The organism is Methyloprofundus sedimenti, from assembly GCF_002072955.1.
Classification (GTDB): domain Bacteria; phylum Pseudomonadota; class Gammaproteobacteria; order Methylococcales; family Methylomonadaceae; genus Methyloprofundus; species Methyloprofundus sedimenti.
Genome location: NZ_LPUF01000003.1, coordinates 172,242 through 287,584, shown reverse-complemented (window position 1 = coordinate 287,584; position 115,343 = coordinate 172,242). Strand labels below are relative to the sequence as shown.

Annotated in this window: 111 protein-coding genes, 1 tRNA gene and 1 riboswitch (2 of these 113 cut by a window edge); of the genes, 65 read left to right on the top strand and 47 right to left on the bottom strand. The window is 40.6% G+C overall.

From position 1 onward, the window contains the following. The 13 genes from hsdR to AU255_RS16160 form a co-directional block, all read right to left on the bottom strand. A protein-coding gene (gene hsdR / locus AU255_RS16220; RefSeq protein WP_080523955.1) for an EcoAI/FtnUII family type I restriction enzme subunit R crosses the window boundary here: on the bottom strand, positions 1–1,351 show its 5' portion. It extends 1,010 nt beyond the left edge of the window; 1,351 of the gene's 2,361 nt are visible here — the first part of the coding sequence; the start codon lies at positions 1,349–1,351; its stop codon lies beyond the left edge, outside the window. 54 nt (positions 1,352–1,405) lie between these two features. Beyond that, positions 1,406–2,284: an IS982 family transposase gene (locus AU255_RS16215; RefSeq protein ID WP_080521034.1), complete on the bottom strand. Its 879-nt coding sequence runs from the start codon at positions 2,282–2,284 to the stop codon at positions 1,406–1,408. Positions 2,285–2,566: 282 nt separating this feature from the next. After that, positions 2,567–3,472 (bottom strand): FAD:protein FMN transferase, encoded by a 906-nt coding sequence (locus AU255_RS16210; RefSeq protein ID WP_198942666.1) that lies wholly within the window; start codon positions 3,470–3,472, stop codon positions 2,567–2,569. A 272-nt stretch (positions 3,473–3,744) separates the two neighbouring features. Continuing rightward, the gene (locus tag AU255_RS16205) at positions 3,745–6,456 is read right to left on the bottom strand and encodes a DUF3570 domain-containing protein (RefSeq protein WP_158083154.1); all 2,712 of its coding nucleotides are present in this window, start codon (positions 6,454–6,456) and stop codon (positions 3,745–3,747) included. Continuing rightward, entirely contained in the window at positions 6,392–6,583 is a 192-nt protein-coding gene (locus AU255_RS16200) for a DUF4266 domain-containing protein (RefSeq protein ID WP_233144709.1), read from the bottom strand. Before AU255_RS16200 ends, AU255_RS16205 begins: the two co-directional genes overlap by 65 nt. 472 nt (positions 6,584–7,055) lie before the next feature. Further along, the gene (locus tag AU255_RS16195) at positions 7,056–7,574 is read right to left on the bottom strand and encodes a TlpA disulfide reductase family protein (protein WP_233144708.1); all 519 of its coding nucleotides are present in this window, start codon (positions 7,572–7,574) and stop codon (positions 7,056–7,058) included. A 51-nt stretch (positions 7,575–7,625) separates the two neighbouring features. Then, entirely contained in the window at positions 7,626–8,081 is a 456-nt protein-coding gene (locus tag AU255_RS16190; protein WP_080523953.1) for a hypothetical protein, read from the bottom strand. A gap of 168 nt (positions 8,082–8,249) precedes the next feature. Beyond that, the gene (locus AU255_RS16185) at positions 8,250–9,002 is read right to left on the bottom strand and encodes a hypothetical protein (RefSeq protein WP_080523952.1); all 753 of its coding nucleotides are present in this window, start codon (positions 9,000–9,002) and stop codon (positions 8,250–8,252) included. A 1,261-nt stretch (positions 9,003–10,263) separates the two neighbouring features. Continuing rightward, a complete protein-coding gene (locus tag AU255_RS16180) occupies positions 10,264–11,031 on the bottom strand; it encodes a hypothetical protein (protein WP_080523951.1) in 768 nt (255 codons plus the stop codon). Between the two features lie 934 nt (positions 11,032–11,965). Further along, positions 11,966–13,138, bottom strand: coding sequence for an ACR3 family arsenite efflux transporter (arsB, locus tag AU255_RS16175; protein ID WP_080523950.1), 1,173 nt, complete (start codon positions 13,136–13,138; stop codon positions 11,966–11,968). Positions 13,139–13,141: 3 nt separating this feature from the next. After that, the gene (locus AU255_RS16170; RefSeq protein WP_080523949.1) at positions 13,142–13,636 is read right to left on the bottom strand and encodes an arsenate reductase ArsC; all 495 of its coding nucleotides are present in this window, start codon (positions 13,634–13,636) and stop codon (positions 13,142–13,144) included. Between the two features lie 54 nt (positions 13,637–13,690). Further along, on the bottom strand, positions 13,691–14,143 hold the full coding sequence (locus tag AU255_RS16165; RefSeq protein WP_080523948.1) for an ArsI/CadI family heavy metal resistance metalloenzyme: 453 nt from the start codon (positions 14,141–14,143) through the stop codon (positions 13,691–13,693). A gap of 58 nt (positions 14,144–14,201) precedes the next feature. After that, positions 14,202–14,549, bottom strand: coding sequence for a metalloregulator ArsR/SmtB family transcription factor (locus AU255_RS16160; protein ID WP_080523947.1), 348 nt, complete (start codon positions 14,547–14,549; stop codon positions 14,202–14,204). A gap of 148 nt (positions 14,550–14,697) precedes the next feature. Here AU255_RS16160 and AU255_RS21230 point away from each other — a divergent pair, with 148 nt between their 5' ends. The 4 genes from AU255_RS21230 to AU255_RS16145 all read left to right on the top strand — a co-directional run bounded on the left by AU255_RS21230 (position 14,698) and on the right by AU255_RS16145 (position 17,749). After that, a complete protein-coding gene (locus AU255_RS21230) occupies positions 14,698–15,381 on the top strand; it encodes a TVP38/TMEM64 family protein (protein WP_332889030.1) in 684 nt (227 codons plus the stop codon). Further along, positions 15,374–16,846: a dihydrolipoyl dehydrogenase family protein gene (locus AU255_RS16155; protein ID WP_332889031.1), complete on the top strand. Its 1,473-nt coding sequence runs from the start codon at positions 15,374–15,376 to the stop codon at positions 16,844–16,846. Before AU255_RS21230 ends, AU255_RS16155 begins: the two co-directional genes overlap by 8 nt. A 78-nt stretch (positions 16,847–16,924) precedes the next feature. Further along, positions 16,925–17,494 carry a sigma-70 family RNA polymerase sigma factor gene (locus AU255_RS16150; protein WP_158083069.1) on the top strand — a complete coding sequence of 190 codons (570 nt, stop codon included), beginning with the start codon at positions 16,925–16,927 and terminating at the stop codon, positions 17,492–17,494. Positions 17,495–17,497: 3 nt separating this feature from the next. Continuing rightward, positions 17,498–17,749: an anti-sigma factor family protein gene (locus AU255_RS16145; RefSeq protein ID WP_080523946.1), complete on the top strand. Its 252-nt coding sequence runs from the start codon at positions 17,498–17,500 to the stop codon at positions 17,747–17,749. 80 nt (positions 17,750–17,829) lie between these two features. On the opposite strand, the gene AU255_RS16140 is transcribed toward AU255_RS16145, so the two are convergent. The 4 genes from AU255_RS16140 to AU255_RS16125 form a co-directional block, all read right to left on the bottom strand. After that, positions 17,830–18,018, bottom strand: a complete 189-nt coding sequence (locus AU255_RS16140; RefSeq protein WP_080523945.1) for a (2Fe-2S)-binding protein — start codon at positions 18,016–18,018, stop codon at positions 17,830–17,832. Between the two features lie 88 nt (positions 18,019–18,106). Beyond that, on the bottom strand, positions 18,107–18,346 hold the full coding sequence (locus AU255_RS16135) for a hypothetical protein (protein ID WP_080523944.1): 240 nt from the start codon (positions 18,344–18,346) through the stop codon (positions 18,107–18,109). A 117-nt stretch (positions 18,347–18,463) separates the two neighbouring features. Continuing rightward, positions 18,464–19,576, bottom strand: coding sequence for an HPP family protein (locus AU255_RS16130; protein WP_456299073.1), 1,113 nt, complete (start codon positions 19,574–19,576; stop codon positions 18,464–18,466). A 318-nt stretch (positions 19,577–19,894) separates the two neighbouring features. Beyond that, on the bottom strand, positions 19,895–20,977 hold the full coding sequence (locus AU255_RS16125; protein ID WP_233144706.1) for a cytochrome-c peroxidase: 1,083 nt from the start codon (positions 20,975–20,977) through the stop codon (positions 19,895–19,897). A 1,118-nt stretch (positions 20,978–22,095) separates the two neighbouring features. On the opposite strand from AU255_RS16125, the gene AU255_RS16120 reads away from it, so the two are divergent. The 11 genes from AU255_RS16120 to rpoS (AU255_RS16070) all read left to right on the top strand — a co-directional run bounded on the left by AU255_RS16120 (position 22,096) and on the right by rpoS (AU255_RS16070) (position 35,736). Then, positions 22,096–23,709, top strand: a complete 1,614-nt coding sequence (locus AU255_RS16120; RefSeq protein ID WP_080523943.1) for an MFS transporter — start codon at positions 22,096–22,098, stop codon at positions 23,707–23,709. A gap of 238 nt (positions 23,710–23,947) precedes the next feature. Next, on the top strand, positions 23,948–27,721 hold the full coding sequence (locus AU255_RS16115; RefSeq protein ID WP_080523942.1) for a nitrate reductase subunit alpha: 3,774 nt from the start codon (positions 23,948–23,950) through the stop codon (positions 27,719–27,721). Beyond that, the gene (narH, locus tag AU255_RS16110; protein WP_080523941.1) at positions 27,721–29,292 is read left to right on the top strand and encodes a nitrate reductase subunit beta; all 1,572 of its coding nucleotides are present in this window, start codon (positions 27,721–27,723) and stop codon (positions 29,290–29,292) included. Before AU255_RS16115 ends, narH begins: the two co-directional genes overlap by 1 nt. Continuing rightward, a complete protein-coding gene (gene narJ, locus AU255_RS16105) occupies positions 29,289–29,816 on the top strand; it encodes a nitrate reductase molybdenum cofactor assembly chaperone (protein ID WP_080523940.1) in 528 nt (175 codons plus the stop codon). Before narH ends, narJ begins: the two co-directional genes overlap by 4 nt. Before the next feature lie 8 nt (positions 29,817–29,824). Then, a complete protein-coding gene (narI, locus tag AU255_RS16100) occupies positions 29,825–30,520 on the top strand; it encodes a respiratory nitrate reductase subunit gamma (RefSeq protein WP_080523939.1) in 696 nt (231 codons plus the stop codon). Between the two features lie 102 nt (positions 30,521–30,622). Next, positions 30,623–31,144: a hemerythrin domain-containing protein gene (locus AU255_RS16095; protein ID WP_158083153.1), complete on the top strand. Its 522-nt coding sequence runs from the start codon at positions 30,623–30,625 to the stop codon at positions 31,142–31,144. 53 nt (positions 31,145–31,197) lie between these two features. Then, entirely contained in the window at positions 31,198–32,382 is a 1,185-nt protein-coding gene (nirK, locus tag AU255_RS16090) for a copper-containing nitrite reductase (RefSeq protein WP_080523937.1), read from the top strand. Between the two features lie 172 nt (positions 32,383–32,554). Further along, positions 32,555–32,866, top strand: coding sequence for a hypothetical protein (locus AU255_RS16085; RefSeq protein ID WP_198942664.1), 312 nt, complete (start codon positions 32,555–32,557; stop codon positions 32,864–32,866). A 582-nt stretch (positions 32,867–33,448) separates the two neighbouring features. Further along, on the top strand, positions 33,449–33,943 hold the full coding sequence (locus tag AU255_RS16080; protein ID WP_080523936.1) for a DnaJ domain-containing protein: 495 nt from the start codon (positions 33,449–33,451) through the stop codon (positions 33,941–33,943). A gap of 108 nt (positions 33,944–34,051) precedes the next feature. After that, complete coding sequence (locus AU255_RS16075) at positions 34,052–34,711, top strand: peptidoglycan DD-metalloendopeptidase family protein (RefSeq protein WP_233144705.1); 660 nt, start codon at positions 34,052–34,054, stop codon at positions 34,709–34,711. A gap of 38 nt (positions 34,712–34,749) precedes the next feature. Then, positions 34,750–35,736 (top strand): RNA polymerase sigma factor RpoS, encoded by a 987-nt coding sequence (gene rpoS, locus AU255_RS16070; RefSeq protein ID WP_233144704.1) that lies wholly within the window; start codon positions 34,750–34,752, stop codon positions 35,734–35,736. Positions 35,737–36,004: 268 nt separating this feature from the next. Here rpoS (AU255_RS16070) and AU255_RS16065 read toward each other — a convergent pair whose 3' ends face one another. Beyond that, positions 36,005–36,598 (bottom strand): Maf family protein, encoded by a 594-nt coding sequence (locus tag AU255_RS16065; RefSeq protein WP_080523934.1) that lies wholly within the window; start codon positions 36,596–36,598, stop codon positions 36,005–36,007. Here AU255_RS16065 and AU255_RS16060 point away from each other — a divergent pair. The 14 genes from AU255_RS16060 to AU255_RS15995 all read left to right on the top strand — a co-directional run bounded on the left by AU255_RS16060 (position 36,597) and on the right by AU255_RS15995 (position 47,937). After that, positions 36,597–37,169: a YceD family protein gene (locus AU255_RS16060; protein WP_080523933.1), complete on the top strand. Its 573-nt coding sequence runs from the start codon at positions 36,597–36,599 to the stop codon at positions 37,167–37,169. The two genes, AU255_RS16065 and AU255_RS16060, sit on opposite strands and share 2 nt — an antisense overlap. Beyond that, a complete protein-coding gene (gene rpmF, locus AU255_RS16055; RefSeq protein ID WP_080523932.1) occupies positions 37,169–37,348 on the top strand; it encodes a 50S ribosomal protein L32 in 180 nt (59 codons plus the stop codon). Before AU255_RS16060 ends, rpmF begins: the two co-directional genes overlap by 1 nt. 107 nt (positions 37,349–37,455) lie before the next feature. Continuing rightward, positions 37,456–38,484, top strand: coding sequence for a phosphate acyltransferase PlsX (gene plsX / locus AU255_RS16050; protein ID WP_080523931.1), 1,029 nt, complete (start codon positions 37,456–37,458; stop codon positions 38,482–38,484). Further along, positions 38,481–39,443, top strand: a complete 963-nt coding sequence (locus AU255_RS16045) for a beta-ketoacyl-ACP synthase III (protein ID WP_080523930.1) — start codon at positions 38,481–38,483, stop codon at positions 39,441–39,443. Before plsX ends, AU255_RS16045 begins: the two co-directional genes overlap by 4 nt. Positions 39,444–39,453: 10 nt before the next feature. Continuing rightward, entirely contained in the window at positions 39,454–40,407 is a 954-nt protein-coding gene (gene fabD, locus AU255_RS16040) for an ACP S-malonyltransferase (RefSeq protein WP_080523929.1), read from the top strand. Then, a complete protein-coding gene (fabG, locus tag AU255_RS16035; RefSeq protein ID WP_080523928.1) occupies positions 40,400–41,128 on the top strand; it encodes a 3-oxoacyl-ACP reductase FabG in 729 nt (242 codons plus the stop codon). Before fabD ends, fabG begins: the two co-directional genes overlap by 8 nt. 128 nt (positions 41,129–41,256) lie before the next feature. Further along, the gene (acpP, locus tag AU255_RS16030; RefSeq protein WP_080523927.1) at positions 41,257–41,487 is read left to right on the top strand and encodes an acyl carrier protein; all 231 of its coding nucleotides are present in this window, start codon (positions 41,257–41,259) and stop codon (positions 41,485–41,487) included. 88 nt (positions 41,488–41,575) lie between these two features. Further along, positions 41,576–42,820, top strand: coding sequence for a beta-ketoacyl-ACP synthase II (gene fabF / locus AU255_RS16025; protein ID WP_080524183.1), 1,245 nt, complete (start codon positions 41,576–41,578; stop codon positions 42,818–42,820). 15 nt (positions 42,821–42,835) lie between these two features. Continuing rightward, positions 42,836–43,672, top strand: a complete 837-nt coding sequence (pabC, locus tag AU255_RS16020) for an aminodeoxychorismate lyase (protein WP_080523926.1) — start codon at positions 42,836–42,838, stop codon at positions 43,670–43,672. After that, positions 43,659–44,669, top strand: a complete 1,011-nt coding sequence (gene mltG, locus AU255_RS16015) for an endolytic transglycosylase MltG (protein WP_080523925.1) — start codon at positions 43,659–43,661, stop codon at positions 44,667–44,669. Before pabC ends, mltG begins: the two co-directional genes overlap by 14 nt. Next, positions 44,669–45,292 (top strand): dTMP kinase, encoded by a 624-nt coding sequence (gene tmk / locus AU255_RS16010; protein ID WP_080523924.1) that lies wholly within the window; start codon positions 44,669–44,671, stop codon positions 45,290–45,292. The genes mltG and tmk overlap by 1 nt, the downstream gene beginning before the upstream one ends. Continuing rightward, positions 45,285–46,268: a DNA polymerase III subunit delta' gene (locus tag AU255_RS16005; RefSeq protein ID WP_080523923.1), complete on the top strand. Its 984-nt coding sequence runs from the start codon at positions 45,285–45,287 to the stop codon at positions 46,266–46,268. The genes tmk and AU255_RS16005 overlap by 8 nt, the downstream gene beginning before the upstream one ends. Position 46,269: 1 nt before the next feature. After that, positions 46,270–46,620 (top strand): PilZ domain-containing protein, encoded by a 351-nt coding sequence (locus AU255_RS16000; RefSeq protein WP_080523922.1) that lies wholly within the window; start codon positions 46,270–46,272, stop codon positions 46,618–46,620. A 345-nt stretch (positions 46,621–46,965) separates the two neighbouring features. Further along, the gene (locus AU255_RS15995) at positions 46,966–47,937 is read left to right on the top strand and encodes an IS1595 family transposase (RefSeq protein WP_080521899.1); all 972 of its coding nucleotides are present in this window, start codon (positions 46,966–46,968) and stop codon (positions 47,935–47,937) included. A gap of 15 nt (positions 47,938–47,952) precedes the next feature. Here the strand turns inward: AU255_RS15995 and AU255_RS15990 are convergent, their stop codons facing one another. The 5 genes from AU255_RS15990 to AU255_RS15970 form a co-directional block, all read right to left on the bottom strand. Then, positions 47,953–48,288, bottom strand: coding sequence for an Hsp20/alpha crystallin family protein (locus AU255_RS15990; RefSeq protein WP_233144703.1), 336 nt, complete (start codon positions 48,286–48,288; stop codon positions 47,953–47,955). A 218-nt stretch (positions 48,289–48,506) separates the two neighbouring features. After that, positions 48,507–49,496 (bottom strand): RNA polymerase sigma factor RpoS, encoded by a 990-nt coding sequence (rpoS, locus tag AU255_RS15985; protein WP_080523921.1) that lies wholly within the window; start codon positions 49,494–49,496, stop codon positions 48,507–48,509. Positions 49,497–49,675: 179 nt separating this feature from the next. Beyond that, a complete protein-coding gene (locus AU255_RS15980; protein ID WP_080523920.1) occupies positions 49,676–50,170 on the bottom strand; it encodes an Hsp20/alpha crystallin family protein in 495 nt (164 codons plus the stop codon). Between the two features lie 324 nt (positions 50,171–50,494). Beyond that, positions 50,495–51,208, bottom strand: coding sequence for a hypothetical protein (locus AU255_RS15975; RefSeq protein WP_080523919.1), 714 nt, complete (start codon positions 51,206–51,208; stop codon positions 50,495–50,497). A gap of 215 nt (positions 51,209–51,423) precedes the next feature. Beyond that, on the bottom strand, positions 51,424–51,633 hold the full coding sequence (locus AU255_RS15970) for a DUF2934 domain-containing protein (RefSeq protein ID WP_080523918.1): 210 nt from the start codon (positions 51,631–51,633) through the stop codon (positions 51,424–51,426). A gap of 180 nt (positions 51,634–51,813) precedes the next feature. Between AU255_RS15970 and AU255_RS15965 the strand changes: the two genes are divergently transcribed. From AU255_RS15965 to AU255_RS15940, 6 genes are read left to right on the top strand one after another with little or no spacing between them, the layout of a single operon-like run. Then, complete coding sequence (locus tag AU255_RS15965; RefSeq protein WP_080523917.1) at positions 51,814–52,251, top strand: chemotaxis protein CheB; 438 nt, start codon at positions 51,814–51,816, stop codon at positions 52,249–52,251. A gap of 12 nt (positions 52,252–52,263) precedes the next feature. Continuing rightward, positions 52,264–52,536 carry a coiled-coil domain-containing protein gene (locus AU255_RS15960; RefSeq protein ID WP_080523916.1) on the top strand — a complete coding sequence of 91 codons (273 nt, stop codon included), beginning with the start codon at positions 52,264–52,266 and terminating at the stop codon, positions 52,534–52,536. Positions 52,537–52,551: 15 nt separating this feature from the next. After that, complete coding sequence (locus tag AU255_RS15955) at positions 52,552–52,917, top strand: PAS domain-containing protein (protein ID WP_080523915.1); 366 nt, start codon at positions 52,552–52,554, stop codon at positions 52,915–52,917. Between the two features lie 3 nt (positions 52,918–52,920). After that, on the top strand, positions 52,921–53,337 hold the full coding sequence (locus tag AU255_RS21470; protein WP_080523914.1) for a PAS domain-containing protein: 417 nt from the start codon (positions 52,921–52,923) through the stop codon (positions 53,335–53,337). A 22-nt stretch (positions 53,338–53,359) separates the two neighbouring features. Continuing rightward, positions 53,360–55,168 (top strand): PAS domain-containing sensor histidine kinase, encoded by a 1,809-nt coding sequence (locus AU255_RS15945; protein WP_080523913.1) that lies wholly within the window; start codon positions 53,360–53,362, stop codon positions 55,166–55,168. Then, complete coding sequence (locus AU255_RS15940) at positions 55,158–55,781, top strand: response regulator transcription factor (RefSeq protein WP_080523912.1); 624 nt, start codon at positions 55,158–55,160, stop codon at positions 55,779–55,781. Before AU255_RS15945 ends, AU255_RS15940 begins: the two co-directional genes overlap by 11 nt. Positions 55,782–55,814: 33 nt before the next feature. On the opposite strand, the gene AU255_RS15935 is transcribed toward AU255_RS15940, so the two are convergent. From AU255_RS15935 to AU255_RS15910, 6 genes are all read right to left on the bottom strand, one after another. Beyond that, entirely contained in the window at positions 55,815–56,660 is an 846-nt protein-coding gene (locus AU255_RS15935; RefSeq protein WP_080523911.1) for a GNAT family N-acetyltransferase, read from the bottom strand. Further along, entirely contained in the window at positions 56,657–57,577 is a 921-nt protein-coding gene (locus AU255_RS15930) for a polysaccharide deacetylase family protein (RefSeq protein WP_080523910.1), read from the bottom strand. The genes AU255_RS15935 and AU255_RS15930 overlap by 4 nt, the downstream gene beginning before the upstream one ends. Positions 57,578–57,684: 107 nt before the next feature. Then, entirely contained in the window at positions 57,685–58,992 is a 1,308-nt protein-coding gene (locus AU255_RS15925; RefSeq protein WP_080523909.1) for a nucleoside recognition domain-containing protein, read from the bottom strand. 176 nt (positions 58,993–59,168) lie between these two features. Next, complete coding sequence (locus AU255_RS15920) at positions 59,169–60,134, bottom strand: cation diffusion facilitator family transporter (RefSeq protein ID WP_080523908.1); 966 nt, start codon at positions 60,132–60,134, stop codon at positions 59,169–59,171. A 130-nt stretch (positions 60,135–60,264) separates the two neighbouring features. Then, positions 60,265–60,588, bottom strand: a complete 324-nt coding sequence (locus AU255_RS15915) for a chaperone modulator CbpM (protein WP_198942663.1) — start codon at positions 60,586–60,588, stop codon at positions 60,265–60,267. 2 nt (positions 60,589–60,590) lie between these two features. Then, positions 60,591–61,547 carry a DnaJ C-terminal domain-containing protein gene (locus tag AU255_RS15910; RefSeq protein WP_080523907.1) on the bottom strand — a complete coding sequence of 319 codons (957 nt, stop codon included), beginning with the start codon at positions 61,545–61,547 and terminating at the stop codon, positions 60,591–60,593. Positions 61,548–62,317: 770 nt separating this feature from the next. Here AU255_RS15910 and AU255_RS15905 point away from each other — a divergent pair. From AU255_RS15905 to AU255_RS15885, 5 genes are all read left to right on the top strand, one after another. Then, a complete protein-coding gene (locus AU255_RS15905) occupies positions 62,318–63,703 on the top strand; it encodes an ethanolamine ammonia-lyase subunit EutB (protein WP_080523906.1) in 1,386 nt (461 codons plus the stop codon). 41 nt (positions 63,704–63,744) lie between these two features. Next, complete coding sequence (gene eutC / locus AU255_RS15900) at positions 63,745–64,551, top strand: ethanolamine ammonia-lyase subunit EutC (RefSeq protein WP_143735999.1); 807 nt, start codon at positions 63,745–63,747, stop codon at positions 64,549–64,551. Between the two features lie 72 nt (positions 64,552–64,623). Further along, complete coding sequence (locus AU255_RS15895) at positions 64,624–67,128, top strand: glycogen/starch/alpha-glucan phosphorylase (RefSeq protein ID WP_080523905.1); 2,505 nt, start codon at positions 64,624–64,626, stop codon at positions 67,126–67,128. Positions 67,129–67,609: 481 nt separating this feature from the next. After that, a riboswitch (cobalamin riboswitch) is annotated at positions 67,610–67,819 on the top strand. Between the two features lie 110 nt (positions 67,820–67,929). Then, on the top strand, positions 67,930–69,759 hold the full coding sequence (locus AU255_RS15890) for a TonB-dependent receptor domain-containing protein (RefSeq protein ID WP_080523904.1): 1,830 nt from the start codon (positions 67,930–67,932) through the stop codon (positions 69,757–69,759). A gap of 9 nt (positions 69,760–69,768) precedes the next feature. Beyond that, complete coding sequence (locus AU255_RS15885) at positions 69,769–70,338, top strand: hypothetical protein (protein WP_080523903.1); 570 nt, start codon at positions 69,769–69,771, stop codon at positions 70,336–70,338. Between the two features lie 174 nt (positions 70,339–70,512). Here the strand turns inward: AU255_RS15885 and AU255_RS15880 are convergent, their stop codons facing one another. After that, a complete protein-coding gene (locus AU255_RS15880) occupies positions 70,513–70,923 on the bottom strand; it encodes a hypothetical protein (RefSeq protein WP_080523902.1) in 411 nt (136 codons plus the stop codon). A gap of 74 nt (positions 70,924–70,997) precedes the next feature. Here AU255_RS15880 and AU255_RS15875 point away from each other — a divergent pair, with 74 nt between their 5' ends. Next, on the top strand, positions 70,998–71,798 hold the full coding sequence (locus AU255_RS15875) for an undecaprenyl-diphosphate phosphatase (RefSeq protein WP_080523901.1): 801 nt from the start codon (positions 70,998–71,000) through the stop codon (positions 71,796–71,798). Here the strand turns inward: AU255_RS15875 and AU255_RS15870 are convergent. Then, positions 71,751–72,320: a Smr/MutS family protein gene (locus AU255_RS15870; protein ID WP_080523900.1), complete on the bottom strand. Its 570-nt coding sequence runs from the start codon at positions 72,318–72,320 to the stop codon at positions 71,751–71,753. The genes AU255_RS15875 and AU255_RS15870 overlap by 48 nt on opposite strands. Positions 72,321–72,382: 62 nt before the next feature. On the opposite strand from AU255_RS15870, the gene surE reads away from it, so the two are divergent. Beyond that, on the top strand, positions 72,383–73,123 hold the full coding sequence (gene surE / locus AU255_RS15865; RefSeq protein ID WP_080523899.1) for a 5'/3'-nucleotidase SurE: 741 nt from the start codon (positions 72,383–72,385) through the stop codon (positions 73,121–73,123). Further along, complete coding sequence (locus tag AU255_RS15860) at positions 73,120–73,779, top strand: protein-L-isoaspartate(D-aspartate) O-methyltransferase (protein ID WP_080523898.1); 660 nt, start codon at positions 73,120–73,122, stop codon at positions 73,777–73,779. Before surE ends, AU255_RS15860 begins: the two co-directional genes overlap by 4 nt. 211 nt (positions 73,780–73,990) lie before the next feature. Here AU255_RS15860 and AU255_RS15855 read toward each other — a convergent pair whose 3' ends face one another. The 5 genes from AU255_RS15855 to ubiG all read right to left on the bottom strand — a co-directional run bounded on the left by AU255_RS15855 (position 73,991) and on the right by ubiG (position 77,603). Continuing rightward, on the bottom strand, positions 73,991–74,779 hold the full coding sequence (locus AU255_RS15855) for a pentapeptide repeat-containing protein (RefSeq protein WP_080523897.1): 789 nt from the start codon (positions 74,777–74,779) through the stop codon (positions 73,991–73,993). Positions 74,780–74,929: 150 nt separating this feature from the next. Next, positions 74,930–75,478 carry a putative Fe-S cluster assembly protein SufT gene (gene sufT / locus AU255_RS15850; RefSeq protein ID WP_080523896.1) on the bottom strand — a complete coding sequence of 183 codons (549 nt, stop codon included), beginning with the start codon at positions 75,476–75,478 and terminating at the stop codon, positions 74,930–74,932. Positions 75,479–75,489: 11 nt separating this feature from the next. After that, positions 75,490–76,218: an SDR family NAD(P)-dependent oxidoreductase gene (locus AU255_RS15845; protein ID WP_080523895.1), complete on the bottom strand. Its 729-nt coding sequence runs from the start codon at positions 76,216–76,218 to the stop codon at positions 75,490–75,492. Further along, on the bottom strand, positions 76,205–76,891 hold the full coding sequence (gene gph, locus AU255_RS15840; protein WP_080523894.1) for a phosphoglycolate phosphatase: 687 nt from the start codon (positions 76,889–76,891) through the stop codon (positions 76,205–76,207). Before gph ends, AU255_RS15845 begins: the two co-directional genes overlap by 14 nt. Before the next feature lie 4 nt (positions 76,892–76,895). Then, positions 76,896–77,603: a bifunctional 2-polyprenyl-6-hydroxyphenol methylase/3-demethylubiquinol 3-O-methyltransferase UbiG gene (ubiG, locus tag AU255_RS15835; RefSeq protein ID WP_080523893.1), complete on the bottom strand. Its 708-nt coding sequence runs from the start codon at positions 77,601–77,603 to the stop codon at positions 76,896–76,898. A gap of 152 nt (positions 77,604–77,755) precedes the next feature. Between ubiG and AU255_RS15830 the strand changes: the two genes are divergently transcribed. The 3 genes from AU255_RS15830 (at position 77,756) to fae (ending at position 80,130) form a co-directional block, all read left to right on the top strand. Beyond that, a complete protein-coding gene (locus tag AU255_RS15830; protein ID WP_080523892.1) occupies positions 77,756–78,667 on the top strand; it encodes an ATP-grasp domain-containing protein in 912 nt (303 codons plus the stop codon). After that, positions 78,661–79,515: a triphosphoribosyl-dephospho-CoA synthase gene (locus AU255_RS15825; RefSeq protein ID WP_080523891.1), complete on the top strand. Its 855-nt coding sequence runs from the start codon at positions 78,661–78,663 to the stop codon at positions 79,513–79,515. Before AU255_RS15830 ends, AU255_RS15825 begins: the two co-directional genes overlap by 7 nt. Before the next feature lie 99 nt (positions 79,516–79,614). Continuing rightward, positions 79,615–80,130 (top strand): formaldehyde-activating enzyme, encoded by a 516-nt coding sequence (gene fae / locus AU255_RS15820; RefSeq protein ID WP_080524180.1) that lies wholly within the window; start codon positions 79,615–79,617, stop codon positions 80,128–80,130. A 257-nt stretch (positions 80,131–80,387) separates the two neighbouring features. On the opposite strand, the gene AU255_RS15815 is transcribed toward fae, so the two are convergent. Beyond that, the gene (locus AU255_RS15815) at positions 80,388–81,029 is read right to left on the bottom strand and encodes a DUF3047 domain-containing protein (RefSeq protein ID WP_233144701.1); all 642 of its coding nucleotides are present in this window, start codon (positions 81,027–81,029) and stop codon (positions 80,388–80,390) included. A 287-nt stretch (positions 81,030–81,316) separates the two neighbouring features. Between AU255_RS15815 and AU255_RS15810 the strand changes: the two genes are divergently transcribed. The 3 genes from AU255_RS15810 (at position 81,317) to yaaA (ending at position 83,349) form a co-directional block, all read left to right on the top strand. Next, positions 81,317–82,003, top strand: coding sequence for a rhomboid family intramembrane serine protease (locus AU255_RS15810; protein ID WP_080523889.1), 687 nt, complete (start codon positions 81,317–81,319; stop codon positions 82,001–82,003). Positions 82,004–82,097: 94 nt separating this feature from the next. Continuing rightward, positions 82,098–82,421 (top strand): hypothetical protein, encoded by a 324-nt coding sequence (locus AU255_RS15805; protein WP_080523888.1) that lies wholly within the window; start codon positions 82,098–82,100, stop codon positions 82,419–82,421. A 157-nt stretch (positions 82,422–82,578) separates the two neighbouring features. Beyond that, positions 82,579–83,349, top strand: coding sequence for a peroxide stress protein YaaA (yaaA, locus tag AU255_RS15800; protein WP_080523887.1), 771 nt, complete (start codon positions 82,579–82,581; stop codon positions 83,347–83,349). Positions 83,350–83,508: 159 nt separating this feature from the next. Here yaaA and AU255_RS15795 read toward each other — a convergent pair whose 3' ends face one another. Next, on the bottom strand, positions 83,509–84,126 hold the full coding sequence (locus AU255_RS15795) for a hypothetical protein (protein ID WP_080523886.1): 618 nt from the start codon (positions 84,124–84,126) through the stop codon (positions 83,509–83,511). A gap of 416 nt (positions 84,127–84,542) precedes the next feature. Here AU255_RS15795 and recJ point away from each other — a divergent pair, with 416 nt between their 5' ends. Beyond that, positions 84,543–86,288 carry a single-stranded-DNA-specific exonuclease RecJ gene (gene recJ / locus AU255_RS15790; protein ID WP_080523885.1) on the top strand — a complete coding sequence of 582 codons (1,746 nt, stop codon included), beginning with the start codon at positions 84,543–84,545 and terminating at the stop codon, positions 86,286–86,288. 3 nt (positions 86,289–86,291) lie between these two features. On the opposite strand, the gene AU255_RS15785 is transcribed toward recJ, so the two are convergent. From AU255_RS15785 to soxY, 7 genes are all read right to left on the bottom strand, one after another. Next, positions 86,292–87,266, bottom strand: a complete 975-nt coding sequence (locus tag AU255_RS15785; RefSeq protein ID WP_080524179.1) for an alpha/beta hydrolase — start codon at positions 87,264–87,266, stop codon at positions 86,292–86,294. Between the two features lie 44 nt (positions 87,267–87,310). Further along, complete coding sequence (locus tag AU255_RS15780) at positions 87,311–89,497, bottom strand: cation:dicarboxylate symporter family transporter (RefSeq protein WP_080523884.1); 2,187 nt, start codon at positions 89,495–89,497, stop codon at positions 87,311–87,313. 210 nt (positions 89,498–89,707) lie between these two features. Further along, complete coding sequence (locus tag AU255_RS15775) at positions 89,708–91,264, bottom strand: SulP family inorganic anion transporter (RefSeq protein ID WP_080523883.1); 1,557 nt, start codon at positions 91,262–91,264, stop codon at positions 89,708–89,710. Between the two features lie 178 nt (positions 91,265–91,442). Next, positions 91,443–92,705 (bottom strand): molybdopterin molybdotransferase MoeA, encoded by a 1,263-nt coding sequence (gene moeA / locus AU255_RS15770; RefSeq protein WP_080523882.1) that lies wholly within the window; start codon positions 92,703–92,705, stop codon positions 91,443–91,445. Next, positions 92,702–93,553, bottom strand: coding sequence for a sulfur oxidation c-type cytochrome SoxA (gene soxA / locus AU255_RS15765; protein ID WP_198942661.1), 852 nt, complete (start codon positions 93,551–93,553; stop codon positions 92,702–92,704). Before soxA ends, moeA begins: the two co-directional genes overlap by 4 nt. Continuing rightward, the gene (soxZ, locus tag AU255_RS15760) at positions 93,550–93,861 is read right to left on the bottom strand and encodes a thiosulfate oxidation carrier complex protein SoxZ (RefSeq protein WP_080523881.1); all 312 of its coding nucleotides are present in this window, start codon (positions 93,859–93,861) and stop codon (positions 93,550–93,552) included. The genes soxA and soxZ overlap by 4 nt, the downstream gene beginning before the upstream one ends. A 1-nt stretch (position 93,862) precedes the next feature. After that, the gene (gene soxY / locus AU255_RS15755; RefSeq protein ID WP_080523880.1) at positions 93,863–94,321 is read right to left on the bottom strand and encodes a thiosulfate oxidation carrier protein SoxY; all 459 of its coding nucleotides are present in this window, start codon (positions 94,319–94,321) and stop codon (positions 93,863–93,865) included. 375 nt (positions 94,322–94,696) lie between these two features. On the opposite strand from soxY, the gene AU255_RS15750 reads away from it, so the two are divergent. The 11 genes from AU255_RS15750 (at position 94,697) to AU255_RS15700 (ending at position 110,381) form a co-directional block, all read left to right on the top strand. Continuing rightward, positions 94,697–99,487, top strand: a complete 4,791-nt coding sequence (locus AU255_RS15750; protein ID WP_080523879.1) for an NAD-glutamate dehydrogenase — start codon at positions 94,697–94,699, stop codon at positions 99,485–99,487. 28 nt (positions 99,488–99,515) lie between these two features. Continuing rightward, positions 99,516–101,381 (top strand): B12-binding domain-containing radical SAM protein, encoded by a 1,866-nt coding sequence (locus AU255_RS15745; RefSeq protein ID WP_198942660.1) that lies wholly within the window; start codon positions 99,516–99,518, stop codon positions 101,379–101,381. A 670-nt stretch (positions 101,382–102,051) separates the two neighbouring features. Further along, positions 102,052–103,479 carry a hypothetical protein gene (locus tag AU255_RS15740; RefSeq protein ID WP_080523877.1) on the top strand — a complete coding sequence of 476 codons (1,428 nt, stop codon included), beginning with the start codon at positions 102,052–102,054 and terminating at the stop codon, positions 103,477–103,479. A gap of 304 nt (positions 103,480–103,783) precedes the next feature. Then, entirely contained in the window at positions 103,784–104,332 is a 549-nt protein-coding gene (locus AU255_RS15735) for an FMN-binding protein (RefSeq protein ID WP_080523876.1), read from the top strand. Then, on the top strand, positions 104,332–104,817 hold the full coding sequence (locus AU255_RS15730; protein ID WP_198942659.1) for a hypothetical protein: 486 nt from the start codon (positions 104,332–104,334) through the stop codon (positions 104,815–104,817). The genes AU255_RS15735 and AU255_RS15730 overlap by 1 nt, the downstream gene beginning before the upstream one ends. A gap of 144 nt (positions 104,818–104,961) precedes the next feature. Continuing rightward, positions 104,962–105,654 (top strand): MliC family protein, encoded by a 693-nt coding sequence (locus tag AU255_RS15725; protein WP_080523874.1) that lies wholly within the window; start codon positions 104,962–104,964, stop codon positions 105,652–105,654. Between the two features lie 224 nt (positions 105,655–105,878). Then, positions 105,879–107,474, top strand: coding sequence for a peptide chain release factor 3 (locus tag AU255_RS15720; RefSeq protein WP_080523873.1), 1,596 nt, complete (start codon positions 105,879–105,881; stop codon positions 107,472–107,474). A 267-nt stretch (positions 107,475–107,741) separates the two neighbouring features. Then, on the top strand, positions 107,742–109,121 hold the full coding sequence (gene hemN, locus AU255_RS15715) for an oxygen-independent coproporphyrinogen III oxidase (RefSeq protein ID WP_080523872.1): 1,380 nt from the start codon (positions 107,742–107,744) through the stop codon (positions 109,119–109,121). A gap of 14 nt (positions 109,122–109,135) precedes the next feature. After that, complete coding sequence (locus tag AU255_RS15710; RefSeq protein WP_080523871.1) at positions 109,136–109,756, top strand: hypothetical protein; 621 nt, start codon at positions 109,136–109,138, stop codon at positions 109,754–109,756. Between the two features lie 97 nt (positions 109,757–109,853). After that, positions 109,854–110,150 (top strand): SemiSWEET transporter, encoded by a 297-nt coding sequence (locus AU255_RS15705; protein ID WP_080524177.1) that lies wholly within the window; start codon positions 109,854–109,856, stop codon positions 110,148–110,150. A gap of 141 nt (positions 110,151–110,291) precedes the next feature. Then, positions 110,292–110,381, top strand: a tRNA-Ser gene (locus AU255_RS15700). 276 nt (positions 110,382–110,657) lie between these two features. Here the strand turns inward: AU255_RS15700 and AU255_RS15695 are convergent. Beyond that, positions 110,658–111,347 carry a hypothetical protein gene (locus AU255_RS15695; RefSeq protein ID WP_080523870.1) on the bottom strand — a complete coding sequence of 230 codons (690 nt, stop codon included), beginning with the start codon at positions 111,345–111,347 and terminating at the stop codon, positions 110,658–110,660. A gap of 136 nt (positions 111,348–111,483) precedes the next feature. On the opposite strand from AU255_RS15695, the gene AU255_RS15690 reads away from it, so the two are divergent. After that, entirely contained in the window at positions 111,484–111,666 is a 183-nt protein-coding gene (locus AU255_RS15690; RefSeq protein ID WP_080523869.1) for a hypothetical protein, read from the top strand. A gap of 351 nt (positions 111,667–112,017) precedes the next feature. Then, positions 112,018–112,584: a YceI family protein gene (locus AU255_RS15680; RefSeq protein ID WP_080523867.1), complete on the top strand. Its 567-nt coding sequence runs from the start codon at positions 112,018–112,020 to the stop codon at positions 112,582–112,584. A 447-nt stretch (positions 112,585–113,031) separates the two neighbouring features. Here the strand turns inward: AU255_RS15680 and AU255_RS15670 are convergent, their stop codons facing one another. Beyond that, positions 113,032–114,261 (bottom strand): hypothetical protein, encoded by a 1,230-nt coding sequence (locus AU255_RS15670; RefSeq protein WP_080523865.1) that lies wholly within the window; start codon positions 114,259–114,261, stop codon positions 113,032–113,034. Between the two features lie 380 nt (positions 114,262–114,641). Here AU255_RS15670 and AU255_RS15665 point away from each other — a divergent pair, with 380 nt between their 5' ends. Then, on the top strand, positions 114,642–115,199 hold the full coding sequence (locus AU255_RS15665; RefSeq protein ID WP_080523864.1) for a flavodoxin: 558 nt from the start codon (positions 114,642–114,644) through the stop codon (positions 115,197–115,199). Then, positions 115,199–115,343 carry the start of a 4Fe4S-binding leucine-rich repeat protein gene (locus tag AU255_RS15660; RefSeq protein ID WP_080523863.1) on the top strand. It continues 626 nt past the right edge of the window, so the window shows 145 of its 771 coding nt (coding positions 1–145); it begins with the start codon at positions 115,199–115,201; the stop codon falls past the right edge of the window. The genes AU255_RS15665 and AU255_RS15660 overlap by 1 nt, the downstream gene beginning before the upstream one ends.

The window sequence follows — 115,343 nt, the reverse complement described above, 5'->3', positions numbered from 1 at the left end:
GGTTTTTAGCCACCTGTTCGGGGTTTTCATTCACCAGAGCCTGGCGCATGCGATTGGCGTGATCAATATCCTGGCAGAAAACGATGGTTTTCGCCATGGGGTCTGTGGCTTTAAGATGGTCACTGATAATTTTGGCCACCAGTTGGGTTCTTTCCTCAATAACCAGTGTTCGATCAAAATCTTGCTGGTTATAGATACGATCTGCTATCAGCGCACCATTTTTATCGTATTGGTCTTTGGTTGGTCGCCAGCCTTGCAGGTCTTTATCAAGGTCAATCCGTACCACTTTATAAGGCGCTAAAAAACCATCGTCTATACCTTGCTTTAGCGAATAAGTATAAACAGGATCGCCAAAGTAAGTAGAGTTTGAAACCTCTTCGGTTTCTTTGGGTGTAGCGGTTAAACCAACATGGGTGGCGGTATTAAAATAATCCAGAATTTCACGCCAGGCGGAATCATCTGCCGCACTACCACGATGGCATTCGTCTATAACAATCAGATCAAAAAATTCAGGCGAAAATTGTTTATAGGCTTTTTGTTCTTCTTCAGGCCCTGTAATGGCTTGATAGAGTGACAGGAATATCTCATAAGAGGTATCAATCTTGCGCCCGGTAATTTTGGTCATCGCTGTACCAAAAGGCTTAAAATCATTAGTTTTGGTTTGATCAACCAGAATATTACGATCCGCTAAAAACAGGATACGTTTTTTGATGTCTGCTTTCCATAGTCGCCAGATAATTTGAAACGCGGTGTAGGTTTTACCCGTTCCTGTTGCCATCACTAGCAATGCGCGATCTTCGCCTTTTACAACTGCTTCAACCATTTTATTAATCGCGTGGACCTGATAATAACGAGGAGATTTACCACTACCATCTTCATAGTAGTCCTGGGTAATCGTTTCCAGTTCTTGAGCCTGGTAGCCTTTCCATTGCTGGTATTTTTGCCATAGTTCGGTATGGCTGGGGAATTGTTCCAGGCTGAGTTCTTGTTCTACTTGAGAAGATAACCCGGTTTTATCATGAAAAATAAAGCCATCTCCATTGGAGCTGAAGATAAATGGCACTTCGAGTAAGTCAGCGTAAGACAGACCTTGCTGCATACCTGCTGCTATCGGCAGGGTATTCTTTTTGGCTTCGATAATAGCCAAGGGCATATTTGGTTTATGGTAAAGCACAAAGTCGGCACGCTTGCCTTTACTACGGAGCCCCATTTGTCCACGGACAATAACACGGCCAGCGGTCAGTTGGACTTCTTCACGTATTTGAGAGTGTATATCCCAGCCAGCCTTTTTTATAGCGGGGAGTATGTATTTGGTGCAAATGTCTCGTTCCGTAAGCTTTTTTTTGTCCATAGTTTGAATTAAGCTCGTTGAATATAACTTGTAACCTGAGTTCGGGATAAGACGTCATAACAAAGGTAATAAATCTTCTCTACGTAAGTTGAGTGCAGGCTTTTTTTCCTGGTAAGAATAAGCAACTAAACAAGCAACAATATTGATCATATAATTCGTAAGCGAACGATGTCTAGAGTGCTCAAGCTGAAAAATATTTTTAAGTTGATCATTGATAGTTTCAATAATGCTACGCTTTCTCAATAAAAGTGCATCAAAAGCAGCTATGACTCGTGGTTTCATATTTTTCTTGAGAGTTGTGATTAACTCAACATCATCGGTTGCTAAAAGTTCAGTGAGTTTTTTAGAAATATATCCTCTATCGCCAAAAAGCTTTCCAATCAGATTTTTAGCCAATTTTGGTACGGGTTTACGGTCATCAACATTCCCTTTCGTGATTGAAAAAGAAAGTATTTCCCCTCGATCATCCACAATAATGTGTAATTTAAACCCATAGAACCAGCCCGTAGAAGACTTGCCTCGTTGGGCCACATCTTTGAAAGTTTTATGGCGCGGAATACGAATATTTTTACAAACGCAAAGGGGTGTTGAATCAACAAATGCAATACCTTCACTTCGGCCACAACGTGTTTGCATAAAAGCCGTTAAAGGACCGATAATATCGGGCAATAATTCAATGAAACGGTTATAACTCGGCACCTTTGGGAAAGCTTTAGATAAGTTTTTGGGCAAGTAGCGTAAATAAAACCATTTAAATGTGTCATACCCTGACTGATGATAGTAAACAATCAAAGTAATTATTTCACTGGGGCTAATGCAACGCTTTTTCCGTCTTTTCTTTTCACCGTTTTCTATTTGGGTTTTCTCCCAGTGGGGTAAAAAGGTTTTACAAAAATCATCTACATCACAAAATAATCGGGTTAAACTTAGCATTGGGCAGTCTTAGAAAAAATAAATTCTTGGTTGTTTCTATTTTTTCAGATTTTCAAAAGACTGCCCACCTTTTCTTATCCCGAACTCAGGTTAACTTGTATAGCTTTATTTTTTTGATGGTGTAACTCTAACACCAGAGGTGAGGTAAGTATAATTGTTATTAAGCAATACCTGCATTACATCAGTTTTAATTTGTTCTGTGTGCTTTGCCGGTTTTAGTCACATGATCAAATGAGAATATATGCTATCTAGGTGGCCCGCCCCAACTACTGATTAACCAGTTTATTGCTGCTGATCCAGCAGTGAACCACCACTTTTCCCTTCAACATCTACCCATAAACAGGGTAATCCAAGTTGTGCCAGCCATTGAGTGCCTGCACTTTCTTTTAGCATGGCAATGGTCGCGGCACTGCCGGCTACTACACATAATTCACTGACCACGCTAACGGCGGCTAAATGACTAACTGGCCAGCCAGTCCGGGGGTTGAATACATGGCCGTAACGCTGGTTATTTACAATAATGCAACGCTCATAATCACCGCTACTGGCTAATGCTCCCTGACTTAAGTGTATTTTTTGTATGACTTGTTGTTGTTCTCGTGGGTGTTGAATACCTACTACCCAGGGCTGACCATTAGCGTGTGGGCCTAGCACTCGAATATCACCGCCCAGATTGATAATACCGTATTGCATACCTGATTCCTGTGCAATAACAGCAGCACGATCAACTGCATACTCTTTAACAATACCACCAAAATCAAGTTCTAATCCCGGCTCTGGAAATTCTAGATAGGGTGCCGACCAATTTAAATGCTGCCAGCCTATTCTATTACGGATAGCTGCTATCTGTTCTTCATCCGGCAGGGCTTGCTGTTGAAACTGCCAGATCTGGCGCAAAACGCCAGACGTAATATCAAATAATCCATCGCTTTGTTGATAACAGGTTGCCGCATAATTTAATAAACTGGCGGTTTCATCATCCACCTGAATTTGTCCGCCTTTTGCCGCTAGACGATTGATGTTAGATAGCAGGCTATCAGACCGGTAACGCGAATATTTCTGTTCCAGGCGATTAACATCTGCAATAACAGCAGTTGAAATATGTTTGGCTAGCCGCGTATTTTTTGCATATAACTGAATGCTACAGACTGTCCCCATCGCATTGAATTCATAATGATATAATTGCATTATCCTAGAAACCTCAGTTGAGCACGGATTTTGTGGAAAATCTGAGTGTGAAAGACAAGGCACAGCTCGCAGGCAATGGCCGTAGCCCTTGGCAAGAGCTGTAACGCAGTATTTCGTGCTCAGATTTATCCACACAGCCGTGAAGCGGAATATAGTCACCCAACAGGTGACCAGCATTTACGAGCATTATATTTTATATTCATTCACTTATAATGCTTTATAGCGGTCAACTGCGGTTTCTAGGATTATTCTAAAGCAGGTTTTTCATCTGTTTAGAAGCTGAAATTCCAGGTAACACTTAATGCGCCATCACGTGCCAGCTGATAACCATTAAAGTCATCGCCTGCCGGTTGCAGCCATTCGAAACTAACGCTATTTCCGACCAGATCACCTTTGACCACGCGTGCCGTTAAACCAAAGCCCACATCCCAGAAACTGCCGCCATAATTATCCGGATAATCCATGGGTCCAGCTCCTGCATTAAAACCGTTATAGTCGCCGTGTATTGAATCCTGCCAGGTATAAACGCCACGTAATGATGCAGAGAGCCACGGCGTGAAATTATAATTTCCCCATGTTGTCGCCTGGAAAATATTGCCCAGTCGATAACCGGTGCTGTTTTCCTGTTGCATGCGCACAGTTCCGCTGAGCTGTGCTCCCCAAGACCAGTCATCGTACATACCGTTATAGGTCAGGCTGGGTAAAAAGTCCCAGGTACCACTCCCCAGCTGCATACCAAAATGCACGATTCCACCATCTATTCGTGCAATTCTTCTAAACTCCAGGTCTACAGCGCCTGTCGGTGCGCTAAACATTAACCCCATATGCACCTCATGCCCCGGCCGTTCCCAAACATCGACTAAAGCTCCGAACAGGGTATCACCCACTCCTCCTGTTTCATGCCCCCCAACACCGGTATGTTCATGTACATCAATACTTGGGGGTGGACGTCCCTCCAGTTCGCGTATATGCATACTTTTGGAAACAAACTGTGGCATTAACATCAGGTTCAACCAGTCAGTGGGAGCATACATGATATTAATCATGCTCATGGTCATATTCATATCACTCGGCGTAAAGCGGCATGGTAGCGCATCGGTACAGCCATTTTGTACCACTTCCAGATCACTTGCAGAATTTTTGCCATGGCGCATTCCGCCATCTCTACTACCATACATAAATTGATAACCGATCATCCAGCTGTCCGCTTGTGGCATCATATGAGCAAAACGCAATCCTGCCGGGGTATTATGCATATGTTGCTGGTGATCATCACCACCGTGATGATGATGGGTATTTTGACTAATTGAATTAGCAGCTGCAGACAGATCGACTGTTAAGGCCGCACTGGCGACATAATAGTCAAAATCGGCGTAGGCGCCTTCTCCGCCACCGCCTAGTTTCAGACCTCCGGCATGCGAGTAATATTCAAAGCTGGCTTGTAAACCAATTCCGCGAGAAAATTGTTTGGTAATGCTCAAGCCTCCGCTTAGTGCGCCGAAACCAGATAGTCGGTGGTCACTGGAGAAATGATCAGGCAATTCTGAAGCATCAAAGGCGATGGTTTTATTACGCACATTCAGTTCACTTTCATCAACGATATTACCTTCAGCATCAAGCAAATTATAATTTTCATCACGTACATATTCCACACCGTTATCCGGATTGCTGGCATCGACCCAGATTTCACGCCCCTGATCATCAACTGCCTGCTGACTATAAGGTTGTTCTACCGTTAAGTAAGGCTGATAAAAATTGGCTTCATTCTGACTGTAATAGCGAATTCTAGGAGTAATCGTCCAGCCAAGGCCCAGGGGTTGTACCCAGTCAGCTTCGAAAATATGCGCATTTATACCCCAGTCATCATGAGAAAACTGATAGCTTAAATGCATGGCCGCATCAAGTGGCTCGATATACTGCACATATTTTCCGCCGATAGCCACTTGATTACGCTTATCAGGCCTTTGCTCCATCAAGGCTTGAACATTGCCACTCAGAACCTCTTGTCCACTTTCCAGTTGTTTGGGATCAACGAATATCGCCGTCACGACTTTATAGGGATTACCCAAATAGCCACTGCTGTTAATATAGCTAAGCGTTGCATCCAGTACAGCATTTTTGTTGAGTATCTGGCTAATGCCAACACTGGTAGCCCAGTCCTGACGGTTGCCATGAAAAATCTCGGAACCGCCGCGTAATTCAATTTGATCTATATAAGCTGTTTTTGTTATGTAGGGGGTTGCATCATGGTCAAGTATGGCCGATGTTTCGCTATAGGTATAATTAACCCCGGCATTCAGGCTGGTGAGTTTTTGATTCAAATCCCAGCGCCCAATAAGTCCACCAAACCCTGAGGTATAATCACGTTCTATAGAGACTCCGCCCGTCAGATCCAGCGCTGCTTCATCCCACTCATAGCCCAGCCTCATATCTACCTGATTGCGGGTTTCGGGAGAGGCTGTTGATAACACGTCAACTGTTTGAGTATTGGGTATTCCTGCTTGACTGAGTGGCAGTAAATCACGATTCAAGGCAATATTACCGGTGATTATCGGTGAGGCCCCAACTGTAATAACGCCACTTGGAGTATTGACTAATATGGGAGAATTCCCCCCTGTTACCAGCGGTGCTGTAGTAACAGGTGTAGCACCTGACCAGGTGTCTTGCACATAATTAAAGGCAAATTTGATTCTATCAGCCAGGCTGAGATTGGAATTTAAATGAATAGTATCTACTTCAATAGGTGCCAGGCCACTATTAATATTGATTAAGTCACGCTCGCCTTCCTGATAATGACTGTATTGGAAATCAACAGTGTTAACTTCCAGTGCCTTGACGGGTGAAGAGACGAGCCCTGGTAATACTAATGCAGCGGAGGTTAAAGCCTGTAGTGCATTATTTTTAGCAGGGGCAGGGCGTTTAATAGCAGCCACAGCCACCGCCGCCGCCAGCACTAATTGCTCCTGCTGCTTCACGGCTACCATACACATGGCCACGCAAACTGTTCTGCATAGGATGCGGGTCTATAGCCATTTGCGGTTTGGCCAGATTGCCTCTTTCCCATGGAGCCACTGAGCTGCAGGCAGCCGATGACAATAGTAAAATTGTCAATAACAGCAGTCTGGGAGGGTGAGTTATGAACATAAACCTGGAAACCTCAGTTGAGTATGGAATTTGTGGAAAACCTGAGCGCGAAAGGCAAGGTACAGTTCGCAGGCAATGGCCTTAGCCCTTGGCAACAGCTGTAACGAAGTATACTCACCGAACAGGTGATAAGTATTTTCAATCATTATATTTAATATTCAGTCACTTATAGTATTTTATAGCGGTCAACTGCGGTTTTCAGAATAAATAAACCTGGATAGTCATCTATCAATGGCATGCATTGCGGTATTTAGAGGCTTATAGTACTCCCAGCTTGAAATTCGGGATAATGCCACGCTCTATCCTGATATTCTATCGGTGTATTCAGCCCGTACTTTCGCGCTCAAAGACAAGTATTTTTTAGCGATAACTTGATTTTACAGGAACAAAACCGCAATGATGCAGTAGCAGGATCGCTTGCCATGAGCATTGTGAATGATTACTGCCCCTGATTTGCCATAACAGGTTCGGCTAATAATTGTTGTACCTGATCAAGCAATTGTTCACGATCCCCGGAGCGAAAACCTAAGTGCACATAACGGATTACACCGTTTCGATCAATTAGATAGGAAGAGGGCATTGCGCGCACATTCAAATCTGTTGCACATTGTTTTGTCTGGTCACTGGCGAGCAAAAATTCTGCAGGATAGCGCTGTAAAAAGTCTGTCGCATCTGCTACATGCTCATCCATGTTAACCCCGATAACAACAAGCCCTTCAGCCTGCAGATCACGATGCAGTTGATTCAAAAAGGGAAACGATTTGGCACAAGGCGGACACCAGGAAGCCCAGAAATCAAGATACACAACTTGACCTGCATATTGTTTAACATCCGTTTTTTGTTCAGATGTCAGTGAGCTCAACGTGCAAGGAGGGCTAATTTCACCTGTTTCTCCAGCGGAAGCAATAGCGTTAAAGCTTATAAATGCAAGACTAGTGAAACATAGTATTCGTTTCACTAACAATGCCAGCAAAAAATAACAGGATTTGAAATGAAGCATGCGTAGCATTTACTGAAATTGTTTAACGACAATATCGGTGCCGGTATGTATGTCATCTGCAGTTACACAATGCCAGATTAAATCAAACCGTCTTGGTCCAGCAGCCGTTTTATCCAGCATAACCCAGTAAACTCCCGGACCGGCAGCTAATTCAACAGCAGGGCTATAATCAGCATCGCCTGAAACTGGGTCAGTAATACTGGTTGCTTTGTTGCCTTTATAAATTTGCACGCTAAGTAATAGTCCATCAACAGGCTCAGATTGATCTTGAAGCTGTACAAATAATTTTGCTGGCTCTCCATTGCCATCATCAAAACAGGTTATTCCGGCTAATGCAGTTGCACTTCGATTAGTACCTCCCGCATCTAATGTTGCTCCACCGCTATGTGCATGAGCAGTGCCATATATTCCAATGCTTAATATGGCAGCGCTAAATGCCACTTTGTTTATTAATCGATTTGTCATGATTTATCCTCATTTTTTAACTCATAAAAAGCAATTGGCCATTATATTACAAATCAAATACTCTTTTATTAAACCGCCGCTTAATTTTCATATAAATTGAAGGTTAATTAATAAACTCCTGTATATAAAGCGCAGGAGTTTATTAACCGGAAAAAATAGTCTATTGATTTATAATGGCCAAATTTGTGTGCCGTTAATTTTTACAGGCATGTCGCGATTAAGCTGTGCCGCTGATGGTGTTACGATTACATCAACGCCCTCGCCACACTTTTCAGGCAGTGCACTGCTACGCTCTACTTTTAGGGTTGCTGGTGAATCATAACCACTAGAACCTTCGATTTCAAATTTTGAACCTACTGCAGGTGTCCATAAGTTAAGTGCATCTGTTGAGAACTCAGTGTCTTTAGTAAGTGTGCAGACATCTGCAATTGCAATTCTAAACGTTACGCTCTTGGCGCATGAAGTAGGTTCAATATTCACAGCACTGGTTCTAAAAGGAATCACTCCGGTTAAGTTATGCTTCAAACCTTCACCCGCGCCTGCCCAAAATCCAACAACATTTCCAAGTGAATCAGTAATTTCATCTTGCATTGGAAAAACATCATTATTTTGAATCAATTGTACCGGACTTCCCCAGTTAGACACATAATCAGCCACTGTTTTAGCTGATGCTTCACCACCAACGGTAAGCGTAGAATCTACGCCATCAGGGAAAACAACAACCGTGCCAATTACATTAAGGTGCTCGCCACCAGCCGTAGTACAAGTATGCCCAATAACTTCATTATTGTAGCTAGTACCTTGTTCGGCAATCACCGGGTTTTGCAAACGTGTATGTGCAAAGGTGCTTTGGCTGGCTGCCAGTGCAACACCTGTCAAAGAATAAAGCGCTATTTTCTTTATTGACATGTTAGTAATCATTTACATTTCCTATTTGAATTTTTATTCAAGCATTGCAGCACGTTCTATTCGCACTGGTTTTTAATGTAAAGCATTTGTTGTACCGTAAAAATATTAAGGTAATTTTATGCAATGATTAATCAAATGTTCGAAGGTTTAATTACTATTATAACAATTACTTGTATTTATTTTTTATCATGTGTGCAAACTGATTGTTGGCTAGTAAAATAAATAATCAGGATTTAAACTCTGTTGCAAGCCCACTGGATAGGGTCTATATTTTAAGCAAAATAGGTTATATAACATTGTTATATTTGTTGGAGATGCGTAGAAGAGGCGATTTATACTGGAAATAAGATATATGGCTTATAATAATAGGTCATATAACATAGATAAATTAAAAAGTGAGTAATATCAGTTAATTATAAATATCTTATATATTACAGAAGTGTGAAAAAGAAAGTCAGAGGGAGAAAATACGAGCATCTATAATACTATCCAGGCTAGGATTCAGAAGATGAGCTGATAATCGATATATCATTCTTGTCGCGTAAAATTAGTTTATAGAAGAATTTCTATCTGTTTACGGTTCGTAAAAAAAATCGATCAAGGAAGTAAAATTAACTAACATGAGAAAGTCCTGCCAGTCCATTGAGGACTGGCAGGGCAATATTATCTAAACTTTCGGATTCTATTAAGTATGCATTCCTAAAATCAGACGGCGTAGATAAGTTTATTCGCTGCTATCGTACGGATTTGCCGGTATCCTATCTATAGATGCAGATATTGAATATGACTGGGCAGTTAATAGAACTGTCAGATAAACCGTGGCTAACCATGTGAATATGCTGAATAATTGAGCAAGGCCAGATAATGTCTACTGCTGCGGGTCGTGCTACAGCAGTAGGACATTGTAGGTTCAATGCGGAATCAATCCTATTACTTGAAACCAGCCTTTTGTACGTTTGCAAAAAACCACAAGTGCGAGCATCAAAAGTACTTCAATCAGCACACCCACAACTGTTGCCAGCGCAACCGCTGACGACAGACCAAATAGCATCAAGCTATAGCAATCGCACCCTCAAAATGATTGGATTGTACCAATCAGCGTCCAGGGTGCGGCATTTTCATAAGAAAAATTCCATGCTTTTGCTGCGATATAGGTGATGCTAAAGATCAGCAGGGTTTGTATGGCAAAAAGAATGGCAATGCATAAATACGCTATTTTAAATTACCGCCCAATTTGAATATAAATTTAACGAAAATTAAAAATTCTATTGATTTATAGGCTTGGCCAAACTTGTATACCGCCAATTTTTACAGGCATGTCGCGATTAAGCTGTGCTGCAGATGGTGTTACGACCACGTCAACGCCCTCGCCACACTCTTCTGGCATGTCAGTGCTACGCTCTACTTTTAGGGTTGCTGGTGAATCATAACCACTAGAACCTTCGATTTCAAATTTTGAACCTACTGCAGGTGTCCATAAGTTAAGTGCATCTGTTGAGAACTCAGTATCTTTAGTAAGTTTGCAGATATCTGCAATTGCAATTCTAAACGTTACGCTCTTGGCGCATGAAGTTGGCTCAATAATCACCCCACTGGTTCTAAAAGGGATCACTCCGGTTAAGTTATGCTTCAAACCTTCACCGCCGCCGGCCCAAAATCCAATAACATTTCCAAGTGAATCAGTAATTTCATCTTGCATAGGAAAAACATCATTATTTTGAATTAATTGTACTGGGCTTCCCCAGTTAGACACATAATCAATAACTCCTTTTGCAGATGCTTCACCATCAACCGTAAGCGTAGAATCTACGCCGTCAGGGAAAACAACAACCGTGCCAATAGCATTAAGGTGCTCACCACCAGCTGTAGTACAAGTATGCCCAATAACTTCATTATTATAGTTGCTACCATGATTTGCACTATTTTCACCAATCACCGGTGTTTGCAAGCGTGTATGCGCAAAACTACTCTGACTGGCTGCGAGTGCAACACCTGTTAATGAATAAAGTGCTATTTTCTTTATTGACATGTTTGTAATCATATACATTTCCTGTTTTTATTTTTTATTTAAAGTATAGCAGCACGATCTATACGCACTGGCTTTTGAATTTAAGGCATTTTCTGTACCGTAAAATTATTAAGGTAATTTTATGCAATGATTAATCATCTATTCGAGGATTTAATTGCTGTTATAACAATTACTTGTATTTATTTTTTTTATGCGTGCAAAATGATTGTCGGCTATTAAAATAAATAATCAGGATTTAAACTATGTCGTAAGCCCATGGATAGGGGCCATATTTTAAGCAAAATAGGTTAAATAACGTAGTTATATTTGTTCGGTAAGCCTGAAAAAAGGTGTTTATACAAGAAATAAGACATATAACTTTTAATGATAAGTTATATAACATAGATTAATTAAAAAGTGAGTAATATCAGTTAATTATAAATATCTTATATATTACAGAAGTGTGAAAAAGAAAGTCAGAAGGAAAAAATACAAGTACCTATAATACTATCCAGATAAGGGTTCATAAGGTGAACTGATAAATGATGCATCGTTCTTATTGCGTAAAATTAGTTTATATAAGAATACCTACCTGTTTACGATTCAAAAAAAATATTCAACTAAGGAAGTAAAGTTAAATAACACCCTAATCCGCAGCTAACCCTTTGAATAGGGGAAATAGTTGCGCAAGGTCTGAGATAATGTCCACTACTGCGAGTCGTGCTGCAGCTGTTGACATTGCAGGTTCTATGTTCAGACAACCTGATCTCACGGAAAATAACTTGATACCCTGTAAGTCTAATGTAGGTTGGCGCTGAGGCACGAAGCCCAACAAATTCGGCGAAATATCCTGTTGGGCTTCGCAAGCTCAGCACCAACCTACGCATTTAAGTCTCACCCTATTATATTGAAAAGTCAGTAAACTTTTGATTTTATTAGACTGGATTCAGGTGTTCTGATGTTGAATCTATTCTATTACCAGAAACCAGCCTTTTGTGCGTTTGCAAAAACCCACAAGTGCCAGCATCAAAGGTACTTCAATAAGCACACCCACAACTGTTGCCAGCGCAGCCCCTGATGACAGGCCAAATAACATCACTGCTGTAGCAATAGCTACCTCAAAATGATTGGATGCGCCAATCAGCGCGGAAGGTGCGGCATTTTCATAAGAAAAATTCCATGCTTTTGCGGCGATATAGGTGATGCTAAAAATCAGCAGGGTTTGTATTGCTAAAGGAATGGCAATCCATAAAATGGTTAAAGGATTGTCAATAATGACCGATCCTTTAAAGGAAAAAAGTAAAACCAGCGTCAACAATAAGGCCATGATTGTGATCGGGGTCAGAATATGCAGAAATTTCTGTTCAAACCAATCCAGGCCTTTATGCGCAATAATCCATTTGCGTGAAAAGTAACCCGCGAACAAGGGTAAGGCGACATAAATACTAATGGATAATAACAGCGCCTCCCAAGGTACGGGTAGTTGCCCCACGCCCAACAGAAAGCCGCCAATAACACCATATAGCACCAGCATAACCAGTGAATTGATGGCGACCATTACTAAAGTATGTCCGGCATTACCTTTAGCCAGGTAACCCCAAACTAACACCATGGCTGTACAAGGTGCCACGCCCAGTAGAATACAACCGGCGAGATAGCTACGCCATAGCGGAACTTCCAGCATTTTGATGCCTTCATGTATCACCACAGTACCTGATCCGTAATGATCGCCTACAGGTAAATCTAAACCAAAGGGCATTTTTACCAAATCAACTGCATCCGTTCCAATAAACTGTTGGAACAATATGCCCAGAAACAGATAAGCAATGGCATACATGGTAAAGGGTTTAATGGTCCAGTTGACAATCAATGTCAGCGTCACCGGTTTGATGCTTTTTCCTGCTTTTACCACTTCAGCAAAATCGATTTTCACCATAATCGGATACATCATAAAAAACAGACACACAGCAATGGGTATTGAGACTACTGGCGCGCCATTGACATTGATACTCATACCATCCAGTGTTTTGGCAAATTCCGGGGCATAAGCCCCCAGCAGAATACCAGCACCGATACACAAACCCACCCAGAGTGTCAGATAGCGTTCAAAAAACCCCATATTATGTTGTTTTTCCCTCATGATTTAGTCCTCATCTTCGGTTATTGATAGTTTGCCGATTGCGTTAAGTTGGGTCGTCAGTTCTTCGGGACGCATGGTCTCCAGTGGTAACGCCAGCATTTTTTGTATGCGCAGCTGCAATATGCCAAAGGTTTTTTCAAAGGCGGTGATTTTTTCGTCTACGGTACCTTCGACATGCCCCGGATCCGATACACCCCAGTGGGCCCGGACAGCTTTGCTCAGATAGACAGGACAGGTTTCACCGGCAGCGTTATCGCACACGGTAATCACAATATCCATGATCTTATCTGTAAAATCTTCCCAGGACTGACTTGTATAGCCTGCGCAAGGTAAATGATGACGCTTCAATGTGGCCAGTGCGCCGGCATTTATTTTGCCTATCGGGTGACTGCCTGCCGAAAAGGCTTGAATACGCCCCTGGCCTAAATGATTGAATAAGGCTTCGGCCATGACGCTACGGCAAGAATTGCCGGTGCAAATAACAAATACGTTTAACATGTTTATTCCTTTTATAGGGTACCTTTGCTAACTAATGAGCTTTTGCGCATAAGGTTAGCTACAGCACGATGATTTGTTATTTTCCGCCGGGCGACAAGCAAAAGGATTTTCACCGTCAGATGCCGCTTTTTGATCGTTAAAGGTCGGAATGTCATTCAGTGAATGAAATGATTCCCAGGCAATACCCTGCGGGTCAGTAATCCAGTATTTATCCGAACGCGCATAACAGCACGCTGCACCTTCCTGAGCTTCAATGGGTGCCTGAGTAGCGTCAAGTTGTTGTTTGATCGCCTGTAATTCCTGTTCATTCTCTGCCTGAATACCCAGATGATCGAGTCCAAGTTGTGTGCTACGATTAGAAATCGCAAAGTTAACCCGCGGATCTTCCAGCATCCATTTAGCATAGTCGTCATGTTGTATCGTTGGCCGGCAGCCGAACATGGTGCTGTAAAATGTGATATTTTGTTCAAGGTTTTCTACCGCAAGGTGAATATGTAATCGTTTCATTAGATTTCCTGTAAAGATAAATTAATATGCGTATAAGCATATATTGATAGTAAAAAAATTAGCAGCAAGCAAGTGCATCGGGGCGGTTGTTCATTTTCTGCAAACGTTGTAGATCGTCTTTAAACAGTTCAGTTGATTCCACAGCCGCCAGGGCGTTTTTTAGCAGTGGAGAAGCCCAGTCAGGTAACTCAGGGTTTATCTGATAATAAACCCATTGACCCTCGCGGCTGTCCTGCAATAAACTGCATTGCCTTAGTGATGCCAGATGGCGAGAGATTTTTGGTTGCGATAAAGCCAATGCCGCTGTTAGTTCGCAGACACACAGTTTGCCTTCTTTTTGCAACAAGGTGACACAACGCAAGCGTGTATCATCGGATAAACATTTAAAAAATTGTGCAGGTGACATAAATAATCTCGTTTTGATATACGCATAAGCATATATTTAACGAGCTGCAATTGCAACTTTTTTAGCTGTGCCTGATTTATTGTCCCGTGCTTGTAAGTTTTCTAATAATTGCACGACTTATTGATAATTCTCACAATACGGAAACAAAATGACATCTTCACGCATTATTTTACTGATTTTTATCGCTGCCTTTATAGGGGCTTTTTTTTACTTTGACTTAGGAAGTTACTTAACTTTAGAAGCCTTGAAAGCGCAGCAATCAGCAATAGAAAACTATCGAGCCGCACATCCTTCATTAGCCATTGCTATTTATGCACTGATTTATATCGCTGTAACCGGTTTATCTCTCCCGGGAGCAACAATTTTAACCTTGGCGGGCGGTGCTGTTTTCGGTGTGTTATGGGGAACTTTAATTGTTTCTTTTGCTTCGACTATCGGTGCAACCCTGGCCTTTCTGGCGGCACGGTTTTTATTCCGTGATAGCGTTACAGAAAAATTCGGCGATTCCCTTAAAGACATTAATGAAGGGGTGGAGCGCGAAGGCGGGTTTTACCTGTTTTCTTTACGCTTAGTCCCGCTGTTTCCTTTCTTTATGATTAACCTGTTAATGGGCTTAACCAATATGAAAACCTGGACTTTTTATATGGTAAGTCAGATAGGTATGTTGGCTGGTACCGTGGTTTATGTCAATGCAGGGACTGAATTAGGTAAAGTTAAATCTCTGGCTGGTGTTTTATCACCTGCATTACTTGGCTCTTTCATATTATTAGGACTTTTTCCTCTGCTTGCCAAAAAAATTGTCACAGCAATCAGGAGCAAAGAAAATGGATAAGAAATGGCAAAAACCTAAAAAATTCGCTAACAATATTGTTGTCATTGGTGGTGGATCGGCGGGGCTGGTGACCTCTTATATCGCAGCGGCGGTTAAGGCGAAAGTGACTTTAATCGAAAAACATAAAATGGGCGGGGATTGTTTGAATACCGGTTGTGTGCCTTCTAAAGCCTTGCTCAAATCCAGCAAATTATTATCCCTGTTAAAGCGCTCAAAAGAATTTGGCATTAATGAAATTAAAGCGGATTTTAAGTTCAGCGACGTTATGGAGCGTGTACAAGGGGTTATACAAACGGTTGCTCCCCATGATTCGGTGGAACGCTATACTGAATTAGGCGTTGATGTCGTTATTGGTGAAGCAAACATTATTTCACCGTGGGAAGTTGAAGTTAAGACCGCAGAAGGTACGAAAACTATCACCACACGCTCTATCGTCATTGCCGCTGGTGCTCGTCCGCTTGTACCACCGATACCTGGGCTGGATAAAATAGATTATTTAACGTCGGATAACGTCTGGAACTTACGTGTACAGCCTAAACGTATGCTGGTATTAGGCGGTGGACCGATTGGTAGCGAGTTAGCACAGGCATTTGCCCGTTTAGGTGTTAATGTGACACAGGTTGAAATGGCACCGCGTTTGCTGATCCGCGAAGATATTGAAGTTTCGGAAGCCGTCGCGGCCAGGTTTATCAAAGAAGGTATTGACGTCAGACTGGGGCATACTGCTAAAGAGTTTATGATCGAAAAGGGCGAAAAAATTTTGCTGGCAGAACATAAAGGTGAGCAAGTACGTATTCCTTTTGATCAAGTATTATTAGCCATTGGGCGTGTTGCCAATACTACCGGCTATGGTCTGGAAGAATTAGGCGTGCAATTATCCGATCGACGTACCGTACAAATTAATGATTTTCAGGAAACCAATTTTCCAAATATTTACGCCTGTGGTGATGTTTCAGGGCCTTATCAGTTTACCCATACGGCAGCACATCAAGCCTGGTATGCCTCGGTCAATGCTTTATTCGGTGCATTTAAAAAGTTTAAAACTGATTATTCAGTGATTCCGTGGGCCACTTTTACTGATCCTGAAGTAGCGCGTGTCGGCCTCAATGAACAAGACGCAAAAGAGCAGGGCATTGCCTATGAAACCAGTGTCTATGGGATAGATGATTTAGACCGTGCAATTGCCGACGGTGAAGCGGATGGTTTTGTTAAGGTCTTGACCGTGCCTGGAAAAGACAAAATATTAGGGGTAACCATAGTCGGGGAACATTCAGGCGATTTAATTGCCGAATTCGTTCTAGCGATGAAATATAAACTGGGCCTGAATAAAGTTCTGGGTACGATTCATATCTACCCCACCATGGCAGAAGCCAATAAATATGTCGCGGGTGTGTGGAAAAAGAATCATCAGCCCGAGAAATTATTGCAGTGGGTTGCCAGATTCCATGCCTGGAAGCGAGGATAGCTATATCGAATAACAAGGGGATGATAGATGCGTATCATTTATAATTAATGCTACTCATCTATTTGAATGGATATTCTTATGACTCAGACAGACACATCACCTGAAAACTGGCTTAACGACTATGGTGATATTCTGTATCGTTACGCGTTAATACGGGTACGTTCAGAAGCGACGGCAGAAGATTTGGTACAAGAAACCCTGCTTGCAGGACTACAGGCCGTTGATCGGTTTTCAGGTCAATCCACAGTAAGAACCTGGTTAGTCGGGATTTTAAAGCACAAAATCATTGATCATTTTAGAAAAAACCGGCATGAAATCACAACCTTAAATGATGATGAAACAGCTGAGAATGTATTAGCCTATCAATTTGACCAACAGGGACACTGGAAAATTAATCTGATTGAATGGGGGACGCCCGAAAAAAGCATGCACGATGAACAGTTCTGGGTCGCGTTTAATGACTGCCTTTCGCGTTTACCACAACGTATGGCAGATCTGTTGTTATTGCGTACCGTTGATGGCCTGGAAACAGAAGAATGCTGCGCTTTATTAGGCTTTGAAACAGATAACCAGCTATGGGTGACTTTATCACGTACCCGCGTAAAACTAAGACTCTGTCTGGAAACAAACTGGTTTAGTAAGGAATAACTTATGTATAAATGTAAAGAAATAATAGAACTGACATCACAGAATATGGATACCACGCTACCCTGGGCGACACGAATGGAACTGAAATTGCATTATCTGATATGCAAAACCTGTCTTCGCTATGCACGGCAATTGGGTATGATACAAAAGGCGTTAGGCGATATGGACGGACATACTGTCTCTTGTCAGTTACCTGAAGCGGCAAGGCAACGTATAGCAAAGAAACTGCAGCAAGCTAAAGAAACATCTGAGTAATGAAACAATAATTTAGACTCCCCTTGTGTCATTACCTGATCAGGTATCAGTGTTGATGACAAAAACAGCATGAAGTTTTTCTATTTGTTTAATAATTCCAGTATTAAAACATCACAGGAACCACAACCTGTATTTGCTCCGGTGGCAGATGATATCTTATCTAAAGTATCAGCGCCTTTGTTAATAAGTTGCTCAATTTTTTCCTTGCTCGTTCCAGTACAGGTGCAAATAACGGTTTCTTGTTCTTTAGAACAGTGACTGGTATTCATTAAAAGTTGCTCCTTCTTTTTCAATTAGTTGTTAACAAGAGACAAATAATACCCGAAACCTTGACCGGGCGGAATATTCCAGACGCCTTTAATTTTCTTGAACCAGTGCATGCAGACGTTCCCATTCTTGTTCCAGAGTAATATCGGGTATACTCGTACCTGCCCGTTTATACCAATATTTAGCATTAGCTATATCACCTTCTACGCGATGCAAGTAGGCATGGACTAAACAAGCCATAGGATCGGTGCCAGGCTGTATTTGATGATGTGCTTTTTCCCAGTTTCCTTGTTTTGCGATGTTTAATATCGTTACGTAATTTAAATTCATTTTGTTGGTTATTATTCGTGGATGGTGATATTAGGTTGGTGTTCATATAAGGGATAAAGAATAAATTGATCTGAGCAATCTTGATTTCTGAATAGACGACCTATTACCCATTACCCATTACCCATTACCCATGGCATGAGCCAAGTCTTGATTATACAACGCAGCAACCAGATTCGCCTGATGAACCATACCTACCAGGCGTTGCTCTGCATTAATAATGGGGATTTGCCGGTGTCCTTGCATAGACATTAATGGAATCAGTTCTACGATATGGGCCATTTCCGGCAAAGTAACAACGGATTGAGTCATAATATGGCCTACAACCTCAGGTTTGTTTGTATGGATTCTGGCGGTGCGCCGAATAAAACGGCGGAATTGATCTTGCAGACTGTCATAGGCATTTAAATTTATATGTTTAAAAAAATCATGCCAGGTAATAATCCCGATCACACGATTAGCGCTATCTACGACCGGGATAACTTTGAGTTTTTTTGATTGAATTAATTTCCATGCGTCTTCGACTTCTGTGCCATATTCAACGGTGGTTATTTCGCGCTGCATAATATCAACACAGCAAATATCTCCACGTACACGTTTGAAGGTATTCATTTCGGCACTACTTAATAGATGTCTTAGCTCTGTAGCTGTTATATCTATAAAGCTGTCTGAATTTTTTAATGCCAGTTCAATATCCTGTTGAGTGATGCCTATTTTATATTCAGGGATAGTCGCATGATGACGTTGAATTTTTTCTTCTTCTTTTGAAGCTAATGCGCTGGGATAGTCAAGATTCATAATCCAGCGATTAAAAATGATCGTGAGTATCAACATAATGATCAGGTTAATGCCAACAGGTACCAGCATAAATGAGTAACCCAGTGAGGTAATACTATGACCCGCCATAACAGGGGCAAGTGCGGTTGCCGCTCCTGGTGGATGTAAGCAGCGCAATAACAACATGGCCAGGACAGAGCCGCCTACTGCAATGGCTGAGGAGGACGCTGTTTCTGCAATATTGAGAGCACAGCTCATACCAATAAATGCCGAACATAATTGCCCACCAATTAATGGCCAGGGTTGGGCTAAAGGGCTATTGGGGATAAAAAATAAAATAACTGCTGATGCGCCCATTGAAGCGACGATTATAGGTGAATCAGAAACACCGATGAATGCCTGGGTGATTATTGCAATAAAAAATATGGCGCAAAAACAGGCAAGCAAAGAAAGAATTTTTGCTTTTATATTAAGCTAAACCGGGTCAACAGTGAAGGATTTGAGTAGCGCTAATAAACTCATTATTTATGCTTTGCTTAAGTTAAGGTCTCCGTATTAATTAAGCCTACTTTATTTGATAAAGCAAGTGAAACGGTAAAAACCATAAATTATGAGGAACTTGTTACTGTATAGCAGAATAAGAGACAAGCCCGCTTAAAATATTATTTAAGCGGGCTTGGGAGAAGTGAGGTTAGTCAGCTATTGGTAAGCCACTGGGAACTCTATTGGGGACAGTTGAACGCATGTCCATACTGGCCGGATCAGTTAAAGCATTTAGAAAATCAAGAAAAAACGGACATCTTCAGGGCTTAACTGGACAGGGCTGATTTCTATGGCACCTGCCAATGCAGTTCGGCTATCTTGATCATTGTATACGATGCTGTCCAGAGGGCTTAGATCAATATTATAAGCTAAACGCGCCTGACTGAAATCGTAATTATTCAAACTGTCTACGGGGTTAAGGTGATGGTTAACCATGGCTTCCAATGTATCATAAGCACCGTTATGCCCCCATAGGCCTGTTAAAGCGACATTACGTAGAGTCGGGGTACGGAACCGGTAGCGATCTGCACTGTCACCTGTTACTTGTTCACGTCCAAAATCATCTAATCCATTAATTCCATCCCCTTTACCCGTCCCGATTTGTGGAATACCCAAGGCATGAAAGTCATAGTCCGTTTGTAAAAGACCGCTGTGACAGGAGGAGCAGTTGCCATAGCCGGTAAAAATTTTATAACCCATTCTTTGAGACTGTGAAAATTGAATTTCGCCTCTTAAATAACGATCATATGGACTGTTATCCGCACGGAAGGCAGTTGCTTCAAAAGCGCCAATAGCATTGGCTATATGTACAAATGTTGCGTCGGTATCTATATTATTCTCACTAATATCAGGGTAGGCCTGAATGATCAAATCACGATATTCAGGAATAGCTATGACTCGACTCGTTAATAAGCGCCAAACTTCAACAACATCGCCTGCTGCAGCCGCATCAGCAACGGAGTTTTCGCCTGCCTGCCCGGCCATTTCTGTTGCCGAAGTAGGTGGGAACATGGCCTGAACAGCAAGAGAATGATCAAGCCCAGAAAGTAAGTTATCACCGTCAGGAGAATCAAAACCAGAAGGATGAGCTGGGTTTGCTGTCACACGCCCATCATGAAACATGGTGATAAATTGTTTTGCTCCTAAATTGAATAGATGAGGTGCATTTCTTGGAACTCGGTCATGAATAGTATCATTTCCCGTACCAGTATCACGTGTTACTCCCAGGCCTCCGCCTCCTTCACCAACTGATAATGCCAAGCCATCGCCAGTACCTGCCAAGGGATGGTGACAGGTCGCACATGAGGTGTTCATATTGCCTGAAATGATTTTGTTATAAAACAAAAATTTTCCTAGCTGTACTTTAGCTGGGGCGGGGTTATGGAAATCCATATCAGTTAGGGCTGCATGGTTGGCTGCTTGTATAGCAGGGCTAATCTAAGTGCTGATTAATAATGTTTTTATAAGTCTTGTTGTCATTGAATACCTAATTAAAAAAATCCCCCGTTCGCCAGGGGATATAAAGTTTGACAATTACCGGAATCATCGTGAATCTATTGAATTTTGAAAATATGTCGCGGAGTATGTTTCATTGTAGAAAAGCAGGTATCATGCCAAAATAATTCGTATAGAGTATCGAGTCATTAAATCAATGACTTATATTTAATAGAGTCATTAGTTTAAAAGTTAGTGTTTATGACTATAGCTACTTAATGATGTGAAATAACTCAGTTAAAAAAACTAAATAACAAAGATTAATTATTTTTATGGTTAAATTCCATTTATGCGGCTAACCAATAAAAAAGAAGCCGTCAGTTTGAGTCCTTTACCCACTATAGGCTGTATAGACACAACCAAACCCACGGGTTGCTTGCACCAATTAGATGATTAAAAAAATATTGGCGTGTGTGAGTATGCTTGTATGATCTTATGCAGTTCTTTATTATGGGAGCATACTGGCTAGCACTTTAATATAAAACCTGCCAGATCAGCCTGGAGTAAAAGCATTCACACTAAGCCATATAAGCAAAAATACTTTTATGAAATTTAATCAGTATTTTTTGTATGGTTTAAGTGAATTGTAGATTCATCTTTGTGTTAAATGACTAAATTTAAGCTATAAACGAGCGGAAAATATTGCAATGAGGGCGCAAAATACATGAGATAGAAATTAATTATTTGCTTTCACAAAATAATAATTGAGAATAATTAAACCACATATTAAATCTTGTTTTATTGTGTGAATATAAAAAAACCTTGCAAATTAGGCTGGTGCATAATTATTGAATCGATACTACATTAATAACCTAGTGTGTTGCTTGGTTATTATCTTAATTATCAGTATGTTATGGTATTTTTAAAGGTAAGAAAACAAGGGCTTTCTCAGGTGATAAGATTTATAATTAAAACTATTATAAATGTGAGGGAATGAAGTGGCCGATTTAAAAAAATGGGATGTAGAAGATACTGATTTCTGGGAGTCTGAAGGTAAGATAATTGCCAATCGAAATTTATGGATTTCGATTCCCAGTTTATTATGTGGTTTTGCCGTGTGGTTATATTGGGGTATTATCACGGTACAAATGTTGAATCTGGGTTTTCCCTATGAAAAATCCCAGTTATTTACGCTGATGGCAATTGCAGGCTTAACAGGTGCAACACTAAGAATTCCAAGTAGTTTTTTTATTCGCTTATGCGGCGGGCGTAATACTATCTTTTTTACCACGGCTTTGCTAATGATACCCGCTTTAGGTACCGGATTGGCTCTGCAGGATAAAAGTACACCTTTTTGGATATTTCAGATTCTGGCTTTATTATCTGGATTTGGTGGTGGTAACTTTGCCTCCTCAATGTCTAATATCAGCTTTTTCTTTCCGAAAAAAGTACAAGGTTTGGCGTTAGGGTTAAATGCGGGTTTAGGTAACTTTGGTGTAACCACTATGCAGATGCTAATTCCACTTTCTATGACAGTGGGGATGTTTGGTGCCATGGGGGGAGATCCAATGACGCTGATTGCGACATCAGGTACTTTAATTGGAAAAATCCCTGTAGGTACTGAAACCTATATACAAAATGCGGGCTTTATCTGGTTGTTATTTTTGGTACCACTGGCGTTTTTGAGCTGGTTTGGTATGCATAATATCCGTACGGAAGAAGTATCTCCTAATGACCACCATCCTTTGGTAAGTTTTGGTATTATTTCTGGAATGCTGCTTATTGCTTTTATCAGCGCGATCTTCGGCTTATGGCTTATGTTGCCTGAGTCAGTGCATGGTTCAGGCTTTAAAGTGCCAAAAGAAGTTGCCTTATTTATTGTTATTGCTTTGACGGTGTCCTTGTTAAAAATTATTCCAGGGCAAATTGGGCAAAGTTTAGAGCGCCAATATAAAATTTTTGATAATAAACATACCTGGGTGATGAGTATCATCTATACCATGACTTTTGGCTCATTTATTGGTTTTGCGGCGGCATTTCCGCTGGCTATTAAAGTAATTTTTGGCTATCAGCATGTGTTGGTTGATGGTGTGATGACTCATGATTTAATAAATGTGAATGGCCCCAGTGCACTAATGTATGCCTGGATGGGACCTTTTATTGGGGCTTTGATTCGCCCGGTCGGCGGAATGATTGCCGATAAATTTGGTGGTTCCTGGGTCACTCATATTGTTTCATTCGTTATGGTTCTGTGTGCGGGTGGAGTCGCGTATTACATGAAAGCAGCTTACAATTCGGCGACTCCCGAAGAATATTTTGTACCTTTCTTTATTATCTTTCTTATTTTGTTTGCGGCAACGGGTATCGGCAATGGTTCAACTTTTCGTTCTATTGCGATGATTTTTCCTAAAGAGCAAGCGGGGCCTGTTTTAGGCTGGACTTCAGCAGTTGCTGCTTATGGTGCTTTTTATATTCCAAAAGTATTTGGTGAACAAATTAAAGCAACGACACCAGAAGTCGCTTTAATGGGGTTTGCGGCCTTTTATGTCTTATGCATCATGATCAACTGGTGGTTTTATCTACGTAAAGAAAGTGAGTTTTATAATCCCTAAAGAATGACGCCCATGTCCCACCATGCTTTGCGTGGGCATGTATTTTGGGCAAAAGCGGACTATTAATTTAAAACAGGACATTCGACAGGAATGTAATAACTGAATCTATTGCACTCCATCATGATATTTTGAATATGCCATATCCCTTTTAAATTGGTCATACAGAAACGCATACCCACTTTAGCAATACTCCTTAGTAAAACGCAGGAACAATAATTAATAACAGGAGAAAAACACGATGAGTCATTTTTTAGACCGTCTAAACTTTTTCAAAAAAGTTCAAAGTAAATTTTCGGGTGACCATGGTGTGGTCACCAATGAAGATCGCCAATGGGAAGACGGTTACCGTAATCGCTGGCGATTTGATAAAGTGGTTAGATCAACTCACGGGGTAAACTGTACGGGCAGTTGTTCGTGGAATATCCATGTTAAAAATGGCCTGGTTGCCTTTGAAATGCAGGCAACTGATTACCCGCGTACCCGTCCTGACTTGCCTAACCATGAGCCTCGAGGTTGTCCGCGTGGTGCAAGTTTTTCCTGGTATTTATACAGTCCATTACGTGTTAAACACCCTCTTATTAGAGAGCGATTAGTCTCTTTATACAGAGATGAACGCGCACTAGGTAAAGACCCGGTGGAAGCCTGGGGCGCCATTCAGGAAGATCCTGAAAAACGCAAAAAATATACGGCTGTGCGAGGCTTAGGTGGCTTTGTTCGCGTCGACTGGGAAGAGGTTGCTGAAATTATCGCCGCCTCTAATGTTTATACTATCAAAACGCATGGTCCTGACAGAATAGCTGGATTTTCGCCTATTCCAGCGATGTCAATGATCAGTTATGCCGCAGGGAGTCGCTATTTATCTTTAATTGGTGGTGCCTGTTTGTCATTCTATGACTGGTACTGTGATTTGCCCCCTGCATCACCACAAACCTGGGGTGAACAGACGGATGTACCTGAGTCCGCTGACTGGTATAACTCTACTTATATTGTGGTTGCAGGTTCTAATTTACCGATGACAAGAACACCTGATGCACATTTCTATTCTGAAGTACGTTATAAAGGCGCAAAAGTCGTTGCAATATCGCCTGATTATGCAGAATACGTTAAATTTGCTGATCTTTGGATGCCCGCCAAACAAGGCACGGATGCAGCCATATTCCTGGCAATGGGGCATGTTGCTTTAAAAGAATTTTTTATTGATAAGCAAGACGCTTATTTTGAAGAATACGCACGTACTTATACTGACATGCCGATGCTGGTTATATTGGATCAGTACGAAGATGCTTATGTGAATGGTCGTTTTGTTCGTGCCGCTGATTTTGACGGTTCATTAGGCGAAAGTAATAACCCTGATTGGAAAACAGTCGTTATTGATGAAAAAACGGGCGACATCATTGCACCTAATGGTTCCATTGGATTTCGCTGGGGTGAAGAAGGCAAATGGAATTTAGTTGCTAAAAAAGGCCGTAGAAATACTAAACCACGTCTGAGTCTGATCTTTGATAAAGATGAAGTGGCAGAGGTATTAATGCCTGATTTTCAAACAGGTGTTGATGTGCCTATGCGTCGCAAAGTACCCGCCAAGAAAGTCATATTAAATGGCAAAGAGTGTCTGGTGGCAACGGTATTTGACCTGCAATTGGCGCAATATGGTTTAGACCGTGGTTTAGGTGGAGAGGTTGCAACGGGGTATGATGATGCCAGCATTCCAAACACACCCGCCTGGGCTGAACAAATCACCGGTGTGAAACAAGCTGACATTATCCGTAGCGGTCGGGAATTCGCTGATAATGCCTCTAAAACCATGGGTAAATCCATGGTTATTCTGGGTGCCGGGCTTAATCACTGGTATCACAATGACATGCATTACCGTGCCATTATGAACCTGCTGCACATGTGTGGCTGTGTCGGACAAAGTGGTGGCGGCTGGTGTCATTATGTTGGACAAGAAAAACTACGTCCACAAGCGGGCTGGGCACCAGTTGCCTTTGCACTGGATTGGCAAAAACCACCACGTCATATGAATGGCACCACTTATTTCTATTTCCATACCGATCAATGGCGTTATGAAAAACTGCAAGCAGATGCCTTATTAGCATCCACTGCACAAGCAAATTATAAAGGTCATAATCTGGCTGATTACAATGTCGTTTCGCAACGTTTGGGTTGGCTGCCATCTGCTCCACATTTTAATAAAAATCCATTGGATATCGTTAAAGACGCTGAAGCGGCAGGTGCTACCGATGAAAAAGGTGTATCCGATTATTTGGTAAAACAACTTAAATCCGGTGATATTAAGTTTGCATCAGAAGATATAGACGCGCCAGAAAATCACCCGCGTAATTTATTTGTCTGGCGTGCTAACTTGATCGGCTGTAGCGCTAAAGGACATGAATATTTTCTTAAACATCTGTTAGGCGCACAAAATGGTGTGATGCAAGATATTTTACCTGAAGCTGAAGGGCAGGAGATAAAATGGCATAAAGAGGCACCGATCGCCAAACTGGATTTAATGGTCGATATTAACTTCCGCTTAAATTCAACCGGTGCATATTCAGATATTGTTTTACCGACGGCCACCTGGTATGAGAAAAACGATTTGAATACCACGGATATGCATCCGTTCATTCATCCTCTTACACAAGCGGTTGATCCGGGCTGGGAGTCCCGTTCGGATTGGCAGATTTTTAAAACCCTTGCTAAATCGTTTTCTGTTTTGGCAGAAAAACATTTAGGTAGTCAGAAAGACGTGGTTGCTTTACCTATTCTGCATGATACCCCTGCTGAACTTGCTCAGGCCATGGATGTTAAAGACTGGAAACGAGGAGAGTGTGAGCCTGTTCCGGGTAAAGCACTACCACTGTTAAAAGTCGTACAACGTGATTTTGCAGATACTTATAAGAAATTTACTGCATTAGGGCCATTATTGCCTAAGCAAGGTAATAATATTAAAGGGATCGACTGGAACACGGAAAAAGAATACGAGCATCTAAAAGCAGTCAATTACACCATTAAAGAAGAAGGTATTTCCAAAGGTATGCCTTCATTAGAAGATGATATCAGTGTTTGTGAAACTATTTTGGCTTTAGCGCCGGAAACTAATGGTGAGGTTGCTGTTAAATCCTGGAAAGCACTGAGTACTAAAACAGGTGTGGATCATACCCATCTGGCTTTATCTCGTGAAGACGATAAAATCACTTTCCGTGATATTAAGGCACAACCACGTAAAATCATTACAGCACCTACCTGGAGTGGTATTGAGTCGGAAACAGTCAGTTATAACGCCTGTTATACCAATATCCATGAGCATATTCCTTTCCGTACTTTGACAGGGCGCGCACAGTTTTATCAAGATCATCAGTGGATGCGTGATTTTGGTGAAGCATTCTGTACCTATAAGCCTGCTGTCGATATGCTAACGCTAGCTGAAATGCAGAAAAAAATTGGTGATAAACCGCATTTGAAGCTTAACTGGATTACACCACATAGCAAATGGGGCATACACAGTACTTATCAAGATAACTTGCGGATGTTGACTTTGTCTCGTGGTGGACCACATCTGTGGATTTCTGAAACCGATGCTGAAAAAGCAGGTATAGAAGATAATGACTGGGTAGAAGCACTCAATATTAATGGTGCAGCCATTGCCAGAGCAGTTGTCAGTCAGCGAATTCCTGATGGTATGGCAATGATGTATCAAGCTCAGGAAAAAAACGTTAACGTCCCTGGATCAAATACCACCGAGAAACGTGGCGGTATTATAAACAGTGTCACGCGTATCACCGTTAAACCGACTCACATGATCGGCGGCTATGCTCAGTTAAGTTATGGTTTTAACTATTACGGAACCATAGGTTCACAACGTGATGAATATGTCATCTTGCATAAAATCGAAGACCGGGATATTCAATGGCTGGAAGAGCCTTTGACAGCTGATAAAGAAAGTCATTTAAATCCTGAAGGTGTACACCAGGCAGACTATGTCTGCACAGACGAGTCGGAGACACAATAATGAAAGTAAGAGCAAATTTTTCACTGGTAATGAATCTCGATAAATGTATTGGTTGCCATACTTGTTCTGTGACTTGTAAAAATGTCTGGACCAACCGTAAAGGTGTTGAGTATGCCTGGTTTAATAATGTTGAATCTAAACCGGGTGTCGGTTATCCCAAAAACTGGGAAGATCAGGAGCAATGGAATGGCGGCTGGGAATTACACAATGGCAAGCTACAACTTAAATCAGGTAATCGGCTTAATATTTTAAAAAATATTTTCATGAATCCGAATATGCCGACGATTGATGATTATTATGAACCATTTACCTATGATTATGCCGTACTGCAAAACAGTGAATTGTTAGAAGCCACACCTACTGCAAGACCGCGTTCTTTAATTGATGGTCTACGCATGGAGAAAATTGAATGGGGGCCAAACTGGGAAGATGATTTAGGCGGTAAGTTTAAACAGCGTGGTGCAGACGTAAACTTTAGCGATATGGAAAAACAGATTTATGGGGAATTTGAACAAACTTTCCTTATGTACTTGCCCCGTATGTGTAACCATTGTGTTAATCCTGCGTGTGTCGCTGCCTGTCCTTCTGGTTCATTATATAAACGTGAAGAAGACGGGATTGTTCTGGTTGATCAGGATAAATGTCGCAGCTGGCGTATGTGTATCAGTGCTTGTCCCTACAAGAAAATGTTCTATAACTGGGAGTCAGGCAAAGCAGAAAAATGTACGGGCTGTTACCCTCGTGTAGAATCTGGCTTGCCAACTGTCTGTTCTGAGTCGTGTGTTGGACGTATTCGTTACAACGGGGTGATGCTTTACGATGCCGATCGTATAGAAGAGCTCGCTTCCGTAGAAAATGATCAGGATTTATATCAGGCGCAACTGGATATATTTCTTAACCCTAATGATCCGGAAGTGATTAAGCAAGCGAAACAAGATGGTATTCCTGAATCGTGGATGGAAGCAGCACGCAATTCACCGATCTATAAATTAATTGTAGACTGGAAAGTGGCTTTTCCGTTGCATCCAGAATTTCGTACTATGCCGATGGTCTGGTATGTGCCACCACTATCACCCGTGCAGTCACAAATTGATCAGGGTAACCTGTCAACCATGTCAGATGGTGCAATTCCAAGTATAGAAAACTTACGCCTGCCGATGAAATATCTGGCGAATATGTTTACTGCGGGTGACGAAAAACCTATTGTTGGTGCCTTAAAACGTATGATTGCCATGCGTAGCTTCTACCGCTCATTAAATGTTGAAGGTAAAACAGATTTAGCGGTGCTCGAAGAAGTTGGATTAAACGAAGATCAAGTCCGTGAAATGTATCGTTATATGGCGATTGCGAATTACGAAGATCGTTTTGTCATTCCAACCAGCCATGAAGAATTACGTCAGGAAGATTTTCATAGCTTTCAGGGGCAAAATGGTTTTAGCTTTGGTAATGATGGCTGCAGTGTTAGTGATAACGCTTCGTTATTTCCAGATAAACGTACAAAGACTGCGGATAATCTGGAGTTTGTGCGTTATCACCCGGCAGCGAAACGCTCTGATGGGGAAAAGGCATGACTAATATCTATAAAGTCCTGGCCGTATTATTGGAATATCCGCGTAAGGAGCTGGTAGAGAGCTGGGATGAAGTGCAGCAACTTGTTTCAGCACTGCCAAACCTGGAAGAGGAGGATAAAAGTAAATTAACTGACTTTATCAACTGGGCTGCAAAATTATCACTGACAGCACTGCAGGCGAAATACGTTGATAGCTTTGATATGACCGCAGAAAACTCATTGTATCTGACCTATCATTTATTCGATGAGCAAGATAGAGACAGAGGACCAGCGTTAATAGAACTGGCTGAACTCTATAAATCAACCGGCTTTGAAATCAGTGATGGTGAGTTGCCTGATTATTTACCGCTGATTCTGGAATATGTCTCGACTATGGATGATGCAAGCAGCGCCCATGCATTTTTACAGCAAACGGCGCAAGCCGCTGACATTATTGCCAGTAATCTTGAAAAGAATGCAAGCCCCTATGCTCCACTAGTAAGAATCGTGGAGCATCATGGCCTTTTAGCAGATATTGCAGCATAGGTATTGATATGAATTTAAGTAACTTGATTTTTGGATTTTATCCTTATATCGCATTGACTACTTTTTTAGTGGGCAGTGTGATTCGTTTTGATAGAGAACAATACACCTGGAAAGCTGATTCCAGCCAGATATTTGAAAAAGAGCAATTGCGTAAAGGCAGTATTCTTTTTCATATTGGTGTATTAGCTTTGTTTCTGGGGCATTTTGCAGGCTTGGTGACACCGCATAGCTGGTTTTTAGCGCTGGGTGTATCAGATATGATGCACCAGATTGTTGCCATTTCTGCAGGGGCAGCTTTTGGCTCTCTGTGTATGATGGGCGGGGTGATTTTATGGAAACGCCGCATGTATCATCCGCGAGTCCGGGCGAATAGCCGGTTTATGGATATTTTTATTCTCGACTGGATTTTGCTGACTTTAGCAGTCGGTTTATTAACCATTCCAGTATCCATTTATCATGCTTTCAATGGCGATGCGTCGGTAATGGTCGCTTTAGCTGAGTGGGTGCAAAGCATGTTGATGTTGAATGCGCAGCCTGAGTATCTATCCGGGGTAGGTTTTATTTATAAACTACATTTATTTCTAGGTATGTCGGTGTTTTTCTTGTTTCCTTTTAGCCGCCTGGTACATGTCTGGAGTATGCCTTTAGGTTATATGTTTAGACCGTATCAGATTGTCAGGACCAAATTTGTAAAGCAGCGTTAATTTGAGTCTCGTTCCTGCGCAGATATGGCGCATTTTTTGGGTTACGTTTTTATTGCTGCGCCAAAAAAATCTAACTCGACCTACAGCCTTAAAGGATTCTGGATGGAATTTAAATATGAAGAACCCTTAACTGGGTTCAGTGATGGCCTGGTGGTTTTAAAAAGTTACCATGAAGACTTTTTAGAACGAGGCAAGCAATTGCTACAACTCGCAGCAAATATTAAACAAAATGGCATGAATGAAGATTATGCAAACCAATGTATGGAAGCATATTGTCATTATTCTCATGCGACACATTTGCATCATCGAGATGAAGAGCAGAGTTTGTTCCCATTATTGCTGGGAAGTTCCGTGTTAGTCGATGGCATGATTGAGCGTTTGATAATGGATCATGAAGAGATAGAAGAATCCTGGAGTAAACTAGCTAAACAGCTGAGTAACCCCGGAACTATCACTAATTTTGATTATTTTTTACACCAAGCTACTGAATTTGAAAAGATACTTAGAGAGCATTTAATCCGTGAAGATGAAGATTTTTCACCACAAGTGAAAAAAATACTAACGTCAGAACAAATAAAGCAGGCCGGAGAAAAAATGGCTGAGTTGAGACATTTAACCGTCTGAATTCAAGTGTTTTAGTGCGCGATGCGTACCTTACAGATAGATCAGAGGTTTATATGCAAACAAATATAACAAAACAAAGTAATCAATTGAATTATTTCAATATAACTAACATGACGGGGTTTTTAACGGTTTTCTTCATGACTCTTTTGTTGATCCTACCCGTTCAGGCTAATGAAAGTAGTCAACATCTTTCCAGTAAACATGCGTCAAAAAAACAAATATTCAATTTTGGTCCTGGTGATCATTATCAGCATGAAATGAATATAAATATTTCTGAATATAAAAAAGTGGAGGATATTAGTAAAAATGCTTCTGCTTTACCGGAGCCTCTTGATCGAAAACATTCAGAAAACGTTGTTATTAAGCTTGAGGCTGTAGAAGTTATTTCTAAAGTTGCCCCCAATATCCTTTATCATTACTGGACTTTCAATAACACAGTTCCCGGTCCATTTTTGAGAGTAAGAGAGGGAGATACGGTTGAATTGAGCTTGCATAATGATAAATCCAGTAGTCACAGCCACGCGATAGATTTGCACGCTGTAACTGGCCCTGGTGGCGGTAAAGCAGTAACCGAAGTTGCCCCCGGCGAAACCAAAACGCTTACATTTAAAGCCAGCACAGCTGGCTTGTATGTTTATCATTGCGCGGCAGGAAACCCTGCGACTCATATAGCTAATGGCATGTATGGGATGATATTGGTTGAACCTAAACAAGGCCTTTCCAGGGTTGATCATGAGTTTTATATCATGCAAGGCGAGCTTTACACCAAAGGTAGTTTAGGGAAGACAGGCTTTCAAAAGTTTAACAGTCGTAAAATGATTGATGAACGCCCCGAGTATATTGTCTTTAATGGCCGTACGGGAGCTTTGGTCGGTGAAGGTCAATTAAATGCAAAAGTTGGTGACAAGATTCGCATGTTTATAGGTAATGCGGGAGTAGCCAAAATTTCTTCTTTCCATCTTATCGGTGAGATTTTTGATCGAGTGTATTCAGAAGCTGCATTAAGCAATCCATTAGAAAATATACAAACCACATTGGTTCCAGCTGGTGGAGCAAGTGTTGTCGAGTTTCAGGTAGATTATCCGGGTAATTATGTTTTAGTTGACCATGCATTAGCGCGAGTCGATAGAGGTGCCTGGGGAATTTTGGATGTTACTGGTCCTGAAAATGACTCTTTGTATAACGGAGAGACAGAAAATAACAAAGATCAGAAAGCAGACATGCATTCAGGGCATTAACTTACAGATGTATCAAATTGTTTCTACACTAAACATCGCTAGCATTAAGAAAATTTAGGCTGAGGTGAGCGGTTAGAGGGTTTGGGTAACTCTTCTATAGTCTCTATCGCTCATTCAGCTTTTAAAAACCAACTCTCGCAATTGTGATCTTGACTATTTTTTTAGGTTTTTTATGTCTTTGGGTAAAGCGGTTGTGTATAAACATATTCCTGTTTATTATCCTCACCATGTCGGATCAATGAATGCTCTAGTAGGGATGATTGGTGGTTTAGGTGGATTTGTTCTACCGATCTGCTTCGGTATTATGAATGATGCTATCGGTGTCTGGATTAGCTGTTTTATGCTGCTTTTTGTAATTGTTGGTGTTTCTGTCGTCTGGATGCATACTTTAATTGCCTTATTAGATAGAAAAATTCATCCTGAATTAAAAGGACCGAAGTCTTTACCTGAAATGTTGCATTTACCTGACGAAGAATATCCATAAAGAAAAAATAACTCCAGCTTTTTTTCCTGCAGAGAACAAAGTGGTTTTTCTGTCGTGAAAACTCAGTGTTTCCTGTAATAATACTGGATTGACTGTAACAGCTTTTTTATTTCAAGTTTGACCAGCATTCATATATTGGTTGTTAGCTTAATCGCTTTCGGAGTAATATGCATCTTTAATTCAGTTGCTCTTTCTATCTAATTGTTGCCTATGTCAAAGAGGATGATGCGTTTCATGATGTCGGCTTTTATTGTATGACTAATACACCAGGCCGCCTGCCGGGTATAATAATTATATGGCTGAGAGCGTATCAATCATCAGCTTTGATTGCCTGTCTTGTAGTCTCAGCTGTTTTTATAATTATCACCAGTATTATTCCAATTGCGCTTCACAGACACAAGCCATGGTGCTAATAAGTAATAAAGATTTAGTATACATTTAAACTTTACACAGTCTCCCAGTTTGAGTTTTATGCCGTGGAAACAATTTGTTTATTTTATGCTAGATTATGAATCTTCTGTAGTATCCTTTAACATTGATTCTATTGGTCTGTAAGACAATAAGAAATATAAAGGAAAAATTTTGATCAGAGTATATATATTAATCTTTATTATTGCTGCTGTTTTTTGGTTTAAAGTTTTTTTGCAAAAATCATCAGATGAACGCAAGCCCTACATTAAAAAAAGTGTTCTGTATGCAATAGCGCTGAGTTTTTTGCTTTTGGCCATCATCGGGCGTTTAAGCTGGATTGTTGCTGCATTAAGTGTGCTGATGGCTTTTGTGTTACGGTTTTTGCCCCTGGCTTTGCGTTATGCACCGCAGTTACAGCGTTTGTGGTCTATGTTTCGAGGACGCGGAAACTTTACCGCAGGAAATTCAGGGAATGCCCATCATGCAGGCGTTATGACTGCTGAAGAGGCTTATAAAATTTTGGGGGTAAGTATATCCGCAACTCGTCAGGAAATTATTGAAGCTCATCGTAAGCTAATGCTGAAAAATCATCCTGATCGCGGAGGTTCTAGTTACCTTGCTGCTCAAATAAATCGGGCTAAAGAAATATTACTAAAAAATAAATAGTCATGCTCTATCGTAGTTTTCAGTTATACAAAAGTTAATTTTTTCTTGTTAGATTTAAATTAACTTATGCGCCGTTCATATAAAGTTATTATTTTTTTCATAATAATCATGTGTATAGCGGGGTGTGCCAGCTCGCAACCTAAAGTACCTGTTCAGCCGCATAAGCGTGACTTGACCAAAGGCTCGTATTACACAGTAAAAAAAGGCGACACCTTATATTCGATTGGTTATAGGTCAGGGCATGGATATAAGCGTCTGGCAGCATGGAATAAAATTCCTCCGCCATATAAAGTTTATCAGGGACAGAAGCTAAAATTATTTCGCGAAATCAAGTATAAAAAAACGCAAAATAAGAAGAAATTAAATAAAAAAACATCAACTATTTCAATAAATAAGGAAAAGGTGTTAAAGTTGTACTGGCAGTGGCCGGTAGAAGGGAAGTTGTTGAGAAATTTTTATAGAACGGGTAATAAAGGTCTTGATATTGCTGGCTATGTTGGTAAAAAAATTAGAGCTGCCGAATCCGGGATTGTTGTCTATAGCGGAAGCGGTTTGGTTGGGTATGGTAAATTATTAATCATTAAGCATAATTATTTGTATTTAAGTGCTTATGCACATAACCGTCGCTTACTGGTGAAAGAAGGTCATAAAGTATCAAAAGGGCAAGTAATAGCAGAGATGGGAGTTGGAGTAGATGCCAAACCCGCTTTACATTTTGAAATCAGGAAAAATGGAAAATCTGTTAACCCCATATTGTATTTGCCTTAAAGGGTAGTGAGACCGAAAAGAAAGAGTAGGAGTTAAGCATGTTAAAAGAATTAATGAGTACTGAAGACATTAGTACGTCTGAAAGTTTAGATATGTATATTGCGGATGCTATTATTGATGCTGATAATGATTGTAGAGTGGATGATGAGGCGCTTGTAGATCCAATACCAGAGATACAAGAGAAAAAAGACCATAACTTCGATGCAACTAAATTTTATCTTCATGAATTGAGTCGTTCGACTTTGCTAACGGCTGAGCAAGAAAAATTCTACGGGACAAAAGTTCTGCAGGGCGATCAGCGAGCACGTCAGATTATGATTGAAAGTAACTTACGTCTAGTGGTAAAAATATCGCGCAGATATCTAAACCGGGGCTTACCTTTACTGGATTTGATTGAAGAAGGAAATCTGGGATTAATTCGCGCAGTTGAAAAATTTGATCCTGAACTCGGTTTTCGTTTCTCTACTTATGCTACCTGGTGGATACGACAAGCTATTGAACGTGCGGTGATGAACCAAGCACGTACCATTAGGTTGCCTATTCATATACTTAAGGAAATGAGTGTATTTTTAAAGGCTCGGCGCCATTTATTACAGAAATTGGAGACAGAGCCAAGTGCCGAAGATATTGCGGCCTACTTGGACAAGCCGGTTAAGCTCGTGCAGAAAATGCTTAAATTAAATGAACGCGTCACTTCAATCGATGCGCCTAGTCCTTTTGATTCAGAAAGAATGCTGGTTGATTCTATTGCAGATAATGAGGCCGTTACTCTACTGGATCAGGTTCATGATGAAGGCATCAAAGAAAATGTTAATGTCTGGTTGTCGAAGTTATCCAAAAAACAAGCTGAAGTCATTTGCCGTCGTTATGGCTTGTGTGGTTATGAGCATACTACGCTTGAGCTCGTTGCCTGCGAATTAGGCGTCACGCGTGAACGGGTGCGTCAAATACAACTGGATGCTTTAAAAAAACTAAAAGAGATTATTGAAGTGGATGGTTATTCGCTGGAATCGATTTTGCAGTAAATTATTGAATCATGGCAATGATTTTTTGTCGGCAGCGATAGTGTATGTGCATTTATGTTGAAACAATAGACCTGGGCTTATAATGTTATGGTTGCGGCAAGTTGCTCAGATTCATATAACAGGTTAGGTATAAAGTAAAGTTGCAGGAAAAATCATGTATTCGACTTTATGCAGGCGTTTTTAGCATCTTTTCTAATATTAAACCCTAGAAGAGCTAGCATATGGATAGTGTGGTTAGTTGGATACTATTGCCTCCATTGCGATGGTTTTATTTATTTTTTAATACGTCGATATTAAATGCATCAAGTAAACCAATAAGCTTAATCAATGGCAAGCCGATCAGCGCATTTGGGTCATCTCCTTCAATCCGTTCAAACAAGGCAATGCCAAGGCCTTCTGATTTAAAGCTACCTGCACAGCCATAAGGTTTTTCAAGGTCTACGTAATTTTTTATCTGTTGATCGTTAAGTTTTTTAAAATACACAGTACAGCTATCAAGATCGTATTTAATTTCATTAGTTGCGCTATTAAGTATGCAAACACTGGTGTAAAAAATTACTTTAGAACCAGAGGAGAGTTGTAATTGTTTGATAGCATTCTGCCGGTTTCCTGGTTTTTGAAGTTGTACTTGATCTAGTATGGCAACTTGATCCGAAGCAATAATCAGGTGCCCTGGGTAATCGGGAACAAGAGCATGCGCTTTTTCTTTTGCCAGGCGTAAAGCCAGTTGTTTTGGGTTTTCATTTTTTTTTGATGATTCATCGATTCCCGGGTCGGCGCAGATAAAATTCAGGCGTAATTTTTCTAGTAAGGTTTTTCGATATTTAGAGCTAGATGCCAGAACTAGGTTGTTGGTTTGCATGAGAATTAAATTGACAGAAAGTATCTATACCGGCTATTATTACACGTTTATGTCAGATCAATTACCCGAATTTATAGATCCCGTTGTCTTTGCTGAACGGCAGAGTCACGTACATGGTCGTTTAGGCTTGCAGCGATTAGGTCGTCTTGTCGATATTCTTTTTGATAAAAAAGGCGAGCTGAAAGTAGATTTGCAGTTTTATAAAGAAGGTAAAGTTCCTGTTATAGAAGGGCGTATAGAAGGTCATATAACGCTAATATGTCAAAGCTGTATGGAAGCACTGGACTGGTTGGTAGACAAGCCGGTAAAAATAGGTATGGTGCAAACAATTGAGCAGGCTGATCGCCTGGTTGATGGGTTAGAACCACTTATGATTGCAGACGAAAAGATCTCGTTGCCGGAGTTTATCGAGGATGAAGTACTTATTTCTTTGCCAGACTATCCTAGGCATACGCATAAATGTTTACAATATGAGCCCGCTGTAAAGCTTGCTGAGCCCAAGAAAATTAAACAAGAATCTGATAACCCTTTTTCTGTTTTAGCTAAACTAAAAATTACTGGAGACCAATAATGGCCGTACAAAAAAGCAAAGTAACTCGTTCAAGACGCGGTCAGCGTCGTTCGCATGACTCATTGACTGCGAAAACATTATCACAAGACCCTACGACAGGTGAAACGCATTTGCGTCACCATGTTACGCCTGATGGTTATTTCAAAGGCCGTCAAATCGTTGCAACTGAAGAAGATTAAGTTATCATAATTAGTGCATTTATTTGTGCAACAGTTAGTTTCATCAGTATAGAAAGCCGGGCTTAATGCCCGGCTTTTTTTATAACAGTGACTGGAGTTTTCTTTAGGTGAGTTTAATAATTTCGATAGATGCAATGGGTGGTGATCATGGACCCGAATCAACCATTCCTGCCTCTCTGGATCGCTTGCGCGAGAATCCGAATTTGCAACTTATATTGGTTGGAAATGAGCAAATTCTTGTTCCCTTGCTTGAGCAGGCTTTGATAGATTTTAAAGGGCGCTTATCTATTCAACATGCATCGCAGTGTGTTGCTATGGATGAATCCCCGTCTAAGGCGCTAAGAAATAAGAAGGATTCATCAATGCGTGTGGCGATTAATCTGGTGCGTGATGGTCAGGCGGATGCCTGTGTCAGTGCTGGAAATACCGGTGCCCTGATGGCGACTGCAAAATTTGTTTTAAAAATGATTCCGGGAATAGATAGGCCGGCTATTATATCCTCTATGCCTTCAATTTTTGGGCATACGCATGTGCTTGATTTGGGCGCGAATGTAGACAGTTCAGCAGAAAGCCTGTTTCAATTTGCAGTCATGGGAGCTGAAGTTGTTAAAGCATTGGAAAATATCAGTGACCCTAAAGTGGGTTTGCTAAATATTGGTGAAGAAGAAACTAAAGGAAATGAACAAGTAAAAGCAGCAGCGAAATTGTTAGAAAGCTCTGACCTTAACTATATTGGATATGTAGAAGGTAATTCACTTAACGCGGGGGATGAAAAAGTTGATCTAATTGTTTGTGATGGCTTTGTCGGAAATATCGCTTTAAAATCAATTGAAGGCGCAGCGAAAATGATTACTTCTGTTTTAAAAGAATCATTTGGCAAAAATCTATTGACCAAGGTTGCAGCATTGATTTCTTACCCGGTATTAAACACCATAAAAAATCGTATTGATCCAAGATTACATAATGGCGCTAGCTTTTTGGGACTGAAAGGCTTGGTGATAAAAAGTCATGGTGGTGCAGATGCATTGGCTTTTAAGACCGCAATTCATTTGGCTGAAGTTGAAGTAGAAAAAAATGTGATCCAAAAAATTAGCGAGCAAGTTGAGCACGCTTTAAGCAGGAGAGAAAGCGCATGACAGTTTATGCAAAAGTAATTGGTACCGGGGGTTATTTACCCGCTGAAATAAAAACGAATGAGGATATTTCGCGCACAGTGGATACCTCAGATAGCTGGATTTTTGAACGTACCGGAATCAAAAGCCGACGCATAGCTGCTAAAGATGAGACCGCTTCGAGTATGGCGGAAATTGCCGCCAGACAAGCGATTAAAATGGCGGATATCAACCCTAAGGACATCAATTTAATTATTGTTGCTACCGGAACACCAGATAATATTTACCCCAGTACAGGGTGTATGTTGCAGCATCGTCTGGGAATTAAAGAATGTGTTGCATTTGATATACAGGCGGCTTGCTCGGGCTCAATTTTTGGCCTGGATATGGCTAATCAATATATCAAGTCAGGTGCGGCTAAAACAGTTTTAGTCGTTGGAACGGAAATTTGTTCACGTATTGTTGACTGGACTGACCGGGGGACGTGTATTCTATTTGGCGATGGGGCAGGCGCTGTTTTGCTCCAGGCTTCTGATGAAGCGGGGCTTTTATCAACGCATATTCATTCGGATGGACGGTTTGAGGATTTATTAAACTGTCCGAACCCGCAGGCTTTAGGCAAAGCTGATACGGCTAGCTATATTATGATGAAAGGCAACGAGGTGTTTAAAGTCGCGGTGAATACCCTGGGACGTATTGTAGACGAAACGCTGGCCGCTAATAATATGCAGAAAGAAGAAATTGACTGGCTGGTACCTCATCAAGCTAACAGCCGCATTATTGCGGCTACGGCAAAAAAATTAAAAATGTCCATGGATCAAGTGGTATTGACATTAGAAGAGCAAGGAAATACTTCTTCAGCATCAGTTTTACTGGCTTTTAATGAAGCGGTTAGAGATGGTCGTATTCAGCGCGGACATGTGGTTTTATTAGAAGCATTTGGGGCGGGCTTTACCTGGGGTTCTGCGCTAATCAAATATTAGTAGGTTTTATATGAGTACACAAAATAAACAACTTGCCTTTGTTTTTCCAGGGCAGGGTTCGCAATCGGTTGGCATGATGACCGAAATGGCTGAAACTTATCCGGATATTAAAGACACATTCGCACAGGCGTCAGAAGTATTAGGTCTGGATTTATGGGCTATGGTGACGGATGGACCTGCCGAAGAATTGAATCAAACACAACATACCCAGCCAGCTATGCTGGCGGCTGGTGTGGCTATATGGAAAGTCTGGAGTGCTCAGTCTGATATACGTCCTGCATATATGGCTGGACACAGTCTTGGTGAATATACAGCACTGGTTTGTTCTGGGGCCTTAAACTTTGCTGATGCAATTGCATTAGTTGCGGCTAGAGGTCGTTTTATGCAGGAAGCGGTTCCCGCAGGTGTGGGAGCGATGGCTGCAGTCCTGGGTCTGACTGATGAGCAAGTTATTCAGGTTTGTGCTGAAGCAGCACAAGGCGAAGTCTGTTCGGCAGTTAATTTTAATTCACCTGGTCAAGTGGTGATTGCGGGGAACACTGCGGCGATTGGTAGAGCGATGCTGGCGGCAAAAGAAGCAGGTGCCAAACGCGCGCTTAAATTACCCGTTAGTGTGCCATCACATTGTGCATTGATGCAGCCTGCAGCGGATAAATTATATACAAAAATGCAGGATATTCTGTTCGTTGAGCCTGATGTCAATTTATTGCATAATGCTGATGTCAGTGAGCATAAAGATGCTGAAGGAATTCGTCAGGCATTGAAGCAACAATTATTTATGCCCGTGCGCTGGGTGGATACAGTTAATTCCATGGCAGAGCAGGGTGTGACAACTTTTGTAGAGATGGGGCCTGGTAAAGTATTGATGGGCTTAAATAAACGTATTGTAAAAGCTCTTGATCATTTTACCGTCTATAATCCAGATACATTAAATTCATTATTGGAGCGATATTCAAATGACTAAAAAAGTCGCATTAGTAACGGGTGCAAGCCGTGGAATTGGCCGCGCAATTGCAGAAAAATTAGTGGCAGATGGCTTTTTTGTCATCGGTACTGCAACATCGGATAGCGGAGCAGAGGCCATTTCTGCTTATCTGGCTGAGAGTGGCAAAGGTATGAAACTAAATGTCTCTGACCCGGATTCAATTGCTGAAGTTATCAAAAGCATTGCAGACGAGTATGGTGCCCCGGCAGTGTTAGTTAATAATGCAGGCATTACTCGAGATAACTTATTGATGCGTATGAAAGATGAGGAATGGGGCGATATTATCAATACTAATTTGACCTCCGTTTTTAGAATGAGTAAGGCTGTACTAAGAGGAATGATGAAAGCAAAATCTGGGCGCATTATTAATATTTCCTCAGTGGTTGGTGCCACAGGAAATGCAGGCCAGGCAAATTATGCCGCAGCCAAAGCGGGTATGGTTGGATTTGCCAAGTCAATGGCGAAAGAAGTGGGTTCTCGGGGTATTACCATTAATACAGTGGCGCCAGGGTTTATCGATACTGATATGACTCGCGAACTGTCAGATGAACTTAAGCAGGCCTTACTCGCAGGAATTCCTTTGGCCCGCCTTGGAGATGCAAAGGAAATAGCGCATGCTGTTGCATTTTTAGCTTCAGAGGGTGCCGCCTATATTACCGGTGAAACCTTACATGTAAATGGCGGTATGTTTATGGCGTAAAATTATGCCATTTAGCTAGTTTTCAAGTATAATTATGCGGCTTATAGAAAATACATATAAGTCGAATCAGATTAATAATAATAGTGATGTTGTATCTTTAAATCCAGCATCCATTAAGGAATAAAAATATGAGTAGCATTGAAGAACGTGTAAAAAAGATTGTCGCTGAGCAACTAGGTGTTAAAGAGGATATTGCTAATGATGCATCATTCGTAGATGATCTAGGCGCTGATTCACTTGATACGGTAGAATTAGTTATGGCTTTAGAAGAAGAATTCGAATGTGAAATTCCTGATGATGATGCTGAAAAGATTACAACGGTACAACAAGCTATAGATTACGTAAACGCTAACGGCTAATATCTTGGCTTGTTAAGGTTTAATGGGTAATTTAAAATTACCCATTAATATCTCCCTCTTATTTTTTCTCTATTTCAGGTATCCTTCTTTGAGTACACGTCGCGTTGTTATTACAGGGCTAGGCGCAATTACGCCTCTTGCTAACACTGTTTCCGAAACATGGGATGGTATTATTAACGGAAAAAGCGGAATTAGTCCGATAGACTCCTTTGACATATCACCTTTTGCTACGACCTTTGGTGGTGTAATCAGAAATTTTGATATTAACGAATATATCCCTGGTAAAGATGCAAAACGCATGGATGGCTTTATTCATTACGGAATTGCTGCTGGCTGCCAGGCCATTGAAGACTCGGGGATAGAAGTAACAGAAGAAAACGCAGAAAGAATCGGTGTCGCAATCGGTTCGGGTATCGGCGGAATAACAGGTATTGAAGAATGCTATGCGACCTATGATAAAAGTGGTCCGCGTCGTATTTCACCTTTCTTTGTACCGGGAAATATCATCAATATGATTTCCGGTAACTTATCCATTAAATATGGTTTGAAAGGTCCAAATTTTGCGATTGTTACAGCCTGTAGTACAGGTACTCATAATATTGGTGATGCAGCACGGTTAATAAAATATGGTGATGCAGATGTGATGATTGCCGGTGGTGCAGAACGTTGTACAACTTCTCCGACAGCGATGGGTGGTTTTGCTTCTGCTAAAGCACTCTCTCGTCGTAACGATGATCCACAGGCGGCAAGTCGTCCATGGGACAGAGACCGGGATGGATTTGTTTTAAGTGATGGTTCAGGAGTTGTTGTTCTGGAAGAACTGGAACATGCTAAAGCACGTGGCGCTAAAATTTATGCCGAAGTGGTTGGTTATGGTATGAGTGGTGATGCCTATCATATGACCACACCTTCAGCAGGTGGCGAAGGTGCAGCGCGTTGTATGAGAAATGCCTTGCGTGATGCAGGTTTAAATAACACCGATGTTGATTATATTAATGCTCATGGTACTTCTACACCCGCGGGTGATGTGGGTGAAACACAGGCAATGAAAGCTGCTCTAGGTGATCATGCCTATAAAGTGGCAGTCAGTTCAACAAAATCAATGATCGGCCATTTATTAGGTGCCGCTGGTGGTATTGAAGCGGTATTAAGTGCTTTAAGTATTACAAATCAAATTGCCCCGCCAACGATTAATCTTGAAAATCCAGATCCTGAATGTGATCTGGATTACGTACCGAATACAGCACGTGAAATGAAAATTGATGTAGCCATGTCTAATTCATTTGGTTTTGGTGGTACTAACGGTACATTAGTCTTTAAACGTTACGAATAGTTAAACAGTTTGCTGATGATCTTAATCAATGGCAAACTCAAAAATACACTTGAAATAACAGATCGTGGCTTGCATTATGGCGATGGTCTGTTCGAAACCATCGAAGTTATTCAAGGGCAGCCTGTTTTTTTAGCACAACATCTTGCGCGATTGAAAACTGGCTGCCAGAGACTGAAAATCCCCTATCCAGATGAAACTCTTCTGCTGGATGAAATTACACGTGTCAGTAAAACCAGTAAGCAGCAAGGCGTTATTAAATTAATGTTGACACGGGGTTCAGGAGGGCGTGGTTATCGCCAGCCAGAGGTGCTAAACCCAAGCCGAATTATCGCTTTATACCCTTTTCCAGATTATCCGGAAAGCTTTAAAACTCAAGGCATACAGACATGTTTTTGTAGTACCCGTTTAGGACTTAATCCATTACTTGCAGGGATAAAACATAATAACCGGCTGGAACAAGTATTAGCTCGTTCAGAATGGCAGGATGAATTCCAGGAAGGACTGATGCTTAATCTAAATGAGCATGTTATAGAAGGGACGATGAGCAATTTATTTGTCATTAAGGAGCAAATAGTCTATACGCCGGAAATTACCGTATCAGGAATAAAAGGGGTTATGCGCCAGCTTATTTTAAATATAGCCAGACAGAACCAGCTACCCGTGTGTGAAATTTTGTTTACAAGAGATTTTGTACTGCAGGCTGATGAATTATTTGTTAGTAATTCAATCATCGGAATCTGGCCGATTAAATCATTGGCAAATAAATCCTATCCAGTTGGTTTATGGACGCAAAAATTAATGCTTTACCTGGCTGAATATAAAGCGAGAGATATACCTAATGATATTACGTAGTCTCGCAATCTTATTGCTATGTTTAAGTGTTGCTTTAGCATGGGCATGGCAGGATTATCAGATCTTTATTGCTCAGCCCATCGTATCGCAAGAGCCTGTAATCATAGATATAGAGAAGGGCAGCTCATTTCGTAGTATCATTCAGCTGCTTGATAGCCAGATAGGTTTTCAGCGGCCTGAAATTGATAAACTCTGGTTTAAGGTGCTGGCGCGTCAGCAAGGCTTAATTAATCAGCTAAAAGCAGGTGAATATCTACTAGATGTGGGCATGACACCTTATGAATTTCTGATTTTACTCAGTAGCGGAAAAACACTGCAGCATAGCATTACTATTCCAGAGGGCTGGACTTTTAAACAAATACGCCAGGCTCTGGTAGCAGATAAAAACCTTATGCTGACATTAACCGGGATAAGTGATGCTGACATCCTGAAAAAAATAGGCAGTGATTATACGCAGCCCGAAGGGTTATTTTTTCCCGACACCTATATTTTTACAAAACACACGACGGATTTAGTTATTTTGCAGCAAGCCTATCAAAAAATGCAGCAGGTATTAAGCGAACAATGGTCAAATAAAAGTGCAGGCCTGCCTCTAAAAAATGTTTATGAAGCTTTGATACTGGCATCTATAGTGGAAAAAGAAACCGCAGTGCCTTCTGAGCGTCCCGCTATTGCAGGCGTTTTTATCCGCAGGCTAAACAAAGGGATGCGTTTGCAGACTGATCCCACCGTGATTTATGGCATGGGAGAAAGTTATCAAGGTAATATTAGCAAAAAAGACCTGCAGACTTTTACTCCTTATAATACCTACAGAATCAAAGGTCTGCCGCCAACACCGATAGCCATGCCAGGTATGGAGGCAATTAATGCTGTATTGCATCCCGCTGAAGGCAAAAGCCTTTATTTTGTGGCTAATGGAGATGGAAGTCATGTGTTTTCAGCAACATTATTAGAACATAACAGGGCAGTGAATACATTTCAGAGAAAGCAACACTAATGGCGGGACGATTTATTACCCTGGAAGGCGGTGAGGGGGTTGGCAAAACAAGCAATATGATCTATATCCAATCCTTGCTTAAGGATAAGAATATTTCTGTCTTGCAGACTCGAGAGCCTGGCGGCACAAAGTTAGCCGAAAATATTAGACAACTATTACTGGATAAAGGTCAGGAATCAATTGCTGAACAAACAGAATTACTGATGATGTTTGCCGCACGCGCACAGCATATCAGGCATGTAATCAAACCCGCTTTAGAACAGGGCGTCTGGGTGGTATGCGATCGTTTTACAGATGCCACTTATGCGTATCAAGGGGGAGGCAGAAATATGGCTTTATCAGTTATTCAATGGTTAGAAAACTTTGTCCAGGGTGATTTACGTCCTGATTTAACCCTATTGCTGGATGCACCTGTTCAGCTGGGGATGCAGAGAGCAACGCACCGCGGCAAATTGGATCGCTTTGAATCAGAAAAAATGGTTTTTTTTGAAAAAGTGAGGCAGACCTATTTAACTATTGCCGAGCAGCAACCGGAACGGGTAAAAATAATTGATGCCACGCAAAGCCTAGAAAATGTGCAAAGTCAAATTAGTAATATCTTAAGTCCGTTTATTCATGACTGATATCACTTATTCCTGGCACCAGTCTTATTGGCAGCATTTAGCTGCCTATGTTGAACAGCAGCGCATTCCTCAGGCACTGTTGATTAATGGCGTTAGTGGCTTGGGAAAGCACCGGTTGGCTTTGCAGTTTGCGCAATATTTAATCTGTTCAGATAAACAGGAAAAGATTTTTTGCGGGCGTTGTGCAAGCTGTAAATTGTTTATTGCAAAAACTCATCCTGATTTTACGTTATTGCAGCCTGAAGAACCCGGTAAAGCGATTGGTGTGGATTTAATCAGGCAGTTGATGGGGGAGATGGTACTTAAGCCTCAGTATAGTAGTTATCGTGTAGTCATTATTACCCCCGCAGAACTCATGAATATCAACTCTGCTAATGCTTTTCTTAAATGTCTGGAAGAGCCGCCGGAACGCACAGTCTTTCTTTTACTAACCGAGCACAGACAGGCCTTGCCAGCAACTATTCTAAGCCGCTGTCAAAAATTGTTATTACAGGCTCCTGATTTTGACAGTGCTGCAGTTTGGCTGCAAGAGCAAGGTATCAACGAACAGCAAAAGCTGTTGTTGCGTTTAGCACAAGGTGCACCAATTAAGGCTCTGGCGTATGCGCAGGGTAATATGCTTGAGCAACGTAACAGCTGTTTTGAAGAATGGCAAAAAATCTTGTTAGCTAAGGCCTGCCCGGTCCAGTTAGCAGAAAAATGGCAAAAACTCCCCGCCACTCAGTTATTGCAATGGCTTGTAAGCTGGACAGAAGATGTAATCAAATGCCATTTTCAAGTAGACAAAAGTCTGTTACTTAATGATGATGTAGAAAAACACTTGCGTACTTTGGCAAAGCGACTAGACTTAAATAAATTATTTGATTTTTATAGCTTACTATTAAAAGATACTGATAGAATAAATAAGCAACTTAATAAGCAGCTTTTATTTGAAGAGCTGCTTATTACCTGGTCTCAAGTAACAGTAAATAACTAAGATGGCTGAATCATCCGCACGGCAAGGGATCTTATCCCTGGCTATTAAAGAAAAACATGCACTTTATACCGCATATATGTCGTTTGTTGAAAATGGAGGCTTATTTATTCCAACAAATCGTGCTTATAAAATGGGGCAGGAAGTCTTTATGTTGCTTAATTTAATGGAGGAGACAGAGCGTTTACCAATAGCAGGCAAGGTAATCTGGCTGACTCCGGCAGGAGCACAAGGTTATCGAACAGCCGGAATTGGAGTGCAGTTTAGTGATCAGGACGGAGGGATGGCGCGAAATAAAATTGAAACTTATCTCGCTGGTTCATTGGACTCTGAACGGTCTACACATACTATGTAAACATGCTATTCTTTTCTATTCTGTATAAAAGCGTGAATAGAAACCTGTAAAGAATTTTTGGTTCTCGAAATTGAGTACAGTATTCCGTAAGCTTTTGAGTCGGCTTTAAATACTTCAGGAATTATCTATAATCTAATAATTGGATTTTTGAAAAAAAGCCCTCACGGTAACTGACGCAGATACGTTGTGATGGCCAGGAGGGCAATTTTTTAAGCTAATAATCCATCAATTAGCCTTGTATGTTTTTTTCAGGCTTATTTATTGGCTATGTCACCGTAAAGTATGGAATTTCATATAACAAGAGCGTATAAGTAAATAAAGCCCATGTAAATTAAGGAGATAGTTATGAAAGCCCCAGAGTTTTTAGAGTTCATTTCCGAAATAAATCAACTTGACCACCATCAACGCACTGTTCTAACGAAAGCACTGGATCAACTAGAGGACGAACCTAAGGTTTTTGATTTAATTGAAACAATATTTGATAGCAAAGGTAAATGCCCTCATTGCTCCCATACCGAAAGCCACAGGCATGGAATAAAAGATGGCCTTCAGCGCTACCGCTGTAAAGCCTGCAAAAAGACATTTAATGCTTTGACAGGAACGCCTCTTGCTCATCTACGCCTCAAGTCAAAGTGGCTTGATTACTTAGGAGCTATCGCAGAATCATTGACTGTCCGGCAGGCAGCTAAAGAAATTAATGTGCATCGAAATACAACCTTTCGATGGCGGCACCGTTTTTTAAGCTGGATTCAGCAGGATCGTCCCAGTGCTCTTCATGGCATTACAGAAGCTGATGAAACCTACTTACTTGAGTCACATAAAGGAGAACGCCATCTCAATCGTCAACCAAGGAAACGAGGGGGCTGTGCGACTAAGCGAGGGATTTCTGATGAGCAAATTTGCATTTTAATTGCTCGTGATCGCTCAAAACAAACCGTAGATTTTGTGACAGGTAATGGCCCAATAAGCAAAATTGTTCTTGATACGCATTTAAAGCCAATACTAGACCAGGATGCCCTCCTTGTGAGTGATGGCAATCCAACTTATGGTGCATTTTGTAAAGCTGAAAAAGTATCTCATGAAATCGTTAACATGAGTCAAGGGCAGCGGGTGACTAAAGGGGCCTATCATATACAAAATGTCAATGCATACCACCACCGTTTTAAATCATGGCTAGACCGCTTTCATGGTGTAGCCACCAAGTATTTACCTAATTATTTGGCTTGGTGCAGAATTATGGATCGGAACCACAATCTAACCCCTGAGCAATTGTTACATTCTGCTCTTGGTGATTTTCAATACTTAACGGTGACATAGCCTATTTATTTGACCTCAATATTCTTGCACTTGCTCTTTTCGCTTTTTGGGTATGGGTACCGTTAATATTCCGTCGTTGAAGCTTGCTGAAACATTTTCATTATCAACACCGTCCGGTAATGCCACGGCGCGCTGAAATTCTCCACGGCTTATTTCCCGACGAAAATATTTACCTTCATCCTTTTTTTCCTCTTTTTCAGTTTTGTGACTCGCTTTAATCGTCAGCAACTGAATATCAATCGAAATTTCCAGGTCTTCTTTCTTAACCCCGGGCAATGCAGCTTGAACCTCTATTTCCTTGTCGTGATCAATAACGTCTACTTTTGGCACGCTTTTTTCAAAGCCTTCCATAGATGCATTCCAGTTCAATAAACGGGGATAGCTACGGGTTAGAAAAGTATCAAAAAATCATCAAATTCATCAAATTCATCAAATGAAAATAATCCCCCTGTAGATGAATGCGGGGTTACATCGGTACTTTTTTCGATACTTCTTTTTTTTTACTCATATTATACTCCAAGATTTTTTAGTAAATTCAATTAACAATTTAGATATATAAACCCAATAATTTACTGCAAAATAGATTCCAGCGAGTAACCATTCACTTTAATAATTTTTTTTAGTTTTTTTAAAGCATCCAGTTGTATTTGACGCACCCGCTCACGTGTGACACCTAATTCACAGGCAACGACGTCAAGCGTAGCATGTTCATAGCCACACAAGCCATAACGACGACAAATGACTTCAGCTTGCTTTTTTGGTAACTTTGATAACCAGATATTAATATTATCTTTAATTTCCTCATTATGAATCTGATCCAGTAAAGTAACGGCCTCATCATCTGCAATAGAATCAACCAGCATTCTTTCTGAATCAAAAGAACTAGGCGCATCGATTGAAGTGACGCGTTCATTTAATTTAAGCATTTTCTGCACGAGCTTAACCGGCTTGTCCAAGTAGGCCGCAATATCTTCAGCACTTGGCTCTGTCTCCAATTTCTGTAATAAATGGCGCCGAGCCTTTAAAAATACATTCATTTTCTTAAGCACATTAATGGGCAGCCTAATGGTACGTGCCTGGTTCATCACCGCACGCTCAATAGCTTGTCGTATCCACCAGATAGCATATGTAGAGAAACGAAAACCGAGTTCAGGATCAAATTTTTCAACTGCGTGAATTAACCCCAGATTTCCTTCTTCAATCAAATCCAGCAAAGGTAAGCCTCGGTTTAGGTATCTGCGCGATATTTTCACCACTAGACGTAAGTTACTTTCAATCATAATCTTACGTGCTTGCTGATCGCCCTGCAGAACTTTTGTCCCGTAGAATTTTTCTTGCTCAGCCGTTAACAAAGTCGAACGACTCAATTCATGAAGATAAAATTTAGTTGCATCGAAGTCATGATCTTTTTTCTCTTGTATCTCTGGTATAGGATCTACAAGTGCCTCACCATCCACTCTACAATCATTATCAGCCTCAATAATAGCATCCGCAATATAGATATCTAAACTTTGAGATATATTAATGTTTGTAGTATTCATTAATTCTTCAGTCTTCATTAATTTCTGCTTTTGCTTATTATTTAGCAATGCCACCGTTAAGTGTTGAAAAGATCACCAAACCTATTAATTATCTAGTTTGCCCCGGTTTGAGAGAGATCTCATTGCGTTACTAAGTTATAGAGTTATAGAAAAAAAGGCGATAAAATAATTTCACATTTAACGGTGACATAACCTATTTATTTGACCTCAATATTTTTGCACTTGCTCTTTTCGCATTTGGGTATGGTTACTGTTAATATCCCGTCGTTGAAGCTTGCTGAAACATTTTCATTATCAACGCTATCCGGTAATGCCACGGTGCGCTGAAATTCTCCACGGCTTATTTCACGACGAAAATACTTACCTTCATCCTTTTTTTCCTCAGTTTCAGTTTTGTGACTCGCTTTAATCGTCAGCAGCTGATTATGAATCGAAATATCCAGGTCTTCCTTCTTAACTCCAGGCAAAGCAGCTTGAACTTCTATTTCTTTATCATGATCAATAATGTCTACTTTGGGAAAGCTTTTTTCAAAGGCTTCCATCGGTGCATTCCAATCCAGTACACGTGGCCATCTACGGGTTAGAAAGGTGTCAAAAAAATCATCAAATTCATTAAATGAAAATAATCCACCTATAGATGAATGCGGGGTTACATCGGTACTTTTTTTCGATATTTCTTTTTTATCACTCATAACATTCTCCAGTCTTAGGTAAACCCAATCCTCATAGTCGTACACTATGAAATATGAGTTGGATAGGTTGTGTGTTTAATAACTGAGTTTTAGGTCAGGGTTAACTCCTGTTCATCATCAAGCCAGTCAGAAATGCTGTACTGCTTTGCTAAATTTTGTTTTTTAATTTTAAAATGAAAGTCTTTAGGTGGTTTTTTTCGTAAAATTCATCAGAATAGTGATGATAAAATTTTCTTTGTACGGATGAATCAATTTTTCTTTTAGCGGTCATAGCTACACTCCAAAAAAGTTGCAATGTTGTTCTAACGTAAGAGGTTAGCCTATTTATCTTACTAGGAATTTATTCAAGGATGATTCATTCAGCTTGGACTGGCTTAATAACGCATTGATTTCGTTATAGTCAATGGTTTTAATATCCTCATCGAGAATATGTCGTGCCAGCAGCCTTATTTTTTTCCAGTTAGAATAATTATTTACAAAATCAAATGCTTGATCAAGCAGCTCGGCTAATAAGTTATCTTGCTCATTTTTGCTGCTGGAAAAGCATTCTAAATATTCATTAATTAAAGTCAGATCCGAAGAGCCCCCATAATTATGTAAGGCACTTACAGTGATCAGGTTTTTATTGAAAACCTCTCCATCACTGATAGCGACATGTTTTGCTTCTGCCAGTGGGCCGATCAGTAAATTAACGATATCTGCGATAAATACAGTTAAAAACGAGACAGTATTGTTGCTTTTGTTTTGGTCTATGTTGTCTATAAAACACTCCAAGGATTCAGGTACGTGTTTAATCAAGCGGCCACCTTCAATCTCGGCACTGTAATTATGACCTTTCAGTAAAATCGCGTTTGTATCAGCTGTCGAGTTTTGAGTGGAATCATGAATATTAATGCGAAAAAATATCGGCGGGAGCTGTTTAAGTTCATTATTAACCAGAATAGCAGCAGCATGCCCTGCTTCATGATAAGCAATACGTCTTTTTTGTGCCTCAATATGTGCATGACTTGTTAAGGTAAGTGATTTATTCCGTTTCATAATATTTGCACCTTATGGATTGCCGGTAAATTCTATTTATATAGATAGTAATTAAGGAACCTGCACAAAACACTTCGGTATAATTGACCTCAGGGTTTCACTCAGCTTTGAAAAAAAACTTCAAGTGCGGTAAGGCGTGGCTTTAGCCGGCCTTTAACATTACTTTTGAATATTGGCGGACTAAAGCCACGTCCTACAGATCTGAATATTGGCTATTAAGTTAGAAACCGATAAAAGTTTTGCTTATTAACTTCCTGCTCTGCGGCATACCAGTCTTCTATTTCATTACCACCGACAAAATCTCGTTGTTCAGCTTTGTAATAGGCGCATTTAGCAATCATGTCATAATAATCTTCGTCAGATATATATTCAGGAGCTATGTTATGTTCCGCTTTTAGGTTGTTTTCTTTTTTGTTAGAAGGCATTTTTATATCCTCAAATCTTAAGGCGAATTCAGTGTAAATGAAAAATATTTACAATACTATCCGTATAACTACCTATATTGGATTCATGGCTTGAATAGTCGAACAGGGACAAGTTAACTTACCTAACAGTAAAACTAAGTAGTTTGATCAATAAGCTGGCTAGATAACACAGACAGCTAAATTTTATCCGGCACAGGCACCGATGGGACTTTAAGTCTTACATCCATTAAGGGCGAATCGGGCATGAGTATGATGCAGGAGCCTAAACTGGCTAAATTTTATGGTATGCCGAGTAGTGCTATCACCATGGGGGATGTGGATTTCATATTGTCGCCAGAAAAAATGGGCAATCAGTTATTACACTATACGCAAAGCCCTTTTTTGTTAGCGATGGATCCTGTCGTCATCGAGGACGCGGTTAGCCTTGAGCCTGCATCCGGTGGACAGCCGAATTGGAATGTCATTGAAATGGCCAGGGAAGGTTTGCGTATGCCTTTAGTCGCTGGCTTGCGTAAAGCGGTAAAGCAGGATAATACCGAAATTATCAGCGAGAAAGTCAGAGTAAGGACTAACGGCGACTTTGAGCTAATTGATGTCAAGCTGATAAAAATTGACTAACCGGAAGCCTTAATGGGGCTTTTTTTACTCAGTTTTCACCCAAGCTTAAGCCCAAACAGAGACACAGACATAAAACCTAAGCAGCATGTACATGTCCATAACAGCGATGGAAGAGAAGAGTTAGAACAAGAGCTGCTATTTACCAAAGAATCGCTACGCGCAACCATTGAAGAGTTAGAGACTTTTAATGAGGAACTTTGCTCAACTAACGAAGAGTTGCAGTCAACCAATGAAAAATTGCAAAGTTCTAACGAAGAGCTGGAAACCTCAAAAAAGGAAATGTAATCACTGAATGAAGAATTGATTACCGTTAATGATGAGTTGCATAATAAAGTGGAAGAATATGCGCAATCCAGTGATGACATGCAAAACCTGCTCAATAGCACCGATATTGCCAGTATATTTCTGGATAATGATTTAAGAATCAAACGTTTTACCAAACAGGCACAAAATATTATCAGTTTAATTGATACTGATATCGGCCGGCCGCTTCCCGATCAGGCATCAAATTTATCATATCCACATTTAATTGACGATGCCAAAAATGTATTGGAAACCCTGGTTTTTAAAGACAAGGAAGTGCAGGCAGTCAACGGTGACTGGTATTTATTGCGTATTTTGCCCTATCGTACAGCAGAAAATTTGATTGATGGTTTAGCTATCTGATTTATTAATATCAATAAACTGAAATTTGCCGAGCAGTCCGCGGCCGATGCGGGCCTTACTCGAGCTATTGTAGAAACGGTACGTCATCCTTTATTAGTACTGGATGAGAATTTACATATTTTACTGGCTAATCCGGCGTTTTTTAAGCTGTTTAAACTGAATAAACAAGAAACTGAAAGTCAATCCTTACTCAGTATATGTGATGGCGCAAGGAATACAGCTGAAATTCAACAGCAACTAAAAACAATTTTACAGGATAAGAGTAAGTTTGAAGAATTGCATATTAGCCTTGAATTTCCTGGTATTGGCTTGAAGCCGCTGATATTAAATAGCCGTATTTTAAAACCAGCTATTGTAAAATCGGTGCATATTCTGTTGGCGATTGAGGATGTAACCCATATAAGTCGCTGCAATGACTAAAATTCTAAGGGATATTTAACCTATGAGTATTAAGAATACTAATGATAATGTACATCAGCAGCTGCGCCAAAAAAAGGAAATACACCTGGGGAAAACGCGCACTGATATCGCTAAATTGACTCCGGAAGAGATACAAAAACTGGCGCACGAGTTCCAGGTTTATCAAGTGGCACTGGAAATGCAGAATGAGGAACTGCGTGAGACTCAAATACAACTGCGCGCCTCTCGAGACCGCTACCAAACACTGTTTGAATATGCGCCTATAGGTTTTCTTACACTGGACAGGGACAGCAATATTAGCAACGCCAACCAGAAGGCTTGTGTACTGTTAGAGTATTCCAAAACCGATTTACTAGGCGCAAAATTCGCTAAATATTTAAATAGTGAAGATCAGGGCCGCTTTTATTTATTTTTCCAGCAGTTGCTAAAGTCGGTAGCTAACAAGTCTTTTGAGATTAGTGTCATGCAAGCAAATGGGTACTCCATTCCTGTGCTGTGCCAGGGTTATTACCATGAGATGAGTGATACAGCAGAAAAAATATGTTTCATCACGCTACTAGACATTAGCGAGCAAAAACACATAGAAAAGCAAATCAATGAGCTTAATAAAAAGTTAAATCAAAAAGTCAGTGATCAACATACTGAGCTTCAAATGAAGAATCAAAAATTGCTAGCAAATATTGCTCAAATGAAGGACTCTAAAAACAAACTGATAGAGGGCAAAGCCAGGCTAAAATCTGTGTTTAATGCGGCGGTGGAGAGTATAATCACGATTAATGAACGAGGCATTATAATATCCATCAATAATGCTGTGACAAACATTTTTGGCTATCAAGCTAGTGAGCTTATTGGTCATAATGTGGGCAAACTGATGCCCTCACCCTATAAAGAACAGCATAATAATTATATACAAAATTATTTAGTCAGTCGTCAAGCCAAGATTATTGGTTCGATCCGGCAACTTGAAGCGCGGCGCAAGGATGGCTCGATATTTCCCATAGATCTGTCTATTTCTGAATATCAAATAGCTCAGAAAACTTATTTTACTGGCATTATCAGAGATGTCAGTGAGAGGAAGCGCAAAGACTTGCTGGATAAACAGCATTTAAATGAACTTGCTCATGTCACTCGAATGGGACTAATGGGGGAAATGGCTTCGGGTATTGCTCATGAAGTGAACCAGCCATTGACTGCAATAGCGACTTATAGCCAGGTCTGTTTGCGCATGTTAAAAAGCGATAAGCTTGACCTGATAAAGCTGCAAGAGACGCTACAGAAAACTGAAACACAAGCACTTAGAGCCGGACAGGTTCTTGCCCGTATGCGAGAGTTTATTTCTACAAATACTGTCCATCGATCAACTATTGACATCAATCATTTGATTCACGATGCCATGAGTTTATTAGCAGATGACTTTCGACACTCTTCCATACAAAGCACACTTGATCTTGCTGACTCCCTGCCTTGTTTATCAGTTGACGAAGTACAAATAGAGCAGGTTATATTGAACCTGATAAAAAACAGTATTGATGCATTAGCTCTACTACCAAGAAAGACAAAACGTCGGATCAGTATACAAACGTATTTATTAGTAAGCAGTGAAATTGAGGTTAGAATAAAGGATAACGGTGCAGGTATGGACAATGAAGAGCAGGCACTTCTGTTTACGCCTTTTTTTACCACTAAAACATCAGGCATGGGTATGGGGCTATCAATCAGTCAATCTTTGATAAGGGCGCACGGCGGCATGTTGCGATTCAGAAGTAGTAAAGGCAAAGGTTCCACTTTTTATTTTACGTTGCCTATTTTAGAGGATAAAAATGGACATTGATAAACAGGACATTAACATTTTTATCGTGGATGATGAGTTTGTTATTCGTGACTCATTAACTCTGTTACTGGAGTCAGCGGGATTTAGTAAAGTTAAAACCTATGATTCAGCAGTGACATTTTTAGAAAAATTTGATCCTGATCAGCCGTCATGCCTGATTCTTGATGTGCGAATGCCTTATATGGACGGGCTCGAACTCCAGCATGTGCTTGCGGAAAGATGCGCTGCAATGCCTATTATCTTTATCAGCGGTCATGCGGATATTCCGGTTTCTTCGCAAGCGTTTAGAGCTGGCGCTGTGGATTTTTTAGAAAAGCCGTTTGATAATGAGCTTTTATTGGAACGCATAAATGAAGTAATTGATAAATTGCTGCTTAACTGGTCTGAAAAACAAGAAAAAAAACAGATACTCAAACATTATGCAAATTTATCGGAGCGTGAACAGGAGGTTTTTATGCTCATTGTGCATAATCATTCAACTAAAGACGTCGCTAAAAAACTGGATATTAGTCATCGGACGGTTGATGCGCATCGCGCGCATATTATGGATAAAATGCAGGCAGACAGTCTTAATACACTGATCATGATGGCGGTGAAAGGCAGTTTAATTTAAGCGCATTTATCAGCAGTGGGTGGAATAAATAGATTATCCCAACTCGAAAGTCGTGATGCCAAATATTTTCTCATCAGCAAGCCTGGGCTGGCTTTTCAAATACATGCGGCCTGTACTGAACACTTCCTGCATTTTAAGTTGCTCAACCAGACGTTTAGCCGCGGGATTAATTTCCGTGATATCCAGAAATATGGCCTCACCAACAATATCTTGTTGCAAGTCAGTCAATAAGTGCCTGGCAATAACAAAACTATCGGCAAATAAGGGCCCGATTTTATGGCCTTCTATGCATTTACGGCGTACTGCGTAACCCATTAACTTACCTTGTTTGACATAAGCTATTGCGCGTGAATCCGGCTGGTTAATCCATGCCTGTAAAAATGCATCACGTGGCGCGGGAAAACATTGACGATCATAGGCCGCTAGATGAGCAAAATTAATGTCTGATAATGCAACTATGGCATTTTGATCTAGTTTGCTCTGGCGTGCTAAACCTTGATAACGCATATTATGATAAGCCAGTCGATAACCAATACGTTCATAAATACTAATATTTTCCACAACGCCATCTATTCCCGCATTACGCGTATCAACATAGCGTAAACGTTGCTGCGTTAATTGCAAACCATAGCCCTGACCACGAAAATCAGGATGGACGATATATAGGCCGCAAAAAGCAAAGTCCTGGTCATAGCACACAGCGCTGCCAACAGCGATTATCTGGTCATCCAGCTCACCGACAAAAAATCCATCTGGATCTGCCTGGTAAAATGTTTCTGCATCGTGCAGGCCAGGATTCCATCCTTCCTCTGATGCCCAGTCTATTGCGATATGTAATTCATCAGCCTGCATACGCCGTATATGATAGGTGTGTTTCATGTATTAATCTCTTTTGTTCGATAAGGATGTTGCTGATACCAGTGCTGGGCAATTTGTTGCCGGGTGCATATCCATATATCCGGAAAGTCTGCCAGATAATCTAAAAACTTGTGGAGCACTTCTGCCCGACCTGGATGTCCACTGATTCTAGCATGAAGAGCAACAGACATCATTTTTGGTGATTTTTCACCTTCACGATGTAAGCAACGTACTGAGTTAATTAAATAATTCAGGAAATCTTCACCGGACATCCAGCCGGGTGTTAAATAGTACTTTGCATCATTGACATCAAAGCTATAGGGAATAATTAAATACGGCTGATCATTGACTATTTGCCAGTAGGGCAGGTCGTCGTTATAACTTTCCGAATCATAACGTAAGCCGGCTGCCTGCAATAATTGCCTGGTTTGCAGGCTTTTACGTCCAGTATACCATCCCCAAGGTAGATCCCCTGTGTAATGTTTAATTATAGCCAGAGTTCTTTTGATATGCTCACGTTCCAGCTCAGGATTAAATTGACGATAATCAATCCAGCGATAACCATGTCCGGCAATTTCATGTCCCTGTTGAGCTAGATGCAGGGCAAGCTGGGGATTTTTTTCTAAAGCCATGCCACATGCCCAGGTGGTGATTTTAATTTGCCGTTGTTCAAATAGATCAAGTAAGCGCCACACGCCACAACGCGAACCATATTCAAAAATAGATTCGCTAAATAAATCACGTTGCCCGGGTATAGACTCCCGCATAGCCAGTTCAGTTAGATAATTTTCCGAACCCGCATCACCCTCTAATGCGTTGCGTTCCGCGCCTTCCTCGATATTAATTACGAAATTAATTGCTAAGCGCGCAGCATTCGGCCACTGCGGGTGAGGCGGGTTATTAGCATATCCAATCAAATCACGGTTTATATCTGGCATGGTTAGTTCAGTGATTTAAAAGCAGGTGAGCTGCAAACACCGATACGGAAATTCTTGCTGTCATGGAGCTTTGCACCCTATACCGTAAGATGAAGCTAACGTGGGAGCTAGGCATATAAATAATAGCAAGCAGCTGTGGCTGCAATGATACCCACCAGATCAGCCGTTAAACCTGCGGCTAATGCATGACGAACTTGCCGTACCTGTACTGCACCAAAATAAACTGCGAGAACATAAAAGGTAGTTTCAGTCGAACCTTGTAAAGTACTGACTAGATAACCTACATAACTATCGGGTCCAATAGCAGGGTCTTGTAGAGTTGCCGCGACCACTCCATAAGCGCCGGAACCTGATAAAGGGCGCAATAATGCCATTGGCAAGGCTTCTGCAGGAAAACCAACAAGAATTGTTACACTACCCACGGCACTGATCATCACATGCATAGCACCGCTTTCCCGAAACATGGCAATGGCGACTAAAATGGCGATTAAATAGGGGATGATTTTAATTGCAACATTAAAACCATCTTTTGCTCCTTCGACAAAGACTTCGTAAACCCGGACGCCCTGATAAGCCCCAAAGCTCAGTAAAGACACAACAAAAACAGGAATAATCCAGGGCCCGATACTGCGCCCGTATACGATGGCCAACGGCACAAATGCAACAATACAGAGTAATGATAAGTATGATATCCAGGCTGGATAAGCAGCTGAATTCGCGTCCGGTAATTCATCTGTTACTTCATAATCTATATGGCCTGGCCCAACGCTGGAGTCAATATCTGAAGAGGCTTTTTGAGCATCGATAACAAAGAAGCGTTGATAAAATTTTGCTGCTAATATCGCTGCTGTGGTAGAGCACAAAGTAGCAAATAACGTAGTGGGAATAATACCGGCGGGGTCAGCAGAGCCTGCTGAGGCGCGTAATGCGATAATACCGGTAGGCAGTAAAGTGACGCTTGAGGTATTTATTGCCAAAAATAAAACCATGGCATTGCTGGCTGTCCCTTTGACCGGGTTTAGTTTATCTAATTCCTGCATGGCACGGATACCAAACGGTGTTGCAGCATTACCCAGTCCTAATGCATTGGCAGACATATTCATAATCATGGCCCCCATAGCGGGGTGATCTTCGGGCACATCCGGGAATAAGCGTACCATTAATGGGCGTAATAAGCGGGCAATAATGTGCAGTAAACCACCGGCTTCGGCAACTTTCATTAAACCGAGAAAAAAAGCCATTACTCCAACCAGGCCTATTGCTAATTCTACTGAACTTTTACTGGCTTCAATTAACGCAGTCGTCAAAGCCTGCATCGGCGCGATATCATCAGCCCCTGAAGGAACCCAGGTTAATTGGTGGTAAGCGCTGGTGAAAAAAGCAAGCAGGATAATTCCCAGAAAAATAATATTCATAGCTTAAATATTCCAAAATTCGTGCGGGCAATCAAGACGACATTGCTGTAAATAATCACTTAAAGAGTAAATCGGTATTTAAACATTTCAAATTGAAATATAGTGTTCGCATAATCGTCATAGAATCAAGGATAGCAAGGTGAAATGAAGGCTGACTAGCAGAAAAATTATACAAATTAATGCTTATGCGTATCAGGGGCATCGGGGTGTAGCGTGCAGATATGATCAGTTGTTCCTTGTTCCATTTGCAATGTACTGTGCTGTATAGAAAAACGCGTTTGCAACACATATATAATATTGTCCATAAACTTATCGCCCGGATAACCTTCCGGGATGACCAGATGAGCGCTTAAAGCACCTTCGCTGGTACTCATACCCCAGATATGTAAATCGTGTACATCAACGACTCCAGGGCATTGACGCAGGTATTTTTCCACTTCAGGTACGTTTATATCTGCCGGTACTGCGCCTAATGCCAAACGTAAAGAATCACGTAACAGGCCCCAGGTGCTAATGGTGATGACAAACACAATGAGTAAACTCACAACAGGGTCTAGCCAGTACCATCCGGTATAAACCATAGCCAGGCCAGCAACCACCACACCCAATGAGACTGCTGTATCTGCCATCATATGGAGATAAGCACCACGTATATTCAGGTCGGCTTTGCTGCCTTTTACAAATAGCCAGGCTGATAATCCATTGACGATAATTCCGACAGCAGCCACTAAAGTAACTGTGAATCCTGCGACCTCGGGTGGTTGGTGAAAACGGAGTATAGCTTCCCATGAAATGGCACCACAGGCCAGCAGCAGAATCATGGCATTTGCCAGCGCAGCTAAAATAGATGTGCCGCGCAGGCCGTAGGTATAGCGCTGACTGGGTGCTTTGCGAGAAAGGATTGCAGCACCCCATGCGAGCACTAGGCCTAAAACATCTGACAGGTTATGTCCTGCATCAGCCATAAGTGCAGTTGAATTGGCAATAAAGCCATAGCTGAACTCGACGGCAACAAAAACTATATTGAGAGTGATTGCTACGACAAAGGCCCGGCTATGATTATTCGGATCACCGTGATGATGTGCGTGTCCACTGTGATCATGGGTATGAGAATGTTGTTTGTGCTGTGTCTTCTTTGCCATGGTTTGGATTTCCTAAGGGATGTGTTAATTGCTCGCTCAATCGGCCAATATTTATATTAAGAAAATTGACGAAAAATATAGTTCATAACTATACTTAGCAGCTCAGGTCGAGTAAATCGTATACCAAGTTTCAATTGCGTTGCAGCGAGTGGACCTGTTGACGCAAGCTTTTTATTTCATCGAGTAATTCAAGTGCCAGTGCCGTGCCCGCTAAATTAATTCCCAAATCCTGTTGCAGCCTGACGGCCGTCTTTATGCGTATAATACAGTCTCCGGAAAATTGCCAGTAGGTGACATTCATATGAGGTTCTAGCGGCTCGATAATGCCATACTCTATCATGCTGATAATCTGCTCTTCAGATACGGAGCAACATTGGCACAATGTAGCAAAAGATACGCTAAAATCATTTTCGACAATCACGCCAGATAACAAGCTTATGATTTCATTTTTCATGCTTATACTCCCAGTTTTGCTCGCGGATTAAAATTGCCGGCTTCTCGTTGCAAGGCCTGGTATAAAGATTTCTCCTGCTCACTGAGTTTATCAGGAAGCACAATTTCCAGAGTGATATAAAAATCACCGGCTACTTTGGCGGGTATGCCACGTCCTTTCAGGCGCATACGTTTACCACTAGAGCTAGCAGGGGGGATTTTAAGATCGACCTTACCAGCTGGGGTCGGTATTTGTATATTAGCGCCTAACATTGCTTCCCATGGTGTAATGGGTAATTCTAAAGAGACATCCTGTCCTTTGACTTTGTAGATGGAATGGGGATTGAATTCAATTTCTAAATACAAATCACCTGCTTTACCACCTGATATGTCTGGACTACCTTGTCCTTGCAGACGGATATTCTGGCCTTCCTTAATGCCTTTAGGAATTTTAATGTTCAGGGTCCGGTTCTTGACTTCAGGGCGACCATCTGCACCTAATACAGTTGTCCGTAATGTTAGACTACGAGATGCGCCATGGTAGGCATCCTCAAGATCAATAAAAACTTTTGCATGACTATCCGCACCACGCGTATGCTGCGCTTGATGACTTCCCTGAAATCCGCCTGCACGCTGGCCAAAAAGGCTGCTAAAAAATTCACTGAAATCCGCTGCATTTACATGGTCACCGGTAGTGGTGCCACCATGAAACTCGAATCCCGCATCCCAGTCGGGTGGTGGTTGAAAACCGGACTGCCCAGCTTTCCAGTTGGCTCCCAACTGATCATAAGCTGCCCGTTTTTCAGGATCTTTCAAAACTTCGTAAGCTTCGCCTACTTCTTTAAAATGCTCTTCAGCATCTTTTTCTTTACTAACATCAGGATGATATTTACGCGCTAATTTACGATAGGCACGTTTTATTTCGGCCTGCGGGGCTTTTTTGTCTATGCCCATTATTTTGTAATAGTCTTTGTATTGCACAATTAATTTCTCGGTATATTAGCTTATCTTAGGCCAGGATTAGTTGGAATCAGCAGTTTACGGTTATGTTAAACGAACACTGATTATATACCCGGCATTATTGTATTTTCTCTTTATATTCAGCTTTCAAAAAACGTGCTAGGAAAATCTCAAAAGCTGTGTTTTTTAAATCTCCATGGATTTGTCTGGAATTATTCTGGGTCATTTGATCTTCCACTTTGGTATCCATGAAATTAGTCAGGTCAATTAAGATTTTTTAAGCGCATTATAGTGGATTTAAGTCACGATATTTAGTATCACATTTCGCGTCGCTTAATTTCTACATATCAGTTCTTGTTACTTATTATTCCATGGAAGAAGTAGATGTAAGACAATCAAAACGTATTTTTTCATAATTAGGTAAAAAATGTTAATTATAATTTCAGATCAATTCCAGGTAAAAATACTTTATTGTTTATGCTGAAAGGAGAAAACATGGATATTTTGGCTGTGCATTTAATACGGCATATCTTGATAAATCTCGTTCCCTCATTCCGAGAGGAAATACATACGGGAGTACTTAGCGTTGCAGCGTTGGAATGAGTTAAATTTAAATAGAATAGCAAGGATGATAGAATTCTCTCTGCTGACATTGCCCGTTCGATAAGTTGTACCAATATGAGCATAAAGAGTATGAAGTAGTTGCACAATTTTTATTTTTCATCACTTGATACTTAGGTGTAAAGTGTTGTGCTGACTTAATATACTTTATTCATAATAGCTAAAGACCTATGGTTTACAAAACGCAAATTGCAGGCACAGTCTATGCATTTAATAACCTTCGTGAACTATTAGCGAAAGCAACGCCAGCACGTTCAGGCGATTATCTGGCGGGTGTTGCAGCAGAGTCCAATCTGGAACGGGTGGCTGCGCAATGGGTGCTCGCCGATGTACCGCTTAAACAGTTTTTGCTTGAACCGTTAATTCCTTGTGAAATAGATGAAGTCAGTCGATTAATTTTTCAGCAACATGATGCACAGGCCTTTGCTTGGGTTAGCCATTTGACAGTCGGAAGTTTTAGAGACTGGTTATTGTCAGAAGCAGCATCAACTGAAATTCTACAGCAAATTGCTTTTGGTGTAACTCCTGAAATGGTGGCTGCGGTTTGCAAACTCATGCGCATACAGGATTTGATTCTGGTTGCAAAAAAATGTCGAGTAGTAACGCAATTTAGAAATACCATCGGCTTGCAAAACAGGCTTTCCACACGTTTACAGCCTAATCATCCGACTGATGATCCAGCAGGTATAGCCGCTGTTATTCTGGATGGTTTACTTTATGGTAGTGGTGATGCTGTTATAGGTATTAATCCGGCTTCGGATAATCTTCAGTCGACCCGGGTTTTGATTCAAATGTTGAATGATGTGATAGAACGTTATCAAATTCCTACCCAGTCCTGTGTGTTGTCGCATGTCACAACCACATTGCAGGCTATTGAAGCGGGCTCGCCTGTGGACCTGGTGTTTCAATCAATCGCGGGTACCGAGCAAGCGAATGCCAATTTCGGAATAAACCTGGCATTACTGGAAGAGGCACATGAAGCGGCACTAAGCCTCAACCGTGGCACAGTCGGCAATAACTGTATGTATTTTGAAACAGGGCAGGGCAGCGCACTTTCTGCCAATGCGCATCACGGTCTGGATCAGCTGACTTGTGAAACCCGAGCGTATGCGGTTGCCCGGCAATTTAAACCCTTACTGGTCAATACCGTTGTCGGCTTTATAGGTCCAGAGTACTTATATGATGGCAAGCAAATTATCCGTGCGGGACTGGAAGATCATTTTTGCGGAAAATTGCTCGGCTTACCCATGGGTTGTGATATTTGTTATACCAACCACGCTGAAGCTGATCAGGATGATATGGATATGTTACTGACTCAGTTTGCAATAGCGGGAGGTACTTTTATAATGGGTGTTCCTGGTGCTGATGATATTATGCTTAACTACCAATCCACTTCATTTCACGATGCACTTTATTTACGCCAGCTATTAAATTTAGCGCCTGCTCCCGAATTTTCTCAATGGTTACAAAAGCACCAGATCTTTGCTGAAAATAATAACTTGTTGCGTCGTGGGGAAGTGCCCGCCTTGTTTTCTGCAGCATTGAAGAAATTGTAAATGTGATCTTTACCTTCAATAACACATTCAGAGTTATGCTTATGTCTAGTAAATTTTCAGGTGCTTCTAACAATGAACCACTACAGGTTTTAAAGCAATTTACGAATGCGCGAATTGCACTGGGACAGGCGGGGACAAGTCTGCCTATAAAAGCCAATCTGGATTTTCAATTAGCTCATGCACTGGCTAGAGATGCAGTTAGCATCCCACTGGATTTTGATACCTTGGCTGAACAGTTATCAGTTTGTCATGCTACGATCCAGTTGCAATCACAAGTGGCAAGTCATCCTGAGTATCTGCAACGCCCAGATCTTGGGCGTTTGTTAAATGCAGAGTCGATACAAAGATTGCAAATCCTGCAGGTAAAAGTCGACCAACCGGACATAATCATTATTGTCGCAGATGGCCTTTCCTCAAAAGCTATAGCAAATCATGCGCCTGCTTTATTGCACAAACTGATTGCTGAATTACACAAAGCAGACTATACAATAGCACCGGTTTGTCTGGTCAAATATGCACGAGTGGCTATCGGTGATCCGATTGGTGAAATATGTAATGCCAGAATGAGTGTGCTTTTAATTGGCGAGCGGCCCGGGCTTAGTTCCCCGGACAGTATGGGAATTTATTTCACCTATCAACCCAGGTCCGGCAAAATAGATGCACAACGTAATTGTATTTCCAATATACATAGTCAGGGGTTGAACTATCAAGTTGCAGTAGACAAGCTGATGTATCTGATTAATGAAGCTAGTCGTTTAAAGTTTTCTGGGGTACAGCTTAAGGATAATACTGAAAGCGATAAGGTATTAAGACATCATGCTCGACATAGCAATTTTTTATTGGAGTAAATAATTGACTTAATCTCGTCATCATAAAAAAGTATAGTGATAGGGTTTGAGCCAATAATCAGCATGACTACTATGAAAAATAAGAAACATACCTTAATTAAACCACACGAAACAATTTTTAAATTACCCAGTAAAGGGCTCAAAAAAAAAGATCTTATTGAAAATTTCAAAGAATACTATGTCAATTTGCTGGGGCGTGATGAGCAAAGTCGAAACACGCATTATGCTTATGAAGCACTTGGCTTAACTATTCGTGATCGTTTAATGGAACGCTGGAAACAAACCCACCGAACCTATAAGCAGGCAAGATGTAGACGAACTTTTTACCTGTCGATGGAATATCTGATGGGTAGATCCTTGAGTAATGCCATGCTGAATCTCGGCGTTAATGATACGGCAAATCAGGCCATGTATGATCTGGGCATAGAATTAGAAGAATTGATTGAGAGCGAAGTCGATGCTGGTCTAGGTAATGGTGGATTAGGTCGGTTGGCGGCCTGCTTTATGGACAGTTGTGCTACCTTGCAATTGCCCGTTATTGGCTATGGTTTGCGTTATGAGTATGGTATGTTCACGCAGCTAATAGTCAATGGCGAACAGGAAGAAAAGCCGGATCACTGGTTAAGGTTGCGTAATGTATGGGAGATTAAACGGCTGGAATATGCTCATGTCATCAAGTTTGGAGGGCGAACTGAGGTCTATACTGATGAGCATGGACTGAAACGCTATTTCTGGGTAGAAACTAATGATGTATTAGCTGTCGCCTATGATACGCCTGTGCCTGGTTTTCAAAATAATACGGTTAATACCTTACGCCTATGGAAGGCTGAAGCGACCGAAGAATTTAATTTGAATGAGTTTAATAGTGGCGATTATGCTGAAGCGGTCGCTGATAAAGTTGGTGCTGAAAATATTACCATGGTGTTGTACCCCAATGATGCTAATGAAAACGGTAAAGAACTTAGGTTAAGGCAGCAGTACTTTCTAGCCTCGGCAAGTCTTCAAGATGTTATTTCGCATTGGGTAGGTCTTTATGGTGAAGATTTTACGCTGTTTGCTGAAAGAAACTGTTTTCAATTAAACGACACGCATCCTAGTATTGCGGTAGCTGAATTAATGCGTTTGCTTATGGATAAACATGGTTTAGCCTGGGCTCAGGCCTGGGAAATTACTGGCGCGACTATGGCATATACAAATCATACTTTACTGCCAGAGGCATTGGAAAGATGGCCAGTACATTTGATGCAGAAATTATTACCGAGATTGATGGATATTATTTATGAGATCAATGCGCGGTTTCTGTCTGAAGTAGCCGCCAAATGGCCTGGAGATATTACAGTATTGCGGCGCATGTCGATTATTGATGAGTCTGGAGACAAGCAAGTGCGTATGGCTTATCTTGCTATCGTTGGCAGTTTTTCCGTAAATGGTGTTGCAGCATTGCATTCACAACTACTGCAGCAAGGATTGTTTGCTGATTTTTATAGTTTATGGCCGGCTAAATTTAATAATAAAACCAATGGTGTTACACCGCGGCGGTGGTTAGCTGGCTGCAACCCTGAATTGGCCGAATTGATTACAGAAAAAATAGGCTCAGGCTGGGTGACAGATTTGTCGTTACTCAAGCAATTAGTGCCTTATGCTGATGATGCTGCATTCAGAAAACACTGGCGCGAAATAAAACAAGTTGCAAAACATCGACTTGCAGATTATAAAAAGCGAGAACATGATATTGACATTAACGTCGATGCCTTGTTTGATGTTCAGGTTAAACGTATTCATGAATACAAACGGCAGCTGCTAAATGTGTTGCATGTCATTTATTTATATCAGCGATTAAAAAAAGACAACTCTAAAAATTTCGTATCACGTTGTGTGCTGATAGGGGGTAAAGCTGCTCCTGGCTATGAAAGGGCTAAAAAAATTATTAAATTGATCAATAATGTTGCGACAATGATTAATAAAGACCCAGATACTCAGGGTAAGTTAAAGCTGATGTTTTTAGCTGATTACAATGTTTCTGCCATGGAAAAAATCTGTCCTGGAGCAGACCTGTCTGAACAGATTTCAACCGCCGGGAAAGAAGCATCGGGCACCGGTAATATGAAACTGATGATGAATGGCGCAGTAACCATTGGTACTTTTGACGGCGCCAATATCGAAATCCTTGAGGAAGTAGGTGAAGAAAATTTCTTCTTATTCGGTCTGACTGAAAAGCAAGTTGCTGCCAGGCGAGAGCATTATGAACCTGAGCATATTATTCAACAGGATGAGGACCTTAAAGAGGTAATGAATTTATTGGAAAGCGGGCATTTTAATCAATTAGAACCGGGTATTTTCAATGACTTAATACAATCGCTTAAGGACCCGTTAGACCCATGGATGACGATTGCAGATTTCCGTAGCTATGTTGATACTCAAGCAAGAGTTGATGATGCTTACCGTGATCAGGAGCACTGGACGCGTATGAGTATTATGAATGTTGCCCATTGTGGCAAGTTTTCATCAGAACGGACCATTAATGAATACAATCAGGATATCTGGAAATTACAAAAATTGCCGGTTAAATTTGGCTAGCACAAGCGACACAACGACAAAAATCCTGTATTCCGGTCTGTTTTGAGCTGGAACACAGGTACTTAAACTTTAGTTCGCGATTACGCTTGTAGCTAGACTTCGGAAATAACGAAGTCTAGCTACAAGCCTATTTACTAAAAACTTTCAGAAATTAAATTTTCATTCAATATATAAAGCCTGAATTTATATATTTATTGCATAGGGTGATGATATAGGCTCTTCAGTTGGTGGCAATAATAAATTTAAATCTTGGCATGCAATAAAAAGAGCAATCTATATATGTGCTGATGCAGAAGATACATTAATAACTATTGATATTTGTTTTCAGTACGCGCTATATAATTATGCACAACTTTAAGCTTAGGCTTTGTTGATCCCCCCTGGTAAGGTTACTGCAATGCCACTTGTAAAGCCTGTATTAATTTTCATATCAGAATAGCTCAGTTTGATTTAAATTGCTTTTATAAGTTTTTCAAGTACAATTTCCTATCCATTTTCTGGTCCTGAAGGATTTTCGTTCCTGACGGTTAAAAGGGAAGTTTGGTGCGGATCTAGTCCAATGCCAACGCTGCCCCCGCAACGGTAAATAAGTTTAAAATCATCGAGAACCACTGTGCTTTGCATGGGAAGGTAATGATTTTAGCAGTCCATACTTATAAGCCCGGAGACCTGCCTGAAAATTTTATTTGGTGCAGCGGAGGGCTGTTGACGGAATGAATTAGCCCTTCTTAGCTGTTTTTTCATTTTTATTTCCTCTCCTGTGTTTTTACACTTTTTTGCGCGGGCGGCGCAGAGGGAATTATGCATAAATTTTTGATTGCCAGTCCTTTCCTATTCAGTACTCTTCCTGCATCAGTGCATGCAGATAACACCTTAGCTCTTTCTCCCTTAACAGTGACGGCTACGCGTAGCCAGCAAGATTCAAGGCTTGTTTCTAGCACTCTCATTACTCGCTATGATATTGAACGTAAACAGCTTAATAGTATTGAGCAGGCTTTGCGCGGCATTGCCGGTGTTAATATTGTCAATAGTGGTGGTTTAGGCAAAAATACCTCGGTCTTTTTACGCGGCACCGAATCTGATCAGGTTTTAGTGTTGATTGATGGCGTACGTGCAGGGTCTGCCACATCAGGCGGTGCCGCCTGGCAGCATTTGCCGATCAGCGAGATTGAATCTATTGAAGTTATAAGGGGGCCCAAATCTAGCTTATACGGTGCCGATGCCATCGGGGGAATTATTCATATTCATACTCGCAATGCAATTGCATCCACCTCTGCCGCTAATCCAACACTCTCTGCTGGTGTGGGAACTTATGGCCATTATAAAGTTGCAGCGGGTGTGTCTGGCGCGGTTGATCAGGCCTGGTACAATACGCATTTAAGTTACCAGCAATCCGAGGGATTTAATTCCTGCGCTGGAGCGTTGGCTTATGGTTGCTTTACTAATGAACCGGATAGGGATGGTTACCAAAATTATGCAGGATCGCTACGTCTTGGCTATCATTTCACCGATTGGTTGAGTGTAGAAGGCCATGCATTGTATAGTGGCGGACATACTGAATTTGATGGTAGTTTTGTCAATGCAGGTGACTTTGCACAACTTATTTTTGGAGGCAAGGCGACTATACAGGCAATGGATTTTTGGCGAATTGATTTAAGCGGCGGTGAAAGCCGCGATGACTCTACAAATTATTTGAACGAAACGAAACAAACTGTCTTTGATACTCAGCGGGTTTCATTCTCGGCACTGAATAATTTTAATTTGACAGCTGAACATTTGCTTTCTTTAGGTTATGATTTCCAGGATGACAGTATTGATAGCAACGAGAGTTTTGCAGAAACATCGCGTAATAACCATGCCGTTTTTATCCAATATCAAGGGGCGTTTGCTAAAAATCAGTTTATACTGGCTTATCGTAGCGATTTTAATCAGCAGTTTGGACAGAATAGTACCTGGAATGCTTCATGGGGCTATGCTTTTGATAATGACATCATGGTCTCAGCTTCTTATGGAACAGCTTTTAAAGCGCCAACTTTTAACGAACTTTATTTCCCCGGCTTTGGCAATAGCGAGCTAAATCCTGAAAAATCGGAAAGTTATGAAGTTGGCATTAGCGGCGAGCATAATAGCTGGAATTGGTCACTTAATGGGTATTTGACCTATATTAGTGACATGATTGCCTATGATAGCTCACTATTTGCACCTAATAATTTAAGTGCAGCGCGTATTATGGGTTTAGAGCTAATGATTGGAGGGCAGGTTTATGGCTTTGATTTGCAGGCAAATTATAGTGCTATGGACCCGAAAAGTATGGACGCTGCTACTTTTGGCAATATTTTACCCAGACGTGCGCAACAGGTGTTTCGCTTTGATATAGATCGACAATTAGGCGCTGCTGGTATAGGAAGCACTATTAATGTCGAAGGACGTCGCTTTGATGATTTACAAAATATGCGCTATGTTGATGGCTTTGTTACCTGGGACTTAAGAGCAGAATATCAATTCTTTGAGAGTGTTACTTTACAGGGCTCAGTGAATAATATTTTGAATGCCCAATATCAAACTGCCGCAGGGTATAACTCCCCAGGCGTTACCGTTTTCTTTAATTTACGTTATGCACCCACAATTTAAGAGGTTTATATGAACTGGATACAACAAAATACTAAATATTTAATTACTTGTGCACTTGCAATGTTGATGGCACTAACACGGAGTGATCATTTTGGTAGTGCGATTACTTTACCTGATGCTTCCCTGGCAGTGTTTTATTTGGCAGGAATTTTTACCGGTGGTATGGCAAGCTTTGCAGTGCTATTGACTGAAGCCGCATTTTTGGATTATGTCGCGATTACATACGGACAGGTTAGTGATTATTGTATCTCTCCAGCCTATGTTTTTTTAATTCCGACTTATGCGGTCATGTTATTTGCAGGGCGCTGGAGTGCAAAGTACGCAATTTTAAATAGTCGTGATCTGAGCCATCAGTTTGCCTATTTATTACTGGCAACTTCGATTGCATTTTTTATTTCTAATGGGGGTTTTTACCTGTTTTCAGGTAAGTTCCCAGAGTTATCAGTTGTAGAATATGCGCAACGGGTGGCAAAATATTATCCCGCTTATATAAGCTCTACTTTACTCTATAGTTTAGCGATTATATTTTTTACCAAGCTTGTTGCTGTACTTTACAAAGAAAAATATAAAATGGCATAAATAGCGTTAGTAGCCCCATTAAAAAGAAAGCGACTGAATAATAAAGGGGAGGGACTCTCCAGCCAGGTCTTGTCCCTTTATTATTCATCATAAATCTATTATCCACCTGAATTAAAGTAATAAGCGCATTAACTTATATAGTTTTCATGTTTATGGATAGCAATTTTTTGAGCGTTATTTTACAAAGCAACTCTTTTCTGCATACTCTTCAGCTTCTTTTAAGCGCGTACGTAAATCTTTAGATTGCTTTGGATCGCGGAAAACAGCGCCATTTTCACCAGGCGTACTACGTAGCATAGTGAAAGTTGACGCGGCTTCATATTCTTCAAAGCTTAATTTCTCAGCAATTTTATCAATTTTGCAGCCACAGGCATATTGTGAAACATAATCCAGATTACCGCCATGCTTGGCAATACAGTTAAATACATATTCAACGCGGTCACGGGTCGGGTAATTGTTCATTACAACAATTTCAGTTTCAATAGTCTCAACTTCAACGCCTTTTTTGTCACATAGTGTCGAGCATCCTGATGTAAGAACTGCGCTAAAAGCTAAGGTGCTAAAAGTGATAATTTTTTTTTGCATAATGTTAAAACCGAAGGTTAATCAAGGTAAAATATCAATGTATTTTACCACTATTTTTTATAATTGGATTATTAATGGATATTTTGCAAGCAATTGCTCTAGCTGTATTACAGGGACTGACGGAGTTCTTACCGATATCAAGCTCTGCTCATTTGATTTTATTACCGGTAATTGTCGGCTGGGATGACCAAGGCCTAGCGTTTGATGTAGCAGTACATGTGGGCACATTAACAGCGGTCGTCGTTTATTATCGTCAAGATTTGCTAAAACTCATATCCGCATGGTTCGGTTCTTTGCTGGGCAAAGGATTTAATGATGAGGCTAAATTGGCATGGTATGTGGGCTTAGGAACAATACCAGTAGGATTAGTCGGCATTAGTTTGTCAGATGCCATGCAGGAAGCATTGCGTTCACCATTGGTCATTGCAGCGGCAACAATCGTATTTGCTTTATTGCTATGGTGGGCAGAAAAGCGAGCCAAAGAGCAACGCGATACTATTACCTTATTAGATGCTGTCGTCGTCGGCCTGTTTCAGGCGATTGCCTTAATACCAGGTACATCGCGTTCAGGTATTACCATTACCGCTGGCCTATTATTAGGACTAAAGCGCGAGTATGCGGCTAAATTTTCCTTTTTATTATCGATTCCAGTGATTGCCTTGGCGGGATCTTTAAAGGCACTGGAATTGTACCAGTCTGGTTTTGATATTTTGTGGGGATTTATGTTTATCGGTGCGGCTGTTTCGGCGGTCGTCGCTTATTTAAGTATTGCCTGGTTCTTGAAACTACTTAATAAAATCAGTATGATGCCGTTTGTCTGGTATCGCTTAGTATTGGGCATCGTCTTGATCGGAGTATTTGCCGGACAAGCTTAGTAAAACAATGACAGCTCCTGCTCCACCATCTTTTTGTGCGGCGGAACAAAAAGCTTGAACTTCCTGATGCTGTCTTAGCCAGAGGTTAAGATCATTTTTTAAAACGGGGAGGTTGTTTTCCGAACGGTAGCCTTTGCCGTGAATAATGCGTACACAGCGGCAACCATCTTGTTCGCAAAAATGTAAAAATTTGATTAATGCTCGTTTTGCTTCAGCACTGGTTAAGTTATGTAAATCGAGCTCAGCATCCAGCCCAAAATGACCACGACGCATTTTTTTCAGAACATTTTTTTGCAGGCCAGGTGCGCTATAACTAAAGGTGTCTTCAGCTTGCAAGATATTGATCGGTTCGGTTTGTGACAGCGTTAATTTATCCGCAATATGCGGTGTTTTTTTCTTAGGATAAGCTTTGGGTTTTTGAGTAGGCACTATGCTGCGCTTATCCGATTTAATGGGTGTAACTTTGCCTATGCTCTCAAGAAATAAACTACTTTCTTGTTTTTTTTCTGGTTTATCGTTCACGTTAGCTGTATTTTAATTGATTAAGCACTCATATTAACAATTTTATAGAATTTAATAAAAAAATGCATATTCTGCTAAGTAATGATGATGGATATTTAGCGCAAGGACTTATTGCGCTGGCTGAAGGACTGCAATCATTTGCAGAAATTTCAGTGGTTGCACCCGATAGAAACCGCAGTGCAGCAAGTAACTCGCTAACTTTGGAAATGCCTTTGCGAGCCCAGCAAATGGCAAATGGTTTTATCAAGGTTGATGGTACACCCACAGATTGTGTGCATCTGGCTATCACCGGACTGTTAGATAAAGAGCCGGATATGGTTTTTGCAGGTATAAATCATGGTGCTAATCTGGGCGACGATGTACTCTATTCGGGGACTGTCGCTGCTGCAACTGAAGGGCGCTTTTTGGGCTTGCCGGCAGTTGCTATTTCTATGGTCAGTAGTGACCCTCAAAACCTTGATACAGCCGTTAAAGTAGCTGGTGAGATTTTACAACGCTTATTAGATAAACCGTTAGCAAAAGATATTCTATTAAATGTTAATGTACCGGATTTGCCCTGGGCTGAGATTAAAGGTTTTCAATCAACTCGTCTGGGGCAAAGACATAAAGCAGAACCGGTTATTCAGGCTAAGGATCCCAGAGGAAGAATAATATATTGGGTTGGACCGCCTGGGGCAGAACAGGATGCAGGACCGGGAACGGATTTCTATGCGGTGAGTCAGGGGTATGTTTCAGTGACGCCCTTGCAGTTGGATTTAACCCGCTATGATGCGCTCGATTTGTTAAAGGAATGGTTACAATGAATTCAATACAAGGAATAGGCATGACATCAAGGCGCACACGTGAACGCATGATTGATCGCCTGATTGATCAGGGAATTACCAGCCACAAAATTCTGGATGCAATGCGCAATGTGCCTAGGCATCTATTTATGGATGATGCTTTAGCCAGTCGGGCGTATGAAGATACCTCTTTGCCTATTGGTCACGGGCAAACGATTTCTCAGCCTTATATCGTCGCTAAAATGACCGAATTATTAGTCGATCAGCGGCACTTAAAGAATGTACTGGAAATAGGGACGGGCTGTGGTTATCACACAGCAGTATTAGCGCAACTGGTAGAGCATGTGAATACTGTTGAACGTATTTATCCCTTGCATAAACAGGCAAAAGACAGGCTATGGGGACTGGAAATACGAAATGTCAGCTATTTGCATAATGATGGTGGCTGTGGCTGGCCAGAAAAAGCACTGTTTGATGGCATCTTGGTTGCCGCTGCACCATCTGAAATTCCGGAGAAATTATTAGAGCAGTTGGCAGTCGGTGGCATTCTGCTGATTCCTATTGGTAAAGAGCGCGGTATGCAGGAGCTACAAAGAGTGATACGTACTGAATCAGGTTATGATATAGAGCGTCTGGAACCAGTGAGTTTTGTACCGTTTATGTCAGGTAAGGGATGAGCGTTTTGCTACCCATGCAAAAACTACAAACCAGATTCGTTATGTTTACACAACAAGAAGCTATCTGAAAATCATTCTTTAACAAGCTTAAGAAATATTTCAAAATCTTTTGACCTATATTAAAGTTACTTCTGTCTAATTTAACGGTGCAGGACTCATAAATAATTGTTTGCGGCAGTGATTATACTTGGCTGTATTGCAAGAGTTATCCTTAATCAAACATGTCTGCGCTTTTAGTTGTATTGTTTATTAATCCGCGCGTACTATCTAAGCCCTGTATTTTTGCAAAAGTAGCACCTGTTAATAGAGCATTTGTGAAGTTGGATTCGTCTAATTTTGCAGCGGTAAAGTCAACATGCCTGACGTTGGCATTGGTGAAGTTAGCTGCACCTAATTCCGCTGAAATTAATATAGCATTTTTTAAATTTGCACCCGTTAAGTTGGCAAAGCGTAAAGTTGCACGGCCTAAATCGGCATTTTGTAAATTGGCATTTGTCAGGTTGACTTTATTTAAACTAACGCGCATTAAGCCCATAGGTTGATTTTTCATATCAGCCCCCCAGCGTATATTCGATAAATTCGCGTTAGTCATATCGGAGTTATCCAGATTAGCAATAACTCGGCTATCACTGAAATTGACATTGCTTAAGTCAGAACGCATCATGCTGACACCAAAGATACTGACTCCGGACAGATCTGCACCGGATAGGTTGACCCCAGTCATCACTGTTAAATCTAAAACGAGACCAGAAAAGTTGCTTTGACTTAAATTTGCACCACGTAAATCTGCTCCCCATAAATCGGCATTGCGGAAGTCGAGTTTCGATAAATCTACACCTTTTAAATTTTTGCGTCTTAGGTCCGCGGGTTTTGCCTTGTTTGCTTTTTTAAGTAGTTGTATTACTTCGCTACGCGATAAATCAGCGGCAGAAGCTGTATTGGCAATAAGACTGGATAAGATGAGTGTCAGTGCGCATGCGATATTTTTTTTGTTTTGCATGAGAGGTTCTCCTGTATATACAAATAGCTATCGAAATTTATGAGCAGCTTATTATGCTTAGGAGGCGGATTTAGCCTGCCTTCAATATTAGCGGGCTAAAGCCATGCCCTACAATTATCTTGTGGTATTCCTGGATTATTGTTGCAAGGTCTAAAAAAGCCCTAATTGCACTTGTGCTACTTCAGACATCATTTCACGTGACCAGGGTGGATCCAGTACCACTTCAACCTGTACTGATTCTACACCAGGCAAGGCACGGATAGCTTTTTCTACATCACTTTGAATAACGGGGCCCATGCCGCAACCTGGTGCGGTCAGTGTCATCATGATATGAACACTATTAAGCGCTTTGCCTACACTTTCAACTTTGCAATTATAGACTAACCCTAGGTCCACAATATTAACAGGAATTTCAGGGTCATAGACGGTCTTCATGACTTCCCAGCAATTTTTTTCCACGGCACTTGGGTCCGTTTCAGATGCTAATGTATGTAATTCGTGAGGTTCTTTGCCTAAGGCATCGGCATCGACACTTGAAATTCTGACCATATGACCATGATCGGTAACAACAGTGTAATTGTTGCCTAGATCCTGATGGATAGTCACTTGTTTACCTTTACTAAGCGTACCATGATTCCCGTCCGGGATAAGCACAACGTTTACGTCGCGTGTCAGGGTAATTGTTTCTCTTTCAGACATGATTGTTTCAACTATAATTTAAAAGTTCGTGCGTCTACAATTTGCCCTGTTGTGCCTATACTTTGAGGACTGAACAAATAGAGATAAGCAGGGATTATTTCTACCATTTCGGGTAGTTTGTTTTTAACTTCGGCAGGAAAAGCTTTGTTTCTGAGTGGCGAATTAACTGGACCAGGAATTAAAATATTGACTCTTATTTTTCCTGCATCGCTAAGTTCTTCGGCAAGAATTTTAGCATAGCTTTCAACGGCAATTTTAGATACACCGTAGGCTCCTGCATAGGCTCTGGCTTCGCGGACAAAGGAATCGCTAGTGACAACTATGGATGCATGTTCTGCTTTTTGCAACAAAGGAAGTAAGACCTGAGTTAATAAAAAAACTGCATTCAAATTAACATTTAGTGTATGACCCCATGCCATCGTGCCATGTATAGACATTGGCGTAAATGCATCGAGCTCAGTTGCTGAATGTAATAGACCGTCTAAATGCCCATATTTTTCTTCTATGGTATTGGCAAGCTCATGGTATTGCACTTCCGTTGCACCCGCTAAATCAAATGGATAGATTGCCGGAGTGGGGGCATTGGTAGCAATAATGGCATCATAAATTTTTTCTAATTTAGGGATACTTTTATCCAGTAGAATAATCTGGGCGCCTCGTTTTGCGAGTGCTAGCGCTGCTGTGCCGCCTAAGCCGCCACCCGCGCCAGTGATAAGAATAGAGTGCTTAGTTAAGGACATGGCTTTGATTTGTTATCCAGTCTAAAATTTCATTCGGGTGATGTATTAATGCATCGGCTCCCCAGTCCTGAGGCTTGTCATCGGGTTTTAAGTACCCCCAGGTTGCTGCAAGAGTTTTCATATTAGCGGCTTTTCCTGCTGCTATATCATGTTGTGCATCCCCAATATAAAGACACTGTTCAGGAAGCACCTGGATCTGGCGACAAGCCGTTAGCATCGGTTCAGGGTGAGGTTTGCTATAGGCTGTTGTATCGCCACATATAATACAGGCAGAGCGTTTAGTTAGGTCCAAAGCACGCATTAATGGATGGGTCATGCGCTCACGTTTATTGGTAATTACTCCCCAGGGAATCCCTTTGGCTTCCAGAGTGACTAATAGTTCAGGCATACCGGTATATAGATGGGTAAAATCGGCGATATGTTGTTCATAATAATTAAGTAGCCAATCTAAAATATCGGCTTTTATTGCATTAGATACATCTTGTTCCAGAGCAGTTTCTATCATGACTGCCGCACCGTAAGAGATATAAGGCGTTATGGCATGCACGGGTACTTCCGGGAAGTTATAATGTGCCAGCGCCTTATTCAGCGCAGTGGTTAAATCAGGGGCGGTATTGAGTAGCGTGCCATCTAAATCAAATAACACGCAGGATAAGCCAAACTCTTTGTTCATGGTTTTATTCAGGACGTTTGAAAGCCGCTATATAATTGATGTCTATATCATCATTTAAACTGAAATTTTTAGTCAATGGATTATATTGAATGCCTATCATGCCTTGCAATTCAAGTCCGGCATTGCGTGCCGATTGACTCAGTTCAGAAGGTTTGATAAACGTTTTATAATCATGCGTACCCGCAGGGAGCATTTTTAAAATATGTTCAGCTGCGACTATGGCCAGTAGATATGCTTTTGGCTTGCGGTTTAATGTTGAGAAAAAAACATAGCCTCCGGGTTTAACCATTTTTGCACAGGCGGCTATTACTGAACCTGGCTCTGGCACATGTTCCAACATTTCCATGCAAACTACATGATCAAAACAGGCGCTTTCTGCATCTGCCAAAGCTTCTGCGCTAATTTTCTTATAACTCGCTTTAACGCCGGACTCCAGGCCATGTAAATCAGCAATATCAATTAGTTCCTCACTTAAGTCGATACCCAGCATATCCGCACCTTTTTTAGCGAGTCCTTCCGTCAGGATTCCACCACCACAGCCAACATCTACGATACGCTGGTTTTGCAGGCTGATAAACTTCTGGATGTAGTGAATGCGCAGGGGGTTAATGTCATGCAGAGTTTTGAACTCGCCATTTCTATCCCACCAGCGCTCCGCTTGAGAGCCAAATTTGTTAATTTCGTGTTCGTGTACGTTTTCTGTCGCAGTCATGATGTTAGGCTTGTTTTGGTTTTGACTATAGTATACTAGAATACTAGGTTATTAGAATATGCTATTAATAAAATTTGCTAACTCAAGTCATTCGTTTTTTTATTAACGGTATAATGTTTTTATTCTTTATATTTTACAGGTTTTAAATATTTGTGGGACGAATAGCAATATTTACTGATGATCCAGGCTGGCATGGGCAGCAATTACGCCAGGCTTTTGCTGCGCGTGGTTACAGTGCAGAATATGTATCCTTAACTGAATGTCGAATACAGTTGCAAGAAGGGCTTTTACCTCTTTATATTCCGGGTTTTACAGGATCATTGCCCGATGCTGTTTTTGTCCGTGGTGTACCTGGCGGCTCTTTAGAAGAAGTTGTATTGTATCTGGATATACTGCATGCTCTGAAAATAATGGGTATCCCTGTTTATAATGATGGTCATGCCATAGAGCGTAGTGTTGACAAGGGTATGACCAGTTTTTTATTGCAACAACACGCTGTACCAACTCCGCAAACCTGGGTTTTGAGGGATAGGCAACAGGCTTTAGCGATTGCTGAAGAGCAATTGAGGGCAGGGCATCAGTTAATCAGTAAGCCGGTTTTTGGCTCACAAGGCGAAGGCATTCGGCGCATAGAAAAAATGACGGATTTATTCTGGTTAACACATAGCCGTGGCGTGTATTATTTGCAGCGCTTTGTAAAATGTGCCGGTGAGGGTTATTCTGATTGGCGTGTGTTTGTCGTTCGCGGAAAAGTAATTGCAAGTATGCGCAGGCGTGGTATCCATTGGTTAAATAATGTTGCGCGAGGTGCAAGTTGTGAAGCGATGCAAGCTGATTATGAGATGACCGATATAGCAATTAAAGCTAGCAAGGCATTACAAATGAGTTATGCAGGTGTGGATATTATTCGCACTCAAGACGGCAATTATAAAGTCATCGAAGTGAATAGCATTCCGGCATGGAAAGGTCTGGAAAGTGTCTGTGATATTCAGGTGGCTAAAATTCTAGTCGAAGATTTATTAAGCTATTGTGCGACATCAGAAAAAATGGATGCTGTATGTTGACTCAGCGACAGTTGATTAAGGCTTATGAATATGCCTGTGAAATAGAACTTCGCGCTTTTAAACCGGGTAATGTCAGCATTTATGCTGATGGACATGATATGACGGTTGATGATTTTAGATTGAGTGCAAAGCAAAGTTCAGAGCCAATAGGCAATAGAAATTATAATCTGGGTGAACGAATTTATTATGCGGTTAAAGCTACCCGGGAAGCGGTAGGTTGTAATACTAATTTAGGTATTATCTTATTATGTGCTCCCTTATTACTTGCCGCTGAAAGTGCTAAGTCCGCAAAAGAATTAAGGCATAAGCTGGCGGGAGTGTTAGCCAATACTAGTATTGAAGATGCTGATTGGGTTTTTCGTGCAATTGCATTAGCTGCGCCCGGAGGTTTGGGTAAGTCAGAGCAACAGGATGTTGCTCAAAAGCCTGGTGTCACTTTGACGGAGGCAATGCAAATAGCCAGTGATAGAGATAGAATTGCCTTGCAGTTTATAACAAATTATAAAGATGTTTTCGATTTTTTAGTTTTAAGGTATAATTGGGCATTCAATCGATGGGGTGAGGCAGAGTGGTCGGCTGTTGCAGTTTATGCAACTATGCTAGCTAAGTATCCTGATAGTCATATCGAACGAAAATACGGCGGTCTTTACACCAAGATGGTGATGGATAAGATGGCTTTGGTTGACGGTAAATTATCTAATATTGATAGACCTGAACAGTTAAAGAATTATCTACGAAAAGTAGATGACGACTTCAAGTTTGCAGGAATTAATCCAGGTACAGCAGCTGATTTCACAGTAGTAACAGTTTTAGCTGTACAGCTAGAACTGTTATTATCAAATGGATAGGTTTATTGTTTTCCATAACAAATTTTAGGTATTTAAGGATATTGACAAGTGTCAATTCTAGATATAGTTTTTTCTTTTTTTTCTGAGGGTAATAGTAGCATGGCTAAAATTAACAACTTACGCGTTGGTGAATCTTTAAACGGTGACGGAAACGAAGTTGCGCACATTGACTTAATGATGGGACCTCGCGGTTCAGCTGCAGAGTCTGCTTTCGCAAACTGCTTAACAAACAACAAAGACGGTTTCTCTAGCTTATTAGCTGTTGTTGCTCCTAACCTTATGGTTAAGCCTGCAACTGTTATGTTCAACAAAGTAACAATCAAAGGTTCTAAGCAAGCAGTTCAAATGTTTGGCCCAGCACAACGTGGTGTTGCAATGGCTGTTGCTGATTGTGTTGAAGATGGAACTATCCCAGCTGATGAAGCTGATGATTTATTTATCTCTGTTGGTGTTTTCATTCACTGGTTAGCAGAAGATGATGCAGCTATCGAGAAAAACAACTATGATGCTGTTAAAGCTTCTATCAAAAATGCTGTAGCTGGAACTCCAACTGCTGCTGAAGTTGTTGCTCAAAAAGCGACTGCAAAACATCCATTTGCAGCAAACAACGTTTAATCATAACGATTTTACAGACTGTTTGAAAAAGCCTCGGTTTACCGGGGCTTTTTTTTGCCTGCTGTTTAGGAAACTTAATTGCTGCTTTAGATTTCTGTGCAAAGAAAAAATAGGTAATAAGGAAATAAACTGCATAGTATCGCCAGGTACGCTAGATATAATGAGTGCTGTCTCCAAGGCGCCTTACTCTCGACCAACAATCCCTACTTTATAAATTCCCCATCCTTGACCGTGTGAGGACAATTTATCTCATTCGCTTATTCCTTACTGAAATAAATATCAGCATAGTAGCTAAGTGCATTTCCTCCTGAATTATCAGTATCAGTCATAATAGCAAGCCCGTCTATAAATCGGATATCTTTGCCAAAGTGTTTTTTTAAGTCTGCTAATACATCGCGTTTCTCTGTATACCAATGTTTTGTTTGATCGGTATTTGAGCGTATCGCTATCATCATGACACTGTCACCTGTAAAAGGATTCGCCCAGGCTTCATTTACAGGGCTGTGATTAGCCCATACATAAGTGATTGCCTTGTTTTGCCAAAATCCCCACTTACCTTTAATGATGAGGTAAACCCGTGCGGTAAAATCATCACCCTGTTTGCTTTGTTCGTCGCTAATAGAAAGTTTCTGGTCTATGCGCCAGGACCAGTTTAAATAAGGTGTTTTCTGCAAATCTATGTGCATTTCTTTATACAGGCTTGAGGCGCTTGAAATGCTTTTTGCCTCCAGAACTGTCTTTTTGTCCAGTTTAACGATCTGATACTGAGTATGGTTTTTAAATGATTTTTGCTGCCAATCGTTTAATGACTGTGTTGAAAAATCACTGATAAAAACAGGTTCAGCATGGACATTAAAGGAGCAGAGATAAAACATTATTATCAAATTTCGTAGTGACATGGTGATGGTTATTTATCGCTTTTAGCGCATTATGTTTAAAAAGTTTGTTATATACTTTCGCAGTTAAGACGGTGGGCTTTCTGGCTGCTTAGCTGAAAAAGTTACCAAGCCGGCTATCCAATTGTTTCAGTACCTTACATGATATAAAAATTAGCGTTCTACAAATTTCGTATCCGTGGCCGCGCGAAGCATAGCTTTAAAGCTTATGTGGTCAGTGATTTGATTATCATGTTAAAGTGCTTAAACCTAAGCATTTAATCAACTCTTAATACTCCATTTGCTGATATATGATACCTATTAGAGACACTACTGTATGTTATACCACGCCTTATGTTACATGGGCTTTAATGTTTATTTGTATCAGTCTTTTTGTGTTGCTGGAATTTTCTCCCGACCAGATTCATCATTATATTATCTATATTTATGGCATGGTTCCTCTACGGTATACCAATCCCGAGTGGGCCATCGCAATGGGTTACCCTGTAGATCATTATTTATCTTTTATAACTAATCTATTTTTGCATGGCGGGTGGTTACACTTGATTATGAATATGTGGTTTCTGTGGCTTTTTGCAGGCAAAATAGAGGACAGGATGGGGCATGTCAGGTTTATTATTTTTTATCTCATATGCGGTTTTATTGCCAGTACAATACAGTGGCTTTATACGCCAGACTTAGTGATGCCCGTTGTTGGGGCTTCAGGGGCAATAGCGGGTGTTTTAGGCGCTTATTTTTTTCTGTACCCTTATTCGAGAATTGTAATCTGGATTCCAATCTTATTGTTACCTATTTTTATTGAGATTCCTGCAATTGCTTTTATTGGTCTCTGGGTTATTTTTCAAATGGCTAAAGCTACCACGGCTGTCATGTTTTATGAAGGTGCTTCAGATGTTGCATTATGGGCACATTTAGGTGGATTTATTGCCGGATTTTTATTATTTCGCTATTTTCTTAGAAAAGATTATCCCGGATAAATGCCTTTAAGGTATAATCCTTCGATAATTTTAAATTCTTTGCAAGCAGATTTTATCGTCTGTTTTGAGTTATTCTTAGGAAGTTGATGCCCAAATGAAAAAAGTTAATATTGCCTTAGTAAGGCTTATCCAGTTTGTTGTTTTTGTTGTTTTTACCTTTGTCGTCATTGTTTATTTTGCTGCGATGGTTTTTATTCCATTAGATGCATTAGTCATGATTAGCAAACTATTAGGTGTAGTCGGTATCAATACCTTTATAGGCGCATTGATTGGATTACCTATTGTCGGTTACTTAGGGAAAATGGTTTACCAGACACCTGGATTGGTTGGCATGGTAATGGAAACAGGTATGGATCTGATTAAAACGGGTAAAGATAAAGTTGAAGCATTCAACAAAATTGCAGAATCTGTTAAATAAATAATCAAAGGACTTCAGCTTTGCTGTTTTCTTGTATTTAAAAAAGGTTCATATCTTAATTAATAGATATGAACCTTTTTTTATGCCTGTTAATTATGCAATATCTAAGATATTCAGTAAATTTATCGAATAGTACTAGTCTAGAAAGGAATAATTTATGTTAATGCTTATATCCCCAGCTAAATCTTTGGATATGCAGGCAGAATTCCCCGTATTGAAGCCTACTCAAGCCAGGTTATTAAAAGATAGCCAGCAATTGATTGATCAATTACAAACATTGAGTCCTGAAGAAATAAAAAACCTGATGGGAATTAGCGAAAAATTATCTGATCTTAATTATCAGCGCTTTCAGGATTGGGTTCAATCTGGCTCTAGTGCCGAGTGTCCCGCTTTATTTGCCTTTCAGGGAGACGTATACCAGGGCTTAGACGCAGAGTCTCTGGCAATTGATGAAATCGAGTTTGCCCAGCAACATTTACGCATATTATCAGGGCTTTATGGTCTATTGCGTCCCTTAGATTTAATGCAGGCTTATCGTCTGGAAATGGGGACTAAACTGTTTAATGAGCGTGGTGCAAACTTATATGCTTTCTGGGGTGATAAAATATCTACATTAATCAATGCGGATATGCCAGGGGAAGAAGCCAGGGTACTGGTAAATCTAGCATCGAATGAATATTTCAAAGCGGTAAAATCGCAGTTAATAGAGGGGCCGATTATTACTCCCGTTTTTAAAGATTTTAAAAACGGGAAATATAAAATTATTAGTTTTTATGCCAAAAAAGCGCGGGGAATGATGGTCAATTATGCCATCAAGCATAAAATTACTCGGGCGGAGGAACTGAAAAATTTTGACAGTGCAGGGTATCAGTACGCAAATGATTTATCTGATGCAAAGCAATGGGTGTTTATTCGCGAAGCAGTGTAGGTTGGATAAGCGTAGCGTAATCCGACAAGATAAGGCCCGATGATTAAATATCGGTGAGAAATGACGGAATGCGCTGCGCTTTTCCATCCTACGTCGCTCTCTCTCTTTAATTCACGGTGACCGGATTGTCTTTAGCTTAACTCCTAGTATCATAACTAACTACAAATGAAAATGAAAATTTCCTGCGCCACAGGATTTTTCCAGAGTTGCAATGATCTTATTCGCGTCGGCTGTTGATTCATTTGGGCCTTTAACATATGACGGCATTTTATCTTTACCATAGCGAAAGCGTGACCAGCAGATTCCCAGTTTTTGTTCACCAAAGATGGCTTTCAAGCTGTGATAATCTTTATGACTACTAAAGCCGAGTTGTCTCGCATATTCGACAGCGCCAGTAATCAATTTAAAAGCACACGCTGGTTTCAACTTCGCAAATGGATAATCGCCATGTGATTCACGGATACCAGGTTTAAATACTTTTTCGTATTCAGGCAGGGGCATGGTTTTAAACAGGACTTTTTTAACGCCTAAGCAATAAACATCAACGATAAAAGAGGCTACTGCTACTTCACCTTTAGAAGATATTCGAGTAATAAGTATATTGCCTATACCAGATTCAAATAAATTATTGGGCATTAGACATTCATAAAATGGATTTTCCAGGTGGGGCGTTATTTTTTCCAGTAATAATTGAGCAGAATTTGATTTAGTTTGTGTACTGCGTTTTTGCTTTTTTTGGTTTGCTTTTTTTTGTCTTTGCTGTTCTGTTAAGGCCATAATGTAATCGTTGCATTAGTTAATCGGTATTTGGTTCATTATAATATGTTTAGGCACTATTTATGAAAAGCTGGCGATTTATTCGATAAAATCTGCAATGATAGCCAGGTGAAGTATACACATAGGTACGCGAAGCGTATGGTAATTAATTTGATCGAGAAAATATGGAAGAATATGCCATGTTATAGGTTCTTTTGAATTTCAAGCGGATAAACCACGCATTCACCTAAAAAATCCAGATTTCCGTCAGTAAATAAGCTTTCCACCTTTGTTCGCTCCAGAGATATGGTAGACCTCGCGGCAGATAATAAAACACAGTTGGATCCTGCGTATGTCCAATCTATAAATCGCAATTATAGACGTTCTGGTACCCTTAATAAGAGGGTAATGCATCAAACCTATTATAAAATACTAATATGCACTATCACGGTATACATAAAAAAATTGTCGAACGTCCACGAATGGGAAGAGATGCTGGGGTAACTGAGACCAATCCAGTACTTAAACGTATTTATTTAGCACGTGGTATCAAGTCTGACAATGACTTACAACGAGGCTTGGTACAACTACCTTCTCCCTGGCTATTAACAGGCATGGAAGAGATGGTACTTTACTTGATTAAGTCTATTGAACAGCAAAAAAAAATAGTCATTGTGGCTGATTTCGATGCTGATGGCGCAACCAGTTGTACAGTTGCAATGCAAGGTTTACAGTTACTGGGTGCAAAAAATATCGATTTTATTGTGCCTAATCGTTTTGAATATGGTTATGGTTTAACACCTGAAATTGTAGAATTAGTCATAGAAAAGCAGGCTGATGTGATAGTCACAGTGGATAACGGTATCTCCAGTCTGGATGGCGTAGATATAGCAAGACAGGCAGGCATTCAGGTGTTAATTACCGACCATCACCTGCCCGGAGAGAAGTTACCTGATGCAGATGCTATTGTGAACCCTAATCTGCCTGATGATGAGTTTCCTAGCCGTGCTCTGGCAGGTGTGGGCGTGATGTTTTACGTTCTGATGGCCATGCGCAGTCGTATGCGTGAGCAGGACTGGTTTATAACACGTAATATAAGCGAACCTAATTTAGCGCAATTGCTGGATCTGGTTGCTTTGGGCACAGTGGCTGATGTTGTTGCCTTAGATCAGGTTAATCGTATTTTAGTGCATCAGGGTTTATTACGTATGCGATCGGGTAAAGGTCATGTGGGCATTAAGGCATTGGTGGAAATAGCGGGGCGAAATTTGCAGAGTATAGGCTCATCTGATTTGGGTTTTTCGATAGGCCCACGACTGAATGCGGCGGGTCGAATGGATGATATGAGCGTCGGTATTCAATGCTTATTAGCTGATGATGTCGCTGTTGCAAAAAAACTAGCAATGCAAATGGATGAATTGAATAGCGACAGGCGCGAAGTCGAAGGACAGATGAAGCACGATGCAATGAGCTTATTAAAGGAAATGAAAGCGTTTGATGAACAACATTTAACCGCAGGTGTGTGTATTTATAATGCAGACTGGCATCAAGGAGTGATTGGTATCCTGGCGTCACGCATAAAAGATAGGTTAAATCGCCCTGTCATCGCTTTTGCAGATGCTGATAATGGACAAATAAAAGGCTCTGCGCGTTCCATTCTGGGTGTGCATATTCGAGATGTACTCAGTGATATTGCAGTTGCGCACCCCAAAGTATTAAAGAAGTTTGGCGGTCATGCAATGGCGGCGGGTTTAAGTATACAGTTACATGATTATCCAGTCTTTATGTTAGCTTTTGATAAAGCCGTGGCGCGTCGTCTTGTTGATGTTGATTTAGACCAAAAGGTATACAGCGATGGTGAACTCAGTGACGCGGAGATGACGATTGGTTTTTGTGAATTGTTAAGAAATGCAGGTCCTTGGGGGCAGGAGTTTCCGGAACCTTTATTTCATGGTGTGTTTGATGTAATGCAATCAAGGATTGTAGGGCAACAGCATCTTAAATTAGTCTTGCGCCAGCCTGCCAATGAGTTATTAATTGATGCGATTGCCTTTTTTGTTGAACGTGCTGAATACTGGTTAGGTATACGTCAGGTTAAGATTGCTTATAAATTAGATATTAATGAATATAATGGCCAGCGCAGTATTCAGTTTATTATTGATTATATTGAAAAGCTGGCATAATTTTTAGTATTCTTCATTATCAAGAAGCTGTTGTGCTCTGATATCAGCACCTGAAGGCAGTGGGCTTGAGAGTGAATCAATCCATACGTCTATGTCCTGCCACACTATAGCAGCCTGAAGGTCACGTAACAGCATGTGGTAGCCATTTTGATAAATAGCTAAGGTATAGTGATTGGGCTTTGCTTGTTTTAAATTATTCAGGAAAAGATAGGTGGCTTGTTTGGGAATAACCTGATCTTTTTCACCATAAAGCAAAAAAGTTTTTGCTGAGAGACATTCGGCACTGTTAAATGCTTGATCCATTAAATTAACCAGACCATAAATAGTTTCAATACGTGTTTCTTTAATAACCAAGGGGTCCTGGGCTAATGCCCTTAATACTTCAATATTATCAGAGGGCATTATTTCCACGCTCTCACCTGTTAAGGTCATCCAGGGGACAGTATGAGACATCGTTGCCAAGACTACATTTTGATACCAGGGCATAGTCTGTCTTGCCCATACAGCAGGTGCCGTTAAAATAATGCCATCCACCTTGAATTGATAGGCTTGTGCCATTGTTGAGATGACGACAGCTCCGCCCATACTTTCGCCTAAAAGATAAATGGGAATATCAGGGTGTCTGATTTTTATCAGCTGTATAAAGCTATTTAAATCAGCTATGTAAGTATCAATACCCGCCCATAAACCGCGATGGGAACTTTGACCAAAGCCGCGTTGATCATATGCATAAGATATTATTTGATGTTGACTAAAATAGCTTCCAGCTTGCTCAAAGAATTCGCTGTAGTCATTGAAACCATGCAGGGCAATAATAACCGCTTTTATTTTCTGTGTTTGAAGCTGCCAAGTTTTAAATGGCAATAAGCTCCCGTCGCTGGTGACAAAAACATTATCTAATAGCTGCGCTGTGGTAACTGAAGCGCCTGCTGGATAAACTCTGGGCATACATCCCAGTATATTTGTCAACAGCAGCATTAAAGAAAGAAACTTGAGCCATTTATATTGCATACTTTGAATCACTATTTACCTAAAACATTATTTAAAATGCTCCAGCGGGGCTCTCTTGCTTTAGTTGTTTCCCCTTGAATCCAGTGCGCAAACAAAGTATCAATCGTACCATCGGTCTGTTTGATTTTAATCCAGGTACTGAGAAAATGTTCCAGTATCAGATCTTCGTCACTGACGGCAATCACTAAAGGAGCGCCTTGGCGATTGGCAAAAGGATTGACTACCACATAATCAGGATAGAGTAGCGTCCAGGCTGAGCCACCTTCTGCGGTTGTGAGAATAATCTGATCGTGAAATTCTTTAGTGTTAAAAAATTCTGCTTCGGAATCTAATTCAGTCACTTTGAGGTTGGGAAATAGTTGGTGAGCTCGGGTCGCAAAATTACTTTCTTTGCGTACAAAAGCCTGTGCATTTTTGAGTTTAAGAATTGACTCTCTATCGCTGAATTTATTACGCTTATGATCAGGAACAACTAAGGCTAAATGCACATCAAGGTAGCTAGTGCTATATAACATGCGTGATGCTGCGAGTAAGCTGAGATTGGGAGTAATGCCAGAAACGGCTATGTCGAAATGATCATCGTCTAATTGTTGTAATAAATATTCATTTTCATAAGGAATGAATTGAATACCGACTTGTAGGTCCTCAGCAAGGTGTAACATCAATTCTATATCAAAGCCAACCATTTGCCCGTATACATTGTAAAAAGAGAAAGGTAAACTGTCTTCATTGATGCCAATGCGAATAATGCCTGTTTTACGTATTCTATCTATTAAATGTTGGCCCGGTTTAAGTGTTATTGGGTTAGGTTGTGATAGGCTGGAGACAGTATAGGGAACTCGGTCGTTTAATAACCGCATGTGCAATATTTGCGGACTCTGATTTTCATTGAAAGTTGGCTGCTCAAGAACTATGCGAATTCCCAGTCCAACGCAAAAAAACAGTAATAAACTGATCAGTCCATTGCGGATTAGTACTGACCATTTTATTTTGAATAAGCCCGTCATCAGCGCTGTAGTCAGGATGGTAAAAGTCATTAAATGCATCGCACCGGCAACATCAGCAGTACGACCGCAAATGACTCCAACAGTCATAAATAGATTAAAAACATCCTCTGGTATATGGTAAAGATTGAGCAAAAACGGTAATGCGGTAATTAACTTGCCGAAGCTTAAAAATAGCCCAATAGTCAGCATTACTGGATAATCAAGAAACTCCAGTGGTTTGTCATAAAACCAGGCGGCAAAAACAATAAACACCAGACTGAGTATCTTACCCATATCAGGAAACGGATAGGCGAGCGGCAGCACTAAGTCGGGTATGCGTGCTTGTTCATGCTCGGTTGTCACATGAGAGTGAAATAAACGGCTAATCATCTTAATAAGTAAAGGAATAACCACAAACACGCTTCCTACGATAAAGACTGTCAACAAAACATTTCTCGATTCGCGGGCAATTTGCCGATAGCTGAATGGTGTGCAACTGGCAATTAGCAAGGGCATAACGACAAGAGTCACTAATAATACTGAGCCAATAAGCATAAATACATAAGCTTGAATACGCTCGAATTCACCTAGACTGAGTGTGCCGGCAGCACTGGCTGCAATGCCAAAGACACCGATAGGGGTTAGGATAACGACAAAACTATTGACCCGTAATAGTATTTTCGCAACATGGCTGAAATTATCTAAAATGGATTTATGATCTTTATAGCCAATGCAGGCGGCACCAAAAAGCATGCTGAATAAGACTACTGCTGGTACTGCATTCTCGGCTAATGATTGAAAAGGGTTAGCCGGAATAAAGAGCTGTAAAAAATCAATTTTTGGAACATTTGCCACTAATAATGAGCTGAAAAAAGAACCTTGTTCAATATTGGGCAAGGTGAGAGACATGGCCCAGACGCTGAGTCCACCAATTAACCATAGTGCTAATAGCACTAATAATCCTTGACGGGTAAGTAAACGAGCTTCGAGGTAACTGAGCCGACCTATATTAGCAATTAAAGAGAAGACAATATAAGGGAGTACGGTCATTTGTAGCAGACCGATATAAATATCGCCGAGAATCTGTAATTTTGCAGCATAGTCACCCACAAACAAGCCAAAAGCGATCCCGAATAATAAGCTGGCAACCATGCTTAAGGTAAAGCTAAGGTTGTTATTATAGTGTTCAATTTTTAGAAGTTTGTCAATCATAGTGACGCGCGTGCTTTATGTTAAGTGATTGATAATTTTAGCTATTTGTAATCTTGCAATGAGGTAGAAGCACTATTTTATTTTGCATAAACTTCCTCTCTTAAATATTAGCAGCGCAGGCAGCATGCCGGCGATGTTTAGACGGTGCGTCTGTGCTGCTGTTTGCCACCTAAGTAATTTGATACTCGTCCTTTAGATTTTTTACTCAACTTAAGATCGAGCTGCTAGCTGTTTTTTTGAAAAACCATAGACTTCCACTGTAATATTGTCATCTGCAGAAGCTTTAATAAAGTCTTCTAGCGTTTCCTGAATATCATGATCAATAAATTGGGCTTTAGATGCGTCAATGATCAAGGCACTATTTTCTTCAACTTTATTTAATAGCTTTCTTAGTAAAGCTTTATTTAAAAATGATACATCTTTATGCAAGGTTAAAGTGTAGTGCTGTTCTTCATGGTGAAGTGTGATGGATTGGTGATAATTTGATTTCAGAACAAAAATCATACCAATCACAATACCAACGACAACGCCCTGCAATAAATCTGTGCTTAAAATAGCGATGACAGTTATGACAAAGGGTAAAAACTGATTCCAGCCCTGATTGAACACGGCTATGAACAGCTGCGGTTTGGCTAATTTATACCCTGTTTGTAATAAAATGGCGGCCAGGCAGGCCAGAGGAATCATGTTGAGAATTCGGGTAATAAACAGGATGCTCAAAAGTAGAAAAACCCCATGTACAAAACTGGCAATTCGTGTTCTACCGCCTGCATTAATATTTGCAGAACTGCGCACAATAACAGCGGTAATTGGTAAACCACCAATTAATCCACTGAGCATATTACCAATACCTTGAGCTTTCAATTCTCGATTAGTCGGAGCAATACGTTTTAACGGATCTAGTTTATCAACGGCTTCCAGACTGAGTAAGGTCTCCAGGCTACCAATAATCGCTAAAGTGATCGCAATAGTATAAACATCAGGCTGACTGAGAAAACTGAAATCAGGTAAGGTAAACAAACCGATAAAGTCAGACAGGCTTTCTGTTATGGGCAGAGAGACCAAATGCTTATCAAAAACTGCAAAACCAGGAAACCATTTTAAGGTTGCAGCATTAAAGCCGATACCCCATAGCACTGCGACTAATTGCGCGGGAATATATTGAAACAGCCGAAAACGCTTCAAAAACCGGGTATCCCAGATAAATAGAATCAATAATGCTCCCAGGGTAATGACAGTCGCACCGAGAGAAATTGATGCAAGCGCATCAAATATATCCTGAAAACTTTCTGTAGCGGTTTCATCCATATAACTTTCAGCGCCTTCAAATTGTTTATCATAGCCCACTGCATGGGGTAATTGTTTGATAATCAGTATCAAACCAATGGCTGCTAACATTCCTTTAATAACTGCGGAAGGAAAAAAAGCGCCGATCACACCCGCACGAAGATATCCTAATATTAACTGTATAACACCGGCTACAACAACGCTGATTAAAAAACCTGCATAACTGCCAAGTTGTTCGATAGCATTGAATACAATGACCGTTAAACCAGCAGCAGGGCCAGAAACGCTTAATTGCGAACCACTCAACCAGGAAACAATAAGACCGCCAATTAATCCGGCAATCAAGCCAGAGAAAAGTGGAGCTCCAGATGCCAGGGCAATACCCAGACATAAGGGCAAGGAAACTAAAAAAACCACTAAACCAGCCGATATATCCTTTTTTACATAAACTTTATAGTAATTGAGGTGTTTATGAATCACATTTTTTCCTTTGATTTCTTGAAATTTGTATATTGCCGGGTGATAAATCCTTAAGATTTAATTTTACATGCATTTAATCTATTAGGGGTAAGTCTGAACAAAGCTTCAACAACATCATAAGGATTGGGCGTTAAATCAGCCTGTTTTGTTAATCGTATGGGGGCAAAACTAAACGGGTCTAAAACAAACCCGAAAACAATTGCACATCAACCCAGTCACCTTGTTCAACTTTGTCTTGATCATGTTGTAAAATAATAAAAGCATTCGCCATACTGATTGAACTCAAAATACCAGATCCTTGCTTGCCGGTCGTTTTGACCCGAAATTCTCCTGTATCAGTCTGGCTGACTATGCCACGCTGAATTTCAGTCCGACCGGGTTTCTTACGTATAGATTGCAGACTGCGCGCTTTTATAAGTGGAGCTATCGGTTTATCGGTGATGCCGAGCATCTTTTCCAGTGCAGGAAGAACAAATTGATAGAGAGTAATCAACACTGCGACGGGGTTGCCAGGTAAACCGAAGAAAACACTTTGTTTAATCTTGCCAAAGGCGATAGGGCGACCGGGTTTAATGGCTACTTTCCAAAAAGTTATATCTCCACTGGCTTTGAGTGCCGCTTTAGTAAAATCGGCTTCTCCTACAGACACTCCTCCAGTGGAAATAATAATATCAGCGTAATCAGCGGCCTCATTAAAACGTTGTAATAATTCAGTTTCGTTATCCTGGATAATGCCTAGATTAATTATTTCTATATCAGGGCGATCCAGCGCAGCAAGCAGACAGTAGCGATTGCTATCATAAAGTCCACCATCAGGAACAACTGAAGCGATACTGTAAATTTCATTACCGGTTGAAGCAATGGCAATGCGCAATTTACGTTTAACCTTAATTTCAGTGATACCTAAAGAGGCAAGTAAACCAATATCGGCAGGGCATAACAATTTACCCTGGTGTAATACAGTCGTGCCCAGCTGTATATCCTCTCCTGCCTGGCGTACGTTTTGTCCCTTGCTATGTCGGTCATCAATCAGAATAGCAGTGTCTGAAATCTGGCAATGCTCCTGCATAATAACAGTATCCAGACCAATAGGAATGGGCGCACCGGTCATAATACGCAGGCAATATCCAGTGGGGCAGTTTTCGCTGTACAGTTGCCCCGCCAGAATTGTGGCCTGAATTTTGAGGCTTGCTTGAGTGCCTTTACCCGGTAAATCACAACTATGCATTGCGTAGCCATCTACCGCTGAATTCGTATGTCCAGGAACCTGAACCGGGCTAATAATAGCTTCAGCCAAACAACGTCCTTTTGCCTGTTCAATAGGTATTTGCAGGCTATCTTGTAAAACAGGCATAGCTGCCAATATAGTATTTTTTGCCTGATCTACAGGTAGCAAGCCGGATTCATTAATATCTGCGCAGTTCGTTTTTGTATTAATCATTTACGTGTAGAGGGTCCATTGAGTGGCAATCCAAAGTCCATAAAACTTAAGTAATATTCTAATTGCCTTAAAGCGGTGCTTTGTGCCGGGTCTACCGGTGCACGGATCAGCTTGTTACATACCATAAAGCGGCGATGCAGAGTACCCATTTCTCCAGTATTTAAGCGATAAGCAGGCCAGTGAGTGGTATGCCCCAGTGCAGGACTGAGTATTTCAGAACGTATATATTTACCCGCATTGTCTAAATGACAACTCGCACAAGAAAAATTAAGCTGACCACGGCGCTGATAAAAATAAGCCTTACCTTGTTGATAGGCAGCGAGAGCTGCAGGGGAATCGTCCGGAATCCGGGTGTTGATTCGTTGGCCTCGAGAGGTAAAGGCCATATAGGCTAAAAGATAGTTTATCTCGCCTTTGCCATAGGTCAGGGGAGAGAGTTGGTTGTTTTTCCGGCACTCGTTAAGCGCACTGGCCAGGGTAACGATTTGTTGTTTTTGCTTGTCCCAATAGGGATAATTCTGTGCAATAGAAATCCCTTTATTGGCGAAGCAATCAGCATAGCCTGAACCATTTGCAAAAGGTCGCTTGAATAATGCTTCGCCTTTTTCCAAAGCAAGTTCGTAAGGAGGGAACTCTTCGATAGCCAGCCAGGATGCTTTGGCATCAGGGTCTATGGCATAAACACCTTGCGCATAATCATCGAGTGTAAGTTGCGGAAAAAGTTGTTGATAAAAGGCACGAATTTGTTGCCGGTCTTCAGTCGGGCTCGCCGGGGTTGAGGCGCTAAAAAAAATTAAACAAAAAACCATGGCAGCAATGGCTGCATTCAATCGGCAAGAAATCATCATTGAATAATATGTTTGGCAGTATCGCTATAGCCGAGATTATCCGTCCAGCTAATGCTGACTATATCGCCTGCCTGAGCAGATTTGATATGAAAAGAGAAAAAAGGGTTTTTTGCGATACCTACGCCCATTTGGCATTGACTCATGATTTGCTCATTAAGAGAAAAATTCATGGTTTGAATAAAGTGCGCAGGAATCAGTTCGCCTGTATCATCATCCTTTCTTTTTCCTGTTTCCATTGGATGAGCAATCAGGGTGCGCACCAGGGTATAGTCAGCCAGACGTTTACTACGTATTTTTATCGATGACATATTAACCTCCGCAACCACCCAATGTAACTTTCACTTTTTGTCGAGTCTGGTAATATTGCTTATCAGCTCTTAGGACAACTATCACATCACAGGTTTCCTGCATTTTAAAACGAGCGCCAATAAATGTTTCTAACGCTGGATTCAAGCTAAATTTTGCAATAAGGGGTACTGGATTTTTTTCAGAAAAGATATAAATAGTATCGGCATTATCAATAGTACTGGTGATCGTAATAGGAACAACAGAGCCATTTTCTGCTATACGCGGCAGTTTCAAGTTAATCTTATTCGTTTCAAGTAATGTCTGTTCTGGAAATAACTGGCTAAGCGTGCTATCAAGAGTCTGCCGACGAAAGTCATTTGCCATCCAGTTTGCTAAACCTGTTTTAGAAAATGCTAGTGTTAAAGTATAGCCGGTCAGTGTTAACATCTTTGCTATTAAGTTGCGGCGAGTCATGGTCATAAATCATCCTGAAAAATCAGCGAATAGAAGTAATGAATCGCTATTATATCGGGTATAAGACAAGAATAAATATCTAGCAGTAATATTAAGCGCTTTTTTAGTATTTGTAGTGACTACGGACTAAGATACGGGTATAGATAAAATAACCCTCAATAAACAGTTACTCACGGTTTATAGTACAAGCTATTAATTTCGTGCTTAGTAGGTATATGCATAATACACTATTCATTTTAGGAAGCCAGACAGCATGCCTATACAGTACAGATGGGTCGTCTGTACTACCAAAAAATGGTTACCCAGGTTATTTGCTGCACATCCCTTATCTGCTTTTCAAGGGAAGTACATAATTGTTAGCGTTAGTTTCAGGAGTTGAACATGGAATATAAAAATATTACAAATATGCTGGATATATTATCTCAATATATTCGTAATGAAATTAAAGATGAAAGTGTTGAACAGTTAATTTTGTTTGCTCAGCACTATTTTAGCTTTTGTGCTTTCGAGGAAATCGCTAATACCTCAGTAGAAGATTTGTACGGTGCGGTATTATCGCATTGGAATATGTTTCTGAATTTGCCTGCGGACAAGGAAAAAATTCATATTTATAACCCTAGCGTCGAAGAGCATGGCTGGCAAAGCTCGCATACGGTTATTGAAGTGGTACTAGCTGATCGCGCTTTTATACTGCAATCCGTTACCATGGAAATCAATCGCTATGGTTTTGTTAATCAGCTGGTTTTACATCCTGTTTACTGGGTACGTAGAGATGTAGTTGGAAAATTGCTGGAGATTAGTAAAACAGAAAAACCAGGGACTACTCAGGAAAGTGTTTTACATATCGAGATTAATCGGCAAAGCGATATTGAACTAATCAGGCAACTCAAAAAAAGCCTGCAACAGGTCTTGTCTGATGTTTGTGCTGCAACAGATGATTGGCCTGCCTGTTTAGCTCGAATGGAGGCAGTAATTTCAGCATTAACCGAACAACACAAGCCTGATTTACAGGAGCCAATTGAATTTTTGCAATGGCTAAAAAATGATCATTTTGTATTTTTAGGCCATCGGGAATACCTTATTATTGAGCAAGCTGACAAATATGGATTTAGAGTCGTTGATAACACTGGATTAGGGATTCTTCGAGATAGTGTCGCTAAAATTCCCGATGCAAATTTTCTGCCCATTAGTGATGATGCCTATCAGCTTTTGAACAATGATAAACCGCTGATGATTACCAAAGCGACCAGTAAGGCAACGGTACATCGTCCTGTGTTCATGGATTATATCGGGATTAAGCAATATGATGCTGCCGGACAGGTTGTCGGTGAAATTCGTTTTTTAGGCTTATTTGCTTCATCTGCTTATTCTTGTGAACTCAATAGTATTCCACTGGTGCGCAGTAAAATTAAAACCATATTGCAACAATCTGATTTTGTTAACAGCAGCCATACTGAAAGATCACTGTTGTTTGTGATCAATTCATTGCCTAGAGATGAATTATTTCAAGCTAAACTAAAAGATTTATCTGCATGTGTGACTGGCGTTTTGCAATTACAAGAGCGACAACGGATACGTGTTTTTGTGCGCCATGAAGTTTATAGCCATTTTGTTTCTATCTTAGTGTTTGTTCCTAGAGAGCGCTATAACACTGGGTCTCGTATAAAAATACAGGAAATTCTAATAGATGTTTTTCAAGGCAGTGATTTAGATTTTAGCGTGAAACTTTCAGAGTCAATATTGGCGAGGATCCATTTCATTATTCATAGCAAAGTAACGTGTTGCATAGATTATGATGTTAAAGAAATAGAACAGCGTATTATTGCAGTATTATCGGATTGGCAAGACGAGCTGCAAGCTGAACTTAATTTCCAGTATGGGGAAGCAGAAGCTAATACTTATTTACAGGCGTATAAAAACAGCTTTTCAGCTGCTTATAGAGAGGCGGTTTCTGCACGTACAGCATTATTGGATTTAAAACGATTTGAGCAACTTGAAAAGAATAATTTGTCTGCATTGGGCTTCTTATACAGCCCATTAACGGCTACCGGACAAAAGCAACTGTATTTTAAATTATACTGTTTTGGCAAAGTAGCATCACTATCCCGTAGCTTGCCGATGCTGGAAAATATGGGAGTAACAGTCTGTAGTGAAAACCCCTATCAAATTAAAAAGTTTAGTCAGGATAAGTCTTTCTGGATTCATGACTTTGGCCTGGCTTATGACCAGGTGGCACAACTTGATATTGAGGCGTTAAAACCTCGATTTCAAGAGGCTTTTGAGCAATGCTGGATGGGGCGAGTTGAAAATGATGGCTTTAATGCTTTAGTCATCAATGCAGGATTGAGCTGGCAAGATATCAATATTTTAAGAACACTGTATTTTTACTTGCGCCAAATTGGAATTGCTTTTAGTCAAAGCTATGTAGTGAAAACATTAGTTCGGAATGCAAATGTTGTCACTTTACTGGTTAAATTGTTCTACCAGCGTTTTAATACTGAAACTGTATTGCCAGAGGAAGCTACGGTTCAAATTGAAGAAATTCTATACCTGATTGAACAAGTAAAATCTTTAGACGAAGATCGAATTCTGCGGCGCTATCTGAATTTAATATTAGCCGCTGAACGCACTAACTATTTTATACAACCAGTTGATGAACAAAACATTCCATATTTGTCCATTAAATTTAATTCAGCAAAGGTTGATGAAATACCATCGCCGGTGCCTTATTATGAAATTTTTGTATATTCTCCGCGCATGGAAGGCATACATCTACGCGGCGGGCCAGTCGCCAGGGGAGGCTTACGCTGGTCTGACAGACGTGAAGATTTTAGAACAGAAGTGTTAGGACTGATGAAAGCTCAGATGACTAAAAACTCAGTCATTGTGCCTACAGGTGCTAAAGGGGGTTTTGTTGTTAAAACTGTAGCTTCTAAAGAGGAGATGGCTGCAGAGGGTATTGCCTGTTACCGTCTTTTGATCAAAGGGTTATTGGATATTACTGATAACTATGCAGTCAATGAAGTCATTAAACCTGAACGAGTGAATTGCTATGATGGTGATGACCCTTACCTGGTCGTTGCTGCCGATAAAGGTACAGCCAGTTTTTCTGATTATGCCAATGCACTATCACAAAATTATCATTACTGGCTCGGTGATGCTTTTGCGTCAGGCGGGTCTGCTGGATATGACCATAAGGAAATGGGTATAACCGCTCGCGGAGCCTGGGTGTCAGTGCAACATCATTTTGAAAGTTTAGGTATTGATATTCAGAAAAATGCCTTTACTGTGACCGGAATAGGAGACATGTCAGGTGACGTTTTTGGTAATGGACTTTTATTGTCTAATAAAATTAAACTGATCGCAGCATTTAATCATGAGACTATTTTTCTTGACCCCAACCCGAATACAGAAAGCAGTTTTAACGAGAGACAGCGTTTGTTTAAATTAACTCATTCGAGCTGGACAGATTATGATCCTGGCTTAATTTCTAAGGGCGGGGGCGTTTATTCGCGACATGATAAAGTCGTGGTTTTAAGTAATGAAATAAAGGAATCTCTGGCCATAAATGATTCACAGTTATCACCGAATGAATTAATCAAGGCGATTTTATCAGCCCCCGTGGATTTACTCTGGAACGGTGGAATTGGTACTTACATTAAAGCAACTGCCGAGTTAAATAGTGAGGTGGGCGATCGAACTAATGACGCATTACGAATTAATGCCGGGCAATTACGTTGCAAAGTTGTTGGAGAAGGAGGCAATCTTGGTTTTACCCAGCGCGGACGTATTGAATATGCGCTTGATAATGGCTGTATCAATACTGATTCAATCGATAACTCAGCCGGAGTAGATTGTTCTGACCACGAGGTCAATATAAAGATTTTGCTAAACAGTGTCTTGCTGCAGGGAGATATCACTGCAAAGCAAAGGGATAAACTACTTGAGAGCATGACTGATCAAGTGGCTGATCTGGTGTTAAATAATAACCATCAACAAAATCATGCGATAGGCATGATTCAAAATGAATCTATTATTGAGTTACAAGGTTTAAAACAGCTCATTAATACACTGGAAATTAAAGCACACTTAGATTGCGCACAAGAAAAGCTACCCAATGATAAGGCGTTGCAAGCACGTAAAATTTCCGGAAAGGGTATGACACGCCCGGAAATATCGGTATTGCTGGCGTATACCAAACAACTTTTTAAAACAGAATTATTGTCCGAGTCTAAGTATATAAATCTGGATTTATCCACGCATATATTATCCGATTATTTTCCTACCCAATTGCAAACAGCTTATGCTGATCAAATACAAGAGCATCGATTAGGCAAGGAAATTGTTGCTAACCAGTTAATTAATAGTCTTGTAAATAGATTGGGTATCGTTTTTCCACATCGATTTATGCAGGAATTAAATTGTACTGTTGCTGAACTGGTCAATACTTATAATCTGGTTTGCCGTGTATTTGAAATAGATGCAATCTGGAAAATGCAAAACGATTTAGATGGTGCTATAAGCGGAGATGTGCTGGAAGATATAAAGTCGCGTATCAGGAAATGGGTTGAGCGGGCGATGTACTGGTTTGTACGTAATGAACCACAGGCAGAGGTAGCAGAACACTATGTGGCTAGCATTGAAGAATTAGCTGAAGGTTTGACAGGCTTAGTGACTGAGGGCGAGCAAAAAAAAATGGATCAGTCAGTAGATCAGTTGATCAAAGCAGGCGTCAGTGCACCACTTGCCCTGAAAATTGCTCAAAGTGATGCCTTGTTTGCTTGTTTAAATGCAATTAAAGTACATAAAAAAAGCAAGTATTCACTAGCTGAAGTAACAAAAGGACTATTTTATCAGGCCAATGCATTAAATTTAGATTGGTTATACCGGCAAATTTTATTATTACCTAAGGAAACAAACTGGGAAGCTTTATCCCGCAGAGCAATGATTGATGAATACAATCAAATCAGTTGTGTACTCTTACATAGCGTACTTGAGGAAGAAGAACACACAATTACCAGTAAATTAGAAGCCTGGCAGAGTAAAAATGCCACAGCATTTGAGCGCTATATGGCTCTGGTGCATTCAGCTGAAGCAGATGACAGTGTGCATCTAGAAAAGATCGTGGTGATTTTAGGCACTAGCTGGAACTTGACGGTCTATGCCAGCTAAGATGAAAGTCCTGTTAATAACCCCACCAATGACCCAACTTAATACACCGTATCCAGCAACGGCGTATTTAACCGGTTTTTTAAAACTACATGGTTATGATGCGGTACAACGCGATTTGGCGATAGACCTGATATTAAATATCTTGTCGCGGTCTGGACTGGAATCTTTATTCAACCAGATTGAAACAAATTACGCAGATATTGATGATGAAGATTTGCCCGATAGTATTTATCATTTTTTAGCGAATTATGCCGATTATTATCAATGTATCGATGCTGTTATTCGTTTTTTGCAGGGTAAAGATCCAAGCTTAGCTTTACGTATCGCCTCACGCCGATTTTTACCGGAAGGCCCGCAATTTGAATCGCTGTATCAAATGGAAGAGCTGAACAGTGAAGTGTTAGCTCAGGCTTTTGGTTCACTGGGTATTCAGGATAAGGCAAAATATCTGGCTACTTTATTTATTAATGATATTGCAGCTGTGATTAAAGATGGGGTCGATCCACATTTTGAAGTCTCACGCTATGCAGAACGACTCGCCGCTTCCAATCCTCGGTTTGATGATTTATATGCCGCATTACATCCCTCTGAGCCTAGCTATACCGAGACAATTATTGCGCAATTTATGCAGCAATACATCGCTGCAGAAAACCCTGACGTACTAGGCATTAGCGTACCGTTTCCAGGAAATATGCTGGGTGCATTACAGGCAGCAAGATACTGCAAGGAATATGCTCCGCATATTAAAATTACCCTGGGTGGGGGGTTTGTAAACACCGAATTACGTACCTTAAAAGACTCCCGTTTGTTTGAATATATAGATTACGTTTGTCTTGATGACGGCGAACGGCCTTTATTAACATTATTAGAAAATATACAGGCACAAAGCAGTGAACTGTATAGAACCTACACTATAGAAGCAGGGCGGGTTGTTTTTAAAACCAGTAAAAACTTACATGATATTGCCCAAAAAGACGTAGGAACGCCGGATTATAGTGGTTTGCCAATCGATAAATACCTGTCCTTATGTGAAATGCTTAACCCTATGCATCGCATCTGGAGCGATGGCCGCTGGAATAAAATTACCCTAGCACATGGCTGTTATTGGGCCAAATGCAGCTTTTGTGATATTAGTCTGGATTATATAGGTCATTATGATGATGCCGGGGCTGATATTACCATCCAGCGCATCAAAACAATGATTGCCGCAACAGGCCAGACCGGGTTTCATCTTGTCGATGAAGCAGCACCTCCTAAAGCGCTGTTTGCCCTGGCGACAAAATTAATAGAACAAAATATCGTGATCACCTGGTGGGGCAATATACGCTTTGAAAAAACCTTTACAGCAGAAAAATGCCAGTTATTAGCTGATTCCGGTTGTATTGCCATCAGCGGTGGATTGGAAGTCGCTTCTGATAGGCTGTTAGACTTAATGCAAAAAGGCGTTAGTGTTGCTCAGGTTGCCAGAATTACCAAAGCCTTTGCGGATGCAGGTGTTTTAGTACATGCCTATCTGATGTATGGATTTCCCAGTCAGACAGAACAGGAAACAGTCGATGCTTTAGAATACGTCAGGCAATTAATGCGGCATGGCTGTATCCAGTCCGCCTATTGGCACCGTTTTGCGGCGACTATCCACAGTCCAGTTGGATTAAATCCAGGTGCTTATGGCATAGAACTGATCGCGAACGAAAATGTTTTATTTGCTGAAAATGATATTGATTATATCGATTCAGTTGAGACTGATCATGAAATGCTTGGCCTGGGTTTAAAGAAAGCTTTGTACAATTATATGCACAATACGGGCTTTGAATACCCTGTTTCCTTCTGGTTTGAACAGCCAGTATCGGAAACGGGGATAGCGGGAAATTATATTGACAGATGTTTGTATTGACAGCCTAGGGATTTGTCGCAAAGTTTAGTAAAACCAGGGACAATTTCCTATTTTTAACGGTTAAAATGACACTATGCCGTTTCCTTCCATGTGCGTTATGGCATCTTTTATCGAGACTGACATGATTAGGTAAAAGAACATGCTCTTAGACCCTTTATGATGGGATTTACGCTCATACTCTAAAGACGATTTATAGCCCAATTTAGAGAATGTTCGCCAATATTAAGATTTGCTGCATCTGTATAGTTCTGACATTCGTAATTCAAATAATGATGTTTTTTTAGACTACGGAAACATAGTTGTATAAGGCTATTATTTCAGTTTATGCCTTTCGGCTTATGTTTAAGCTTCATATTCATCATACTCAAATGATAATGGTATATTCCTGGCTTGCCTGCTGGCTAGCCAGACCTGGATCAAATAGCAGTTCAGGTTTTGATTTCCTGCTTATTTTCGTTACTCCTATTTACCTATCAAGACACTTAGATCTGTTTGTTAAGTGTTCTGCTATATTAAATCACTACAAAAAATGCTGGAGCGCCTTGTAAGCAGGGGGAATACACTTTAGTATTAATCGGATATATAAATAACAAAGCCAATGAGAATCGTTTGCATTAAAATTAGACTGTAGGTATACTTAGCCTAATTTTAAAATTTATCGAATCAGGCAATGAATATTATTAAACAATCAATAGGTTTAGGAGTAGCATTATTGTTGCTCAGTAGTCATGTAAATGCAGCAGAAAGGCCGCAAACCATGGAGGAAATGTGGAAAATTATTGAAGCCCAGCAAGAACAGCTTGATGCTATGAAAAAGATGCTGGAAGAGACAAAAGCTGCGCCTCCTCCCGTAGCACAAGAAAGGGATCAGACGCATCCGCAAACGGATACCGAGATTGCTGAGTCTCAGCAGAAAACGGATGAAGAAGTTGCAGAATTAAAACACAAAACAAATGTTTTGACTGAGGCTGTTGAATCAATGCGCACTGCATTGGTTTTGCCTGATAAAAAGGAATTAAAAAGTACTTATGGTTTAGGGCCCGCTGCATCGAAGGTTTACCAGGTTGACCAGGGTTTATCAATAGGCGGGTATGGCGAGATGAACTATCAGGCCATTGTTGCAGATAAAGGCTCTAAAAATGACAATGCGGATCTTGAACGTTTAGTACTTTATTTAGGATATAAATTTACTGATTCGATAATTTTCAATAGTGAAATAGAATTCGAGCACTCTACAACTGCAAAGAATGGTTCGGTGTCAGCTGAAATGATGACACTGGATTTTTTGCTTGATCCTATGGTCAACGTTCGTACAGGTTTAATGCTTGTGCCGATGGGATTTATTAACTTGATTCATGAACCACCCTTTTATTTTGGTAACAACCGTCCTGAAGTAGAGCGTGTTATTATTCCAACTACCTGGCGTAGTCTTGGTGCAGGGCTTTTTGGACAAATTGTACCTGACCTGAATTATACTATGTATGCTGTTGATAGTTTAGATGCCGAGGGTTTCACCTCTGCGGGAATACGTGGTGGACGGCAGCAGGGCTCAAAAGCGCTTGCAGAAGACTGGGCTTTTATAGGACGCCTGGACTATACGCCTTCAGCACTTCCTGGCTTAACATTCGGTGCTTCAAGCTTTTTAGGCAACACAGGGCAGGATCAAATAGACGCTAATGTTTTCACCCAGCTTTATGAAGCGCATATGGAATGGAAATATTATGGTTTTGAGACCCGGGTTCTGGGATCCTGGGGGCATATAGGAGATGCGGCAACTTTAAGTGCACTGAAAAAAGAAACCATTGGTAGTTCAAATTACGGGGTCTATGCTGAAGTGGCTTATAATATCTTACCGCTTATTTTTACTAATACTTCGCAATATTTAGCGCCTTTTTTCCGCTATGAGAAATTTGATACTATTGCAACAGCGCCAACTGGCTATAAGGATGATTTAAAGTATGACCAGGATATTTTTCAGGTCGGGTTTAACTATAAACCTATACCTGAGGTAGTTATTAAATTAGATTATCGTAATAGAAATGCAAAAGCGGGTACTGTGCCTGATGAAGTAAATGTAGGATTTGGTTTTATTTTTTAAGCAAATAAATCTGCTTTCCGTATAAATAGTAGGGGAGTAGGCTTTAGCCTACATGGCGCTCAACTTGTGTAGGCCGAAGTCTACTTCCCCGCTTATTTAGCACTTAGAATTTGGTTGTTTTTGGGAATAAATAGAGCTTACAAGTACACGTGATATTCCGGTTTCCAGCTCTGTGTAGTAACCTTCATAGGTGAACGCTCCTGGAGGATCAAATAGTTTATAGAGTGAGGAACTGAATTTTTAGCTAAAATAGTAAGGATATTTATTTCGAGCAAATATTTGTGCTCGCTTCCTAAGAGTTAATATGAATTTTTTTAAAAGTTATCGCCTGTTTTTTTCTCTCATTCTGTCATTATTAGTGGCAACGCCTGCTTATGCCAAAGTTTATTACAGTAAACAAGAGGCCATGGAACTAGCTTTTGGTATGGAGACGCAGGTTGAAAATTTGTCGTTATTTCTCAAAGACGATGAAGTGCAGAGAATTCAACAATTAGCGCGAGTTAAACTAGATTCATCATTGTTTACCTTTTATGTTGGAAAAAATGCAGGCAAAATACTAGGTTATGCCGCGATAGAATCTCATAAAGTGCGCACCAAACCAGAAACTTTGCTGATTGTTTTAAACCCTCAAGGGGAGTTAATTCAAGTGCAGACCTTGGCTTTCCATGAACCACCTGAATACCAGCCAACAGCGCGGTGGTATGCGCAATTATTTAATTTACCACTTGATGAGCTAAGTTTTAGAGCCAAAGTACAGGGCATTTCCGGTGCTACATTAAGTAGTCGTGCTGCTATAGATAGTGTACGCAAGGTATTGGCCGTGTATCAAGTGACTATAGCAGAGAAACAATAATGCGCTTTTTTGTCACTGGTGAGCAAAATCGCCAACTATTATTAAATTCACTGATTTTAATGTTTTTAGGCTACATCCTGTTGCTCTGGATCAGTAATGGTATGATGTATTTTCATAAAATGGATCTTACCCCAGGATCAGTGATTAGCTATTATCTCGGCTCTGAACAAGATTTTACCCAGCCCAAAAGTTACCAGAGTATGCTGGAAGTTTCGCATTTTCATGTGTTTGCCATGGGTATGCTGGTATTGACGCTGACGCATTTGATGATTATGACCAATTTATCAGTACTCGTTAAAGTATGGGTGAGTGCTTTGGTTTATAGTTCTGCAATAGCTGATGAGGTCGCTGGCTGGCTAGTTAGGTTTGTACACCCTGATTTTGCGTATTTTAAAATAGCCAGTTTTCTGGTGCTGGAAATCTCCCTGGCCACGTTAATTATCTTAGTGTCTATTTCTTTGCTTTATGCGCGTCGTAAAATGTAAACTCATTGCAGTATTTTTGTTAACGCCCTTAACTTGTCTTTAGCAAAATGGCTAGTAAACCAACATAGTTATTCATGCGAAGATCGGGTGATTTAATCGCTTCAGATCAGCCCCGGAAATGCCATAATTTTTATAGGAATTAATGTGAAGTCTAGTAAATTGAATTTTGCTGTTTTATGGCTTTTATCTGTTTTTTTAACGGCATGTGCACAATTTAATGAGTCGGTTGAATATATGCATTTAGGGCTTGTTGAACCTGTTGCAGCGAAAACCTATGTTTACGAATGTTCCGATGGCTATAGCTTTACGGCTAACATAGGAAACAATCAAGCCAGGTTATTTTTTTCCGGACAGAAACAGAGCATAACATTAGCGCATGCGTTTTCAATGTTCGGTGCAAAATTCAATGTCAAACAAACGACTTTGTGGATAGAAAAAGACGTAGCCAGGCTTGAAATTGATTCAGTCATTCATGAAGACTGCCACAACAATCAGGCCAAAGCAATTTGGGCGCATGCAAAATTGAATGGTGTTGATTTCAGAGCGCTTGGTAATCAACCAAGCTGGATATTAGAAATAGTTAAAGGCGAGAATATTATCTTTGCCGATTTTTTTGGCAAAACAATAAACAAGTATCTGTTTACCGGAGCGGAACCGGTAATCGATCAGGTAGCACGTAAAACAGAGTTTAAGGTTACTAATAAAGACCATACTATATTAGTAACGATTATTGGCACACCTTGTCAGGACACTATGAGTGGCGAATCATTTGATTTCAGTGTAACCGTCGATCTAGATGATAAAAGGTATATAGGTTGTGGCCGGTCGTTACTTTAGCCGCACAAAATGCGCCCGTTTATCATGTTTCCTACTAAATAAACAGGAGTAAAAAAGCTTTAGCTTTTTTCTAACGCAGTTACAACAATCGCTAAAGCGCTTGCATTCCGGGTTATTAATACCTTGTTATGCTTAAAACAACATACTCTGTTATGCGTCATCGCCCAAATTCAGTTAAAATTAAGCAATCTTAGAATAATAAATTGATCAACTTAATTTAACGAATGAATCAAGAATCAGAATCCATAAACGCTAAAGAAATCAAAAAGCGCAGAACCTTTGCCATTATCTCTCACCCCGATGCGGGTAAAACGACCTTAACTGAAAAATTATTATTATTCGGTGGTGCAATACAGCAAGCGGGATCAGTGAAAGGCCGTAAAGCAGACCGACATGCGACTTCAGACTGGATGGAAATGGAAAAGCAGCGAGGCATTTCCGTGACTACCTCGGTGATGCAGTTTGAACACAAAAATGCCATCATGAACTTACTGGACACACCAGGACATGAGGATTTCTCAGAGGATACTTACCGCACCTTAACCGCTGTTGATTCAGCTTTGATGGTAATTGATGTCGCTAAAGGGGTAGAGAATCGCACCATTAAATTGATGGAAGTCTGTCGCTTGCGTACCACACCGATTTTAACCTTTATAAATAAGTTGGACCGGGAAGGAAAAGAGCCGATTGAATTACTGGATGAAGTCGAGTCGGTACTCAATATTGAATGTGCTCCGATGACCTGGCCTATAGGCATGGGTAAGCGTTTTAAAGGTGTATATCATTTGTATGAAGATACGATACATTTGTTTAGTGCGACACATGGCGGAAAAATCATGCAGGGTGAAACCATTAAAGGTTTGGATAATCCAGAGTTAGATGCTCTGGTAGGTGATCAAGCGGAAGAATTACGCGAAGAAATCGAATTAGTCAAAGGCGCTAGCCACGAATTTAATTTAGAAGCGTATTTAGCCGGTACACAAACCCCTGTTTTCTTTGGTTCTGCGATTAATAATTTTGGTATTTTAGAATTACTGGATGCCTTCGCTGATTATGCGCCATCTCCTCAAGGCAGAGAGGCTGATCAACGATTTGTAAGTGCACAGGAAGAAAATTTTTCTGGCTTTGTGTTTAAAGTACAGGCAAACATGGACCCATCGCACCGGGATAGAATTGCATTTTTGCGCATCTGTTCGGGGAAGTTTGATAAAGGCATGAAAATTAATCATGTGCGTATTGGTAAAAAAATACAGGTTGGAAATGCGATTACCTTTAAGGCGGATAGTCGCAAAAATATTGAAGAAGCCTATTCAGGCGATATTATCGGTTTACACAATCACGGAACGATCCAGGTGGGCGATACTTTTTCTGAAGGCGAAGTACTGAAATACTCAGGTATTCCATATTTTGCTCCGGAACTGTTTCGCCGTGTGGTCTTAAAAGATCCTTTGCGCGGCAAGGCATTGCAAAAAGGATTGGTTCAGTTAACTGAAGAAGGGGCTACACAATTATTCAAGCCCTTAAAAAATAATGACTTAATATTGGGAGCGGTCGGGATTTTACAGTTTGATGTAACCGCTTTTCGCTTAAAAGCGGAATATAATGTTGAATGTGTTTATGATAATGTATCAATTAACACTGCCCGTTGGGTGAGCTCTGACAACCCCGCTAAATTTGAAGAATTTAAGAAAAAAGCTTTTGATAATTTAGCTAAAGATGGGGGCGGATACTTAGTTTATCTGGCGTCTAGTCGTGTTAACTTGCAATTGACAGAAGAGCGCTGGCCAGATATAAAATTCAGTGCAACACGTGAATTGTAAGCATGTTGGGGCGTAGGCTTTAGCCTACCCAACCCAACTCGTTCTGCGCAGGAATAAACTTACCTGATTCCCCATAACTCTCAGCTATACTCCGTCATTCCTGTATGCTTTTAGCAGGAATCTCCTAAATTAAGCACAGATTCCCGATAAAAGATTTCGGGAATGACGTATTCTTTAACTTGCTGGTACTTAAAGCCATATTTGGAATAGCCGAGTTTTGTACGTAATCTGGTAAACTTATATAAAGTTTCAAAGAAGAAAAATACAATGGATCAATCAGTAAAATTTAACCTGGACTTAATTAATCGATACGATAAATCGGGTCCACGTTACACCTCTTACCCTACTGCTTTAGAACTACATGACGGCTTTAGTGAGCAAGATTATACACAGCAAATTGCATTATCTAATGCACGCGGCGGACCTTTATCACTGTATTTTCATATTCCTTTTTGCGATACCGTCTGTTATTACTGTGCCTGTAATAAAATTATTACTAAAAACAGAGAGCATGCCGAACCTTATCTGGCTAATTTATTTAAAGAAATTCAACTACAAGGCGCGCTATTTGATAGTAAGCGCGTAGTTAACCAGTTGCACTGGGGCGGCGGCACGCCCACCTTTTTAGATTACGGACAAATGCATCGCCTTATGGCGGCTGCTCGCCAGCATTTTAATCTTAAAGAAGACGATACGGGTGAGTATTCGATAGAAATTGACCCGCGTGCAACGGATGATAAAACTATTAGTCAGTTAAGAGAGTTGGGCTTTAACCGGATCAGTCTAGGGGTGCAGGATTTTGATCCGGCGGTACAGCAAGCAGTGAACCGTATTCAGTCAGAAGCACAAACGTTTGCGGTATTAGAGGCTGCAAGGAAAGAAGGTTTTCGCTCTACAAGCATCGACTTGATTTATGGCTTGCCTTTGCAGACTGTCACATCATTTTCTGTGACTTTGGATAAAATCTTAAGTGTTTCACCGGATCGTTTTTCAATTTTTAATTATGCGCATCTGCCTGCGCGCTTTAAAACACAGCGTCAGATTAACGAAAAAGATATGCCCAGCGCCGAAGTGAAGCTGGATATTTTACAAATGATTATTCGGCGCCTGCTGGAAGCAGGCTATGTATATATAGGTATGGATCACTTTGCCAAACCAGATGATGAATTGGCGATTGCGCAAAGAGAAAATAAGTTATATCGAAATTTTCAGGGCTATTCGACTCATTCAGATTGTGATCTAATTGGCTTGGGTATAACCTCGATTGGGCGCGTGGCAGATAGTTATGTGCAAAATGTAAAAGAGCTAGCCGCTTATAATGTGCTAATTAGCAAAGGTGAATTACCTGTATTTAAAGGCTTCGTTTTAAATGCTGAAGATCAGTTGCGTCGCGCAGTGATTACTCAGCTTATATGTCACTTTTCTTTGTCTTTTAGTGATATTGAACGGATTTATAATATAGATTTTAAACATTATTTCTCCTCGGAATTAAGCGCCTTGAAAATAATGCGGGATGATGGCCTGTTGGTCATGAATGATGACGGGATTCAGGTGTTAGCAGTCGGACGCTTATTAATACGGAATATTTGTATGATATTTGATGCTTATTTAAAGTCAAATACCGAACAATTTTCAAAAGTCATTTAACAGAAGGGGATGTTATGAGTGAGCAAGATAAAATACAGGCTAAGTGGAATATGGATGCAGCATTAAATCATATTTATATTAATGAGATTATGTTTGTTTCTATGGTTTTTTTAATTTTTTTGGGTGAGGTCATTCTTGAAGTATTTGATCGGTCTGGGATTTTTTACTGGCTATTAATGACGCCAATTTTTTGTTTCTTTTCCATCCTTAGTGCAAAAACGAAAGCAAGTGCAACAGGTCATACAATTAAAAATTTATATCGCTATCAATTTCTGTATTGGGGGAGTGCTTTTGTCGCTGTTTTATTGGTTTTTCTAAGTTGGCATGCAGAGACTATTAAAGCGAGTGAAGCGGGGATTGTGATACATATTATCCTGGCACATACAGTGTTTTTAAACGGTATTATTTTAGGTGTTCGATTTTATTTAATTGGTGGTTTATTATTTTGTACTGCTGCACTGACTATTCTTATGCAAACTACATTTGGTATAGATCTGCTGTTCGCTATCCCGGTTTTATGGATGGGTTTTTATTGGGAAAAGTCGCATTTATTTCCAACACTTAAAAATAAAAATGATTTTGTTAAAGAGGTCGTTGAGGATCAGGAATATAATCGCAGAGCAGGGGATAAATAATCAGATCTGTTAAAGCCTGATGAAGTCAACTGAGCTTTGAAATAATAATGATGAGAACGTAATTAATGAATAAAATATCATGTTAAATGAAGTCCTAATGACAATTACGCCGAAAATTATAGGTTATGTGGCGGGAACTCTCACTACTATTTCTTTTTTACCACAAGCAATCATGACGCTAAAAACAAGAGACACCGAGTCACTTTCTTTAGGCATGTATGCTACTTTTACGATTGGTGTCTTGCTGTGGCTTGTTTATGGAATATATCTTGATGATGTCGCTATTATCTATGCAAATGCTATTACCTTGATTCTTGCATCTTCAATTTTATGCATTAAAGTTTATAACACTTTAATGCATAAGACGGGGCGCGTCTCAAGTAATGAACAATAAAAATAGGTAGCTAATGACAGGGAATAAGAAAACAAGAGATTTTTAAATCCTTGAAATATTAATTAAAACAATTGGGAACAAAATTTTCTTAATAAAATGCTTTCCATTTGGCTGAAAATTGCGTATTATACCAGCTCTTACGGAGAGGTGGCTGAGCGGCCGAAAGCGGCGGTCTTGAAAACCGTTGAGGGTTTATCCCCTCCCAGGGTTCGAATCCCTGCCTCTCCGCCATGAATAAGTGAAAGGCCCTTGTTTACAAGGGCTTTTTTTATGCCTGTAAGAAATCCTTAGAGCACATCAAATATCTTCTTGTTTCTTATGGACCAAATATAGGACGCTCTGAATATTCTAATTATTCGGCAGTAACCATGACATCAATAACAAACATAGCCAGTAAAATCCGCTGATATGCAAGCACTGACAGAATAAATATCGATAATGTGATCGTTCTTTAGTTGTTCAGGTTTTAAACTGGCTTTTTTAGCCATGTAGCCGAGAAGCATCATTTTACATATGGTGATTCACTTTTACCCGAGACCACTTCATCAGAGATAAATCAAGATAATAATCTCCGGTATTGGCGGCGAGAATTTCTTTGTCATCACGCTGATAAGAAATCAGACAGCCACTAAGATAAATCAGGTTTTCTTTTTCCAGATAAATCGCCTCATGATTATGTATCCAGCCTGGTTTGTCTCCCTGTGTTTTGATGCCCTTGATTTTAAAAGAAAGAGTGTCGAGTGCGTAAAGGGGTGTTTCAGTAAAAGACCTCTCGCTCCTATAGCTAAGATCACCAATAATATAGATTGTGTTATCCACTAATGTGGCTGTATGAAAATCCGTTGGTGGAAAAACATGTTTGGGATAGCCATAAATGGTGAAGTTATTATCACCATCAAACACAGTTACATCGTTATAAATACAGAAGTCATCATCGTAAAAATCTTCATGTTCACCGCCAATAAGAATCTTCCTGCCATCAGCCAGTGTTGTTTCACTGCTACCAAAGCGATCAAAACACCATATTGCATCATTAAATCGCTCTCCATCCATTGCGAACTGCTGGCATGCTTCCCAGACAGATACACGGCTCTTCACCATGTAATTCCAAAATGGAGAATTCATGATGTCAGGATTTTGTTCACCATAGCAGCGATATTTGTTCGCCAGAAAGTCTTCTTTTGAGATGTTTAGCATAAGTCTTAATACCAGTTAAAACTGAATTTTACTGCCTATAGGCTACCTAAAGATAATTAATTTTTTCCCGAAAATTAACAAACAGACTACTTATAGTAAGTAGTGACATTAATTTTAATTATGAAGGAGAAAATATATGTCATCAAAATTTATTGAACGTAAAACTGTCGCCGAATATTTAACTGATGCTATCGCGCATTCAGGAAAAACACAAAAGCTGATTTCCCAGGAAATGGGCTATGATAACCCCAATATTATTACTATATTGAAGCAAGGGCTAACGCCAGTGCCATTAAAAAAAAGTCGGCCCATTTGCTAGAGCATGAGGCATTGATCCTGTGTTTTTTGCGTTTGGTTATGCTGGAGTATATGCCTGAAACTCAACGAAACCGACAAAACTGACTCGTATACCCCGGAATAAATCGTTAAAGGTCGCATGGTAAATAAAATCAAGATATAGTAGCAGTAACAGGCTCAGGTCTTGCTTGATCACCAAATTGCGCGATTGCAAGACCTGAACATTTGCTGTTTTTGACTTTTTGCAACAGTTACTGAAGCAAAATAAACAAATTTACTCATACCAGCACAATTATCTTTTATTTCGTTTATATTGTAGTGAGCTTGATAAACTAGTCTTACTTGACAATTTTTTTTAATACAGGTGGATATCATGAAAAAAATGACTTTATTGTTATTGATGCTTGCATTACCTAGTGCGTCTTTATGGGCGGCGGATTCTTATACGATTGATTCCCGGCATACTTTTCCTGAGTTTGAAGTCAATCATTTAGGATTTTCAATGCAGCGTGGACGCTTTAACCAGACCAGTGGTACATTGACGATGGATCCGGAGGCGGGAACTGGTCGTTTGAAGGTTGAGGTAAACGCTGCATCAATTGATACGGGGCTTGACGAGTTGGAAACACATTTACGTGGTGAAGATTTTTTTGATGTTGCGCGTTATCCGAAGATATATTTTTCTTCGGAAAAATTAAAGTTTAAAGACAGTAAACTGGTGGCGATAGACGGACGATTGACCTTGCATGGTATTACTAAGCCAGTTCATCTGACGGTAGATCATTTTTATTGCGGTCGTAATCTGAAAACTCTGAAAAGTGTCTGTGGGGCAAATGCCTTTACCACGTTTAAACGTTCTGATTTTGGGGTGGATAAGTATGTGCCGATGATTGCTGATGACGTAAAAATAGTGATTCAGGTGGAAGCGATTAAAGATTGATGAATAGCTCTGAGTCTGGGGTAAAAATAGTACAGGGACATGTATGTGATACAGGTCAGTTAATTTAAATTTAAAGGCCGATAATTAAAACTTTTGGGCGAGCAGTAACTGTTATTTGCTCTGCTCGCGTATTTGTTTATTGATATCTTGATCCAGTCAGCTAAAGGTGAAACTATTATTGGCCAGGCCTGATTGAACAGAGTACCTAATATTTTGGATATTCCAATAGGTGAAGCTAATACAAAGGATAGAGCAAAAAAATTATTAGCGATGTTCATTATAGATAATGTAAAAGCAGCCGTTACTTTTCTATTTTGAATTTCCAGGTTCAGGAATGTAGCAGGCAGGCTACCCACTTAACAAGAGATACCTGAAAATTGTAGCAGGGCGGACTGAAGTCCGCCCTACAAATAAGATGAACGTCTCGCCTTAAGCTAGTCCGCGTTCCTAAGTATTTCCAGAAAGCTCATTAAGTTCTTCTTCTACTCCGGCTGCACGAGTCAACTCAGCCACATTATCCTTAGTAAAAAAACCATCAAAGGTACCAAAGCGTTGAACATATTCGATAATCAGAGATGAATGCTCGGAGGCACTGGAGAAAATTTGTTTGAGACCTTCTTGCTTAGAACCAATGACATCCAATAAAAACTCTTTGCCTTGTGCTGTAATTTGGTTAACGACCCAATCAATATTTTCCATATTATGGCGCTCACCATCTAAAACCGCCATGGCAATATGATGCAAGCGTGGCCCGTAATTGCGCACAAATGTTTCAGTTGGAGAGGGTAAATTCATCAGGTGATTGACAAAATAAGGGGTATTATTTGCCGTAAAAACTTTGGCGGGGCTCTTTAATTCATTCGTATAATGCACACTTTTGGTGACATTCGTCGAAGAATTCTGATCTTTGATATTATAAGATCCCCAATAGCGATAGCTTGATAAAGATAACCACTCCAGTATAGCGACCTCTCGGTTCTGGCTATAAATGCGCGTTGCCAAATGGTCAATAGGTAATATCAGGTCATCAATCTGTAATAATTTCTGTAATTCTTTAGCAGCATAGTAGGCGTCTTGTATCTCTGTCCTGATACTGCTGACGCCCAGTGCATAAATACGTAACTGGTTTTCAGGCCGCTCCATATAGCCGACGATATTATGCGTGTAAGGTGATGGTTTACTGACGGCTAAATTTCCGGGTAGTTCTAACTTGCGAACTTGATCTTGTGAAAAAAATCGAAAATCACGCGTTTGCTGTAACTGCACCACGCCATGTAGATCATTCACCCTAAGAATCTCACCCATGTAACGACTATTTGGTTTAAACGCTCCAATCGGGTAGATTTCATTCAGGCTACGAAATATTCCCTGGGTATTCGCATCTTTAACTTCACGGATCAATAAATCAGGGGAGTTCATATCAATACGTAGAATATGTGTCCAATGACTTTCACTTTCTAAAGTAACCAGGTAATGATAAGGCGACATAAGCGCCAATTCAGCAATATAACGACAAGAATGCCCAGGATCCACAGTGATCATCATGGCATCAATTTCGTGAATCATATCGGTTAAACCAATAGCGTCCCTTTCTTCTAATAGGCGCACCAGAAATTCTTCAAAAAATTCAGAATTCTGTTTATCACCATGACGCGCGAAAGGTAGTGAGTGTGACATAGGTATTGCTCCCAAAAAATAAGCTGATGTTTATACTTCGCGTGACCGCAACCGCATCCGTGACCGCGCGAAGTATAGTATAAAAATAAGTTATAGATTATCTTATAGTGTTAATAAAAACTATAGTTTTTTCCTGAACTTAATTGTGTATTATTCACTTTTGAATACAGTGCAATTTGTAATTTCTCTGTATTAGCCGTTGCGATGTATCATGGTTCCTTGTAATTGTAAGATTAGCGACAGAAAGGTTTTAATATATGTGGGTGAAATTAAATTAACCTATTGATATTTATTAAAAATAAATCCTTTTTCTCTTTGGATCGAGATTTGCTTGTTATTGAAGAAAGTCCAATAACGATAATTTTGAATAGAGGTGATTTATGAGTAAAATTGGCATTTTTTTCGGTACAGATACCGGCAGTACTCGATTGGTTGCTAAGAAGATTTATAGTCTGCTGGGGAGTGAATTAGCCGATAAACCTAAGAATGTTAACCGCACTAGTGCCGAGGAATTAGCGCAGTATGATGCTTTGATTCTGGGTACGCCCAGTTATGGTATTGGCGACTTACCCGGTATGTCAGTGGGTTGTATGGAAGCCAATTGGGAAGAGTTTTTACCGCGATTGGATGATATTAATCTTTCTGGTAAACGTGTCGCCTTATTTGGCTTGGGCTCCCAGGAGCGTTATGCTGATCGCTTTGCCAGTTCAATGATTCATCTTTATCGGTTTTTTTACGGCTATGGTGCTGATATAGTCGGACCCTGGAGTACTGATGGCTATACATTTAAACATTCTGATGCAGTCATCGATGGTAAATTTGTTGGCTTAGTGGTTGATCAACGCACTCAAGCGCATTTAACGGAACAACGAATTAAAACCTGGCTAGCAGACATTACATCGCAATTATTGCCTGAAACGGCAGAGGAGCTCGTATAATGAACTCAAATACTCAGCAACAAGAAGTCATTGACGCAACGCCTTTAGCGGATTGTTCCACCTGTAGCTATCGACAGACTTTGTTAACGGAAGGTCTTTGTAAGCTCGGGGATTGCTGTGTTGCCATTGAAAGCGGCCGGCAAA

Excerpts from the sequence above, each read along its gene's own strand:
- AU255_RS16215 (WP_080521034.1), bottom strand. The coding sequence starts at position 2,284 with ATGCTAAGTTTAACCCGATTATTTTGTGATGTAGATGATTTTTGTAAA.
- AU255_RS16210 (WP_198942666.1), bottom strand. The coding sequence starts at position 3,472 with ATGCAATTATATCATTATGAATTCAATGCGATGGGGACAGTCTGTAGC.
- AU255_RS16205 (WP_158083154.1), bottom strand. The coding sequence starts at position 6,456 with ATGGTAGCCGTGAAGCAGCAGGAGCAATTAGTGCTGGCGGCGGCGGTG.
- AU255_RS16190 (WP_080523953.1), bottom strand. The coding sequence starts at position 8,081 with ATGACAAATCGATTAATAAACAAAGTGGCATTTAGCGCTGCCATATTA.
- AU255_RS16185 (WP_080523952.1), bottom strand. The coding sequence starts at position 9,002 with ATGATTACTAACATGTCAATAAAGAAAATAGCGCTTTATTCTTTGACA.
- AU255_RS16180 (WP_080523951.1), bottom strand. The coding sequence starts at position 11,031 with ATGATTACAAACATGTCAATAAAGAAAATAGCACTTTATTCATTAACA.
- arsB (WP_080523950.1), bottom strand. The coding sequence starts at position 13,138 with ATGAGGGAAAAACAACATAATATGGGGTTTTTTGAACGCTATCTGACA.
- AU255_RS16170 (WP_080523949.1), bottom strand. The coding sequence starts at position 13,636 with ATGTTAAACGTATTTGTTATTTGCACCGGCAATTCTTGCCGTAGCGTC.
- AU255_RS16165 (WP_080523948.1), bottom strand. The coding sequence starts at position 14,143 with ATGAAACGATTACATATTCACCTTGCGGTAGAAAACCTTGAACAAAAT.
- AU255_RS16160 (WP_080523947.1), bottom strand. The coding sequence starts at position 14,549 with ATGTCACCTGCACAATTTTTTAAATGTTTATCCGATGATACACGCTTG.
- AU255_RS21230 (WP_332889030.1), top strand. The coding sequence starts at position 14,698 with ATGACATCTTCACGCATTATTTTACTGATTTTTATCGCTGCCTTTATA.
- AU255_RS16155 (WP_332889031.1), top strand. The coding sequence starts at position 15,374 with ATGGATAAGAAATGGCAAAAACCTAAAAAATTCGCTAACAATATTGTT.
- AU255_RS16150 (WP_158083069.1), top strand. The coding sequence starts at position 16,925 with ATGACTCAGACAGACACATCACCTGAAAACTGGCTTAACGACTATGGT.
- AU255_RS16145 (WP_080523946.1), top strand. The coding sequence starts at position 17,498 with ATGTATAAATGTAAAGAAATAATAGAACTGACATCACAGAATATGGAT.
- AU255_RS16140 (WP_080523945.1), bottom strand. The coding sequence starts at position 18,018 with ATGAATACCAGTCACTGTTCTAAAGAACAAGAAACCGTTATTTGCACC.
- AU255_RS16135 (WP_080523944.1), bottom strand. The coding sequence starts at position 18,346 with ATGAATTTAAATTACGTAACGATATTAAACATCGCAAAACAAGGAAAC.
- AU255_RS16125 (WP_233144706.1), bottom strand. The coding sequence starts at position 20,977 with ATGAACACCTCATGTGCGACCTGTCACCATCCCTTGGCAGGTACTGGC.
- AU255_RS16115 (WP_080523942.1), top strand. The coding sequence starts at position 23,948 with ATGAGTCATTTTTTAGACCGTCTAAACTTTTTCAAAAAAGTTCAAAGT.
- narH (WP_080523941.1), top strand. The coding sequence starts at position 27,721 with ATGAAAGTAAGAGCAAATTTTTCACTGGTAATGAATCTCGATAAATGT.
- narJ (WP_080523940.1), top strand. The coding sequence starts at position 29,289 with ATGACTAATATCTATAAAGTCCTGGCCGTATTATTGGAATATCCGCGT.
- narI (WP_080523939.1), top strand. The coding sequence starts at position 29,825 with ATGAATTTAAGTAACTTGATTTTTGGATTTTATCCTTATATCGCATTG.
- AU255_RS16095 (WP_158083153.1), top strand. The coding sequence starts at position 30,623 with ATGGAATTTAAATATGAAGAACCCTTAACTGGGTTCAGTGATGGCCTG.
- nirK (WP_080523937.1), top strand. The coding sequence starts at position 31,198 with ATGCAAACAAATATAACAAAACAAAGTAATCAATTGAATTATTTCAAT.
- AU255_RS16085 (WP_198942664.1), top strand. The coding sequence starts at position 32,555 with ATGTCTTTGGGTAAAGCGGTTGTGTATAAACATATTCCTGTTTATTAT.
- AU255_RS16075 (WP_233144705.1), top strand. The coding sequence starts at position 34,052 with ATGTGTATAGCGGGGTGTGCCAGCTCGCAACCTAAAGTACCTGTTCAG.
- rpoS (WP_233144704.1), top strand. The coding sequence starts at position 34,750 with ATGTTAAAAGAATTAATGAGTACTGAAGACATTAGTACGTCTGAAAGT.
- AU255_RS16060 (WP_080523933.1), top strand. The coding sequence starts at position 36,597 with ATGAGAATTAAATTGACAGAAAGTATCTATACCGGCTATTATTACACG.
- AU255_RS16065 (WP_080523934.1), bottom strand. The coding sequence starts at position 36,598 with ATGCAAACCAACAACCTAGTTCTGGCATCTAGCTCTAAATATCGAAAA.
- rpmF (WP_080523932.1), top strand. The coding sequence starts at position 37,169 with ATGGCCGTACAAAAAAGCAAAGTAACTCGTTCAAGACGCGGTCAGCGT.
- AU255_RS16045 (WP_080523930.1), top strand. The coding sequence starts at position 38,481 with ATGACAGTTTATGCAAAAGTAATTGGTACCGGGGGTTATTTACCCGCT.
- fabD (WP_080523929.1), top strand. The coding sequence starts at position 39,454 with ATGAGTACACAAAATAAACAACTTGCCTTTGTTTTTCCAGGGCAGGGT.
- fabG (WP_080523928.1), top strand. The coding sequence starts at position 40,400 with ATGACTAAAAAAGTCGCATTAGTAACGGGTGCAAGCCGTGGAATTGGC.
- acpP (WP_080523927.1), top strand. The coding sequence starts at position 41,257 with ATGAGTAGCATTGAAGAACGTGTAAAAAAGATTGTCGCTGAGCAACTA.
- pabC (WP_080523926.1), top strand. The coding sequence starts at position 42,836 with ATGATCTTAATCAATGGCAAACTCAAAAATACACTTGAAATAACAGAT.
- mltG (WP_080523925.1), top strand. The coding sequence starts at position 43,659 with ATGATATTACGTAGTCTCGCAATCTTATTGCTATGTTTAAGTGTTGCT.
- tmk (WP_080523924.1), top strand. The coding sequence starts at position 44,669 with ATGGCGGGACGATTTATTACCCTGGAAGGCGGTGAGGGGGTTGGCAAA.
- AU255_RS16005 (WP_080523923.1), top strand. The coding sequence starts at position 45,285 with ATGACTGATATCACTTATTCCTGGCACCAGTCTTATTGGCAGCATTTA.
- AU255_RS16000 (WP_080523922.1), top strand. The coding sequence starts at position 46,270 with ATGGCTGAATCATCCGCACGGCAAGGGATCTTATCCCTGGCTATTAAA.
- AU255_RS15995 (WP_080521899.1), top strand. The coding sequence starts at position 46,966 with ATGAAAGCCCCAGAGTTTTTAGAGTTCATTTCCGAAATAAATCAACTT.
- AU255_RS15990 (WP_233144703.1), bottom strand. The coding sequence starts at position 48,288 with ATGGAAGGCTTTGAAAAAAGCGTGCCAAAAGTAGACGTTATTGATCAC.
- rpoS (WP_080523921.1), bottom strand. The coding sequence starts at position 49,496 with ATGAAGACTGAAGAATTAATGAATACTACAAACATTAATATATCTCAA.
- AU255_RS15980 (WP_080523920.1), bottom strand. The coding sequence starts at position 50,170 with ATGAGTGATAAAAAAGAAATATCGAAAAAAAGTACCGATGTAACCCCG.
- AU255_RS15975 (WP_080523919.1), bottom strand. The coding sequence starts at position 51,208 with ATGAAACGGAATAAATCACTTACCTTAACAAGTCATGCACATATTGAG.
- AU255_RS15970 (WP_080523918.1), bottom strand. The coding sequence starts at position 51,633 with ATGCCTTCTAACAAAAAAGAAAACAACCTAAAAGCGGAACATAACATA.
- AU255_RS15960 (WP_080523916.1), top strand. The coding sequence starts at position 52,264 with ATGGGGCTTTTTTTACTCAGTTTTCACCCAAGCTTAAGCCCAAACAGA.
- AU255_RS15945 (WP_080523913.1), top strand. The coding sequence starts at position 53,360 with ATGAGTATTAAGAATACTAATGATAATGTACATCAGCAGCTGCGCCAA.
- AU255_RS15940 (WP_080523912.1), top strand. The coding sequence starts at position 55,158 with ATGGACATTGATAAACAGGACATTAACATTTTTATCGTGGATGATGAG.
- AU255_RS15935 (WP_080523911.1), bottom strand. The coding sequence starts at position 56,660 with ATGAAACACACCTATCATATACGGCGTATGCAGGCTGATGAATTACAT.
- AU255_RS15930 (WP_080523910.1), bottom strand. The coding sequence starts at position 57,577 with ATGCCAGATATAAACCGTGATTTGATTGGATATGCTAATAACCCGCCT.
- AU255_RS15925 (WP_080523909.1), bottom strand. The coding sequence starts at position 58,992 with ATGAATATTATTTTTCTGGGAATTATCCTGCTTGCTTTTTTCACCAGC.
- AU255_RS15920 (WP_080523908.1), bottom strand. The coding sequence starts at position 60,134 with ATGGCAAAGAAGACACAGCACAAACAACATTCTCATACCCATGATCAC.
- AU255_RS15915 (WP_198942663.1), bottom strand. The coding sequence starts at position 60,588 with ATGAAAAATGAAATCATAAGCTTGTTATCTGGCGTGATTGTCGAAAAT.
- AU255_RS15905 (WP_080523906.1), top strand. The coding sequence starts at position 62,318 with ATGGTTTACAAAACGCAAATTGCAGGCACAGTCTATGCATTTAATAAC.
- eutC (WP_143735999.1), top strand. The coding sequence starts at position 63,745 with ATGTCTAGTAAATTTTCAGGTGCTTCTAACAATGAACCACTACAGGTT.
- AU255_RS15895 (WP_080523905.1), top strand. The coding sequence starts at position 64,624 with ATGAAAAATAAGAAACATACCTTAATTAAACCACACGAAACAATTTTT.
- AU255_RS15890 (WP_080523904.1), top strand. The coding sequence starts at position 67,930 with ATGCATAAATTTTTGATTGCCAGTCCTTTCCTATTCAGTACTCTTCCT.
- AU255_RS15885 (WP_080523903.1), top strand. The coding sequence starts at position 69,769 with ATGAACTGGATACAACAAAATACTAAATATTTAATTACTTGTGCACTT.
- AU255_RS15880 (WP_080523902.1), bottom strand. The coding sequence starts at position 70,923 with ATGCAAAAAAAAATTATCACTTTTAGCACCTTAGCTTTTAGCGCAGTT.
- AU255_RS15875 (WP_080523901.1), top strand. The coding sequence starts at position 70,998 with ATGGATATTTTGCAAGCAATTGCTCTAGCTGTATTACAGGGACTGACG.
- surE (WP_080523899.1), top strand. The coding sequence starts at position 72,383 with ATGCATATTCTGCTAAGTAATGATGATGGATATTTAGCGCAAGGACTT.
- AU255_RS15860 (WP_080523898.1), top strand. The coding sequence starts at position 73,120 with ATGAATTCAATACAAGGAATAGGCATGACATCAAGGCGCACACGTGAA.
- AU255_RS15855 (WP_080523897.1), bottom strand. The coding sequence starts at position 74,779 with ATGCAAAACAAAAAAAATATCGCATGCGCACTGACACTCATCTTATCC.
- sufT (WP_080523896.1), bottom strand. The coding sequence starts at position 75,478 with ATGTCTGAAAGAGAAACAATTACCCTGACACGCGACGTAAACGTTGTG.
- AU255_RS15845 (WP_080523895.1), bottom strand. The coding sequence starts at position 76,218 with ATGTCCTTAACTAAGCACTCTATTCTTATCACTGGCGCGGGTGGCGGC.
- gph (WP_080523894.1), bottom strand. The coding sequence starts at position 76,891 with ATGAACAAAGAGTTTGGCTTATCCTGCGTGTTATTTGATTTAGATGGC.
- ubiG (WP_080523893.1), bottom strand. The coding sequence starts at position 77,603 with ATGACTGCGACAGAAAACGTACACGAACACGAAATTAACAAATTTGGC.
- AU255_RS15825 (WP_080523891.1), top strand. The coding sequence starts at position 78,661 with ATGTTGACTCAGCGACAGTTGATTAAGGCTTATGAATATGCCTGTGAA.
- fae (WP_080524180.1), top strand. The coding sequence starts at position 79,615 with ATGGCTAAAATTAACAACTTACGCGTTGGTGAATCTTTAAACGGTGAC.
- AU255_RS15815 (WP_233144701.1), bottom strand. The coding sequence starts at position 81,029 with ATGTCACTACGAAATTTGATAATAATGTTTTATCTCTGCTCCTTTAAT.
- AU255_RS15810 (WP_080523889.1), top strand. The coding sequence starts at position 81,317 with ATGATACCTATTAGAGACACTACTGTATGTTATACCACGCCTTATGTT.
- AU255_RS15805 (WP_080523888.1), top strand. The coding sequence starts at position 82,098 with ATGAAAAAAGTTAATATTGCCTTAGTAAGGCTTATCCAGTTTGTTGTT.
- yaaA (WP_080523887.1), top strand. The coding sequence starts at position 82,579 with ATGTTAATGCTTATATCCCCAGCTAAATCTTTGGATATGCAGGCAGAA.
- AU255_RS15795 (WP_080523886.1), bottom strand. The coding sequence starts at position 84,126 with ATGGCCTTAACAGAACAGCAAAGACAAAAAAAAGCAAACCAAAAAAAG.
- recJ (WP_080523885.1), top strand. The coding sequence starts at position 84,543 with ATGCACTATCACGGTATACATAAAAAAATTGTCGAACGTCCACGAATG.
- AU255_RS15785 (WP_080524179.1), bottom strand. The coding sequence starts at position 87,266 with ATGCTGCTGTTGACAAATATACTGGGATGTATGCCCAGAGTTTATCCA.
- AU255_RS15780 (WP_080523884.1), bottom strand. The coding sequence starts at position 89,497 with ATGATTGACAAACTTCTAAAAATTGAACACTATAATAACAACCTTAGC.
- moeA (WP_080523882.1), bottom strand. The coding sequence starts at position 92,705 with ATGATTAATACAAAAACGAACTGCGCAGATATTAATGAATCCGGCTTG.
- soxA (WP_198942661.1), bottom strand. The coding sequence starts at position 93,553 with ATGATGATTTCTTGCCGATTGAATGCAGCCATTGCTGCCATGGTTTTT.
- soxZ (WP_080523881.1), bottom strand. The coding sequence starts at position 93,861 with ATGTCATCGATAAAAATACGTAGTAAACGTCTGGCTGACTATACCCTG.
- soxY (WP_080523880.1), bottom strand. The coding sequence starts at position 94,321 with ATGACCATGACTCGCCGCAACTTAATAGCAAAGATGTTAACACTGACC.
- AU255_RS15750 (WP_080523879.1), top strand. The coding sequence starts at position 94,697 with ATGGAATATAAAAATATTACAAATATGCTGGATATATTATCTCAATAT.
- AU255_RS15745 (WP_198942660.1), top strand. The coding sequence starts at position 99,516 with ATGACCCAACTTAATACACCGTATCCAGCAACGGCGTATTTAACCGGT.
- AU255_RS15740 (WP_080523877.1), top strand. The coding sequence starts at position 102,052 with ATGAATATTATTAAACAATCAATAGGTTTAGGAGTAGCATTATTGTTG.
- AU255_RS15735 (WP_080523876.1), top strand. The coding sequence starts at position 103,784 with ATGAATTTTTTTAAAAGTTATCGCCTGTTTTTTTCTCTCATTCTGTCA.
- AU255_RS15730 (WP_198942659.1), top strand. The coding sequence starts at position 104,332 with ATGCGCTTTTTTGTCACTGGTGAGCAAAATCGCCAACTATTATTAAAT.
- AU255_RS15720 (WP_080523873.1), top strand. The coding sequence starts at position 105,879 with ATGAATCAAGAATCAGAATCCATAAACGCTAAAGAAATCAAAAAGCGC.
- hemN (WP_080523872.1), top strand. The coding sequence starts at position 107,742 with ATGGATCAATCAGTAAAATTTAACCTGGACTTAATTAATCGATACGAT.
- AU255_RS15710 (WP_080523871.1), top strand. The coding sequence starts at position 109,136 with ATGAGTGAGCAAGATAAAATACAGGCTAAGTGGAATATGGATGCAGCA.
- AU255_RS15705 (WP_080524177.1), top strand. The coding sequence starts at position 109,854 with ATGACAATTACGCCGAAAATTATAGGTTATGTGGCGGGAACTCTCACT.
- AU255_RS15695 (WP_080523870.1), bottom strand. The coding sequence starts at position 111,347 with ATGCTAAACATCTCAAAAGAAGACTTTCTGGCGAACAAATATCGCTGC.
- AU255_RS15690 (WP_080523869.1), top strand. The coding sequence starts at position 111,484 with ATGTCATCAAAATTTATTGAACGTAAAACTGTCGCCGAATATTTAACT.
- AU255_RS15680 (WP_080523867.1), top strand. The coding sequence starts at position 112,018 with ATGAAAAAAATGACTTTATTGTTATTGATGCTTGCATTACCTAGTGCG.
- AU255_RS15670 (WP_080523865.1), bottom strand. The coding sequence starts at position 114,261 with ATGTCACACTCACTACCTTTCGCGCGTCATGGTGATAAACAGAATTCT.
- AU255_RS15665 (WP_080523864.1), top strand. The coding sequence starts at position 114,642 with ATGAGTAAAATTGGCATTTTTTTCGGTACAGATACCGGCAGTACTCGA.